The 97,722-nt window shown below is 38.9% G+C and carries 82 protein-coding genes, 7 tRNA genes and 2 pseudogenes; 52 read left to right on the top strand and 39 right to left on the bottom strand.

The window, feature by feature from the left end:
* The first annotated feature begins 727 nt into the window (after positions 1 to 727).
* The 5 genes and pseudogenes from EAL49_RS05390 (at position 728) to EAL49_RS05370 (ending at position 7,004) form a co-directional block, all read left to right on the top strand.
* Positions 728 to 1,060, top strand: coding sequence for a hypothetical protein (locus tag EAL49_RS05390; RefSeq protein WP_423750151.1), 333 nt, complete (start codon positions 728 to 730; stop codon positions 1,058 to 1,060).
* Entirely contained in the window at positions 1,060 to 2,793 is a 1,734-nt protein-coding gene (locus EAL49_RS05385; protein ID WP_162973111.1) for a DUF262 domain-containing protein, read from the top strand. The genes EAL49_RS05390 and EAL49_RS05385 overlap by 1 nt, the downstream gene beginning before the upstream one ends.
* A gap of 40 nt (positions 2,794 to 2,833) precedes the next feature.
* Positions 2,834 to 4,087 (top strand): single-stranded-DNA-specific exonuclease RecJ, encoded by a 1,254-nt coding sequence (locus tag EAL49_RS05380; protein WP_120829411.1) that lies wholly within the window; start codon positions 2,834 to 2,836, stop codon positions 4,085 to 4,087.
* A 43-nt stretch (positions 4,088 to 4,130) separates the two neighbouring features.
* Positions 4,131 to 5,991, top strand: a pseudogene (locus tag EAL49_RS05375) (hypothetical protein).
* Positions 5,992 to 6,104: 113 nt separating this feature from the next.
* The gene (locus EAL49_RS05370) at positions 6,105 to 7,004 is read left to right on the top strand and encodes a hypothetical protein (protein WP_120829410.1); all 900 of its coding nucleotides are present in this window, start codon (positions 6,105 to 6,107) and stop codon (positions 7,002 to 7,004) included.
* A gap of 107 nt (positions 7,005 to 7,111) precedes the next feature.
* Here EAL49_RS05370 and speA read toward each other — a convergent pair whose 3' ends face one another.
* Genes speA through metG form a run of 6 tightly spaced genes read right to left on the bottom strand, consistent with a single transcriptional unit; the run spans position 7,112 to position 14,341 of the window.
* Positions 7,112 to 8,959 carry an arginine decarboxylase gene (gene speA / locus EAL49_RS05365; RefSeq protein ID WP_001158600.1) on the bottom strand — a complete coding sequence of 616 codons (1,848 nt, stop codon included), beginning with the start codon at positions 8,957 to 8,959 and terminating at the stop codon, positions 7,112 to 7,114.
* A gap of 14 nt (positions 8,960 to 8,973) precedes the next feature.
* Positions 8,974 to 10,143: a glycosyltransferase family 4 protein gene (locus EAL49_RS05360; protein WP_120829409.1), complete on the bottom strand. Its 1,170-nt coding sequence runs from the start codon at positions 10,141 to 10,143 to the stop codon at positions 8,974 to 8,976.
* A gap of 4 nt (positions 10,144 to 10,147) precedes the next feature.
* Positions 10,148 to 10,576 carry a hotdog domain-containing protein gene (locus tag EAL49_RS05355; RefSeq protein WP_001158310.1) on the bottom strand — a complete coding sequence of 143 codons (429 nt, stop codon included), beginning with the start codon at positions 10,574 to 10,576 and terminating at the stop codon, positions 10,148 to 10,150.
* A 15-nt stretch (positions 10,577 to 10,591) separates the two neighbouring features.
* Complete coding sequence (cmoB, locus tag EAL49_RS05350; protein WP_120829408.1) at positions 10,592 to 11,377, bottom strand: tRNA 5-methoxyuridine(34)/uridine 5-oxyacetic acid(34) synthase CmoB; 786 nt, start codon at positions 11,375 to 11,377, stop codon at positions 10,592 to 10,594.
* 3 nt (positions 11,378 to 11,380) lie between these two features.
* Entirely contained in the window at positions 11,381 to 12,388 is a 1,008-nt protein-coding gene (locus EAL49_RS05345; protein WP_120829407.1) for a ferrochelatase, read from the bottom strand.
* Positions 12,389 to 14,341, bottom strand: a complete 1,953-nt coding sequence (gene metG / locus EAL49_RS05340) for a methionine--tRNA ligase (protein ID WP_120829406.1) — start codon at positions 14,339 to 14,341, stop codon at positions 12,389 to 12,391.
* 168 nt (positions 14,342 to 14,509) lie between these two features.
* Between metG and cfaS the strand changes: the two genes are divergently transcribed.
* A complete protein-coding gene (gene cfaS / locus EAL49_RS05335; protein ID WP_120829405.1) occupies positions 14,510 to 15,679 on the top strand; it encodes a cyclopropane fatty acid synthase in 1,170 nt (389 codons plus the stop codon).
* A gap of 2 nt (positions 15,680 to 15,681) precedes the next feature.
* On the opposite strand, the gene EAL49_RS05330 is transcribed toward cfaS, so the two are convergent.
* The 12 genes and pseudogenes from EAL49_RS05330 to EAL49_RS05270 form a co-directional block, all read right to left on the bottom strand.
* A complete protein-coding gene (locus EAL49_RS05330; protein ID WP_120829415.1) occupies positions 15,682 to 17,553 on the bottom strand; it encodes a mechanosensitive ion channel family protein in 1,872 nt (623 codons plus the stop codon).
* A gap of 587 nt (positions 17,554 to 18,140) precedes the next feature.
* Positions 18,141 to 18,217, bottom strand: a tRNA-Arg gene (locus tag EAL49_RS05320).
* 22 nt (positions 18,218 to 18,239) lie between these two features.
* A tRNA-Arg gene (locus tag EAL49_RS05315) sits at positions 18,240 to 18,316 on the bottom strand.
* Positions 18,317 to 18,375: 59 nt separating this feature from the next.
* Positions 18,376 to 18,452, bottom strand: a tRNA-His gene (locus tag EAL49_RS05310).
* A 67-nt stretch (positions 18,453 to 18,519) separates the two neighbouring features.
* A tRNA-Pro gene (locus tag EAL49_RS05305) sits at positions 18,520 to 18,597 on the bottom strand.
* A 182-nt stretch (positions 18,598 to 18,779) separates the two neighbouring features.
* Entirely contained in the window at positions 18,780 to 19,532 is a 753-nt protein-coding gene (gene hpaA2 / locus EAL49_RS05300) for an HpaA2 protein (protein ID WP_120829404.1), read from the bottom strand.
* A gap of 84 nt (positions 19,533 to 19,616) precedes the next feature.
* Positions 19,617 to 21,143, bottom strand: a complete 1,527-nt coding sequence (guaA, locus tag EAL49_RS05295) for a glutamine-hydrolyzing GMP synthase (RefSeq protein WP_120829403.1) — start codon at positions 21,141 to 21,143, stop codon at positions 19,617 to 19,619.
* A 10-nt stretch (positions 21,144 to 21,153) separates the two neighbouring features.
* Positions 21,154 to 21,642, bottom strand: a pseudogene (locus EAL49_RS05290) (hypothetical protein).
* A gap of 164 nt (positions 21,643 to 21,806) precedes the next feature.
* Complete coding sequence (locus EAL49_RS05285; RefSeq protein WP_120829402.1) at positions 21,807 to 24,197, bottom strand: molybdopterin guanine dinucleotide-containing S/N-oxide reductase; 2,391 nt, start codon at positions 24,195 to 24,197, stop codon at positions 21,807 to 21,809.
* 105 nt (positions 24,198 to 24,302) lie between these two features.
* Positions 24,303 to 24,893, bottom strand: coding sequence for a DUF3972 domain-containing protein (locus EAL49_RS05280; protein WP_000352046.1), 591 nt, complete (start codon positions 24,891 to 24,893; stop codon positions 24,303 to 24,305).
* A gap of 25 nt (positions 24,894 to 24,918) precedes the next feature.
* Positions 24,919 to 26,241, bottom strand: coding sequence for an aminotransferase class V-fold PLP-dependent enzyme (locus EAL49_RS05275; protein WP_120829401.1), 1,323 nt, complete (start codon positions 26,239 to 26,241; stop codon positions 24,919 to 24,921).
* Positions 26,242 to 26,259: 18 nt separating this feature from the next.
* Entirely contained in the window at positions 26,260 to 26,574 is a 315-nt protein-coding gene (locus tag EAL49_RS05270) for a histidine triad nucleotide-binding protein (protein ID WP_001100331.1), read from the bottom strand.
* 80 nt (positions 26,575 to 26,654) lie between these two features.
* On the opposite strand from EAL49_RS05270, the gene pheS reads away from it, so the two are divergent.
* From pheS to cheW, 13 genes are all read left to right on the top strand, one after another.
* Positions 26,655 to 27,641 (top strand): phenylalanine--tRNA ligase subunit alpha, encoded by a 987-nt coding sequence (gene pheS, locus EAL49_RS05265; protein WP_120829400.1) that lies wholly within the window; start codon positions 26,655 to 26,657, stop codon positions 27,639 to 27,641.
* Complete coding sequence (pheT, locus tag EAL49_RS05260) at positions 27,641 to 29,935, top strand: phenylalanine--tRNA ligase subunit beta (protein WP_120829399.1); 2,295 nt, start codon at positions 27,641 to 27,643, stop codon at positions 29,933 to 29,935. Before pheS ends, pheT begins: the two co-directional genes overlap by 1 nt.
* A 3-nt stretch (positions 29,936 to 29,938) precedes the next feature.
* On the top strand, positions 29,939 to 31,228 hold the full coding sequence (gene aroA, locus EAL49_RS05255; RefSeq protein WP_120829398.1) for a 3-phosphoshikimate 1-carboxyvinyltransferase: 1,290 nt from the start codon (positions 29,939 to 29,941) through the stop codon (positions 31,226 to 31,228).
* A complete protein-coding gene (locus EAL49_RS05250; RefSeq protein ID WP_000403575.1) occupies positions 31,218 to 32,042 on the top strand; it encodes a 4-hydroxy-3-methylbut-2-enyl diphosphate reductase in 825 nt (274 codons plus the stop codon). Before aroA ends, EAL49_RS05250 begins: the two co-directional genes overlap by 11 nt.
* A 120-nt stretch (positions 32,043 to 32,162) precedes the next feature.
* Complete coding sequence (locus tag EAL49_RS05245; RefSeq protein WP_120829397.1) at positions 32,163 to 33,833, top strand: 30S ribosomal protein S1; 1,671 nt, start codon at positions 32,163 to 32,165, stop codon at positions 33,831 to 33,833.
* A 28-nt stretch (positions 33,834 to 33,861) separates the two neighbouring features.
* Positions 33,862 to 34,395 carry a hypothetical protein gene (locus EAL49_RS05240; protein WP_120829396.1) on the top strand — a complete coding sequence of 178 codons (534 nt, stop codon included), beginning with the start codon at positions 33,862 to 33,864 and terminating at the stop codon, positions 34,393 to 34,395.
* Positions 34,396 to 34,410: 15 nt separating this feature from the next.
* A complete protein-coding gene (gene serA / locus EAL49_RS05235; protein ID WP_000285083.1) occupies positions 34,411 to 35,985 on the top strand; it encodes a phosphoglycerate dehydrogenase in 1,575 nt (524 codons plus the stop codon).
* A gap of 9 nt (positions 35,986 to 35,994) precedes the next feature.
* On the top strand, positions 35,995 to 37,845 hold the full coding sequence (locus EAL49_RS05230; RefSeq protein ID WP_120829395.1) for a menaquinone biosynthesis decarboxylase: 1,851 nt from the start codon (positions 35,995 to 35,997) through the stop codon (positions 37,843 to 37,845).
* A gap of 9 nt (positions 37,846 to 37,854) precedes the next feature.
* Positions 37,855 to 38,523 (top strand): YggS family pyridoxal phosphate-dependent enzyme, encoded by a 669-nt coding sequence (locus EAL49_RS05225; RefSeq protein ID WP_120829394.1) that lies wholly within the window; start codon positions 37,855 to 37,857, stop codon positions 38,521 to 38,523.
* Position 38,524: 1 nt separating this feature from the next.
* Positions 38,525 to 39,283, top strand: a complete 759-nt coding sequence (locus EAL49_RS05220) for a UDP-2,3-diacylglucosamine diphosphatase (protein WP_120829393.1) — start codon at positions 38,525 to 38,527, stop codon at positions 39,281 to 39,283.
* 3 nt (positions 39,284 to 39,286) lie between these two features.
* Complete coding sequence (gene cheV3, locus EAL49_RS05215; protein ID WP_000818684.1) at positions 39,287 to 40,222, top strand: chemotaxis protein CheV3; 936 nt, start codon at positions 39,287 to 39,289, stop codon at positions 40,220 to 40,222.
* A 56-nt stretch (positions 40,223 to 40,278) separates the two neighbouring features.
* Positions 40,279 to 42,669 (top strand): chemotaxis histidine kinase/response regulator CheAY2, encoded by a 2,391-nt coding sequence (gene cheAY2 / locus EAL49_RS05210; RefSeq protein WP_120829392.1) that lies wholly within the window; start codon positions 40,279 to 40,281, stop codon positions 42,667 to 42,669.
* Complete coding sequence (gene cheW / locus EAL49_RS05205; protein WP_000070759.1) at positions 42,666 to 43,163, top strand: chemotaxis protein CheW; 498 nt, start codon at positions 42,666 to 42,668, stop codon at positions 43,161 to 43,163. The genes cheAY2 and cheW overlap by 4 nt, the downstream gene beginning before the upstream one ends.
* Before the next feature lie 257 nt (positions 43,164 to 43,420).
* Here cheW and tpx read toward each other — a convergent pair whose 3' ends face one another.
* Positions 43,421 to 43,921: a thiol peroxidase gene (gene tpx / locus EAL49_RS05200; RefSeq protein WP_120829391.1), complete on the bottom strand. Its 501-nt coding sequence runs from the start codon at positions 43,919 to 43,921 to the stop codon at positions 43,421 to 43,423.
* 224 nt (positions 43,922 to 44,145) lie between these two features.
* On the opposite strand from tpx, the gene sodB reads away from it, so the two are divergent.
* Together sodB and cmoA are read left to right on the top strand one after the other, a co-directional pair.
* On the top strand, positions 44,146 to 44,790 hold the full coding sequence (gene sodB, locus EAL49_RS05195; protein ID WP_120829390.1) for a superoxide dismutase [Fe]: 645 nt from the start codon (positions 44,146 to 44,148) through the stop codon (positions 44,788 to 44,790).
* Between the two features lie 54 nt (positions 44,791 to 44,844).
* Positions 44,845 to 45,576 carry a carboxy-S-adenosyl-L-methionine synthase CmoA gene (cmoA, locus tag EAL49_RS05190; protein WP_120829389.1) on the top strand — a complete coding sequence of 244 codons (732 nt, stop codon included), beginning with the start codon at positions 44,845 to 44,847 and terminating at the stop codon, positions 45,574 to 45,576.
* Positions 45,577 to 45,609: 33 nt separating this feature from the next.
* On the opposite strand, the gene EAL49_RS05185 is transcribed toward cmoA, so the two are convergent.
* Genes EAL49_RS05185 through zapB form a run of 3 tightly spaced genes read right to left on the bottom strand, consistent with a single transcriptional unit; the run spans position 45,610 to position 47,930 of the window.
* On the bottom strand, positions 45,610 to 47,469 hold the full coding sequence (locus EAL49_RS05185; protein ID WP_120829388.1) for a primosomal protein N': 1,860 nt from the start codon (positions 47,467 to 47,469) through the stop codon (positions 45,610 to 45,612).
* Positions 47,454 to 47,690 carry a hypothetical protein gene (locus EAL49_RS05180; RefSeq protein ID WP_000051171.1) on the bottom strand — a complete coding sequence of 79 codons (237 nt, stop codon included), beginning with the start codon at positions 47,688 to 47,690 and terminating at the stop codon, positions 47,454 to 47,456. The genes EAL49_RS05185 and EAL49_RS05180 overlap by 16 nt, the downstream gene beginning before the upstream one ends.
* 12 nt (positions 47,691 to 47,702) lie before the next feature.
* Entirely contained in the window at positions 47,703 to 47,930 is a 228-nt protein-coding gene (zapB, locus tag EAL49_RS05175; protein ID WP_001191194.1) for a cell division protein ZapB, read from the bottom strand.
* Between the two features lie 205 nt (positions 47,931 to 48,135).
* Here zapB and EAL49_RS05170 point away from each other — a divergent pair, with 205 nt between their 5' ends.
* Positions 48,136 to 48,882, top strand: a complete 747-nt coding sequence (locus tag EAL49_RS05170; protein ID WP_120829387.1) for an SPOR domain-containing protein — start codon at positions 48,136 to 48,138, stop codon at positions 48,880 to 48,882.
* A gap of 2 nt (positions 48,883 to 48,884) precedes the next feature.
* On the opposite strand, the gene EAL49_RS05165 is transcribed toward EAL49_RS05170, so the two are convergent.
* Positions 48,885 to 49,409, bottom strand: coding sequence for a hypothetical protein (locus EAL49_RS05165; protein ID WP_120829386.1), 525 nt, complete (start codon positions 49,407 to 49,409; stop codon positions 48,885 to 48,887).
* 179 nt (positions 49,410 to 49,588) lie between these two features.
* On the opposite strand from EAL49_RS05165, the gene EAL49_RS05160 reads away from it, so the two are divergent.
* The 3 genes from EAL49_RS05160 to gdhA all read left to right on the top strand — a co-directional run bounded on the left by EAL49_RS05160 (position 49,589) and on the right by gdhA (position 53,052).
* Positions 49,589 to 50,812: a M48 family metallopeptidase gene (locus EAL49_RS05160; RefSeq protein WP_120829385.1), complete on the top strand. Its 1,224-nt coding sequence runs from the start codon at positions 49,589 to 49,591 to the stop codon at positions 50,810 to 50,812.
* The gene (gene prmC / locus EAL49_RS05155; RefSeq protein WP_120829384.1) at positions 50,809 to 51,639 is read left to right on the top strand and encodes a peptide chain release factor N(5)-glutamine methyltransferase; all 831 of its coding nucleotides are present in this window, start codon (positions 50,809 to 50,811) and stop codon (positions 51,637 to 51,639) included. Before EAL49_RS05160 ends, prmC begins: the two co-directional genes overlap by 4 nt.
* A gap of 66 nt (positions 51,640 to 51,705) precedes the next feature.
* Positions 51,706 to 53,052: an NADP-specific glutamate dehydrogenase gene (gene gdhA / locus EAL49_RS05150; RefSeq protein WP_120829383.1), complete on the top strand. Its 1,347-nt coding sequence runs from the start codon at positions 51,706 to 51,708 to the stop codon at positions 53,050 to 53,052.
* A gap of 18 nt (positions 53,053 to 53,070) precedes the next feature.
* On the opposite strand, the gene EAL49_RS05145 is transcribed toward gdhA, so the two are convergent.
* The 4 genes from EAL49_RS05145 to hemH form a co-directional block, all read right to left on the bottom strand.
* Positions 53,071 to 54,393 carry a glycosyltransferase family 10 domain-containing protein gene (locus EAL49_RS05145; protein WP_120829382.1) on the bottom strand — a complete coding sequence of 441 codons (1,323 nt, stop codon included), beginning with the start codon at positions 54,391 to 54,393 and terminating at the stop codon, positions 53,071 to 53,073.
* 9 nt (positions 54,394 to 54,402) lie between these two features.
* Positions 54,403 to 57,213, bottom strand: a complete 2,811-nt coding sequence (locus EAL49_RS05140; protein WP_120829381.1) for a cytochrome c biogenesis protein — start codon at positions 57,211 to 57,213, stop codon at positions 54,403 to 54,405.
* 9 nt (positions 57,214 to 57,222) lie between these two features.
* Positions 57,223 to 57,894 carry a SoxW family protein gene (locus EAL49_RS05135; RefSeq protein WP_120829380.1) on the bottom strand — a complete coding sequence of 224 codons (672 nt, stop codon included), beginning with the start codon at positions 57,892 to 57,894 and terminating at the stop codon, positions 57,223 to 57,225.
* 73 nt (positions 57,895 to 57,967) lie between these two features.
* Positions 57,968 to 58,975: a ferrochelatase gene (gene hemH / locus EAL49_RS05130; RefSeq protein WP_120829379.1), complete on the bottom strand. Its 1,008-nt coding sequence runs from the start codon at positions 58,973 to 58,975 to the stop codon at positions 57,968 to 57,970.
* Between the two features lie 55 nt (positions 58,976 to 59,030).
* Here hemH and EAL49_RS05125 point away from each other — a divergent pair, with 55 nt between their 5' ends.
* The gene (locus tag EAL49_RS05125; protein ID WP_000892134.1) at positions 59,031 to 59,462 is read left to right on the top strand and encodes a hypothetical protein; all 432 of its coding nucleotides are present in this window, start codon (positions 59,031 to 59,033) and stop codon (positions 59,460 to 59,462) included.
* Positions 59,463 to 60,143 (top strand): 16S rRNA (uracil(1498)-N(3))-methyltransferase, encoded by a 681-nt coding sequence (locus EAL49_RS05120; RefSeq protein ID WP_120829378.1) that lies wholly within the window; start codon positions 59,463 to 59,465, stop codon positions 60,141 to 60,143.
* 23 nt (positions 60,144 to 60,166) lie between these two features.
* Here EAL49_RS05120 and EAL49_RS05115 read toward each other — a convergent pair whose 3' ends face one another.
* Complete coding sequence (locus EAL49_RS05115) at positions 60,167 to 62,284, bottom strand: porin family protein (protein WP_120829377.1); 2,118 nt, start codon at positions 62,282 to 62,284, stop codon at positions 60,167 to 60,169.
* A gap of 215 nt (positions 62,285 to 62,499) precedes the next feature.
* Positions 62,500 to 63,066: a dCTP deaminase gene (gene dcd, locus EAL49_RS05110; protein WP_000523102.1), complete on the bottom strand. Its 567-nt coding sequence runs from the start codon at positions 63,064 to 63,066 to the stop codon at positions 62,500 to 62,502.
* Between the two features lie 130 nt (positions 63,067 to 63,196).
* On the opposite strand from dcd, the gene accB reads away from it, so the two are divergent.
* The 6 genes from accB to pseC all read left to right on the top strand — a co-directional run bounded on the left by accB (position 63,197) and on the right by pseC (position 68,481).
* Entirely contained in the window at positions 63,197 to 63,679 is a 483-nt protein-coding gene (gene accB / locus EAL49_RS05105; RefSeq protein WP_001053767.1) for an acetyl-CoA carboxylase biotin carboxyl carrier protein, read from the top strand.
* Positions 63,680 to 63,684: 5 nt separating this feature from the next.
* Entirely contained in the window at positions 63,685 to 65,052 is a 1,368-nt protein-coding gene (locus EAL49_RS05100) for an acetyl-CoA carboxylase biotin carboxylase subunit (protein ID WP_120829376.1), read from the top strand.
* 92 nt (positions 65,053 to 65,144) lie between these two features.
* Positions 65,145 to 66,107 carry an SAM-dependent methyltransferase gene (locus EAL49_RS05095; protein ID WP_120829375.1) on the top strand — a complete coding sequence of 321 codons (963 nt, stop codon included), beginning with the start codon at positions 65,145 to 65,147 and terminating at the stop codon, positions 66,105 to 66,107.
* Positions 66,107 to 66,655 carry a restriction endonuclease gene (locus tag EAL49_RS05090; RefSeq protein ID WP_120829374.1) on the top strand — a complete coding sequence of 183 codons (549 nt, stop codon included), beginning with the start codon at positions 66,107 to 66,109 and terminating at the stop codon, positions 66,653 to 66,655. Before EAL49_RS05095 ends, EAL49_RS05090 begins: the two co-directional genes overlap by 1 nt.
* 93 nt (positions 66,656 to 66,748) lie before the next feature.
* Positions 66,749 to 67,348 (top strand): Laminin subunit alpha-2 precursor, encoded by a 600-nt coding sequence (locus EAL49_RS05085; RefSeq protein ID WP_120829414.1) that lies wholly within the window; start codon positions 66,749 to 66,751, stop codon positions 67,346 to 67,348.
* Positions 67,345 to 68,481, top strand: coding sequence for a UDP-4-amino-4,6-dideoxy-N-acetyl-beta-L-altrosamine transaminase (gene pseC, locus EAL49_RS05080; RefSeq protein ID WP_120829373.1), 1,137 nt, complete (start codon positions 67,345 to 67,347; stop codon positions 68,479 to 68,481). Before EAL49_RS05085 ends, pseC begins: the two co-directional genes overlap by 4 nt.
* Positions 68,482 to 68,506: 25 nt before the next feature.
* Here pseC and EAL49_RS05075 read toward each other — a convergent pair.
* Positions 68,507 to 68,591: transfer RNA gene (locus EAL49_RS05075), tRNA-Leu, on the bottom strand.
* 198 nt (positions 68,592 to 68,789) lie between these two features.
* Here EAL49_RS05075 and EAL49_RS05070 point away from each other — a divergent pair.
* Genes EAL49_RS05070 through truA form a run of 4 tightly spaced genes read left to right on the top strand, consistent with a single transcriptional unit; the run spans position 68,790 to position 72,231 of the window.
* Positions 68,790 to 69,815, top strand: a complete 1,026-nt coding sequence (locus tag EAL49_RS05070; RefSeq protein WP_120829372.1) for a ribonucleotide-diphosphate reductase subunit beta — start codon at positions 68,790 to 68,792, stop codon at positions 69,813 to 69,815.
* Between the two features lie 9 nt (positions 69,816 to 69,824).
* Positions 69,825 to 70,454 (top strand): protein-L-isoaspartate O-methyltransferase, encoded by a 630-nt coding sequence (pcm, locus tag EAL49_RS05065; RefSeq protein ID WP_001084523.1) that lies wholly within the window; start codon positions 69,825 to 69,827, stop codon positions 70,452 to 70,454.
* A 10-nt stretch (positions 70,455 to 70,464) separates the two neighbouring features.
* Positions 70,465 to 71,502, top strand: coding sequence for an LptF/LptG family permease (locus EAL49_RS05060; RefSeq protein ID WP_120829371.1), 1,038 nt, complete (start codon positions 70,465 to 70,467; stop codon positions 71,500 to 71,502).
* Positions 71,503 to 72,231 carry a tRNA pseudouridine(38-40) synthase TruA gene (truA, locus tag EAL49_RS05055; RefSeq protein ID WP_120829370.1) on the top strand — a complete coding sequence of 243 codons (729 nt, stop codon included), beginning with the start codon at positions 71,503 to 71,505 and terminating at the stop codon, positions 72,229 to 72,231.
* Here truA and galE read toward each other — a convergent pair.
* A complete protein-coding gene (gene galE / locus EAL49_RS05050) occupies positions 72,225 to 73,259 on the bottom strand; it encodes a UDP-glucose 4-epimerase GalE (RefSeq protein ID WP_120829369.1) in 1,035 nt (344 codons plus the stop codon). The two genes, truA and galE, sit on opposite strands and share 7 nt — an antisense overlap.
* A gap of 113 nt (positions 73,260 to 73,372) precedes the next feature.
* On the opposite strand from galE, the gene EAL49_RS05045 reads away from it, so the two are divergent.
* From EAL49_RS05045 to EAL49_RS05030, 4 genes are all read left to right on the top strand, one after another.
* Positions 73,373 to 73,449: transfer RNA gene (locus EAL49_RS05045), tRNA-Ile, on the top strand.
* Positions 73,450 to 73,464: 15 nt separating this feature from the next.
* Positions 73,465 to 73,540 (top strand) — tRNA-Ala (locus EAL49_RS05040).
* A 245-nt stretch (positions 73,541 to 73,785) separates the two neighbouring features.
* Complete coding sequence (locus tag EAL49_RS05035) at positions 73,786 to 75,321, top strand: hypothetical protein (protein ID WP_120829368.1); 1,536 nt, start codon at positions 73,786 to 73,788, stop codon at positions 75,319 to 75,321.
* A gap of 17 nt (positions 75,322 to 75,338) precedes the next feature.
* Positions 75,339 to 76,091 (top strand): SDR family oxidoreductase, encoded by a 753-nt coding sequence (locus tag EAL49_RS05030; protein ID WP_120829367.1) that lies wholly within the window; start codon positions 75,339 to 75,341, stop codon positions 76,089 to 76,091.
* 213 nt (positions 76,092 to 76,304) lie between these two features.
* Here the strand turns inward: EAL49_RS05030 and hcpC are convergent, their stop codons facing one another.
* The 3 genes from hcpC to edd all read right to left on the bottom strand — a co-directional run bounded on the left by hcpC (position 76,305) and on the right by edd (position 79,723).
* Positions 76,305 to 77,177, bottom strand: a complete 873-nt coding sequence (hcpC, locus tag EAL49_RS05025; protein ID WP_120829366.1) for a Sel1-like repeat protein HcpC — start codon at positions 77,175 to 77,177, stop codon at positions 76,305 to 76,307.
* 80 nt (positions 77,178 to 77,257) lie between these two features.
* Positions 77,258 to 77,878 carry a bifunctional 4-hydroxy-2-oxoglutarate aldolase/2-dehydro-3-deoxy-phosphogluconate aldolase gene (locus EAL49_RS05020; RefSeq protein ID WP_120829365.1) on the bottom strand — a complete coding sequence of 207 codons (621 nt, stop codon included), beginning with the start codon at positions 77,876 to 77,878 and terminating at the stop codon, positions 77,258 to 77,260.
* Positions 77,879 to 77,896: 18 nt separating this feature from the next.
* A complete protein-coding gene (gene edd / locus EAL49_RS05015; RefSeq protein ID WP_120829364.1) occupies positions 77,897 to 79,723 on the bottom strand; it encodes a phosphogluconate dehydratase in 1,827 nt (608 codons plus the stop codon).
* Between the two features lie 65 nt (positions 79,724 to 79,788).
* On the opposite strand from edd, the gene EAL49_RS05010 reads away from it, so the two are divergent.
* The 4 genes from EAL49_RS05010 (at position 79,789) to EAL49_RS04995 (ending at position 83,972) form a co-directional block, all read left to right on the top strand.
* On the top strand, positions 79,789 to 81,066 hold the full coding sequence (locus tag EAL49_RS05010) for a glucose-6-phosphate dehydrogenase (RefSeq protein ID WP_120829363.1): 1,278 nt from the start codon (positions 79,789 to 79,791) through the stop codon (positions 81,064 to 81,066).
* A gap of 9 nt (positions 81,067 to 81,075) precedes the next feature.
* Complete coding sequence (gene pgl / locus EAL49_RS05005) at positions 81,076 to 81,759, top strand: 6-phosphogluconolactonase (RefSeq protein WP_120829362.1); 684 nt, start codon at positions 81,076 to 81,078, stop codon at positions 81,757 to 81,759.
* On the top strand, positions 81,746 to 82,756 hold the full coding sequence (locus EAL49_RS05000) for a glucokinase (RefSeq protein WP_001126889.1): 1,011 nt from the start codon (positions 81,746 to 81,748) through the stop codon (positions 82,754 to 82,756). Before pgl ends, EAL49_RS05000 begins: the two co-directional genes overlap by 14 nt.
* 169 nt (positions 82,757 to 82,925) lie before the next feature.
* The gene (locus tag EAL49_RS04995; protein ID WP_120829361.1) at positions 82,926 to 83,972 is read left to right on the top strand and encodes an NAD(P)-dependent alcohol dehydrogenase; all 1,047 of its coding nucleotides are present in this window, start codon (positions 82,926 to 82,928) and stop codon (positions 83,970 to 83,972) included.
* A gap of 12 nt (positions 83,973 to 83,984) precedes the next feature.
* Here the strand turns inward: EAL49_RS04995 and EAL49_RS04990 are convergent, their stop codons facing one another.
* Complete coding sequence (locus tag EAL49_RS04990) at positions 83,985 to 85,355, bottom strand: glycosyltransferase (protein ID WP_120829360.1); 1,371 nt, start codon at positions 85,353 to 85,355, stop codon at positions 83,985 to 83,987.
* A 194-nt stretch (positions 85,356 to 85,549) separates the two neighbouring features.
* Between EAL49_RS04990 and EAL49_RS04985 the strand changes: the two genes are divergently transcribed.
* Positions 85,550 to 86,857: a hypothetical protein gene (locus EAL49_RS04985; RefSeq protein ID WP_120829359.1), complete on the top strand. Its 1,308-nt coding sequence runs from the start codon at positions 85,550 to 85,552 to the stop codon at positions 86,855 to 86,857.
* 6 nt (positions 86,858 to 86,863) lie between these two features.
* On the opposite strand, the gene EAL49_RS04980 is transcribed toward EAL49_RS04985, so the two are convergent.
* Positions 86,864 to 87,520 carry an outer membrane protein gene (locus tag EAL49_RS04980; protein ID WP_033615132.1) on the bottom strand — a complete coding sequence of 219 codons (657 nt, stop codon included), beginning with the start codon at positions 87,518 to 87,520 and terminating at the stop codon, positions 86,864 to 86,866.
* Positions 87,521 to 87,845: 325 nt separating this feature from the next.
* On the opposite strand from EAL49_RS04980, the gene EAL49_RS04975 reads away from it, so the two are divergent.
* The 6 genes from EAL49_RS04975 to EAL49_RS04950 all read left to right on the top strand — a co-directional run bounded on the left by EAL49_RS04975 (position 87,846) and on the right by EAL49_RS04950 (position 93,367).
* Positions 87,846 to 88,406, top strand: a complete 561-nt coding sequence (locus EAL49_RS04975) for a pyruvate flavodoxin oxidoreductase subunit gamma (RefSeq protein ID WP_000486459.1) — start codon at positions 87,846 to 87,848, stop codon at positions 88,404 to 88,406.
* Positions 88,407 to 88,421: 15 nt separating this feature from the next.
* On the top strand, positions 88,422 to 88,814 hold the full coding sequence (locus tag EAL49_RS04970; RefSeq protein ID WP_033622897.1) for a 4Fe-4S dicluster-binding protein: 393 nt from the start codon (positions 88,422 to 88,424) through the stop codon (positions 88,812 to 88,814).
* A gap of 9 nt (positions 88,815 to 88,823) precedes the next feature.
* Positions 88,824 to 90,047 (top strand): 2-oxoacid:ferredoxin oxidoreductase subunit alpha, encoded by a 1,224-nt coding sequence (locus EAL49_RS04965; protein WP_120829358.1) that lies wholly within the window; start codon positions 88,824 to 88,826, stop codon positions 90,045 to 90,047.
* Positions 90,048 to 90,059: 12 nt separating this feature from the next.
* Positions 90,060 to 91,004, top strand: coding sequence for a thiamine pyrophosphate-dependent enzyme (locus EAL49_RS04960; protein WP_000238150.1), 945 nt, complete (start codon positions 90,060 to 90,062; stop codon positions 91,002 to 91,004).
* Between the two features lie 107 nt (positions 91,005 to 91,111).
* Positions 91,112 to 92,434 (top strand): adenylosuccinate lyase, encoded by a 1,323-nt coding sequence (purB, locus tag EAL49_RS04955; RefSeq protein WP_120829357.1) that lies wholly within the window; start codon positions 91,112 to 91,114, stop codon positions 92,432 to 92,434.
* Between the two features lie 99 nt (positions 92,435 to 92,533).
* A complete protein-coding gene (locus tag EAL49_RS04950) occupies positions 92,534 to 93,367 on the top strand; it encodes an outer membrane protein (RefSeq protein WP_021435656.1) in 834 nt (277 codons plus the stop codon).
* A gap of 23 nt (positions 93,368 to 93,390) precedes the next feature.
* Here the strand turns inward: EAL49_RS04950 and uvrB are convergent, their stop codons facing one another.
* The 3 genes from uvrB to EAL49_RS04935 all read right to left on the bottom strand — a co-directional run.
* Complete coding sequence (gene uvrB, locus EAL49_RS04945; protein WP_120829413.1) at positions 93,391 to 95,367, bottom strand: excinuclease ABC subunit UvrB; 1,977 nt, start codon at positions 95,365 to 95,367, stop codon at positions 93,391 to 93,393.
* Between the two features lie 40 nt (positions 95,368 to 95,407).
* Entirely contained in the window at positions 95,408 to 96,154 is a 747-nt protein-coding gene (locus EAL49_RS04940; RefSeq protein WP_162973112.1) for a hypothetical protein, read from the bottom strand.
* A gap of 97 nt (positions 96,155 to 96,251) precedes the next feature.
* Positions 96,252 to 97,722 (bottom strand): PBECR3 domain-containing polyvalent protein (locus EAL49_RS04935; RefSeq protein WP_490238422.1); only part of this gene is annotated, 1,471 nt, incomplete at its 5' end.

Genomic DNA, 97,722 nt, shown 5'->3' with positions numbered 1-97,722 from the left:
GCAGTCTAGTACGTCCTTCATCGCCTCTCTTTGGCAAGGCATCCGCCATCTGCTCTTAAAAGCTTGTTTTAAATTTTAAAATATCCTTTAAAACCCGCCCTTTTATAATGAATAACGACAATTGCACGAATATTCTTCAGCGCTACCACTGCCTTAATGAATATAAGACAGAGTTGTTGTAGTTTTACTTTACTTTTACATAGGCTATTAACAATGTTAAATCAAATAACTTCGTTTTTCTTCAAAAACTTGCTATAATCGCTCTTGAATGTTAAACCCTTTAAAGAAGACTAAAAATGCTTGATCCCTAATCTTTTTTAATCAAGTTTTACCAACTAGTGGGCTTTTATTTAAAGCTTTTTAGCTTGTAGAACTCGCTTGAGTGGTTTCAAATTAAAGAACTTTTTAAAGCTTGTCTTTAAAAACGAAATGTAATTATAGACATGCAATGCTTAAAGTTTGCTTAAAGTTTTTGGGATTTGAAAGAAATTTTAGAGTTTGAAAGAAAATTTAGAGTTTGAAAGAAATGAATGAAAGTTAATTGGAAATGATGGGGGAGCGATTGGAAAAGGGGGTAGAGAATAAAGCTTTAAGATAAAACACATCATTAAATTAAACATTTCATCAAATAAAGTGCATCATTAAAATAAAACGCATCATTAACCATTGATTAAATACCACTAGATACAATACCGCAAGTCATTTTTTTTTCAAAAAAGGGGTAGAAATGGCATTCAATCATTCAATCATTCAATCAATCAATCATTCAATCATTCTATCATTCAATCAATCTATCATTCAATCATTCAATCAATCAATCAATCAATCAATCAAGCAATCAAGCAATCAAGCAATCAAGCAATCAAGCAATCAAGCAAAGCTACCATACTTTTACCACTTTTACAAAAATCCGCTTAAAAATCTTTTACTTTTTATTATTCCCTCTATTATTAACCTTTTCATTAACCCGCACCGCATTTTTAAACCATTTGATTCCATAAGCCCCATTTTTCAATCAGTGGGGCTTACAGAGTTAAATTTAAATATAAGGAGAAGATGATGGCAAAAGTAGAAGTGGAGTTAAAAAAACTCTATCAAATTTTAGTGGATGCTGAATATTTTTATCAGGTTCCCGATTACCAACGCCCTTATGTGTGGGATAAAGATCATTTAGGGGCTTTGATTGATGATCTAGTGGGCAGCTATACAAACAACAGAGAAGATGAGTATTTTTGCGGCTCTATTGTGATCGCTGAAAACCAAAAAGATAAAAGATGGGATGTTGTGGATGGCCAACAGAGGCTAACAAGTTTTATTATCTTGGCTTGCACGATTTTAAGGCTTTATAAATATAGTCTTGGGAAAAAATCTGAAGATTTTATTAAAGAGAGTATTTATGACAGACACGATGAAGAAAAAGAGCGTCTGAAGTTTTTAACCGCTCAAAATTACAATAGCATTTTTGAAAACACGGTGTTAAACCATTTAGAGTTTGAAGACAACATTAAAAAGAGCGAGTGGAATAAGAAATTTGAAGAAAACACTTATTTGCGTAACGCTTATTATTTCAAGGAGCTATTGAATGAGAGCATGGAAAATGGTTCAATAAGCGATATGGATGATTTTGTCAAGTGGTTTTATGAACACATTGTTGTGACTAGGATCGTTTGTTTTGATCAAGACAGCGCGATGCAAATCTTTCAAGTGTTAAACGACAGAGGCCAACCCTTAAGCCCTATTGATATTTTAAAATCCAGTTTGATGCAAGAAATCAAACAAGATAGTGAAAAGCGTAAGGATTTTATAACCACTTGGGACAAATTGGTTGAAGCTTGCAAGAGCGTTGAAGGCATAGATATTGATTTGGAAGACTTTTTTAACATGTATTTAGAATACGCTGATCCTAGCGCTTCTAAAAAGAGAGCCGATAAGGGATTAAAAAAGGTGTTCAAAGACAGCAAAAAAGACGCTTGCGAGTTCATTTATGATGTGAGCGCTTTTATGAAATCTTATACCGATTTGTTAAAAAAACCAGACCGATACATTTATTTATTGAGATACCTTCCCTCCAGATTTTGGGCCAGTATTTTAACGACAGCCCTTTATGTCAAATACCCTGATTTTGACGCTTTGAAAAAGCTTTTGGTGTCTTATTATTATCAAACTTGGATTGCAGGAGGCACGATCACGCGCATCAAGCAAACGAGCATCAACATTATCAAAAATGTTAAAAGCAATAAAGACATTGAAACCATTCAAGAGCTTATACTGGATAACATAGAATCTTATAACACCTTTAACCAATACCACTATAACTTATGGGATAGTTATTCTGTTTATCCTAGCAAATGGTTACGTCCTGTCTTAGCCCTCGCTAATTATTTTATGACAGATGAAGAGAAGCCCCATTTTATCGCTATGGATGCCGAAACCCAAGTGGAGCATATTTTACCCCAAACGCCCAAAAGAGGCAGTCAATGGAACGCGGATTTTGACAAAGAAAAAAGAGAAGAATGGGTGAATAATATCGCGAATTTAACCCTTTTAAAGCGTAAAAAGAACGCAAAAGCCTTAAATGGGGATTTTGATGAAAAAAGAAAAATTTATGGTGGCAAAGACCCAAGCAAAGTGATTAGCTGTTATGACATCACTAAAGAATTGTATAGCGACTATAGGAAGTGGGACGAGAAGTCTCTCCAAAAGCGACACGACTTTTTGTATGAAATTATCACGCCTATTTTACACATAGAAGGGCAAGAAGAGAAATATGAAGATGATTTTGATCTAGAATGATTAAAAACCATCAAGCATAAAAACAACAAAGAGGTGACCAATGCCTAAAAAAGAGCTATTAAAGATGTCAAAGAAAAGGATTTTTAAAGACTTCTTAGAAGAAGTCAAGCGCCATCGCCCCATTGTTTTCTATACAGATAATGATTGTGATGGTATGTTAGCTGGCAGCGTTTTAATGTCTATGTGTTACAGACTGGGTATTAAAGATTTCTTTTTCTTTAGCCCCTTAAGGAATGCACATGGCTATGGTTTCACCGATTTAGCCATAAATGATTTATTGTCTCAACCTTGCATCTTTAACCCTAAAACCAACCAATTAGTCCGCCTAGATTGCATTAAAAACCAATTTCAAAAAGACCCCTTCTTGTTTAGCGCTGATTTGGGAGCGGATTTAGTTTCTAACATAGAATTACAAAAAATCTTATTAGAACATTTTGAACAATGCATCATCACAGACCACCATAAGAGTTTTGAAGTTGATTGGATTGATGAAAACAAAATCGCCTACATTAACCTGAATGATGAAAAAGACGCTAACTATTATAGCGGGGCTTTCACAAGCGCTTTAGTGTTTAATCAAATCTTTCAAATACAAACCACTCCTTTAGAAGAAGAATTGATCGCTATCACGCTTTTAAGCGATCGCATTGATTTGGATCATGGGGATAATTTGGATATGGTTTTGAATTTAGTGCCAGTTAAACATGAGCGCATTCAATGTTTTTTCAAAGATAAAGATCTTTCTTTAGCCCAAGACGATTTAGATGAAATTTCTAACTTATACGGCTTTAATTGCATCAATTATATCAACGCTTTAAGCCGTTTGAGTGGGGCTAGAGAGTTTAAGGGTTGTTATGATAGCTATTTGCATTATCTGGTTTTAAAACATTTCAATCCCATAAGCGATCCGCGCTTAAGCACCTTTAATGTTAAGGAATTCAAAAGATACAACGACATTAAAAAGAAAATGGTGAAAGAAAGCGAAGAAAACGCTCAAATTTTTTCTTGTAACAAAATATTAGTGGCTCTTTTAGATGAAAGCTGTTCTATTAAAGTAGGTGTTAGCGGTTTAGTGGCTAATAACTTTTTAAAAAAATACCCTTCCAATCATTCCCTTTGTATCTATAGAGACAATAAAGACGGGTATAGCGGTAGCGCTAGGGGTGATGGGAATTTTTTAAGCCAAATTAAAACCATTCCTTTAATACAAGCTGGCGGGCATGAGGAAGCTTTTGGGTTGAGCTTTGCAAAAGAGGATTTTAAAAAAGTAATCAAAAGCTTACAAGCCTTATAAGGTCAAATAACGCTAAGGATGAATTTTAAAAAAAGGACTTGACATGTTATTGGATTATGATTTTTTATTGTTATTGAATGATGAGAGTGGGAATCCAACCAGATACTACTATTTGTTACAAGATTTTGAAAAGGATTTTGTGGCTAGTAAAGTGGCTCAAAATAAAGCGAGGCAATTCGTTAAGGAGATCATTGGTAGCGAAAAAGCCTCTAAAACTAAAAACAGCGCCATTGAAGTTTCTAACACGAAAGCTTCTGCTATTAAGAACGAAGCGATTGGAAGCGGCGATCTTAAAAAGGTGTGTGAGAAAATCAAAAGCGCACTACCCTTTGGGATCATCTCAGCCTTTAAACCCTTTAAAGACGCTTTTTACAGAGATTTCAATGATAATGAGCAAAAATTACTGATAGGGGCGGCTAAAAGCGGTTGCATTCAATCTAGCGTTGACAAACTGGCTCAGTTAAAAACGCGCTTAATCTACTGGCAGGACAAATCCGTTAAAGTGGATTGGGATAAACCCATTTTGATTAAGGACTTCTTTAAAGGCAATAATTACCTTTATAGGAGGTTGTGTTTTTTATTGGGGAAGCATTTTATGGACAGATTTTTAAAGAATAACGCTAAGGCGAGCGTGAAAGACTTTATATCTAGTAAGGAGTTTGTCGCTAAATACCGATACACCCCCAAGCAAAATACAGAAAGAGCGAAAAAGCTGCAATCGTATTTAGAGAGTAAGCGTGATTTTATAGGGTTTGTTCAAACGCTTAACTCTTTAAAAGACAGTCCTCAAGATCCTTTTTTACCCAATGAAGAAACGAGCTTTTTGGTGTTCGCTAATGAGCCTACTATCATCTTTAATTTAAGGGACTATTTATTGGTGTTAGCACAAATATTCAACCAACAAGCGATCTGTTATTGTGAAAGCAAATGCCCTATAGAATTAATCAACGCTTCACCGGGTAAGGACTTTAACAAGACACAAGATAGCTTTTCAGACATCAAATTCTCAACACCCAATCAATTAGAACAATCTCTCAACGATCTTAAAAACAAGCTAAGCACATTCTTTTCAAAACACCCTGATAAACATAACGGCATGGAGTTTAATGAAATAGCTAAAACTCAAATAGAAGCGCTTTATATGCCGCAATCTAGCGATGGTTTTGATGATTTTCGCGAGCATCTTGAAGATAGTATTAAAAGTTTTATCAGAGCGAAAAAAAATCGTTATGGCTTTCCTAAAATCTTTGATGTTGCAGACATAGAACAAGAAGAGAGGGAAGTCATTGAATGGCGAGAAAAAAATAGAGCGTCAAAACAAAGCTATAAACAAAACCTTCAAATCAACAAAATCGCTAACGATTTAAAGCGTAATAAGGTAGTGGATAAAAGAACGATTTTAAGCGTGATAGACGCTGATATAGAGCGTGGTTCTATCCCGCCTAAAGATTTGTTAAAACAATTAGAAAAAATTAGCGCTTCTCTTTCTAAAGACATTGTAATAGCGATAAAGCAAGTAGAAAAATTAGAGCTTAACTATGCGTTAATAGACAATATCCAACACAACACGCTTGATGACACGCTTGATTTTACCTTTATTGTTGGGGATTCTTTGAGCGTTCAGTCGCTTTATGTTACCTTTGATCTTGTGATTGACATGGATAGGCCTATGAGCGAGCAGTTCCTCAACCATATTGGGAAATTGGGGAGTTTTGAATCTAGAGAGCGAGCGTTAAAGTGTGTGCGATTATCGCAAACTAAACTAATCATTGAAACGCCTAGAGAAGTGCTAAAAAAATACGGAATTATCGCAAATTGAAGAAATATTGACTGGCTGTATTTTTAATGGTGCTTACCGCCTTCAAAACGATCTTAAGGGCAATAGACATGGAAATTTTAAATAAAATTCAAACCCCAACAAGGAGGAACAAGCCATGCTGAAAAGATAAAAACATTAAAAAACATTGAACGACCGATTATAGCGGATTTTAAAACAAATTTTATCAAGGAGTATTTTATGGGTTTTCAAAATGAAAATAAATTAAAAGTAGGGGCGTCAGTCAAAGCCACAATCAATAACAAAGTGGTGGAGGCTAAAGTCATTAGTATTGGGTTCAATCGTGTAACCTTAAGGAGCCAAAAAGGCAACGAAGCCACTTACTCTTTCAATAGCGAAAAATTCTTAAAATGGTTTAAGGAAGTCCCTTTGAATGAAGTTGCGAATAATCACGCCGAGAAAAGCGGAGATGATTTGTTGAAAGGGATTAAAATCGTTACGAGCGGTCCTAGTGTCAAGGAAAGGACTACCACTCCTAAAGAAAAAGAGGATAGGTTTAAACTCGCTTTTGGATTTAAGACTACTGATGATAAGACTAGCTTTGAGATTATTGCGGAGGACTATACTTTAAGCGAGAGAAAAAGTAGGCTTGGGGCGTTATTATCTCCTATGTTTTTTGAGGGCAGCGGTAATCAAGCGGTCGCTATCATTCTTACCGCTCTCCATTATGCGAAAGGACTAAACCGACATAGCGATGCGGAGTGGCGTGCTATGATTGATAACCGAGATGTGGAAAAATGCGAACTTACGACACTAGACAACTTGGATAGAGTTGGAACGACTTTATTCTGTGGCGTGATTAAAGAGTATGCGGAGGGTAGAGAGGAGTTTCAAAACGATTTTAACGACTTTTCCCCTGATGGTTTTTGGGCGAAGTTTTTACCTAAAAACAAAAATGAGGCGTTGTTTGTGGCTCAATTGATTTGCGATGGCGGTATCAATAAATATGGCTTAAGCTGTGCGGGTCTTACCGAAAATTTGCTAAAAGACATTTTTAATAATATTGGACTAGCAACTGCTAAAGAGGTTGATGAGCATCTCGCTAATTTAGATAAAGAGGAGGCGGAGTTAAAAGAATAACCCCCCCCACCCCTTTGTGGGGTCTCCTTTTTAATCTCTTTTCTTTTTTTTATTCTTCTATTGATTTATAGCGATTAAAGCCGTTTAAATCCATTTATAGCGTTCTTTTAAGAAATCGTGCGCAGATACCCGTTTTCGCTCAGCATGACATACAAGCGCCCCATGATTTCTTTCTTTTCTTCCATGTCCAGTTGGTTGTTGTCTTCAATTTTTTGTTTTAAAAGGCGCTCAATTTCTTTAGTGTCATAGTCCAAATCGTCTAGCACGTCTAAAATCGTTTGGGCTTCACAAATATCTTCCACTTCATAATCGCCTTTTTCATCAAAAACCACACTAAATTCCGTAGGGTGCGTGAATAAATTGTGTTTCATGCCTAAAACTTCTTGATACGCTCCCACTAAAAAAAACGCTAAAAAGTATTCTTCTTCATCTATGTCTATATCATGCAAAAACAAGGGCTTCGTGGAATCAAAAGCGATTTCCCCATCGCTATCGCAAGTAATATCCCACAAGCTCGCGCTCCTGGTGGGCTTTTCATCTAATTTATTCAAGGGCATGACCGGGAAATTCTGTCTCAAACCCCAATAATCCGGCAAGCTTTGGAAAAACGAGCAATTCAATAAATAGCGCTCTTGGACCTGCTCTTGAATGCGTAAAATATCGTTATGATCCTTAACATAAAGCAATTGCACCGCTTTTTTAACGATCAAATGGGCTAAAACTTCAGTGTTGCTCCTGTCAATCAAATCAATATAGCCCAAATCAAAAAGCGTGAACAGCGACTCGGTGTGATCAAAACTATCATGCAAGTATTCAATGGCGTTTTTTTCATTGATATTAGCGAGCAAGTCTAGCATTTCATCAATCAAGGGGGGGTTATTATTTTCTTTGATTTTTAGGGATTTTTCATTGTACTCATGCGAAAACAATTCTAACACCGGGGCCACTAAAACGGCATGGTTAGCGGAAATGTAACGGCCTGATTCAATGAAAATATCCGGCTCTATTTCCTGCTTATTTTTCACAATTTCCCTCAATAAAAACACCACATCAGCGCTGAATTCCTCTAAAGTGTAGTTCTTGTCTTGGTGGTGCTTGTGCTGGGTGTATTCTACGGCTAACCCCCCTCCAATATTCACGCTATTAAGATTTTTAGCGCCCATTTTACGCAATTCTGCATACAAGTTACCCGCTTCTCTTAAGGCCTTTTTTAAGGGCGAAATATCGCTGATTTGAGAGCCTATGTGGAAATGTATCATGTGGAAATGCTCTAGTAAGTCGTTTTCTTCTAAAAGGCGCATCGCTTCTAAAACTTCCGTGCTGCTAAGGCCAAATTTAGAATTAATCCCCCCACTCTTTGCCCAAACGCCAGTGCCAGCGCTGTGCAAACGGATGCGAATGCCAATTTTAGGGCATGCTACAAAATCGTTTTGTTTAGCCACGGCGATAATGGTTTTTAACTCATTCAAACCCTCAATCGTTAAAGTGATCTCATGCTGCATGCTTTTAGCGATAAAGCCAAGCTCAATCATTTCTTTGTCTTTAAAGCCATTCACGGTGATAGGGGCTTTAGGGTTCGTGTAACTCATCGCAATGATAAGTTCAGACTTGCTCCCGGCCTCTAAGCCGTAATTCAAGCCCTTAGCCCCCTGCACTAAAGGGAAAACAAACGAGGGCATTTGATTGACCTTTAAAGGGAAAACCGCCTTAAAAGCCCCGCTGTATTGATACTCTTTAATCGCTGAAGAAAACGCATCAAACAGGCTTTTGATTTGTTTTTGCACCAAATGGGGGAATCGCACCAACAAAGGCCCTCTATAGCCCTTATCGCGCACGCTTTGAACGATTTCTAAAAGCGAGGGGTTTTTGCCATGACAAACTTTAACCAAGCCTTTTTCTATCTTAAATTCGTTATTGCTCCAAAAATTAATCCCATAATCATGGACTTCTTGCATTTTTTATCCTTTTGTTACGATAAGGTTTTAAAGAGATGGGGGTTGTTTTTAAAATCTTTGATCGCTTCTTCATAAACCTTTTCAATTTGAATGACTGAATTTTCTAAAGTGTAATTTAAAGCGCTTTTAGCGTATTCGTTTTGCATTCTTTCTCTTTCAAGCTTGTTTTCTAACCACCAGTCTATTTTAGCGCTCAAATCTTTAGCGTTATTGGGCTCAAATAACGATCGTTCATCTAGCACGAATTGCCTGGTCGCGCTTAAAGGGCTATTAGCGATAACAGGCACAATCCCCACGCTAATAGCCTCTAAACACGCAATCGCTTCGCTTTCCACATTGGCCGTATGCACATAAAGGGTGCAGGTTTTTAAAATCTCTAACAATTCATTGGAATTGACAAACCCAAACTCCGTTTTTACGCCTAGTTTTTGGGCTAGAAGTTTGATTTTTTTCTCATCAGGCCCTTTGCCTTTGAGTAATAATACAATGTCTTGTTTGTATCGGCTTAAAGCAATCGCCTTAATGAGAACGCTTTGATTTTTTTCATTAGAATAGCGCCCTACCATAGCGATTTTAAAGGGCGTGGTGTCAAAAAGGCTTTTTTGCGGGTGTTCAAATCTAAACATGGGATCAAAGCCGTTAGAAATAGCGTATTTTTTCCCTCCATAGTTGTATTTTTCTAATTCTTCTACAATGAATTTTGACGGGCAATGGATATGGTGGATATAGCGGTAATGCGAAGATTTAAACCACGAAAAAAGCATCATGTTAAACCAAGAAAATTGCCCCAATTTCATGTTATAAGAAATATGCTCTGGCTGTAAATGGAAAGAGCCAATGTAAGGCACTCGCATTTCTCGCGCGATTTTTACAGCTGTTTTTTCTAGCAAAAAAGGCAAATAAGTGTGGATCATATCCGCTCCCTTAAAAGCCTTTCTTAAGATTTTTTCATCGGGTTTAGCAAAAAGAATGTGTTGTTTGTGTGAAATTTCTGTAACTAGGGGGATGTAGCGCTCTTTAAGGTTGTAATACCCCTCTTCTTCACTCCCTAAATTATCCACATAAGGGGCAACCACCCTCATAACATGCCCTCTTTTTTTCAACGCTTCAAAAAAACGAAACGCCGTCATAGAAGTGCCATTACTGGTGTCTTTAAAGCTATCCACGACCAAAACAATAACCATTTAACTACTCTTCTTTAAAATTGAATTTAAAAGGCTTTTTATCAAACACCACGATTTCTATCATTCCCTCTAAAACCTGAATGTCTAACACAAACGCCTCTATTTTTATTTCAGCTTTTTTCACGCCATCTTGAATGACTTGTGCTTTAATGAGCGCTTCTTGATTCAATTCTAGGGGGGCGTAAAAATTGATGTTATTAGAAACCACCACGCTGTGCCTTTTATTCAACGCGCACAAGGCCGCATAATTGCACGCAATAAGCACAAACCCGGCATGCACAAAATTTTCTTCATACACCATGCTTTCATTGCCCTTGAAACGCGCATGGGCTATATCTTTTTCTAAAACGATTAATTCAGTGCCAACGCTTGGTTTGAAATTCTTACAAGTCTCTAAAGAGTCATAATCCACACGAACGACTGATTCTTGCACTATCTTAATCCTTTATTAAAGCTTGCTTGATTTAAGCATCTTAAAATACCCCCTTAAAGGAGCGTCATACCCTTCTAAAGTTTTAGAGGGATCCGTTTTATCCAAAAAATCTTCCAAACTTTGCCCCAAAATAAAATCCGTTTTACGCTGTTCTTTAGGCGTGGTCTTTAAAACGCTAAGAATCTCAAAATTCTCAAACCCTACCCTTTCGCACCACCCTTTTAGCACACTAACACTGGGGATAAAATAAACATTTTTCATTTTAGCATAAGTCTTTTTAGGGCAAAGGGCGATGTCTAGGGGCGAATCAATGATTAAGGTATCCAACACCAACTCCCCTTTTATCTTTAAAGCATGATACAAAGCTTTTAAAGCTTCTAGCGGGCTTTTTCTGTGGTATAGCACTCCTAAGCAAAAAATGACATCAAAAGCGTTAGGGTATTTTTCATGCAAATCCTCTACCCCCAAAGACTCATAAATGATTTTTTTTTCTTTATCAAAAAAGGGGGCTAAAAATTCAAATTGTTTTTTGACTAAAACGCCCGGATCAAACCCCACCAAACTTTTAGGCTTATGTTCTAGCATCTTAAACAAGTAATAGCCGTTATTGCAACCCACATCAGCCACAACCTTATCTTTTAAAGGAGTGGCGTTTTTGACTAGATCCCATTTAATAGAACTATCCCATTCGCTATCAATCTTGATTTGAGAAATTTCAAAAGGGCCTTTACGCCATGGCCTTAGAGCCATGATTTCTTCTAAAAGGGTTTTTGGATTGAGATTGTCGTTACAAATGAGCATGACTTACCATAGCGTGGGGGTTTTTTTAAAAAAGGGGGGGTTTAAAAGGGATTCTAAATGATGAGAGCTAATCCCATAAATAAAAGCGAAATTAAACGCTAAATTTTTTAATTGCTCTTTTAAGTTGTTTTGGGTGGTGTAACAATAAGGGTTGGCTTTTTTAAAGAAGGCCGCGCTGTTTTTACGGCAAAACACGACAATTTTCCCCCACGATAAAGTCTCAAGGGCTTTTTGAAGCATCATTTCAAACAATTCTTTTGAAGTCTCAGCGACAACCACCCTTGCCGTTGCACCATAGGGGGCTATTTCTAAATTTTTATTCACAAAAAAGGGTTTACAATGATCTAGTGGGTATTCTTTTTTGCCCAAAAGATTCAAATCAAACGCAATTTGTAATTTCTCGCACAATTGAATGACCCTTTTTAAAGGCTCTAAAAAGATGCATGGCATTTTTAACTCATACTCTTGTTTTTCATAGACTAAAGCACTGCAAAAAAAGGATTGGTTGAGAATGATTAAACGGCTTTCTTTTAAATCTTCTTTCAAGCGCTCTTGCTTATAAAACAAATGGAGCCACTCCAATTTATCAAAAAAGGCTATTTTACACCCCTCTATAATGAACAAATCTTCAAGGCTCTCTTTCAAGCACCATACAAATTCGCTCACGATGATTTTAGAAGCGATCTCTAATTCTATGGGGCTTAACAGCACCCCGACCACGCGCTCATTCAACAAACAAAATTTAAACAAATGGTTCAAAGAATGCTCTATATCTTTAAGCTTGATCCATGCCACATCCTTATCGCTTAAAGGATATTCTCCTGTGTATAAAATCCCATAAGCCCCTAACTCTAAAGCTTTGGGAATGAGCGTGTGATCTTTAGCGACAAATAAAGAGCCTTTTTGGACTTTGCTTAAAGACAAAACAATGGAATTGAAATAGCTGATTGAGGGCGTGTTTTGCAATTCGCCCAAACTCAATTCTACGGCTTCATTCACCCCTAATCGCATTTAGCTGATCAAACTTCCTGCAATTTTTTCTTTGGTAGGGCTAATTAAGGCTAGATTATCGCTATCTCGCACCGCTAAAATCATGCCCTCACTCATTTCGCCCATGAGTTTTGCGGGTTTTAAATTAGCCACCACGCACACCATTTGACCCACCAAACTTTCAGGCTCATAATCCAAAGCGATCCCTGAGATAATCTGCCTCAAACGATTTTCGCCTAAATCCACTTTTAAGCGCAGTAATTTATTGGACTTTTCAATCCTTTGAGCTTCTTTGATAAGCCCCACTTTAATCTCTACTTTCTTAAAATCCTCAATGCTGATATAGTTTTCTTGTGTTGGTGGGGCTTTTTCTTTTCTATCTTTTTTTTCTTTTTCGTTTTTTTCTGGTGAGGCTTCTCCCGCTTTTTCAGCCTTTTCAATTTTCTCCATTTTGGAAAATAAAGGTTCGGTGTCTTGTAAAATCATATCTTGTAATTTTTTAGCTTTAAAAAAGCGTTCGTAATTATTGGGCGTGATTTCTGTGTTGAAAGCATTCGCTAATTTAGCCGCGCTCTTTGGCATGAACGCATAGAGTAAGAAGCTTGATTGTAACAGCGCGTTTGCGATCAAACTCAATAAGGCTTCTAGTTTTTCTGATTCGTTGTTTTTGTGCAAAACCCATGGCTCTTCTTTAGCGATGAGTTTGTTTAAAAAATCATAAACGTTAAACAATTCTTCTAAAGCTTTATGCAATTGCATTTTAGGCACAAAAGAATTAGCGTTGTCTAAGATTTGATGCGCTTTTTCTAGCTCTTTAGAATAATAAGCGGTGATTTTGGCGCTTTTTAGAGAATAATTGAAATATTTTTTAGCCATGCCTAACAAGCGATTCAACAAATTCCCCAAATCGTTGTTCAAATTCGCGTTGATCCTTTCTGTTAACGCTTTTTTAGAAAAATCCCCATCTTGCCCAAAAGGCACCTCACGCAATAAAAAATAGCGTAATTCTTCAATCCCATACTCCATAGCGAGCTTTTGAGCGTCTAAAACATTGCCCAAGCTCTTACTCATTTTCACGCCCTCTATCGTCCACCACCCATGCACGCAAAGCTGTTTGAATAAGGGCAAATTCAAACTCATCAAAAAAGCCGGCCAATAAATGGCATGGAAGCGTAAAATATCCTTACCCACAATATGCCTAGCGCATTCAAAATGCGCCATTTTATTGTCTAAATCATTCAAATACCCTAACGCGCTCGCATAATTCAATAAAGCGTCCAGCCAAACATACACCACATGTTTAGGATCGTTCATTTTTTTAGGCAAAGGAATGCCCCATTCAAAGCTCGTGCGCGTGATAGACAGATCCAATAAACCCTGCTCAATAAAAGAAGTTACCTCGTTTTTACGATAAATAGGCAAAATCGCTTCAGGGTTTTTAGCGTAAAACTCCAATAAAGGCTTTTCATACGCGCTCAATCTAAAAAAATAACTCTCTTCTTCTAAAAGCGTGGTCTCCCTCAAGCAATCAGGGCATAGGACTTTATCGTTCGTGTTGTCCGTTTTAGAGACCGCGCAATAACTCTCACAGCTCACGCAATAATACCCGCTATAAGTGCCTTTATAAATGTCCCCTTTTTCAAACATGATTTCAAAGGCGTTTTGCACGCATTTTTGATGCTCGCTGTCTGTGGTGCGGATAAAACCATCATAATCCAAATTGAAAAAATCCCACTGGTTTTTAAAAATCGCGCTAATGCTATCGGCGTAAGCTTTGGGGCTTTGATTCCTCAATCTCGCGCTTTGTTCGATCTTTTGCCCATGCTCGTCGGTGCCGGTTAAAAAAAAGACTTCTTCGCCTTGGAGCGTGTAATACTTCTTTAAAGTGTCCGCAATCAAAGTCGTATAAGCATGGCCAATATGAGGGATGTCATTCACATAATAAATGGGGGTTGTGATCAGTGATTTTTGCATCTTTATAATCGTGTTACCTTAAATTTGTTTAAATCTCTTAATTTTAACATGCTTTTAAAAATTTAGAGAATAGAGGTTGCATTTATGCTTATTTGTGGGGTGTTTTTAGCTTAAAATTCATTATAATTAACGCTCAAAAAATTGAAAAATGAGTTCAAGGAATTACAGATGATTTCAAAATTTTTGCTCAAAAGCATGTTCAAGCAGTGGAAAAACGGCGATTATCAGGTCGTTTTTTGGGATAATAGCGTTTATAGGAATGGCGAACATTCGCCTAAATTCACCCTTAAAATCCATCGCCCCCTAAAATTTAGCGATATTAAAAAAGACATGTCTTTGACGATCGCTGAGGCTTATATGGACGGCGTGATTGATATTGAAGGCTCTATGGATGAGGTGATGCATTCTTTGTATTTGCAAACCAATTATGAGCATTTGCACAAACATGATAACGCTAAAGCTATCCAAAAACCCATCAAAGAAAGCTCCAACATTTCTAAACATTACGATCTAGGGAATGACTTTTATTCTATCTGGCTGGATGAAACCTTAAGCTATTCATGCGCGTATTTCAAAAAAGACGATGACACCCTCCATGCCGCCCAGCTCCAAAAATTAGATCACACTTTAAAAAAGCTCCACCTAAAGCCTGGCGAAAAACTGCTGGATATAGGCTGTGGTTGGGGCTATCTCTCTGTAAAAGCCGCGCAAGAATACGGGGCGGAAGTGATGGGGATCACCATTTCTAGCGAGCAATACAAACAGGCTAACAAACGAGTCCAAGAGTTAGGGTTAGAGAATAAAGTAACGATCAAGTTATTGAATTATCAGGATTTAGACGGGCGCTTATACCGCTTTGATAAAGTGGTGAGCGTGGGCATGTTTGAGCATGTGGGTAAGGATAATTTGCCCTTTTATTTCAAAAAAGTTAAAGAAGTGTTAAAAAGGGGCGGGATGTTTTTGCTCCACTCCATTTTATGCTGTTTTGAAGGCAAGACTAACGCATGGGTGGATAAATACATTTTTCCGGGCGGCTACTTGCCCTCTTTAAGGGAAGTGATGAGCGTTATGAGCGAATGCGACTTCCACTTGCTCATGGCTGAAAGCTTACGCATCCATTACGCTAAGACTTTAGACATTTGGCGAGACAACTTCAACCACAATCTAGATAAAGTGAAAAAACTCGGATATGACGAAAGATTTATCCGCATGTGGGATCTGTATTTAAGGACTTGCGCTTCCGCTTTCAGGGTGGGGAGCGCGGATTTATTCCAATTGCTTTTAACCAACAGCGTGGATAACACTTTCCCCTTAACCAAAGAATACATCTACCAATAATTTCAGATTTTAGCCCCTTCTTTCAGGCTAACTTCTGGCAAACTCTCCACATACAAACTCTGTGATGGGAAAGCAAAGCTCAAATGGTGCTTTTCTACAATCCCCATGATTTTTAGCATCACGTCTTCTTTGACTTCTAGCCACTCTTCCCAAACCACCGTCTTAGAAAAGCAATACACCAAAATATTAATAGAGCTGTCCGCAAACTGATCTAAAAAGACAAACAGATTGTTTTTATACCCTAAAAAATCATCAATAGAAACAATATCTTTTTTAAACATGTAGCGGTAATCGCTCGCATTTTGCAAAGCGCTATCGGCTCCATTGGCGATTTTAGGGTGGTTTTCTAGCATTTCTTTAATGTCTTTCACGCAAAGCTGTAAAGCACTTTGGCTGGAGCTATAGGTTAAGCCTATTTCCATTTTAATACGCCTTCCCACTTTACGCCGGCTCCAATTCCTAATGGGTTTTCCGGCTAACTCTGAATTAGGCACGGACAAAAGAGCGTTATCAAAAGCTCTGATCGTGGTGCGCCTTAACCCCATTTCCACCACCGTGCCTTCCACTTCACCGCACACAATCCAATCCCCTTGAGAAAACGAATTGTCTAACAATAAAATGACAGAAGCAAAAAAATTCGCCAACACATCTTTAACCGCCAAAGCCACCGCTAACCCCCCAATCCCTAAAGAAGCGATGATGGCTGAAACATTAAACCCTAGTTGTTTCAAAACCCCTAAAAGCGCGACAATAAAAATCAAAAAATACACGACTTTTAAAATCAAGTTGATCACTTCTTTTCTAAAATTGTGCGTGCTTTTGGTAGCCATATTCGTAACTAACGCTTCCCCATAGCCTTTAAAAAGTGCTATCACTAACCATGCTAAAAGCATGATATACACCGCGCCCACCCACATAGAAACTTTAGGGGGCGATGCGTTAGGGTAGTAGAAAATATCTAAAGCCACATCGCAACTGAATAGGGCTAAAAAGACAGAAACGGGCGAAACAATGCTACTTTGCACATTGACATGCATTTTTTTATTGCGCTGCATGATTTCAAAAATACGATCTAAGAATAAAGCTAAAAGCCAAGTGATCAATTTCCTTAAACCCAGCAATAAGGCTAAAATCATCAAAGCCAGCGCGATTTTACTCACTTGCAAGCTATGGGTTGTGAAAGGCAAGACCTTACTGATTTTGTTTAACACAAAATCCATATTCACTTCCATGATCAAGTTCTTAGGAAGCACTTCTTTAGGGTGGTTTTTAATGTAACGCAAGACTTCAGTGTAAGTGTTCAAACGCAATTCATAATCGCTAAACATCTGCTCTAATTCATGCATTTTGACATTGCCTAAATTTTTAGGGAAAGTGTAGAGTTTGAATTGTCCTAAACGCAAAAGAAAAGCATCGCTGATACTTTCCACATCTTTTTGTTCGCTAAAAATATCAATACTGCTCCTGATTTTATCTATAAAACGATACAAAATTTCATCTATCAACAAAATATCTAAAGACAATCTATCTTTCATGAAAGTGTAGAAATTATCGCCCTTAATGCTTTTAGACAAACGCTTTTTGATTTTTTCCTGCTCTTTTAAATTTTGGTTTATATCAATCCCGATCTTATCCCTTTCATTCAACACTTTAGAAGTCAAACTTTTAATCAAATCATTCTTTTGGGTGTTATACAGAGAAATTTCAGCGCTTCTTTCAGGGTTTTTTTTGTAAGTTTCAATGACTTGATTGAGCTGGTTGATTTGATTGAAAATCAAAAACAAATCCACCGCATCTGTTTCATGCTCTTCAACCGCTCTCAAAGGATTTAAAAAGAGCGATAATACCAACACCCACCACAATAATAAACGCATGCAAAACCCCACTAAAAACAAGATAAAATCTTTCTCATAATTTCTAGCGATTATACCAAAAATTAGAAACGCTCCACCCCATAAAGTTACCCATGCAATTTGAAAGCGCTTTTTATTTATCCCTAAAAAGCGGGCTTTATCCCAATTGTGAGCCTCTTTTCAGATCGTTATACCGCTTGATGCGATGCTTTGAGTATTTTTACATTTTACAATTAAAATACAGCCTTAATTTTTAACAAATCTTGCTTTATTTAATATTTTTATAGTAGGATTTCGCATAGGTCGTAGTCAAAAAGCTTTCCCTGTTCGGTGCAATAAAATCACGGATAATGTGCATATCTTTTATTCTTACATGTTTCACTTTTTAGGTTTTTATAACCGCTTTTATTGAATTTTTTCATGTAAGATCTGTGTTTTAGGAGTTTCCAACCCTACTTCTTGTGATTGAGCTATTTTGATGAGTCAATCTTTAGAAGAAAGAACCATAAAAATGTAGTACCCTATGCCTATAAGAAAAACAAGAATTAAGAAAATGAGTAATCCCCACTCTAAAGAATCCATAACTCCTCTTTAAAGAATGTTAAAAGTGGTGCGCTTGGCAGGACTCGAACCTGCGACCTACGGCTTAGAAGGCTGTTGCTCTATCCAGCTGAGCTACAAGCGCATTGAATGGTATTAATGTTAGGTGGTACGCCCGAAGGGAGTCGAACCCCTAACCCCCAGATCCGAAGTCTGGTGCTCTATCCAATTGAGCTACGAACGCTTACAATTCAAATAAAGGAATGACTAACATAAACTTGGTAAAACGCTTATTTTATGAGATGGGGTGGAAGATGGGAATTGAACCCACGACCCTCAGGACCACAATCTGATGCTCTAACCGACTGAGCTACTCCCACCATTCAATGAAAGGAAGCGATATTCTACCAAAGAATCTTAAACAGAACAATAAATTATGCAAAAAAGTGGTCGGGGCGAAAGGATTCGAACCTTCGACCCCTTGGTCCCAAACCAAGTGCGCTAACCAGACTGCGCTACGCCCCGAAATTTTCACATGAAGCGTTATTATAGCTGAATTTTCTAATTTTTGAGCGTAATTTTTCAAAAATACCGCTAAAATCAAAAGCGGAACTCAAAAATTGTATTAATCCAACTCCCCCACCCTTTTAAAAGCTGCTTTTTTAAAAACAGCTCTCAATGATTTTAAGCTTTTCGTTTCTTAAAAACTACTTTCGTTTTTTCATTTCACTAGAAACTTTTTCATAATGTTCCATGTGTTTTTTGCTTAACTCTTTGGTAATATGCACCATCACTTTGTGATAGGCTTGATTCATGATTTTTCTAATGGCTCGATCATGGTCGGTTTCCTTAATCCTATGCACAAAAGTTTTGGGGACAAAACCTCCAGAATTGGTGCGTCGCAATTCCACTCTTTCAATCACAGCCTTAATCTTTGAAACATCAATACCAAAACTATGGATAATATCTTCACTTTTTGGCTCAACAAAATTCAAGTTCAAATACCCTGAAGACATGTCTATCACTCTTTCTTCGCTAAGCGCATTGCTCTCTTCTACAATATCTTCTAAGATAGCCACATCCCCATCCATGCGTAAAACGAGCAACGCTTTTTCTTTGATGTCTTGAGGGATTTCACTAACATCTTTAAATTGCGAAACGCTATAGCCTTTTCTCTCTAAAAAACTACTCAATTGGAGAAACAAAGATTTCTCAAACTCTTTTTGATAATTTTCAGGGATAACTTTATTAGCCTCTATCTTAGGATCGATTAAGACAACTAAATGGCCGTTTTTAGGCTCTTGCTTGCCTTTAATAGGATAGTGGAAATGCAAATCCACGGACTCGCCCATGTTATTGTGCTGCTGTTGCTTTGCAGGCATTCCATCAGCTAGAGCCGTATAAAACGCCCCACTCGCTAATAACGATCCTAAAACGATTGCCAAACTACCTTTTTTCATTAAATTCCTTTCTTTCTTTTTCTTTAAAATCAATTCCTAATCTTACCCAAAAAATCCCACTTTTAGCGCTATTTTTTAAGATAATCATTCCCATTCAATCGTTCCTGGCGGCTTAGAGGTAATATCATACACCACCCTATTGATACCGCTCACCTCATTAGTGATGCGGTTAGAAACCTTTTCTAAAAAAGAATGCTCTAAAAATGAAAAGCTCGCTGTCATGCCATCGCTCGCGTTTACTGCCCTTAAGCAAATAGCGTTTTCATAGGTGCGATTATCCCCCATCACCCCCACAGAATTGACATTCAACAGCACGCAAAAAGCTTGCCAAACCTTGTCATACAAATTGGCTTTTTTAAGCTCCTCTATAAAAATAAAATCCGCTTCTTGCAAGCGCTTGATTTTATCCTCACTAACCTCGCCTAAAATCCTTACAGCAAGTCCAGGCCCTGGAAAGGGGTGGCGCATTAAAAAATCCTGGCTAACGCCTAATTCTTTACCCAGTAAGCGCACCTCATCTTTAAACAATTCCCTTAAAGGCTCTATGAGTTTAAAATCCATCCATTCAGGCAGTCCGCCCACATTATGGTGGGTTTTGATCACTTTTGAAGGCCCTTTAACGCTCACGGATTCAATCACATCAGGGTATAAAGTGCCTTGGGCTAAAAATTCAATTTTGCCTTTTAAATGGTGCTTTTTGGCTTCTTTTTCAAACACTTCAATAAAGGTTTCGCCGATGATTTTTCGCTTCCATTCAGGCTCGCTCACGCCCTTTAATTTAGACAAAAAGATTTCTTTAGCGTCTATCGTGTTTAAAGGGATTTGCAAGTCTTTAAACATCGCTTGCACCCTTTCTTTTTCATTTTTACGCAACAAGCCATGATCCACAAAAACAGCGATCAAATTATCCTTAATGGCTCTGTGCAACAGCGTAGCGACCACCGTAGAATCCACGCCCCCACTCACCGCACACAAAACCTTAGCGTTAGCGATTTTTTCTTTCAACCGCGCAACTTCTCTTTGAGCGAAATGCTGCATCCCCCAAGTTTTTTCACAGCCACAAACTAAAAGGGCAAAATTTTCTAAAATCTTACCCCCTTCTTCGCTTTGAATGACTTCTGGGTGGAATTGCAAGCCAAAAATCTTGCCGTTTTCAATCGCGCAATGGGGGGAATTAGGGCTTTTTGCAAGGGTAGTAAAGCCTTTAGGCAGTTCTATGACTTTATCCATATGGCTCATCCACACAAGGCTTTTAATCTTCACGCCTTCAAAAATCACAGAATTTTGAGCGATTTCTAAAACAGCCTTACCAAATTCTTGCTCATTCGCGCAAGCCACCACGCCCCCAAAAAAATCCACCAAATACTGCATGCCGTAGCAAATCCCTAAAATCGGCACATTCAAATCAAAGATTTTCTCGTTAGGCTTGTAAGCGTCTTTAGCGTACACGCTCGCTGGCCCCCCACTCAAAATCAAACCTTTAGGGGCTTTTTTTTGAATGTTTTCTATGCTTTCAAAAAAAGGGACTATTTCTGTATAAATCCCGCTCTCTCTCAATCTTCTAGCAATCAGCTGTGTGTATTGGCTCCCAAAATCTAATACTAAAATCATCGCTCATTCTTTATTTTTGTTTTTTTGTTTGTGTTTTATCATACTGGCTCTTATAATCCACTCTGTGGCTCTCAGCTAACTCAGGAGCTTTTTACACAAACCAGCGTTCTAATTTTTCTAGTTCGTATCTGTAATTTCCACCTTTGGAGCAATATTGAGAATCAATCAGCGAAAACGCATAGAGCGTTTTATTTTCTTTAGACTGGAATAAAAACTCCTTATGGAATAGCGCTTTTTTAGGCATGCCGCTCATTAGGGCCTCAGACAATAAAAAAGCGTCAAAATCGCAAAGGACTTTTTTGCTCAATTTGTTGCTTTTGGTAACCACAAAAATGAGATCTGTTTTCATGTCTTGTTTAAAAGCTAATGAAAGCACATTCAAAAAGGGCGGGGTTAAACCTTTATCCACCCTAACCTTAAGGGCTTTAGAAGAATCCCCCAATAACACCCCTCCAAAAAAAAGTAATCCCACACACAAGCTCGTTTGAAACACACTCATTCATCATCCTTACTCATTATCAATGCATCACTACAGACTGCATGACGCATTAAGAAAGTATTATAATATAAAGATTGAGAATTAGCCCACGCTTCAGTGTAGCGAGTCGTCAAATCTTTCTCAAACAAAAACGCTTTCATAGCGGTATCTGTTTTCATTCCTTTTTAAGCTCCAATGATGCTTGGGGTTGAAATGGAATGATAGGACTTGACTAATTCATACCTTCTAAGTCTTCTAATATTGACTAAAGCGGTATTGACTGAAGTCGCTTGTGTCATGCTGCTAGTAGGACGCGAAGAAGTGAGCACGTTCACATGCCCTGCATTGCACCTTGGGTTTCTAGTATTCACATCTTCTGGATCATACCACGCCCCTTCTTGGATACTCAAAACCCCTTGACGGATATTTTTAGTTACAAACGCCCCTGCTAACAACCTCCCCCTAGCGTTAAACACTTCTACGATTTCACCATGCCTAATGCCTAATTTATTAGCGTCTAGTTCGTTGATCATTACAGGCTCTCTGCCTTGAATTTTATACACATTCCTAACCCAAGTGTTATCAAGCTGTGAATTGACACGATATTTGGGGTGCGGGGAGATTAAATGGAACGGATAAGTCTCAGCCATTTTAGAGCCTAGCCACTCAGCTGGCTCAAACCAAGTGGGATGCCCTTTAAAATCAGCCAGTTTAAAATCCGCACATTTTTGAGAAAAAATTTGAATTTTCCCGCTCTCTGTATCTAACTTATTATTAATAGGGTCTTGCCTGAATTTCGCATGACGCACAAACTTTCTCGCGTTTTCAGGGATTTCAAACTCCACAAAGCCATCCCTCCAAAACTGATCAAACGATTTCAAAGTAGGACCATCGCTTTTTTCATAAAGGCCCTTAATCCATTCCATGTAACTCTTAGATTCAGTGAATCGCTGCTTTGTTTCATTGCCCCCAATGCGCAAAGCAAGCTGTCTGAAAATCTCATAATCGTCTTTAGATTCATAAACAGGCTCTACCACCTTACGCATGGCATAGATTACGTTCTTAGAATAACTCCCCCCAAAAGTAATATCATCTCTTTCCATGGTGCTAGTGGAAGCAAAGACAATATCAGCAAATTTTGCCGTAGGCGTCCACCAAGGCTCATGCACGATCACGCAATCTAAGGTCCTTAAAGCGCGAATCAGCTCGTTTGTATCAGCTTCATGCCCTAATAAATCCGCCCCACAATTATAGATCATTTTGATTTTAGGCAATTTGAGTTTTTTACCCATAAAATCAATTTCTTTATCCGGATTTAAAATCGCTTCAGAAACCCTAGATGCTGGAATAACGCTTTTTACAGAATTATGCCCTTGTGAAATCATAGGAACAATTCTTGCCCCAGAGCTTGCTTGAGCGTTCCCTCCATAATGCATAGAAAAGCCAAAGCCCCCACCCGATAAGCCCACTTGACCAATCATGCTAGCTAAAACAATTAACGCCCAATCCGGTTGCTCGCCATGCTGAGCTCTTTGCATGGCCCAATTGCCCGCTAAAAAAGTGCGCTTAGAGACAAATAAATCCGCTAATTCTTTGATTTTTTCTGCACTCACTCCAGTGATTTGAGACGCCCATTCTAAATTCTTAGGCGCATTATCGCTCTCTCCTAGCAAATAGGGTAAAAATTTATCAAAACCATCAGTGTATTTAACGATAAACGCTTTATCGTATTGATTGCTTGTATAAAGATAATGCATCATGCCTAGCATTAACGCTACATCAGTGTTAGGGCGAATGGGTATCCATTCAGCATTAAAGGCTTGAGCGGTTTCGGTATAAATGGGATCAATACTAATGAATTTAATGCCGGCTCTTTTATACTTGGGGTAGTAGCTGTCATTGACATGGTTTGGCACAAAATAATCAATGCGGTTGCACTTGAGTAAATCCGCCCCCCACATGACATACACCTTACAATTTTTAATCATCTCTTCATGCGTGGTTTGTTGCGAATAAACTTCCATATCCCCTACAATCATAGGGTTTATTCTTGCAGCCGCGCCATTACTATATTCCCCATCAGTGCCAATAGCCCCCCCTAAAGTCGTATTAAAAAAACGCCATGCTAAATGATGGCAACGATGCAAGCTGCCCGCATGCCCCCAACCACCATAACTGGCATTATAGATGTTTTCTTTAGGGATTTCTTTAAGCTTTTTAGCCGCTAAATCCAACGCCACATCCCAACTCACGCGCACAAACTCTTCTCTCCCGCGCAATTCTTTGTGGTTTTTTTTGTTTTCTAAGAAGCTCTTACGCACGCAAGGATACTTCACCCTGCTATCTGAATACACCCTATCAATCATTGCTTTTAACATCATGGTAGGGTTATAATCGCTCTTTTGGGGGACAATATCTCTAATCACTCCATTTTGAACCTTTGCGATAAAGGGACCAAAATGCGTTGCATGCGGAATGGATTCTACTTTTTCAAAAACACCAGTAGCTTTCAAAACATTAGCGCTAGCGAGCGCGATTGGGATTTTTGTTAGGATACTTCTGCGTGAAATGGACATGATTCTCCTTCAAGCTTGTATTCTGTTAAAATACCCCAAATTCTAACATATATCCACATAAAATTACCGCTAATAAGCCCTCAAAGCATGGGTGTTCATTTAAAACTACTTTTTATTCACGCTGCTCATGTCAGCGACTTTCCCCCACATCAAGCGGTATTTCCTCTTCATAAATTCAATTTCTTCTCTCGCTTGATTGAGTTCATCGCGCAAAAGATCAATGGTTTTTTTATCTTCTTCATAGACTTCTTGCATAGAGATTAAAGCGTCTTTTAAAAACATGTTTTCATTTTTAAAGGCTGAAATCGTTTCATCTTTAGCGCCAATGACTTTATCATGCAAGTTTAAAATCGTGTTAATGGTCTTTTCCACGAACACAGGCTCTAAAGAACGCCCGTTCATATCCATAGAAATCAAATTGTTTTCTACCTTTTTGATTAAAGCGTTTGTCCCGCTGCTCGCATCAATCAAAAGCTTGTTGTTGCTTATTTTACTTTTGATTTTACCAAGATTCACTAATTCCAAGATCCTTTCTTTAGGAAGCCCTGAAAGGCGGCTAAACTCTTCTAATTCAAGCCATGCTAAAGCGCTCAAATCTTCTAAAACCGCCGGCTCTTTTAACTCTCGCTCTTTATCCCCTACCTCTTGCTCATTTGGTTGCACCGCCTGCGCTTTGTTCAAATCTAAAATATCCAAATTTTTCCTTAAAAATAGTTTTAGCTTAACGCAATTTTTTAACCGCTTTTTTCAAGCTGTCTAGCAAATAATCAATATCGTTTATGGAATGCGTGAAGTGCAAGCTCACCCTAAGCCATCCGGGTTTAGCGTTAAAATCGCTTGACTTTTGAGCGTTAAGATTCAATAAATCATGCCCATAAGGCCCTGCGCAAGAGCAACCTGCCCGGGTCTCAATAGCGTATTCATAGCTTAAAACCCTCGCTAAATCATAAGGCGAAATCCCCCCAATATTAAAAGCCACTACCCCCACACGACTCGCTGTTAAATTCCCATAAATATTAATAGCGGGCAAGTCTTTTAAGCCATGCATAAGCACCCTTAAAAGGTTGTTTTCTTTCTTATGGATAAAATCCAAACCGCATTCATCTCTCAATTGATACGCTAGAGCGCTCCTGTAAAATTGCAACAATCCTGGCGTGCCAAACTCTTCCCTCAAAGGCAATTCATCAATAAATTCATGCCGTGTGCGATTAGCGTATTTAATCACGCCCCCTGCGCTAAAACTCGGGGCGATCTGCGTGTCAATCAAATCTTTAGAAATGCCTAAAAGACCGCACCCTCCAATGCCCCCTAAAAGCTTATGAGGCGCATAAAAACCGGTTTGGTATTCGCAATCTTTAGGGTTAGCATGCGCGCTAAAATTCGCTAAATCCAAAGCCAAAGCGGTCTTATATTTCTTACACAATGATGAAACTTCTTTTAAGGGCGTAAGCAGTCCGGTTACATTAGAAGCTGCACTTATAGAAACCAAGCTGTTAGGGGATTTTTTTAAAACTTGCTCTAAAATTTCTAAATCCAATAAGCCATGTTCATTTAAAGGGATACGCACCACTTCACACAAGCCTTCACGCCAACTGATTTCATTAGAATGATGCTCATAAGGCCCTACAATCACACGCTTTAAAGCCATCTCTTTCAAATACGGCTCTAAATTTTTCTTCGTTTTTGAAGGGATACACACCCCTAAAATTTCTTGAAATTTCTTAATCGCTGAGCTCGCCCCATACCCCGCGCTCAAGACGCAATAACCATCGCTCAAATTTAAAGAACGCTTTAACTTTTCTTGGCACTCTTTTAAAAGCATGCCCATTAAAATCGCATGTTTAGAAGCGACAGAATGAGCGTTCGCGTAATAAGGCAGTAAAGATTTCACGCGCTTTTCCACTAAAGCGCTCGCCAAACCTGAAGCCCCCCAGTCAAAATAAGACACCCCTTTTTTTAAAATAATACTGGATTTAACCTGCTCTAAAGGGCTCTCATTAGGATTGAGTAAGGGAGCAAAACTCCTATTTAAAAACGCTCGCACAAAATACCACCAACGCTTTTAATGTTTATCCCCGCTCAAAATATGAAAATGCAAATGCATCACCTCTTGCCCGGCGTTTTTACCCACATTGGTTAAAAGCTTGTAACCCTTTTCTTTGATGCCTAATTTTTCCACCACTTCAAAAATAAAACTTGTCATTTGAGCCATAAGCTCTGGGGTGATGCCATTAAAATCCTGAATGCTTTGTTTGGGGATCACTAATGCATGCACTTTAGCTTTAGGGTTAATGTCATAAAAGGATAAAAAACGCTCGTTTTCTAAAATCTTAGAACAAGGGATTTCGCCTTTGATTATTTTTTCAAACACATTCATGCTTTTTTGCTCCCTTTTAAGGTTTTTCTTTTATTAAAGTTGTATTATAGCTTTTTAAAAATAAAATATAAGGATCGTTATTGCACACCTTAATAGAGCGATTAGAAAAGGTTACTAATAGCAAAGAATTAGAAGAAGCGCGTTTGAATGCTTTGGGTAAAAAAGGGGTTTTTGCGGATAAATTCAACCAACTCAAAAACCTAATTGGCGAAGAAAAAAACGCCTTTGCTAAAGAAATCCACCACTATAAACAAGCGTTTGAAAAAGCCTTTGAATGGAAAAAAAAGGCTATTATAGAGCTTGAATTAGAAGAACGCTTGAAAAAAGAAAAAATTGATGTGAGTTTGTTTAACGCTATCAAAACAAGCTCTTCTCACCCTTTGAATTATACTAAAAATAAAATCATTGAATTTTTTACCCCATTAGGATACAAGCTTGAAATCGGCTCTTTAGTGGAAGATGATTTCCATAATTTCAGCGCTTTAAACTTGCCCCCTTACCATCCTGCAAGAGACATGCAAGACACTTTCTATTTTAAAGATCACAAGCTTTTAAGGACCCACACTTCGCCCGTGCAAATCCACACCATGCAAGAACAAACCCCACCCATTAAAATGATTTGTTTAGGCGAAACCTTTAGGCGCGATTATGACTTGACCCACACGCCCATGTTCCATCAAATTGAAGGGCTTGTCGTGGATCAAAAAGGGAATATCCGTTTCACACATTTAAAAGGTGTGATCGAAGACTTTTTGCATTATTTCTTTGGGGGCGTGCAATTAAGGTGGCGCTCTAGCTTTTTCCCTTTCACAGAGCCAAGCGCTGAAGTGGATATTAGTTGCGTGTTTTGCAAGCAAGAAGGCTGTAGGGTTTGCTCGCACACAGGCTGGCTGGAAGTGTTGGGTTGCGGCATGGTCAATAATGCGGTGTTTGAAGCCATAGGGTATGAGAATGTGAGCGGGTTTGCTTTTGGCATGGGGATTGAAAGATTAGCCATGCTGACTTGTCAAATCAATGATTTACGCAGTTTTTTTGAAACTGATTTGAGAGTGTTGGAGAGTTTTTAATGAAACTGAGCGTCAATGATTTGAGCGTTTTCGTCAATACGCCTAAAGATATAGCCAAACTTTGTGAGGATTTGAGCCGCTTAGGTTTAGAAGTGGAAAGCTGTGTTTCTTGTGTTGCCCCTAAAAATGTGGTTGTGGGTAAGGTTTTAGAAAAAGCCCCCCATAAAAACGCTGAAAAACTCAGCGTGTGTCAAGTGGATGTGGGCAAAGAAGTGTTGCAAATCGTGTGTGGGGCTAAAAATGTCGCACCAAACCAATTCGTGCCAGTCGCTCTCAAAGGAGCGATCATAGGCTCAACCACCATCGCTAAAACGGAGCTTAGGGGGGTTGAAAGCTGTGGCATGATTTGTTCTAGCAGCGAATTGGGTTTTCCTAAAATCAATGATGGCATCTTGGAATTAGATGAGAGCGTTGGGGAGTTGGTTTTAGGGAAAGAATTAAATGAATACGCCCCTTTCAACACGCATGTTTTAGAAATTTCATTGACTCCCAATCGTGGGGATTGCTTGAGCGTTTTAGGCGTTGCCAGAGAAATTAGCGCGTTTTATCACACGCCCCTAAAACCTATCAAGGCTTTAAATTTTACGCCCAAAAGCGGTTTGATCACGCTTAGTGCGGGTGAAAATATCGAATCGCATCTAGCTTATTATTTGGTTTGCAATCATTCTTTAAAAACCCCTTTAAATATCAAGCTTTCGCTCGCTCATAATAATGCCTTAAGCGGGAACGATCTAAACAATTTCATAGAATTTAGCGCGCATTTTAGTGGGGTAATAATGAACGCTTATAGCCTGAATAAAACCCCTATGGATTTGAGCGTGAAAAATGATGAAAACAACCTTGAAAGCGTTTATATCAACCATCAAAAACGCTCCACTATCGCTATCAAGCATCAAGATCAAAAAGATTTGAGCGAGTGTTTGCTTTTAGAGGCGAGCTATATTGATCCGATAAGCCTGTCTTTAAAATTGCACGCCCTAAAAGATAAAACGCTTCAAAAAGACAACGCCCTTATTTATAGGAGCGCTAGGGGGAGCAACCCTAATTTATCAGACGGCTTGAATTTTTTAAGCGCTCATTTGAAAGCGACGATTTTAGAAAGCAAACAAACTGAGCATTCTTTAAAAGATCGCGCCCTTAAATTCCAGCTTGAAGACATTACCGAAATTTTAGGGCTTGTTGCAGAAAAAGAAAAAATTCAAAGCATTTTAAAAAATTTAGGCTTTAAAGTCAGCGTAAAAGAGCCAAACTCAAAACCCCAAATTTTAGAGGTTATTGCACCAAATTTCAGGCATGACATTAAAACGATCCAAGATATTGCTGAAGAAATTTTGCGCTTTGTAGGGATTGATAATCTAGTTTCAAAGCCTCTTCATTGTGTCAGTAGCAAAAATTCAAACCCTCATTATGACACGCACCGCTTTTTTGAAAACCTTAAACACAAGGCTCTCGCTTGCGGTTTTAAAGAAGTCATTCATTATGTGTTTTACTCTAAAGAAAAGCAGCAAAAACTAGGCTTTGAAGTTTTAGAAGATCCCCTAGAATTGCAAAACCCTATCACAACGGAGTTAAACACCCTAAGAACGAGCCTTGTTTGTGGGCTTTTAGACGCTAGTTTAAGGAATAAAAATTTAGGGTTTAAAAGCATAGCCCTTTATGAAAAGGGGAGCGTGTATAACTCTAAAAGAGAAGAAATCCAAAAACTAGGCTTTTTAGCGAGCGGCTTACAAAGAAAAGAAAGCTACCCTGATTCTAAGGGCAAGGCTTGGGATTTTTACTCTTTTGCCGAATGCGTTTCAAAAGTGATAGGGGATTTTAGCCTGGAAAAACTAACCATTCAAACCCCCATTAACCACCCCTACCAGAGCGCTAAAATCATTCAAAATCATGAAATCATAGGCGTGATCGCTAAAATCCACCCTAAAGTGATCCAGGAATTAGATTTGTTTGAAAGCTATTACGCTGAGATAGACGCTTCTAAACTCAAACGCCCCGCCATGCTGTTAAAACCCTTTAGCATTTACCCTAGCAGTGTGAGGGATTTGACTCTCATCATTGATGAAAACACCGCTTTTAGCAAGATTAAAAAAGCCCTAAAGGACGCTCAAATCCCTAATTTAAGCGAGATTCTACCCCTTGATATTTTTAAAGAAAGTCATAATTCCATAGCCTTAAGTCTGCGTTGCGTGATCCATTCTTTAGAAAAAACCCTGAATGATGAAGAGGTCAATGCAGCCGTGCAAAAAGCGCTTGAAATTTTAGAAAAAGAATTTAACGCCCGCCTTAAAGGATGATATGTGATAGAGCTTGACATTAACGCTAGCGATAAATCGCTCTCGCACAGAGCCGTTATTTTTAGCCTACTCGCTCAAAAACCTTGTTTTGTGCGGAATTTTTTAATGGGAAAAGATTGTTTAAGCTCTTTAGAAATCGCTCAAAATTTAGGGGCTAAAGTGGAAAATACCGCCAAAAATTCTTTTAAAATCACGCCTCCAACGGCTATAAAAGAGCCCAGTAAGATTTTAAATTGCAACAATTCTGGCACCAGTATGCGTTTATACAGCGGGCTTTTAAGCGCTCAAAAAGGCCTTTTTGTTTTAAGCGGGGACAATTCCTTAAACGCACGCCCCATGAAAAGAATCATTGAGCCTTTAAAAGCTTTTGGGTCTAAAATTTTAGGGAGAGAGGATAACCATTTCGCCCCCTTAGTGATCTTAGGGAATCCTTTAAAAGCTTGTCATTATGAAAGCCCTATCGCTTCAGCTCAAGTCAAAAGCGCTTTTATTTTAAGCGCTTTGCAAGCTCAAGGCGTAAGCGTTTATAAAGAAAGCGAGCTTAGCCGTAACCACACAGAAATCATGCTTAAAAGTTTGGGAGCTAACATTCAAAATCAAGACGGCGTTTTAACAATTTCACCCCTAGAAAAACCCCTAGAAGCTTTTGATTTTACGATAGCCAATGATCCGTCTAGCGCGTTTTTTTTTGCCCTCGCTTGCACGATTACGCCAAAAAGCCGCCTTCTTTTAAAAAATGTCTTGCTCAACCCCACTCGCATAGAAGCTTTTGAAGTATTGAAAAAAATGGGTGCTTCCATAGAGTATGCGATTCAATCCAAAGATTTAGAAATCATTGGCGATATTTATATAGAGCATGCCCCTTTAAAAGCGATCGCTATTAATCAAAATATCGCTAGCCTTATTGATGAAATCCCTGCTTTAAGTATCGCTATGCTTTTTGCAAAAGGCAAAAGCATGGTCAAAAACGCTAAAGATTTACGATCTAAAGAAAGCGATAGGATTAAAGCGGTTGTTTCTAATTTCAAAGCTTTAGGGATTGAGTGCGAAGAGTTTGAAGATGGGTTTTACATAGAGGGATTAGAAGATATAAGCCAATTAAAACAGCACCTTTCTCAAAAAAAACCCCCCCTTATCAAAAGCTTCAATGACCACAGGATTGCGATGAGTTTTGCTGTTTTAACTTTAGCGTTGCCTTTAGAAATTGATAATTTAGAATGCGCAAACATTTCTTTCCCGCAATTCAAACGCTTACTCAATCAATTCAAAAAAGGGAGTTTTAATGGAAATTAAAATGGCTAAAGATTATGGTTTTTGTTTTGGCGTCAAAAGAGCGATACAAATCGCTGAAAAAAATCAAAACAGCTTGATTTTTGGCTCGCTCATTCATAACGCTAAAGAAATCAATCGTTTGGAAAAAAATTTCAATGTGAAAATTGAAGAAGACCCTAAAAAAATCCCTAAAAATAAGAGCGTGATCATAAGAACCCATGGCATTCCTAAACAGGATTTAGAATACTTGAAAAATAAGGGGGTCAAAATCACTGATGCGACTTGCCCGTATGTGATCAAGCCCCAGCAAATCGTGGAATCCATGAGTAAAGAAGGGTATCAAATCGTGCTTTTTGGGGATATTAACCACCCTGAAGTCAAGGGCGTGATTAGCTATGCCACTAACCAGGCTTTAGTCGTCAATTCTTTAGAAGAATTGCAAGAAAAAAAGCTCCAACGAAAAGTGGCTTTAGTCTCTCAAACCACCAAACAAACCCCAAAACTCTTGCAAATCGCTTCTTATTTAGTAGAAAGATGCACTGAAGTGCGTATTTTTAACACGATTTGTAACGCTACTTCCTACAACCAAAAAGCCGCTTTGGATTTGAGTAAGGAAGTGGATATTATGATAGTCGTGGGCGGTAAAACTTCTTCAAACACCAAACAGCTCTTAAGCATCGCCAAACAGCATTGCAAAGACAGCTACTTGGTAGAAGATGAAAACGAATTAGAGTTAGCGTGGTTTAAGGATAAGAAATTGTGCGGGATTACCGCTGGGGCTTCCACGCCGGACTGGATTATAGAAAATGTCAAGCAAAAAATCAGCACGATTTAACACATTTTGAAAATTTTCTTTAAAAAAATAGCTAATTGTTAGTTTTTAAACGATTTTGTAAGCCAAAAAAGGATACAATTCTCTAAAGGATTTTATATTTATTTTATAGTAAGGCAGTCAATGAGCAAGATAGCAGATGATCAGAACTTTAATGACGAGGAGGAAAACTTCGCAAAACTCTTTAAAAAAGAATTAGAAAAAGAAGAAACCCTAGAAAAAGGCACTATTAAAGAAGGGCTAATCGTTTCCATCAATGAGAATGATGGTTATGCCATGGTGAGCGTGGGCGGTAAGACAGAAGGCCGTTTGGCTTTGAATGAGATCACCGATGAAAAGGGGCGGTTGCTGTATCAAAAAAATGACCCCATTATCGTGCATGTGTCCGAAAAGGGTGAACACCCTAGCGTTTCCTACAAAAAGGCCATTTCCCAACAAAAGATTCAGGCTAAAATTGAAGAATTGGGCGAAAACTATGAAAACGCCATTATTGAAGGCAAGATCGTAGGCAAAAATAAAGGGGGCTATATCGTGGAGTCTCAAGGCGTGGAATATTTCCTCTCCCGCTCGCACTCTTCTTTAAAGAATGACGCAAACCATATTGGCAAACGCATTAAAGCGTGCATCATTCGTGTGGATAAGGAAAACCATTCTATCAATATTTCTCGCAAACGATTCTTTGAAGTCAATGACAAACGGCAGCTTGAGATTTCTAAGGAATTGTTAGAAGCTAAAGAGCCGGTGTTAGGGGTCGTGCGCCAGATCACCCCTTTTGGCATTTTTGTAGAAGCTAAGGGGATTGAGGGCTTGGTCCATTATTCTGAAATCAGCCATAAAGGACCAGTCAACCCTGAAAAATACTACAAAGAGGGCGATGAAGTCTATGTCAAAGCCATCGCTTATGATGCAGAAAAAAGACGCCTTTCACTCTCCATAAAAGCGACCATAGAAGACCCATGGGAAGAGATTCAAGACAAGCTAAAACCCGGATACGCCATTAAGGTGGTGGTGAGCAATATTGAACATTATGGGGTGTTTGTGGATATTGGTAACGATATTGAAGGCTTTTTGCATGTTTCTGAAATCTCTTGGGATAAAAATGTCAGCCACCCTAGCAACTACTTGAGCGTGGGGCAAGAGATTGATGTGAAGATCATTGACATTGATCCTAAAAACCGCCGCTTAAGGGTTTCTTTAAAGCAACTCACCAACAAGCCTTTTGATGTTTTTGAATCCAAACACCAAGTGGGGGATGTTTTAGAAGGCAAAGTGGCGACTTTAACGGATTTTGGGGCGTTTTTGAATCTGGGTGGGGTGGATGGTTTGCTCCACAATCACGACGCTTTTTGGGATAAAGATAAAAAGTGCAAAGACCACTATAAAATTGGCGATGTGATCAAAGTGAAAATCCTTAAAATCAACAAAAAAGATAAAAAGATTTCTTTGAGCGCGAAGCACTTGGTTACTTCCCCTACAGAAGAATTCGCTCAAAAGCATAAAACAGACAGCGTGATTCAAGGCAAAGTGGTGAGTATTAAGGATTTTGGCGTTTTCATTAATGCTGATGGCATTGATGTGCTCATCAAAAATGAAGATTTGAACCCCTTGAAAAAAGATGAAATCAAAATAGGGCAAGAAATCACATGTGTGGTGGTTGCGATCGAAAAATCTAACAACAAGGTGCACGCTTCTGTGCATAGGTTAGAGCGCAAAAAAGAAAAAGAAGAATTGCAAGCTTTTAACACGAGCGATGATAAAATGACTTTAGGGGATATTCTTAAAGAAAAACTCTAAAGAGTGATTTTAAAAGCATGAGAATGGCATGAGATTTAAGGGTGTTGTTGCTTTTATTTCCCTAGCTGTCGCTCTTGGCGTTTTAGCCTATTTGTTTTTAAGCGTTAAGAAAGAAATGCCCACTACTTCTCATGCGATCTCTCAAACCAATGAAGGCCTCTCTCAAACAGATGCAAAAAGCCATGAAATCAACCTAGAAGAAAGCCCCAATAATCCTAATACCCCTAACGATGAAAAAACCTCTCATAACGAAGAAAATCGCAATAACGCCCTTTCTCAAAACCTTGATGCGCAAGAATCTATCAATTACCCCGTTATAGAGCATCATTTTGAAATCCCTTTTGAAGAAAAAAAAAGGGAATATTCAAAGCTTATCATTAAGGATTTAAAGGGTTATCAATGGTGGTGTTTAAAAGAAATCCTTAAGAAAGAACAAATTGATTACGCTTACGATAGCACCAAAAACCAACCCAACCTCATCATCTATTTAGATGAAAATAAAAAAGAACGCTTGCTGGCTGATTTAGACTATTATAAAATACGCTATCATGCTGTTTTTTAAATTCAAAGGATAAAAATGTATCAAGTAGCCATTTGCGACCCCATCCATGCTAAAGGCATTCAAATTTTAGAAGCTCAAAAAGACATTGTCTTGCATGATTATTCCAAATGCCCCAAAAAGGAGCTTTTAGAAAAACTCACTCCTATGGATGCGCTCATCACGCGCAGCATGACCCCTATCACAAGCGATTTTTTAAAGCCCTTAACCCACTTAAAATCCATTGTGAGAGCGGGCGTGGGAGTGGATAATATTGATTTAGAAAGCTGCTCTCAAAAAGGCATTGTAGTGATGAATATCCCTACCGCTAACACGATTGCCGCCGTGGAATTGACCATGGCGCATTTGATCAATGCGGTGCGTTCGTTCCCTTGCGCGAACGATCAAATCAAACACCAAAGGTTATGGAAAAGAGAAGATTGGTATGGCACGGAATTGAAAAATAAAAAGCTAGGCATCATTGGTTTTGGGAATATTGGCTCTAGGGTGGGCATTAGGGCTAAAGCTTTTGAAATGGAAGTTTTAGCTTATGATCCTTATATCCCTTCTTCAAAAGCCACTGATTTAGGGGTCATTTACACAAAGAATTTTGAAGACATTTTGCAATGCGATATGATCACTATCCACACCCCTAAAAACAAAGAAACGATTAACATGATAGGCGCTAAAGAGATTGAACGCATGAAAAAAGGGGTTATTTTGATCAATTGCGCTAGAGGGGGGCTTTATAATGAAGACGCTCTTTATGAAGCTTTAGAAACCAAAAAAGTGCGTTGGCTTGGCATTGATGTCTTTTCTAAAGAGCCTGGCATTCATAACAAGCTTTTAGACTTGCCTAATGTGTATGCGACCCCCCATATTGGCGCGAACACTTTAGAGTCCCAAGAAGAAATTTCCAAACAAGCCGCTCAAGGGGTTATGGAATCTTTAAGGGGTTCAAGCCACCCGCATGCTCTAAATCTACCCATGCAAGCTTTTGATGCAAGCGCTAAAGCCTACTTGAATTTAGCGCAAAAATTGGGTTATTTTTCCAGTCAAATCCATAAGGGCGTGTGCCAAAAAATTGAGCTCAGTCTTTGTGGGGAGATCAACCAATTCAAAGACGCCCTTGTCGCTTTTACGCTAGTGGGGGTGTTAAAACCTGTTGTAGGGGATAAAATCAATTACATTAACGCCCCCTTTGTGGCCAAAGAAAGAGGCATTGAGATTAAGGTTAGCCTTAAAGAAAGCGCTTCGCCTTATAAAAACATGCTCTCTTTAACTTTAAATGCGGCTAATGGTGCGATCAGCGTGAGCGGCACGGTGTTTGAAGAAGATATTTTAAAACTCACTGAGATCGATGGGTTTCATATTGATATAGAGCCAAAGGGCAAAATGCTTTTATTCAGGAATACGGATATTCCAGGCGTTATTGGGAGCGTGGGGAATGCGTTCGCTAGGCATGGCATTAATATCGCTGATTTTCGTTTGGGGCGCAACACGCAAAAAGAAGCCCTAGCGCTCATCATTGTAGATGAAGAAGTTTCTTTGGAAGTTTTAGAAGAGCTTAAAAACATTCCTGCATGCTTAAGCGTTCATTATGTGGTTATTTAGGGTGATTGGATGCGAGATTTTTTAAAGCTTTTAAAAAAGCATGATGAATTAAAGATCATTGACACCCCCCTTGAAGTGGATTTAGAAATCGCTCATCTAGCCTATATAGAAGCGAAAAAACCTAATGGAGGCAAAGCCCTTTTATTCACGCAACCCATAAGAAAAGAACATGACCAGATCAAAACCTTTGGCATGCCTGTTTTGATGAACGCTTTTGGCTCTTTCAAACGATTAGATCTTTTATTAAAAACCCCTATAGAGGATTTACAACAACGCATGCAAGCTTTCTTGCGCTTTGACGCCCCTAAAAACTTCACTGAGAGTTTGAAAGTCTTAAAAGATTTATGGGATTTAAGACACGTTTTCCCTAAAAAAACCGCTCGCCCCAAAGATCTCATCACCAAGCAAGATAAAGAAGTCAATTTGTGGGATCTACCCGTTTTAAAAACTTGGGAAAAAGATGGCGGGGCTTTCATCACTATGGGGCAAGTCTATACCCAAAGCCTGGATCATAAAAAAAAGAATTTAGGCATGTACCGCTTGCAAGTTTATGATAAAAACCATTTAGGCTTGCACTGGCAAATCCATAAAGACTCCCAGCTCTTTTTCCACGAATACGCTAAGGCTAAAGTCAAAATGCCTGTCAGTATCGCTATTGGTGGGGATTTGCTCTACACATGGTGCGCGACAGCCCCCTTACCTTATGGGGTTTATGAACTCATGCTCTATGGGTTTATGAGAGGAAAAAAAGCGCGCGTGATGCCATGCCTAAGCAACTCTTTAAGCGTGCCAAGCGACTGCGACATTGTGATAGAAGGGTTTGTGGATTGCGAAAAGCTAGAGCTTGAAGGGCCTTTTGGGGATCACACTGGCTATTACACCCCCATTGAGCCTTATCCTGTTTTAGAAGTCAAAACCATTAGCTATAAAAAAGATTCCATTTACTTAGCCACTGTGGTGGGTAAGCCCCCTTTAGAAGACAAATACATGGGGTATTTGACTGAACGCTTGTTCTTGCCCTTGCTTCAAATGAACGCCCCCAATCTCATAGATTATTACATGCCAGAAAATGGGGTGTTTCATAATTTGATTTTAGCCAAAATACACACGCGCTATAACGCTCATGCCAAACAAGTCATGCACGCTTTTTGGGGTGTGGGGCAGATGAGTTTTGTCAAACATGCGATTTTTGTCAATGAAGACGCTCCCAATCTAAGAGACACCAACGCTATCATTGAGTATATATTGGAAAATTTTTCTAAAGAAAAAATTCTCATCTCTCAAGGCATATGCGATGCTTTAGATCATGCAAGCCCTGAATACGCTATGGGGGGGAAACTCGGTATTGATGCGACCTCTAAAAGCAATACCCCCCACCCCACGCTTTTAAACGATAACGCCTTATTAGCGCTTTTACAAGATAAAATGCCAAATATCGTTCTTTTGAAGCAATATTACCCGCACACCCGTAACCCCATTTGCATCATTAGCGTGGAAAAGAAAGACAAAAGCGTCATTGAATTGGCTAAAAACTTGCTCGGCTTTGAAGAGCATTTACGCATTGTCATCTTTGTAGAGCATACTAGCAACGATTTGAACAACCCTTACATGCTGTTATGGCGCATCGTTAATAATATTGATGCCAAGCGCGATATTCTCACCTCTAAACATTGTTTTTTTATAGACGCTACCAATAAGGGCGTTATGGATAAACATTTTAGAGAATGGCCTGCAGAAACCAATTGCTCCATGGAAGTCATAGAGGATTTGAAAAAGAAAGGGCTTTTAAAAGATTTTGAAACTTTAAATCAAAAATTCCACCTCACGCATTCTTTTAGCACGCATAAAGAAGATCTATAAAGAAGAGCTATGACAGATTATAGCCAAAGGATTGATACCCTCATCGCAAAAATAGAAAAGGCTCGCACCGCCTATTCAAGACACCACATTGTAAAAATCGTGGCTGTTTCAAAAAACGCTTCCCTAGAAGCTATCCAACATTACTACAACTGCTCTCAAAGGGCTTTTGGAGAAAATAGAGTTCAAGATTTAAAAATTAAAATGCATTCTTTAGAGCATTTACCCCTTGAATGGCACATGATAGGCTCTTTACAAGAGAATAAAATCAATGCGCTTTTGAATTTAAAACCCGCTCTTTTGCATTCTTTAGACTCCTTAAAACTCGCTTTGAAGATAGAAAAGCGTTGCGAAATATTGGGCGTCAATTTAAACGCTCTTTTACAGGTTAATAGCGCGTATGAGGAAAGTAAAAGCGGGGTGGTGCCTGAAGAAGCACTAGAAACTTATTCTCAAATCAGTGAAACTTGCAAGCGCCTCAAGCTTAAGGGGCTGATGTGTATAGGGGCGCACACCGATGATGAAAAGGAAATTGAAAAATCCTTTATCACCACCAAAAAGCTTTTTGACCAAATAAAAAATGCGAGCGTTCTTTCAATGGGCATGAGTTGTGATTTTGAATTAGCGATTGCTTGCGGGGCGAATCTTTTAAGGATTGGCTCTTTTTTGTTCAAAGAGTAAGATGCTAGAAACTTATGCGCTTAAAAATGGGGCTGTTTTTATCTCTGATGCGCATTTTTTGCCCAAAAACCCTCATTTAATCCATACGCTTCAAGAACTTTTAAGCGCCAAACCCCCACAAGTCTTTTTCATGGGCGATATTTTCCATGCGCTTGTGGGCTATTTACCCCTAGATAAAGATCAGCGAAAAATCATTGGTTTAATCCATGCTTTAAGCGAAATTTCACAAGTCTTTTATTTTGAAGGCAACCATGATTTTTCCATGCGTTTTGTATTCAATTTTAAAGTGGTGGTTTTTGAGCGCCACAACCAACCCGTATTATTCCAATATGATAACAAACGCTTTTTACTAGCCCATGGGGATTTATTCATTACTAAAGCGTATGAATTTTACATCACGCAGCTCACTTCCACTTGGGCTAGATTTTTTCTAACTTTTTTAAATTTATTAAGTTTTAAAACCTTATACCCTCTTTTTAAAAAACTCATTTATCAAAAACCCGTCCGCCTTTGGGAATTAGATCCAAAAGAATTAAAAGCCTTTATTGAAAAGCGCCTAAAAGCCTATCAAAACTATATTAAAGATCTTAACATTGATAGGATTGATGGCATTATAGAGGGGCATTTTCATCTCAAAAGCGGTGCAAAAATCCCCTTGAATGCGCCGATTTATTGCCCACTGCCTTCCTTTTATTACGAACAAAGCCTTTTTAAGGTATCATCAAACATTTTAGAACCATCTCAAAATAAGGATGCCTAAATCATGGCAGAAAAAACAGCTAACGATTTAAAACTAAGTGAGATAGAACTCGTGGATTTTCGTATTTATGGCATGCAAGAGGGCGTCCCTTATGAGGGGATTTATGGCATTAATGTGGCTAAAGTCCAAGAAATCATCCCCATGCCCACCCTTTTTGAATACCCCACGAATTTGGATTACATTATCGGCGTGTTTGATTTGCGTTCCACGATCATTCCGCTTATAGACTTGGCTAAATGGATAGGGATTGTCCCAGATAAAAGCAAGGAAAACGAAAAAATCGTCATTATCACGGAATTTAATAATGTCAAATTGGGCTTTTTAGTCCATTCGGCTAGGCGTATCAGGCGCATTAGCTGGAAAGATGTGGAGCCTGCATCCTTTAGCGCCTCTAATAGCATCAATAAAGAAAATATCACCGGCACGACCCGCATTGAAAACGACAAAACCCTGCTTATTTTGGATTTAGAAAGCATTTTAGACGATTTAAAACTTAATGAAGACGCTAAAAACACCAAAGATACCCCTAAAGAGCGTTTTGAAGGCGAAGTGTTGTTTTTAGACGATAGCAGAACGGCGAGAAAAACCTTAAAAAACCATTTGAGCAAATTGGGTTTTAGCATCACGGAAGCTGTGGATGGGGAAGACGGGTTGAACAAATTAGAAATGTTATTCAAAAAATATGGGGACGATTTGAGGAAACATTTGAAATTCATTATTTCAGATGTTGAAATGCCTAAAATGGATGGCTATCATTTCTTATTCAAGCTCCAAAAAGACCCCAGGTTTGCCTATATTCCTGTGATTTTTAATTCTTCTATTTGCGATAATTACAGTGCTGAAAGGGCTAAAGAAATGGGGGCTGTAGCGTATTTAGTCAAGTTTGACGCAGAAAAATTCACCGAAGAAATTTCTAAGATTTTAGACAAGAATGCGTAATTCTTTTTATAAAATTGTAAAATACTCTTATCTCAAACGCTAAAAAGGGGTTTTAAATGGATGATTTGCAAGAAATAATGGAAGACTTCTTGATTGAAGCCTTTGAAATGAATGAGCAATTGGATCAGGATTTAGTGGAATTGGAGCATAACCCTGAGGATTTGGACTTGCTCAATCGCATTTTTAGAGTCGCTCACACCATTAAAGGCTCTAGCTCGTTTTTGAATCTCAACATTCTCACGCACCTCACGCACAACATGGAAGATGTCTTGAATCGCGCCAGAAAGGGCGAAATCAAGATCACGCCTGATATTATGGATGTCGTGTTGCGCTCCATTGATTTGATGAAAACTTTACTCGTAACGATTAGAGATACCGGATCGGATACCAATAACGGCAAGGAAAATGAGATTGAAGAAGCGGTCAAACAGCTTCAAGCCATCACGAGCCAAAATCTAGAGGGCACTAAAGAAACTTCAGGGACTAAAGAAGCCCCCCAAAAAGAAAATAAAGAAGAGGCGAAAGGAGAAGCGAAAGAAAACAAGGCAAAAGCCCCTACTGCAGAAAACCCCACAAGCGATAACCCGCTAGCCGATGAGCCGGATTTGGATTATGCTAACATGAGCGCTGAAGAAGTGGAAGCGGAAATTGAACGCCTGCTTAACAAGCGCCAAGAGGCCGATAAAGAACGAAGAGCCCAAAAAAAGCAAGAAGCCAAACAAGAAGTTACCCCAACAAAAGAAACCCCCAAAACAGAAACTAAAGCTAAGGTTAAAGCCGATACCGAAGAAAATAAAGCCCCATCTATCGGCGTGGAGCAAACCGTTAGGGTGGATGTGCGCCGCTTGGATCACTTGATGAATTTAATCGGTGAGCTTGTGTTAGGAAAAAATCGCTTGATCAGGATTTATAGCGATGTGGAAGAACGCTATGATGGGGAAAAGTTTTTAGAGGAATTAAACCAGGTGGTCTCTTCTATTTCAGCGGTAACGACAGACTTGCAACTTGCGGTGATGAAAACCCGGATGCAACCAGTGGGCAAAGTGTTCAATAAATTCCCTCGCATGGTAAGGGATTTGAGCCGGGAATTAGGCAAGAGCATTGAATTGATCATTGAGGGCGAAGAAACCGAATTAGACAAATCCATTGTAGAAGAGATTGGCGATCCGCTCATCCACATTATCCGCAACTCATGCGATCATGGGATTGAGTCTTTAGAAGAAAGACGAAGGCTTAACAAGCCTGAAACCGGTAAAGTGCAATTGAGCGCGTATAATGAGGGCAACCACATTGTGATTAAAATCTCTGATGATGGCAAGGGGTTAGACCCTGTGATGCTTAAAGAAAAAGCGATTGAAAAAGGGGTGATTAGCGAAAGAGACGCTGAAGGCATGAGCGATAGGGAAGCGTTTAACCTCATTTTCAAGCCAGGCTTTTCTACCGCAAAAGTCGTTTCCAATGTTTCAGGCAGAGGCGTTGGCATGGATGTGGTGAAAACCAATATTGAAAAGCTCAATGGGATCATTGAAATTGATTCAGAAGTGGGGGTAGGCACGACTCAAAAGCTTAAAATCCCTCTCACTCTAGCTATCATTCAAGCTTTACTCGTGGGCGTTCAAGAAGAATATTATGCTATACCGCTTTCTTCAGTTTTAGAAACCGTGCGCATCAGCCAAGATGAAATCTACACCGTTGATGGCAAAAGCGTGTTGCGTTTGAGAGATGAGGTGCTTTCTTTGGTGCGCCTTTCTGATATTTTTAAAGTGGATGCTATTTTGGAATCCAACTCAGATGTGTATGTGGTCATCATTGGCTTGGCTGATCAAAAAATTGGCGTGATCGTGGATTATTTGATCGGTCAAGAAGAAGTGGTCATCAAATCTTTAGGTTACTACCTTAAAAACACTAGAGGCATTGCTGGCGCTACGGTGAGAGGCGATGGGAAAATCACTCTTATTGTAGATGTGGGAGCGATGATGGATATGGCAAAAAGCATCAAGGTCAATATCACTACCTTGATGAATGAATCCGAAAACACGAAGAGCAAAAATTCCCCTAGCGATTATATTGTCTTAGCGATTGATGACAGCAGCACGGATAGAGCGATTATCCGCAAATGTTTAAAACCATTAGGCATCACGCTTTTAGAGGCCACTAACGGGTTAGAAGGCTTAGAAATGCTTAAAAATGGCGATAAAACCCCAGACGCTATTTTAGTGGATATTGAAATGCCCAAGATGGACGGCTACACTTTCGCTTCTGAAGTGCGTAAATACAATAAATTCAAAAACCTGCCTTTGATTGCAGTAACCAGTCGGGTAACTAAAACCGATAGGATGCGCGGCGTTGAATCCGGCATGACTGAATACATCACCAAACCTTATAGCGGTGAGTATTTAACCACCGTAGTGAAGCGCAGCATTAAATTAGAAGGAGACCAATCGTGAGCAACCAATTGAAAGATTTATTTGAAAGACAAAAAGAAGCTAATGCAGGTTCTAAACAAGAAGACAATGAAGAAATTTTGCAATTCATTGGCTTTATTATTGGCGATGAAGAATACGCCATTCCTATTTTGAATATTTTAGAAATCGTCAAACCCATTGGTTACACGCGAGTCCCTGAAACCCCAAACTATGTGCTTGGCGTGTTCAATTTAAGGGGTAATGTCTTCCCGTTGATTAGCTTGCGTTTAAAATTTGGCTTGAAAGCTGAAAAACAAAATAAAGACACTCGTTATTTGGTGGTGCGCCATAACGATCAGATCGCTGGGTTTTTCATTGATCGCTTAACTGAAGCCATTCGCATCAAGCAAACGGATATTGACCCAGTGCCAGAAACTTTGAGCGATAACAATAATTTAACTTATGGCATTGGGAAACAAAACGACAGACTCGTAACCATTTTAAGAGTGGAAGAAATCTTAAAAAAAGACTTTTAAAAATTTTAGTTTATCCATAGCCCCTATGGGCTTTGAGAAAGACTTATCCCGTTAAAAAGCTTGATTTTAATCAAGCGATAATGTTTGATTAAAAATAGGATCTTTTTTAATCTTTTCTTTTAAAAATAGCGTGAAAATTTTTTAAACGGATTAAAAAGAACTTTTTATTTTTTAGTCTTTGTTGCCAACACTTTTTAACAAGCGGGGCTTTTGCATTGAGATTCGCTAAATTGTAGCCCCCTCCTTTTAAGGATTTCCTATTTCAACACTTTTAAAAGCGCTTCATAATTGGGCTCTTCTAAAATATTTTGAACGATTTCTTTATAGATAACCACCCCCTTATCATCAAGAACAAACACTGATCGAGCGAGCAAGCCTTGTAAAGAGCCTTTGCCCAACAGCACGCCATAATTTTCCCCAAAAGCCTTATACCTAAAATCGCTTAAGATTCTTAAGTCCTTAATGCCTTCAGCGCCGCAAATTTGCCCTTGAGAAAAAGGTAAGTCCATAGAAATAACGCTAAAACTCACAGAAGGCAGTTTGCCGACTTGCTCATTGAAGCGCTTGGCTTGGAGCAAGCAAACCGATCCGGTTAAGCTAGGGAGCGAGCTAACGACTTGAAAACGCACGCCTTGCTTCAACAGATTGACTTCTTGCAAATCGCCATTGACCAATTTCACATCAGGGGCTTTATCGCCCACTTTCAAGGTTTTCCCTTCTAATTGGTATGTTTCTTCTTTAAAAGTAACTTTTTGCATGGTTAAATCCTTTCTAATGAATTGCTATATTGCGTTAGAATAGTAGCCCATTAAGATTAACTTTTAACAAATTTAAAAAGAATTTGTTTAAAAAGTCGTTTTCATTTTAAAAAACCCCTTAAAATCTACAAAATTTGCATAACGATTTAATTTTTAAGAAAAGATTTACCAAAAAGTATTAAAAAATGATTACAATACGGCTATTCTAATCACAAGGAGAAAACATGTTTACATTACGAGAGTTGCCTTTTGCTAAAGACAGCATGGGAGATTTTTTAAGCCCTGTGGCGTTTGATTTCCACCATGGGAAACACCATCAAGCTTATGTGAATAATTTGAACAATCTCATCAAAGGCACCGATTTTGAGAAAAGTTCTTTGTTTGATATTTTGACGAAGTCTAGCGGAGGCGTGTTCAATAACGCCGCTCAAATTTATAACCACGATTTTTATTGGGATTGCCTAAGCCCCAAAGCGACTGCTTTAATTTGCGATGAGTTAAAAGGGGCTTTAGAAAAAGATTTCGGATCGTTGGAAAAATTTAAAGAAGACTTCATTAAGAGCGCGACCACTTTGTTTGGCTCTGGTTGGAATTGGGCGGCGTATAATTTAGACACTCAAAAAATTGAAATCATTCAAACCAGCAACGCTCAAACCCCAGTCACGGATAAAAAAGTGCCGCTTTTAGTGGTGGATGTGTGGGAGCATGCTTATTACATTGATCACAAAAACGCGCGCCCTGTGTATTTGGAAAAGTTCTATGGGCATATCAATTGGCATTTTGTCTCTCAATGCTATGAGTGGGCGAAAAAAGAAGGCTTAGGCTCAGTGGATTACTACATCAATGAGTTGGTGCATAAAAAAGCTTAAGCGTTATTTTGCATAGAGTGGTTTAAAGGTTTTTAAACCACGCTTCTTTTTTGAATGAAAGACACTCTGTTTAACAAATCCCTAAACAAACGCTTTTGCTTTGATGAGAAGGTCGCCCATGTTTTTGACGACATGTTGGAGCGTTCCATTCCTTACTATCATGAAATGTTGAATCTGGGAGCGTATTTTATCGCTCAAAATTTAAAAGAAAATATCTATCCTAAGCCCTTGCCTAAGCCCTTGATTTATGATTTAGGCTGTTCTACCGGAAACTTTTTTATCGCACTTAACCAACAAATCCAACAAGATATTGAGCTTGTAGGGATTGACAATTCCATGCCCATGCTTAAAAAAGCGCAAGAAAAATTAAAAGATTTTAACAATGTTCGTTTTGAATGCATGGATTTTTTAGAGGTTGAGTTTAAAGAAGCGAGCGCGTTTTCATTGCTTTTTGTGTTGCAATTTGTCCGCCCCATGCAAAGAGAGGTGTTGCTCAAAAAGATTTATAACAGCCTTGCGTTGAATGGGGTTTTATTGGTGGGCGAAAAGATCATGAGCGAGGATCGGATATTGGACAAGCAAATGATAGAACTATACTACCTTTACAAACAAAATCAAGGCTACAGCCACAATGAAATCGCTTTCAAAAGGGAAGCGTTAGAAAATGTGCTTGTGCCTTATAGTTTAAAAGAAAATATCGCGCTTTTAGAAAGCGTGGGGTTTAAGCATGTGGAAGCGCTGTTTAAATGGGTGAATTTCACGCTGTTAGCCGCCAGAAAAACTTAAGTTTTTTAAAAGAATATAGAAAACTTGAGTGTTTTAAAAAATATCCACAGGATCCATGTTCACGCTGCAAGGGATACTAGGGGCGGATTTTAAAAACGCATGCACGCTTTTGATTAGGCTTAAAGGGTTTTTGGAACGCAATAAAATAAGGTAGCGGTAAGAAGAAGCGATTTTTTCAATGGGGGCTTTGAAATTAGAGAGCGTTACGCCCTTTTCTAAACACAAAGAAAGGGTTTGAGAGGCTTTTAGGCTCAATTGTTGGGCTTTTTCTTCGTTTTTATGCTTAAACTCCAACAAACACAGCCTTGAAAAAGGCGGGTAGAGTTCGCACCTTTCTTGCAATTCGTATTGTAAAAAATCTTCATAATCTTCTAAGAAATTTTTTAATAGATCGGTTTCGGTGCTTTGAATGAACACTTGGCCAGAAATTTGCCTAGCACTCCTCCCAGCGATTTGATAAAGTAACGACACGCCTTCTTCTAAAGCCCTGTAACTATTAGATTTAATGATATTATCTATGCCTAAAACAACCGCCAAACTCACTTTAGCGTAATCATGCCCTTTGCTTATCATTTGAGTGCCGATTAAGATATTCGTTTTTTGAGCGTTGAAATCGTTTAAAATGTTGTGGAGTTTTTTTGGCGTGCTAGTGTGATCTTTATCCAAAATCGCTATTTTAGCGCCTTTCAAAAGGCCTTCTAATTCGTTCAACACTTGCATGGTGCCTATCCTTTTACCCACTAAAACTTCGCTTTGGCATGTGCTGCAAATTTTAGGGATAAGGCTTGAAAAATGGCAATAATGGCACATGAGTTTGTTGGTTTTTAAATGCAAACTCATATTCACGCTGCAAAAGGGGCATTGAACGCTTTTATAGCAATTTTGACACAGCAAGGTTTTGAAATTAGCCCTTGTAGGCACAAAAATAATGGCTTGCTCGTTTTTGTCTATCACTTGTTGCAGCGCTTCTAGGAGTTTGGGCGTGATAAAACGCTCCGTTTTTTCAAAAATAATGTTTTTTTGCGTGGGGGTGTAGCGCCCCTTTAGGCGCACTAAAGCCTTATCTTTGAAGCGTTTGTAACTATTCAAACTTGGCGTAGCAGAGCCTAAAATCACTTGAATAGGGAATTTATGGGATAAATACAAGCATAAATCCCTAGCGTTATACATAGGGCTTTGATGGGATTTATAAGAAAAATCATGCTCTTCATCTACAATGATTAAACCCAGCTCTTTAAGGGGTAAAAACAACGCGCTTCGTGTGCCTACCACTAATTTGATTTCTTGCGAATAAAGCTTTTCTAAAAATTGCTTTTTTTGATTTTGAGAGAGTTTGCTATGCCACAAGCCTAAATTTTCTTTAAAGACCCTTTTAAGGCGTTGTTGCATTTGAGGGGTGAGGGCGATTTCTGGCACTAACAACAAAGCGCTTTTTTTTTGCTCTAAAGTTTGAGCGATTGCATGCATATAAATTTCGGTTTTCCCGCTACCCGTATCGCCAAAGAGCAAGCTTGCTGGATGTTTTTGCAATTCTTTTAAAGCGTTGGTTTGCGTTTGGCTTAATATATTAAGAACAGGCTCAATTTTTTCTAACCCCACTAAATCGCATTCTTTAAAAGGGGTAAAAAGGCTTAAGACTGAAGAAAGATTAGCCGAGTAATATTGAGCGATAAAAATAGCGAGCTCCATTTGAAAAGGGAGTAAAAAATAAGGGGTTTTTTCTAGCTCTAGGCATTCAAAAGAGGGTTTTGAAACTTCTTCAAGGACGACGCCCAAAAGCGTTTTATTCCTTAAAGGGACATTGACTAATGCCCCTTTTTTGTGTCGCTCTTTAGAAAAGTAAGTTAAAGGGGGGGTTTTATTTTTTAAAGGAGCGATTAAGTGATAGAACATGATGAGATTTTTTCTAAAAGCTTTTTGAGTTCATTATGCAAATACTCGTTTTGACAACTTTCATGCAAATAGTCTTTTAAAAGCTCTAAGGCGTTTAATTCTTGGTTATGGAAACGCTCCTTTAGGGTGCGTTTCATCTCATCGCTAAAGGTGTTATTGAGAGAGATTTTATAGCGTTTGCCTAAATAAGTGATTTCTAAACTATCGTTTTCTAAAGACATGTTTTTAATGGTTTATGACAATAAATCAGAGATTTTGTCATAAAGACCTTGAATACCCTTATCTTTAGCGCTCAATTCATCGTATAAAATAGCGATTTGAATGTCTTTTTCTTCATTTTGTGCATTCAGGGTAGTGTTTGCTTGGCGTAAAGCGTTCAACTCTTCTTCTTGTTTTTGGATTTTTTCAATCAATTCATCAATTTTAGCGCCCAATTGGTTTAATAAACTTAAAGATTGCATAGTAAGCCTTTCATGGTTTTTGAAAGTTATTATATCAAAGCTATTAAATTATCGCAAAATACCCCTATCCCCTTAAGGTAATGGCTTTTACTATAAAATAAAGTAACTAAAACCCCATGTTTTAAACCATTCTTATGGCGGTATTTAGTATTATTTTTGATTACCATAAAGCAACAAGACAGAAAGCTTGACATGGGAGTGGTGAATGCAAAAAAGTATATTAAAAATGACTCTGTTGTTGGTTTTCCTCTTTTTAAGAAACGCTGTTGGTTTAGAGGATAAAAAAGCGGATCTTAAAAGCGTTCAAAATACGCCCAAAAATTTACCCCCTATCCAATTAAGGCTCAATCAAGTCCATGAAGAACTTATAGAAATGTTAGAAAATATGGGAAAAGGCACGCAGTATGAGTTCCCTAAAATCAAAGAAATCCTGGAGCAAAGCGAAGAAGAATGGCTCAAAGTCGCCCATGAAGAATGCGTGGCGTTGGTTATGTTAATAAGCCCCAAAGCTTCTATTGAAAATAGCCCGATTTATAAGAATTGCTATGAAGCTTATGTGAAGCAAAGAATCCATGATTTATATGATTTTTATATAGAAAGCAAAAAGGTGAAAAGAAAAATCAAGAAAGCCCATAAGCAAGAGACCGCTATTAATCAATCCCAACCTTTAACAAAAGAGCCACCCAAGAACGAGAATAAAAACAGCTTAGTAAAACCCAGCTTAAAAGATGCGAGTATCCCTAAAGGGTATTACTTGCAAATTGGGGCTTTTTTGAACGCGCCCAGTAAGGATTTTTTGCAAACGCTCAAAACTTTCCCTTACCAAATAAAGAAAAAAGACTCCCTCACGCATTATTTGATTGGCCCTTATAAAACGAAAGAAGAAGCCCTAAAACAGCTTGAAAATGCAACTAAAAACTTTAAAAATAAGCCCGTGTTGGTGGAAAGATAGTTTTATTGGATTTGATAAAGCCACCTGGCCATTAGCGCGACAAACAAACTCGCGCCCAAAAACACATAGCCTATCATTTTATAAAGGGGGATAAAATTTTTTTGAATTTCTTCTTCTGCAATAATGATTTTAGAAACCCCTAAGCGGTTAGTTGGGGCGCTGTCTGTGAGGTAAAAGCCCTGTTTTTTAAGCGCAAAATAAGGGGTTTTGATCAAGGCATCATTTTTAAAAGAGGCCACAAACGCCCCGATATTAGAAAACTTGACTTTGTTGTCCGCATCTAACAAGACAAAAGGGGTGTTTTTGAATCGTTCTTCTAAGATTTTTAAAGGCTCTAAAGAAGAGGCATTGTCCAACTCTAAGAGGCTTTTAGCGATCGCATCAGCGGTGTATTGCATGCGTATTTGGGTGTTTTCTAAAAGGTTGTTTTTTGCATAAAAGAAAAATAACGCTAACAAAACCCCCACTAAAAGCAAGGTAGAAAGGGTATAAACGATTAAAAAACGCTTTTTAAAAGAATAGGGCATGACAAACCTTTTTGTTGATAGCGGGTTGGATAACACAGCTTTTTATGATTGGATTAAAAACGCTCAAAAACAGCCTCTTTTTTCTACCATACTTATTTAATTTTATGGTAAATTTTTGAAAAATTGTTATAATTCCTACACTTTTATTGGTAAATTTAATGAAGAAGGGAGTTTGGAAGATGCTTGATGTATGGATAGATATGATAATTTGTATTTTTTATTTGCTCTTTTTTACGACTCCTTACATTGTAGGCGATATTTTGCAATTGAAATTTATCCGTCAAAAGCTCTGCGAGAAGCCTGTTTTACTCCCACAAAAGGATTATGAAGAAGCGGGAAATTATGCCATTAGAAAAATGCAATTATCCATTATTTCTCAAATTTTAGACGGGATCATCTTTGCTGGTTGGGTCTTTTTTGGTTTGACGCATTTAGAAGATTTGACGCATTATTTAAACCTTCCTGAAACGCTAGGCTACTTGGTGTTTGCCTTGTTGTTTTTAGCGATTCAAAGCGTTTTAGCTTTACCCATTAGCTACTACACCACCATGCATTTGGATAAGGAATTTGGCTTTTCTAAGGTGAGCTTGTCGTTGTTTTTTAAGGATTTTTTCAAAGGGTTATCGCTCACTTTAGGCGTGGGGTTGTTGTTGATTTACACTCTTATTATGATCATTGAACATGTGGAACATTGGGAGATTAGCTCGTTTTTTGTCGTGTTTGTTTTTATGATCTTGGCTAATCTTTTTTACCCTAAAATCGCCCAGCTTTTCAACCAATTCACCCCCTTGAACAATAGGGATTTAGAGAGTCAAATTGAGGGCATGATGGATAAGGTGGGTTTTAAATCCGAAGGCATCTTTGTGATGGACGCTAGCAAAAGGGATGGGCGTTTGAATGCGTATTTTGGGGGCTTGGGTAAAAACAAGCGGGTGGTGTTGTTTGACACTTTAATTTCTAAAGTTGGGACAGAAGGGCTTTTAGCCATTTTAGGGCATGAATTAGGGCATTTTAAAAATAAGGATTTGTTGAAAAGTTTAGGGATTATGGGGGGCTTGCTCGCTCTTGTTTTTGCTCTGATCGCTCATTTGCCACCATTGGTTTTTGAAGGCTTTAATGTCTCGCAAACGCCAGCGAGTTTGATTGCGATTTTACTCTTGTTTTTGCCGGTGTTTTCCTTTTACGCCATGCCTTTGATCGGGTTTTTTAGCCGAAAGAATGAATACAATGCGGACAAATTTGGGGCGAGTTTAAGCTCTAAAGAGGTTTTAGCCAAAGCGTTAGTGTCCATTGTGAGCGAAAATAAAGCGTTCCCCTATTCGCACCCTTTTTATGTTTTCTTGCATTTCACGCACCCGCCGCTATTAGAGCGCTTGAAAGCTTTGGATTATGAAATTGAATGACCCTTTCACAAGCCCTAAACAAAGCCAAAAAAGAATTATCGCTAAAAGGCTTTAGGGGGGGGTTAGAGTCTGAAATTTTATTGGGCTTTGTCTTGCAAAAAGAAAGGGTTTTTTTGCACACGCATGAGCATTTGGAATTAAGCCACGAAGAAGAGGTGCGCTTTTTTGAATTGGTAGAAAAGCGCTTGAATGACTGCCCCATAGAGTATTTATTAGAAAGCTGTGATTTTTATGGGCGCTCTTTTTTTGTGAATGAGCATGTTTTAATCCCACGGCCTGAAACGGAGCTTTTGGTCCAAAAAGCCCTTGATATTATTTCTCAATACCATTTAAAAGAAATAGGCGAAATCGGCATAGGGAGCGGATGCGTGTCTGTGAGTTTGGCTTTAGAAAACCCTAATCTCTCTATTTATGCGAGCGATATTTCACCCACAGCTTTAGAAGTGGCGTTAAAAAATATTGAACGCTTTAATTTAAAAGAGCGTGTTTTTTTAAAACAAACGCGCCTTTGGGATCATATGCCAACGATAGAAATGCTTGTCTCTAACCCGCCTTATATCGCTAGAAATTATCCTTTGGAAAAATCCGTTCTCAAAGAACCGCACGAAGCCCTTTTTGGGGGGGTTAAAGGCGATGAAATCTTAAAAGAAATCATTTTTTTAGCCGTTGGATTAAAAATCCCTTTTTTGGCTTGTGAAATGGGGTATGACCAGTTAAAAAGCTTGAAAGAATGTTTGGAGTTTTGCGGTTATGATGCAGAGTTTTACAAGGATTTGAGCGGCTTTGATAGAGGGTTTATAGGCGTTTTAAAAAGTTTTTTAAAATAAGGTTAAAACTTAATTACCCTTTTAGTGTTACAATAAAAACACTTAAAACAATAAAGGATGCCGCTCATGTATGTTGAAAAAATTCTCCAATCTTTACAGAAAAAATACCCCTATCAAAAAGAGTTCCATCAAGCCGTCTATGAGGCTATCACTTCGTTAAAACCCCTTTTAGACAGCGATAAAAGCTATGAAAAGCATGCGATTTTAGAGCGTTTGATTGAGCCTGAAAGGGAGATTTTTTTTAGGGTGTGTTGGCTAGATGATAACCATCGAATCCAAGTCAATCGGGGGTGTAGGGTTGAATTCAATTCGGCTATTGGCCCTTATAAGGGGGGCTTGAGATTCCACCCTAGCGTGAATGAAAGCGTGATCAAGTTTTTAGGCTTTGAGCAAGTGTTGAAAAATTCGCTCACCACTTTGGCTATGGGGGGCGCTAAGGGGGGGAGCGATTTTGACCCTAAAGGGAAGAGCGAGCATGAGATCATGCGTTTTTGCCAGGCGTTCATGAACGAATTGTACCGCCACATTGGAGCCACGACTGATGTGCCAGCTGGGGATATTGGAGTGGGCGAAAGAGAGATTGGCTATCTGTTTGGGCAATACAAAAAATTAGTCAATCGTTTTGAGGGCGTATTGACCGGTAAAGGACTCACTTATGGGGGGAGTTTGTGCAGAAAAGAAGCTACCGGTTATGGGTGCGTGTATTTTGCGGAAGAAATGTTGCAAGAGAGGAACAGCTCTTTAGAGGGCAAGGTTTGTAGCGTTTCTGGGAGCGGTAATGTCGCAATTTATACCATTGAAAAATTACTTCAAATAGGAGCTAAACCGGTAACGGCGAGCGATTCTAATGGCATGATTTATGATAAAGACGGCATTGATTTAGAGCTTTTGAAAGAAATTAAAGAAATCCGTCGTGGGAGAATCAAAGAATACGCCCTACAAAAACCAAGCGCGAAATACACGCCCACAGAAAATTACCCCAAAGGGGGGAATGCTGTATGGCATGTGCCTTGTTTTGCGGCTTTTCCTAGCGCGACTGAGAATGAATTGAGCGTTTTAGACGCTAAAACCCTCCTTTCTAACGGGTGTAAATGCGTGGCTGAAGGGGCGAACATGCCCTCAAGCAATGAAGCGATTGAATTGTTTTTGCAGGCTAAGATTTCTTATGGCATAGGCAAGGCGGCTAATGCTGGGGGGGTGAGCGTGAGCGGCTTAGAAATGGCGCAAAATGCGAGCATGCACCCTTGGAGTTTTGAAGTGGTGGATGCGAAATTACACCATATTATGAAAGAGATTTATAAGAATGTTTCTCAAACCGCTAAAGAGTTTAAAGATCCTACTAATTTTGTTTTAGGGGCTAATATCGCTGGTTTTAGAAAAGTAGCGTCTGCGATGATAGCGCAAGGGGTTTGATGGGTTTGTTTTACAAACTTATTTTTTAACCCACCTCCTTATTACGCGCAACAAAGGCAAGGATTTTTGATAAGCTTTGCGATAGATTTTAAAAGTAGTGTTTTGAGAGAGTTCTAATAAAGGCGAAGCGTTTTGTAAAAGCCGGTCATAATTGGCTCTCAAATCATCATAATTGGCTCTCAAATCATCATAATTGGCTCTCAAATCATCATAATTGGCTCTCAAATCATCATAATTAACCCTCAAATCATCAATGGATATTAGCGGCTCATGCAAATCACGATAAAGAGTGAAAGGGTTATTGTGATAGATCGTATCGTTTTCTAAAATGGTTTTAAAAAAATCTAAGATTTTTTTAAAACTCAAATCCTGGTAAAAGTAAGCTTTCCCATCAATGGTGTTTAAAGGGTTTTCATAGAGCATGTCTAAATAAGCGTTTGGGTGCGTGTGCAAGTATTTGATATAATCAATCGCTTCATCAAAATCTTTAAAATCATGCACATTCACAAAACTTTTAGGGTTAAAATCTTGTGCCACGCTAGGACTCCCCCAATAAATAGGGATCGTGTGGCTGAAGTAAGCGTCAATGATTTTTTCAGTAACATAGCCATAGCCTTGAGTGTTTTCAAAACACAGATTGAACTTGTATTGGCTTAAAAACTCGCTCTTGTTTTTGACATTATAGCCTAAAGTGTTTTTCACGCTTCCTCCCCCAGTGACCGGCTCAATAGCGTTTAAAACCTCATAGAAAGCACTCCTTTTAGGAGCGTTAGGGTTGCTGGCGACAAAACTTGCAAACCCTCTTTTGAAAGGATCGCTTTCGCCTTTCACTACAGCGCATAAATTAGGGTGGTTTTCTTTGAATTTATGGGAGGGCTTTTTTAAAGTATAAAGGCTATCAGTTTTAAGAGTGTAGGGTGCAGTGGTGTCATTCACGCTTTGAGCCTTATAATGCAAACTTGCATAATACAAAGGCATTCTCAAATAACGCTCTTTAAAATCCAATTCATCAAAGCCTATGGCGTAATCAAAGAGGTTGAAATTAGGGACTTCATTTTCGCCGGTATAGAATACTCGTTTAGTGTTTTGGTAGGAGAGGATTTTTCTGGCTGATTCAAGGGGGTTACTAAAAACTAGGTCTACATGCTTTTTAGGGTTTCGGTGATAAGTGATTTCGTAATATTGGCTTAAGATAACATGCAAGATAAAACGCTTAAACCCTTTGGTTTCTCTTTTATCCAAAGGCCACCAATTCGCTATGGCTATATTTAAGGGGGGCTTGTGGTCTATTGCATCTAAATAAGCACTGTCTGTATAAGCGTCTAGTAGGGGTTGGAACATGGTTATCCTTTAAACCAATTTAGGCAAACTCAAATGGCGTTTGAAATACGCCAAGATCACGAGAGCGAAAGGTATCGCTACCAAAAAATATAAAAAAGTAGGGATAGGCAAGGGATCGCCTGCGGCATAGCTGTGCAAGCCAGAAAGGTAGTAATTCACGCCAAAATAAGTCATTAAAACCGAATAAAACCCTAGCACGCTGCTGCTCGCTAAAATAAAGGGCCAATTGTGAGAGCCTAAAAAACGCAAATGCAAGATTAAAGCATAGACGCAAATAGAAATCAACGCCCAGGTTTCTTTAGGGTCCCACCCCCAATAGCGCCCCCAAGATTCATTCGCCCACACCCCGCCTAAGAAATTCCCGGCCGTGAGCATGAACAGGCCTAAAATCATGCTCATTTCATTGATGGCACTAATGGAGAGAATGGTTTTGTCTAAATTGAAACGCCCTTGTTTGCGCAAAATAAACAAAACCAAACTCAAAATCCCTAGCACAAAACACAAGCCCAAAAAGCCATAACTGGCGGTGATGACAGAGACATGGATATTGAGCCAATAGGATTTTAACACCGGCACTAAAGGGCCAATTTGAGGATCCATAAAGCCTAAATGAGCCACAAAGAGCGCGATACCGGCTAAAAAGCTAGAAGCCGATAGCGCGAGTTTGGATCGTAAAACAAACCCTGCGATAACAGAAGCCCATGCGATATAAAGCATGGACTCATAAGCGTTGCTCCAAGGCGAATGCCCGCTCACATACCAGCGTAAAACGAGTCCCATAGAATGAGCGATCGCGCAAAGCAAGATAGCCATATAAAGGATTTTAGTGAGCCAAATATTTGGAGTCGTGTTTTTAACCAAAGAGGTGATCACAACGATAAAAAGCAACAATCCTAAAAGGATATAAGGCAAGGTCAGGCTGTTAAAAAAATTGGTGTGGTTTAAAAAAATTTCAGAATCCACTTTTGAAGAGGGTAAATAGAGGTTTTTGGCATGCTCTTGTTGGTAAATGCTTAAATCTTTTAGGGTTTTTTCTACTTTATCCCATTGATTGGTTTTTAAAGCGTCATCAAACCCGCTAAAAATATTTTTTAAAAACTCCGTTGCCACGCTTGAAATTTCTTTATTGGGGCTGTTGATCGCTTCAATGGGCGAGAGCCAAGCGGTGGTTTTATCGCTAGGGAAAATGCGTAAAAATTGAGCGCTAAAAAGCGTATAGACTAAGTTGATTCGTTCATCTACTTTTAATATGTCTTTATCCAACTCGTTGCGCGCATTGGGGGATTTTTGATTGGCTTCTTCAACCAAATTTTTTAATTTATACCCACGGCTATCAAACGCATCTCTAAAGGCGATACGGCTTTCGTCTAAAGGCGTGCCAATAAGCTTCCTTAAGGCTTTATTAGAAGTGTAAATCATCTTAATACTGCGCCAATCGTTAGGGAAAAACATGATTCCTAAAAGCACTTGCATGGCGTTTAGCCCTTGAAAATCATCTTTTTTTAAAATCTTATGAATGTATTCAATGCTGATGGTATCAAGGGGTTTGATACGCCCATCAAAATCTTGGACTTGAAGCCTTTGAAAGGCTTTTAAGTGGTCTTTGGAATACTCTCTTAAATGCTTCAAACGCTCTAAAATCGCGCTTTTAGAATCTTCTTTATTGGCGGGATTTTCTATCTTTTGTCGTTCTATTTTAGTGCTTTTGCCCCCATGCATGTCAATTTGGCCTTCATTGGCAAACGAAGAAGTAAAAGGGCTGATTAAAATTAAAGCGAGTAAGAAACTAGCGGCTTGTTGGGATTTTAAAAAGCGTGAAAGCTTCAAAAAACGCCCGTTTTTATCCAAAAGCAACCACAAAGCCCCCAAAATAAGCATCGCATACCCTAAATAGGTGGGGATTTTGCCCGGATCTTTATTGACAGAAAGGATCGTGCCTTTTTCATCCATGTCATAGGAAGATTGGAAAAAGCGATAGCCCTCATAATCTAAAACATGGTTCATAAAAATCCTATAAGGTTTGATTAAGGTGTTATCCAATTCCAACACTTCCACTTCTGAAGCGTAAGATGAAGGGCTCATAGAGCCGGCATAGCGCTCTAATTCAAAACGCTTCAGTTTGATTTGAAAGGGCAATTCAATGTAAGCGGATCCAAAACTTAAAGAGAGCTTGTCGTCTTTAAACACCTCGCTTTCTTCTATGCCTTCATTCCTGTTGTTTTTAATGAGGTTGAATTTGTGGCTCACGCCGTTATAAGTCGCCTTTAACACTAAAATAGTAGCGTCATCTTTTTTAATGGCGTTTTGCTTGTAAATCTCTAAGGGTTCTAAAATCAAAGGCTTGTGATCTAAAGTGGCATGAATGGGTTTTAATCGTTTGGAATAATAAAAAGTTAAAGGCGTTTTTAAAGAAAGTTTTTTTTCGTCATTTAGGGTGATATTAAGGTAAGTGTCCGCGCTTTCAAAAGAGCTTTGCGCGCTGTTTTCTCGCACATGCATAAGCCCTTCTACGCCAAAAAAACGCGTGATGGCTGCCCCTAAAATGATGAAAATCAAGGAGCTGTGGAAAAAAAGGCTCGCATACCTTTTGCGCTCCAAAGCTTTAGATTTAATGAATGTGCCTATTAAAACCACCAACAAATACGCATGCAAGAAATTGAACCAAGAGGTGTTATACACAATCGCCTTACTCGCGCTCGTGCCGTAATCGTTTTCTATAAAAGTGGCTATCGCGCACGCGCAAGCGTAGAGCGCGATTAAAGGGATAGCGACCCAAAAAGAAGCGAACAAAAAAGAGAGCAAGCTCTTAAGGTTTTTCATTCTCATTCTCTAGCTGGACTTGCTCTTAGAAAGGTTGGTTTTATACTTGATGTAAGCCTTTAATTTTTTAGTGAGATCCTCATCGTTTTTCGTGTCTTGATACTTCCCATCGCCGATAAATTCTAACACGGCTAAAAATTGCACAGAAGGCATATAGCCGGGCAATTCATAGATGGTTTTACCGGTTTTATCGGATAAAACAATCGTAGGGGTGGATTGGACGGCATAAATTTGCGCTAATTCTTCTGTGGACATTTTGATTTCTTTTTCATCATTTTTATCCTTATCGCCGACTTTAAAATTATGCTCTTTAGAATAGCTGATATTGACATAGTAAGCGCTAAAATGCTCTCTAATATAGTTGCGCAATTCTTTGACATTTTTGAGATCTTTTTTAAGCCTTTCACAATAGGAGCAACCATTGCGCCCAAAAACTAAAAGCATGTATTTATCATTAGGGCTAATGGACTTGTTGTCTAAAAAAACATCTTCTAAACCAGCGTAGCTCTTTTTGTCTATATTGTCTCGCTCATCGTTCAATTCTTTGGAGCTTTGAGAGCCGGAGCTTAAAAGATTTTCGTCTAATTTGTCTTTATTGTTGGATTTGCAAGCGCTTAAAAACAGCGAAATCAATAGCAACACGCTTAAAAATTTCTTGGAAACATAAGAAAGTGAAAACATGTAATAACCTTTATTGTTTAATAGATTTGAAAACTAGGTATCTTACTACAATAATCGCTTTTTTATGCAAATTTCACTCACTTTTAAGGTTATTCACTAATTCAATGATAAATTTTGCAAACTCTATGGAATCGTTTAAGCATGGGCAAACCAAATATTCCTTAATTGCCAAGCGCTCTGCCATCAAGCGGTATTGCATGTCTAATTCATAGAGCGTTTCAGAATTGTCAATCGTGAAAGCCAAAGGATAGATGATAATATGAGATTTGCGGTGCTTTTCTATCAACTCTTCAGTGCTTGGCTCTAGCCATTTCATAGGCCCTAGCTTGGATTGGTAAGAGAGTAAAACTTCTTTAAAAGGGATATTTTTTTGTTGCATCAACTCTTTTAACAAACTCACATGGTGTTCGCATTCTTGCTGGTAAGTATCACCGGCATCAATAACGCTTTTAGGTAAGCCATGAACAGAAAAGATTAAGACAAAATCCTGACTCTTGCGGTTGTTTAGGGTGTTTAAAATCGTGTTTAAAATGATTTCATTAAGCTTTGTGCTGGCATAAAAGCGCTCTATCACTCGCACTTTAGGGCGGAAAGTTTCTAAGGATTTGAGAGCGTTAAAAGCGTCATTGAAACTAGAAAGCGTGGTAGTGCTAGAATATTGAGGATACATGGAAAAAAACACCAAGCTTTCTACCTCTTTTAAGGCCAAATCTTGCAAGACCATAGACGCATAAGGGGGAGTATAGCGCATCGCATAAGTGTAAAAGCGAGAAGGATCCAATTCATTCAAACGCTCTGTAAGGGCGAATGTGATAGGCGTTAAAGGGGATTTGCCCCCTAATTTTTCATAGATTTTTTTGGATTTTTCTATGCGGCTATTGACAATCATTTTACCCACCATTTTACGCATGAAATTATTTTTAATGGTAAGGATAAAGGGGTCATCAAACATGTTTTTTAAAAACACCCCCACTTCATAAAGGCTGTTAGGCCCTCCCATATTCAAAAGAACAACCGCTTCTTTGGGGGATTTTATGGCGTGATTTTCTAAATTATTGAGCTTTTCATTGATCAAATTCATTAGCACATGCTAAAATAAAACGATTAATAAAAAATAAATCGTTAGAAAGAAGTTAATGTTAGAGATGAGTTTGCAAGCATTAAATACACAAGATTCTTCTGTGATGGCTCAATCCTTGCTTGTCCATGCCTTTTTTGCCGCTTTGCTCGCCCTAGCCTTTATGATCAATCTTTACACCCTTTTTAAAGAAAAGAATTTTATCCAATTGAACAAAAAAATCTATCTTGTCATGCCAGCGATTTACATTCTTTTAAGCATCGCTCTTTTGAGCGGGATTTTTATTTGGGCGATGCAGCAATTTGAATTTTCTTTTAGCGCTGTTGCCATGCTTTTAGGGTTGTTGTTGATGCTTATAGCAGAAATCAAACGCCATAAAAGCGTGAAATTCGCTATCACTAAAAAAGAAAGGATGGAAGCCTATATCAAAAAGGCTAAAATCCTGTATTTTTTAGAAACGATTCTTATTGTTGTGTTAATGGGCCTTTGAATGCGTTTTGTCTACCACCCTTTAGCCAAAGAGCCTATTTTAAAAATAGAAGGCGAGAGTTATATCCATTTATACCGATCAAGGCGTATCAAAAGCGCGAGCTATTTGGATTTAAGAAATTTAAAAGACGGCTTTTTATACACCTATGAGCATGCAGAAATCACTAAAAAACACGCCCTTTTAAGGCTAGTGGGCGTGCAACCATTAGAGATTATGGCTAATAAAAAAACGCATTTGATTTTAAGCGTGATTGAAATCAAAAGCATTGAAAAAATCCTACCATTTTTAAACCAGTTAGGCGTGAGCAAGTTGAGTTTATTCTATGCGGATTTTAGCCAACGCAATGAAAAAATAGACAGCGCCAAATTAGAGCGCTTTCAAAAGATTTTGATTCATTCTTGCGAGCAATGCGGTAGGAGCGCTTTAATGGAATTGGAAGCGTTTCCAAACACCAAAGAAATGTTAAACGCCTACCCTAAAGCGAGCGTTTTGGATTTTAACGGCGAAACTTTGCCCGCAAGCGCGAATTTTGAAAAAGGCGTTATCATAGGGCCTGAAGGGGGCTTTAGCGAGCAAGAAAGAGAGTATTTTAAAGAGCGTGGAATTTATCGCATCCCGTTAGATATGGTGCTAAAATCTGAGAGTGCATGCGTGTTTGTGGCGAGTATCGCGCAAGTTTAGGGGGTTATTGGGGATTTTAAATCCTAGAAAATCCACCCATAGTTGAAAAACACTTTAAAATGGCTGCCCCCTTCATTCAAAACAACAGAGTTCGCATAGATGCCATTATTAGAAGCGATTTTAATACCGCTTTGGATTAAAGGAACGCTAATGCCTATGGAATATTTAGAATGCTTGTAGCGGTAATTAAACCCAGTAACTATATCTAAATTACCGCTTCCTTTGACTTGATTGAAAACATAGTAGCTATTGTATAAGCCCCTTAACCCCCCAAACACCCCAAAAGAGGAAGCAAAAACTTTTTTAGTTGGATTGCCTTGCTTTTTATTGGCATAAGTGGTGATGAAATCAAACAACACATCCATTCCCCCACCATAGCTTAATTGCTGGATTTTTTCGTTATTGGCTTGAGCGTAGTTGTATTTGATGATGCCGTAATAGGCTAACCCTATGTAGTCATTGAAATAATGTTGGTAGCCTATTTTAACATTAGCACCTAAAATAGGGCTTCTAAAATTCTTACTTGAAGAGCGGTAAGTGGTGGTGGAAGTGGTGGAAAAATTTTGCGCGATCGCACTGATCATAGAGGTTGCAAAATTTTGCGCGTTCAAACTGGCGTCTAAATAGTTGGCTTGGCTGCTCAAATTAGCGAAATTAATGGGCAGAGCGTTTTGATTGATGAGCTGTTGCCAAACAGCGGTAGTAACCCCTATAAGCCCGGCGGGGACTTGAGCGCAATTCGTATAAATGGAATTGGGGTAATTGCTAGGGAAAGCGGGCTGATTTTTGCCGCCAAAACGAGAGCAAACATCATAGGTGTAACCATCCTGATCTTTTACTTCTTTCCCATTTGTAAATTTTAGTTCTTCTTTCCCATTGACCAATTCTTCTTTTCCACCCTCACATTCTTGTATAGCTCCGCCGTTTTCTTGACACAAGCGTACCCTTTGATAAGTCATGTTCCCGTTATGCGTATAGCCTTTAGTGTGGCTAAATTCATGGATAATGTCTCTTAATTCCACAATATCAACTTTGTTCAAAGTTTTACCAAACAATTTTTCGGGATTTAAAGCAGAAGCTTCTATCCCCAGATTACCATCATTATCATCAAGTTCATACCCTAGCCCTACAAACCCTGATTTTAGGATATTCACTTCAAGATTGATCGTTCTTCTAAACGCATCTATAACGGATTGTGGGGTTAGCACATATTTTTCATAGATGGGAGCGACACGCCCGTTATTGAAAGGATTCACGCATTTAGGAAAGTCAGAGCCGCACTCTGATGAGCTGTTAGAAAATTGGAAAGGGGCGTTTAAAACGGCTTCTTCCCAAGATTTAGAGTCAAACACCGCAATCATGTCCAACATTAAATTGGTCAATTCTTCTGCGGTTTGTGGGGTGAAATCTGACACACAATCATGGCAATTACCTTTAAAATTGTTGGTATCGGCGTTTTCATAACTCATCGTTACATTGGTCGTGATTTGGCTGAGCTTTTGAAACAAACTTTGCGTGTTAGCATCAGAAAATTGTGTGGCAGTGGCTTGAAGTTGTTGGTAATTAAAGCTATCAGCTTGTTCAAATTCTGAATCATTAAACAAGCTTGCAGGCAGAATGATTTGAGAATCTTTAGGGATAGTCTCTATCACGCCTAAATTGATTACCTTGCCTTGAGCGTCTTTAAAACTAAGTTCAACATTGTTTAAATTGTAAGGCAGAAAGTTTTGTATGGTTACGCTCCCATTAACCATATTCGCATACACAGGGCTTTGAGAATAAAAAGTTAAGCCATTTTCTATATTGTTCGTGGTGAATAAAGCCGTTGCGTTTTTTAAAATGGTGCTTTGGGGTATGTAGTATTTTCCGTAAGTGCTTTGTGGGGTGGCTGTATCGCTTTTGTTTTGTTCTTTAGGCTGTTCTTTAGTTTGGGGGTGGGTTAGGGGGTTTTCATAGATTTTTTGAGTGTTTTGGGTGTTTTGGGTTATTGTTTGTTCTTTAGTTTGTGTGCCTTCTAATAACCCGGTTTCAAACCCGGCTTCTATAAAAAAGCCGTCTTTTTGGTTTTTTTGAAAGGCTTCTAAAGGGTTGAATAAGCCGATTAAAGACAAACAAATCGTTTTACTAACGAATCTTAGCATGGTAATTTCCTAAATAATTTAGCGTTTTGTTCTCAAAGAGTGTGTAACTCAATAGAGACTGAAGTTTCGTATTATAATATATTTTTGAGAAATTGCGGTATTGTTTGTATTAAAAAACGAATAACACTGATAAAGAAAGACCTTGATTGTTATGGGAATGGATAAAAAGATTAAAAAGTTTGATGGAGTTAGATTATTCCAACTTTAATTTTTTGTCATTTCAAAATTTTAGGCAAAGTGATGCCCACTTGCCCTTGATACTTACCGCCTCTGTCTTTATAGCTTTGCTCGCACATTTCATCGCCTTGTAAAAACACCACTTGTGCAATCCCTTCATTGGCATAGACTTTAGCCGGTAAATTAGTGGTGTTAGAAATTTCAATCGTAATATAGCCTTCAAATTCCGGCTCAAAAGGCGTAACATTCACAATAATCCCGCATCTGGCGTAAGTGCTTTTGCCTAAACAAATCGCTAAAGTGTCTTTAGGCATTTTAAAATACTCTATCGTATGGGCTAGAGCGAACGCGTTAGCGGGCAAGATAAAAAAACCCTCTTTACTCGCATCAATTTTGGTTGCGTTGTTGGGGTCAAAGTTTTTAGGGTCAATTAAAGCGTTTTTGTTATCAAAGAGCATGAACTCACTCCCCACTCTAATATCATACCCGTAACTGCTCAAACCATAGCTGATCACATTCTTACCGACTTGCTTTTCGCAAAAAGGGCTAATCATGCCATGCTCTAAACTCATTTTTTTAATCCAAGAATCCGCTTTCAATCCCATATACACAAAGCCTTTAAAGTTTGTTAATAATTATGTTATTATAACAATAATTTTTTGCTAAAAACGCTTATGGTTAGTAAGATGATGTGTTTGTGGCATATTTTAAAATAATATTAAGGAATAAATCGTTATGAACCTTTCTGAAATTGAAGAGTTGATCAAAGAATTTAAAGCTTCTGATTTAGGGCATTTGAAATTAAAGCATGAGCATTTTGAACTGGTTTTGGATAAAGAATCCGCTTATGCGAAAAAAAATGCGCTAAATCCCGCTCATTCTCAAGCCTCCATCCAAGCCCCCATCATGGTAGAAGCGAGCATGCCAAGCGCTCAAACCCCTGTGCCTATGGTATGCACCCCTATTGTGGATAAAAAAGAAGATTTCGTGCTTTCGCCTATGGTAGGCACTTTTTATCATGCACCATCCCCTGGGGCTGAGCCTTATGTCAAAGCCGGCGATACGCTTAAAAAAGGGCAAATCGTGGGCATTGTAGAAGCGATGAAAATCATGAATGAAATTGAAGTGGAATACCCTTGCAAGGTGGTTTCTGTTGAAGTGGGAGACGCTCAGCCGGTAGAATACGGCACGAAACTCATCAAAGTGGAAAAGCTTTAAAATCCATGAATAACAAAAATAAAAAGGTAGAAAAAAAAGAGCTTTCACGCATTTTGATCGCTAATAGAGGCGAGATCGCTTTAAGAGCGATCCAAACCATTCAAGAAATGGGTAAAGAATCCATAGCCATTTATTCTATCGCTGATAAGGACGCCCACTACCTCAATACGGCTAGCGCCAAAGTGTGTATAGGGGGGGAAAAATCCAGCGAGAGTTACTTGAATATCCCTGCGATCATTAGCGCGGCGGAATTGTTTGAAGCGGATGCGATATTCCCTGGGTATGGGTTTTTGAGTGAAAACCAGAATTTTGTAGAGATTTGCTCGCACCATTCTTTAGAATTTATTGGCCCGAGCGCGAAAGTCATGGCTTTGATGAGCGACAAATCCAAAGCCAAAAGCGTGATGAAAGAAGCCGGCATGCCTGTGATTGAGGGCAGCGATGGGTTGCTTAAAAGCTATCAAGAAGCTGAAGAAATCGCTGATAAAATCGGCTACCCTGTCATCATTAAAGCGGCTGCTGGTGGGGGCGGGAGAGGCATGCGCGTCGTAGAAGATAAATCCAGGCTTAAAAACCTTTATTTAGCCGCCGAAACGGAAGCTTTGAGCGCGTTTGGCGATGGGAGCGTGTATTTAGAAAAATTCATCAACAAGCCTAAGCACATTGAAGTCCAGATTTTAGCCGATAAGCATGGTAATGTCATTCATGTGGGCGAAAGGGATTGTTCGGTGCAAAGACGCCAGCAAAAGCTCATTGAAGAAACCCCGGCAGTGGTTTTAGAAGAGGGCGTGCGTGAGCGTTTGCTAGAAACAGCGATCAAAGCCGCTAAATATATCGGTTATGTGGGTGCTGGGACTTTTGAATTTTTGCTCGATTCTAACATGAAAGATTTTTATTTCATGGAGATGAACACTCGTTTGCAAGTGGAACACACCATTAGCGAAATGGTGAGCGGGTTAAACCTCATTGAGTGGATGATTAAAATCGCTCAAGGCGAAAAATTGCCCAAGCAAGAAAGCTTTTCTCTCAAAGGGCATGCGATAGAATGTAGAATCACGGCAGAAGATCCTAAAAAATTCTACCCAAGCCCAGGCAAAATCACTGAATGGATCGCCCCTGGTGGGGTGAATGTGCGCCTTGATTCGCATGCGCATGCCCATTATGTCGTGCCTACGCACTATGATTCGATGATCGGCAAGCTCATTGTGTGGGGTGAAAACAGAGAAAGAGCGATCGCTAAGATGAAAAGGGCTTTAAAGGAATTTAAAGTAGAAGGCATTAAAACGACCATTCCTTTCCACCTTGAAATGCTTGAAAATGCGGATTTCAGGCAAGCAAAAATCCACACGAAGTATTTAGAAGAAAATTTTTAAGTTTTAAGGATTTTTTTAAGCATAGTTTAAGGGTTTTAAGCGATCAGAAAAAGTCAGCATTAAGTTTTATGGTTTTATAGTAAAGTTTTTTCATGCAAACCTTGTTTAAAGAAATTACCCCTAAACGCTATGTCAATGGCAATGAGATGAAAGAAAATTCTAGCAATGCCCTAGATCAGTATTTCACTAAGCCTAGTGTGGCTTTAAAATGCTTTCAAAAAGCTTGTGAAGTGATTAAAAAATACGAAAATCTAGATGACTTTATTTTTTTAGAGCCAAGTGCAGGCGATGGGGTGTTTTATGACTTGTTTCCTAAAAATAGACGCATTGGTATAGACATTGAACCTAAAAGAGATGGATTTATTCAATGCGATTTTTTAAATTATAAATTGCCTACACATCAAAAAATAATTTGCTTGGGCAACCCTCCTTTTGGGCATCGTGGGGTTATGGCATTAGAATTTATCAATCATGCTAGAAATTGTGATTTTGTGTGTTTTATCTTGCCTATGTTTTTTGAAAGTCAAGGAAAAGGCTCTATTAAGTATCGTGTGAAAGGTTTGAATCTGCTTTATAGCGAACGCTTAGAAAAAAATGCGTTTATAGATTTTAAAAATAAAGAAGTGGATGTGCATTGCGTGTTTCAAATTTGGAGCAAAAAGTATCAAAACAAAAAAAGTGAATTTTCTTGGTATAAGAATCGCCATAAAGAACCCTTTGGCGAGTATATCAAGGTTTTCACGGTTTCATTAGCTAAAAACAGAGAATGCGGTAAAGAGTGGATTTTTAATCAAAAAGCGTCTTTTTACATTTCATCAACTTTTTATAAAAGCACACAAATTGTAGAGAACTTTGAGGAAGTTAAGTATCAATCTGGTATTGCTGTGGTATTTACTAGCGCTGACAAGGCTTTAAACGCTAAATTAAAAAAACTATTCAAAGAAATTGATTGGACAAAATACGCAAGTTTAGCGACTAATTCTTGCTATCATTTAGGCAAAAGTCATATTTTTCAAGCCTTATATGATCATTTGGATAGCTTAAAGGATAATTGATGGACTTAGAACAAACTTTTTTAAAAATTATTGAAAAAAAACATAAAGAATTGAATTTAGGGCAAGATTACAACGCTATTTTTTCAAAAATTAGAGATTTTGAAGCCAACGCTATAGGGCAGATTGGCGAAGAATTTTTAAAAAGCGTGCTTAACGCTATAGACGGAGTGATCAATGATGGCATCATCCATGATGAATACGATATTATGACAAAAAGCGGCGTGTCTTTTGAAGTTAAAACCGCGCGAAAAGGCAGAGCTAACAACACTTTTCAATTCAATGGCATAAACCCACGATACAATTATGATTTTTTGATTTGCTTAGGGGTGTGCGAAGACAAATTGCTTTATAGAATTTTTAAAAAAGATGAAATCCACTACATTCATAAAGAAAGAAAATACTTTATGAAACAAAATGAATTTAAAAAGCAATTAGTGTCAATGAATCCTGATAATCAAGTCAATTATAAGCTCACCCTCCATCTTAAAGAATTGGAAGAAATTGCAAATCTCATCAAAGAATTAGAAAGAATTTTAGAGTTAGATTAATATTTTTAGATAAGATTAAGTAAATGATAATGTTTATAGGAATAGAGTTTGCTTGTCTTATCTTTAAGAAAACCAAATGAAGTGGAGGATAGGATGCCTAAGATTTCAAATAATTATAACCCGTCTTTGATGGTGAAAGATTACCATACCCAAAGGGTTAGTTCGCGCACAAGAAAAGAAGAAAATAAGGAAATTCAAAACCTTTCAGAGAATGATGAAAGAATCAAATTAGCCAAACAAGCTAAGCAGGATAACCTAGCCATAGGGAATTTAGAAAGCCGTCTTAAAAGCTTAAAAAGCATGGATAAAGACGCTAAAGAACTGATGAGTATTTCTAAGGCTTACGCTCATAACAATGAAAAAGATCAAAACGATTTCAAGCATTTTAAAAATCGTTTGGATAAAGCGATTGATGCTTTCAATCAAAAATCAGGCAATGATAGTTTGAAACTCCCTAGCAATATTGACATTGACGACACGAAGGCTTTGGAGAAATTTTCAAAATCATTAGAAAGTGAGAAAGAAAGCATTCAAAACTCTTTGCACCAGTGGAAAAAACAGCTCGCTGAAACGAATCATTTGAACAAGGAATACAACACCTTAGATAAAACAAGACTGAACGCTCAAAAATTCCAAGATGTCCATGACACAAGCAAGATCACCCCATCTCGCTTGCAAGACTTACTCGCTTGAAAGAGTTTGCTTATAGCGAGCCTTGTTTAGATGAAGAAGATAAAAAGGCTGTTTTAGAGGTTTTAAATTCTAAACAGCTCACGCAAGGCAAACGCTCTCTGTTATTTGAAGAAGCTTTGTGCGAATTTTTGGGCGTTAAGCATGCGTTAGTGTTTAACAGCGCGACTTCAGCCCTTTTAACGCTCTATAGGAATTTTAGCGGATTTAACGCTCATTGTAATGAAATAATCACCACTCCTATAAGCTTTGTAGCGACGGCTAACATGCTTTTAGAAAGCGGCTATACACCCGTATTTGCCGAAGTCAAAAACGATGGCAATATAGATGAATTGGCCCTAGAAAAGCTCATTACTAAAAAAACCAAAGCCATAGTGAGCGTGGATTATGCCGGTAAAAGCGTGGAGATAGAAAGCATTCAAGAGCTTTGCAAAAAGCATTCTTTGAGTTTTCTTTCTGACAGCTCGCATGCTTTAGGGAGCGAATATCAAAACAAAAAAGTAGGAGGCTTTGCGTTAGCGAGCGTGTTTAGTTTCCATGCCATTAAGCCTATCACTACGGCTGAAGGGGGAGCGGTCGTTACTAATAATAGCGAATTGTATGAAAAAATGAAATTGTTTCGCTCTCATGGCATGCTCAAAAAAGATTTTTTTGAAGGCGAAGTCAAAAGCATAGGGCATAACTTCCGCTTGAATGAAATCCAAAGCGCTTTGGGTTTGAGCCAGCTTAAAAAAGCCCCCCTTTTAATGCAAAAAAGAGAAGAAATCGCTCTAGTTTATGACAGGATTTTTAAAGATAACCCTTATTTCACCCCTTTACACCCCTTGTTAAAACACCAAAGCTCTAACCACCTTTACCCTATTTTAATGCACCAAAAATTTTTTACATGCAAAAAACTCATTTTAGAAAGTTTGCACAAGATTGGCATTTTAGCCCAAGTGCATTACAAGCCCATTTACCAATACCAATTGTACCAACAGCTCTTCAACACAGCCCCATTAAAAAGCGCAGAGAATTTTTATCGCGCTGAAATTTCCTTGCCTTGTCATGCGAATTTGAATTTAGAGAGCGTTCAAAACATCGCTCATGGCGTTTTAAAAACTTTTGAGGGTTTTAATAGAATAAGTTCCATTTAGGGCTTCAAGTCTTAATCATTAAGAATGGTGCGGAAGAAAGGAATCGAACCTTCATGCCTTGCGGCGCTAGATCCTAAGTCTAGTGCGTCTACCAATTTCGCCACTTCCGCACACCGCACGCAATCGCACGCATAAGAAGTAAAAAATAAAGAAGCAGTATTATAGCTTTTTAATCCTTTAAAAATACTGAAAAATTGAAGTTTTTTAAAATTTGGAGTTTTTTCTGGCTTTTAGGGGGTTTTAAATTCTTTTAAGGTATTCTAACGAGACTATATTGTTAGATAGTTTTAAGGAAATTAAGGAACAAAATGGAAGTTTCACGCAAGAAAATTTACAACCCCAATTCTACAGAAAGTGTGAATGAAAGAAAGATTTTTGGGGGTAATCCTACAAGCATGTTTGATTTGAATAAAATCAAGTATCAATGGGCGGATCATTTGTGGAAAACGATGCTCGCTAACACCTGGTTTGCTGAAGAAGTGAGCATGAATGATGACAAAAGGGATTATTTGAAATTGAGTGCAGAAGAAAAGATCGGTTATGACAGAGCTTTAGCGCAACTCATTTTTATGGACAGCTTGCAAGCGAATAATTTAATTGATAATGTCAATCCCTTTATCACCAGTCCCGAAATCAATTTGTGTTTGGTGCGTCAAGCTTATGAAGAAGCCTTACACAGCCATGCGTATGCGGTGATGGTGGAAAGCATTAGCGCGAATACTGAAGAGATTTATGACATGTGGCGTAACGATATGCAATTAAAAAGCAAGAATGACTATATCGCGCAAGTGTATATGGAATTAGCCAAAAACCCTACAGAAGAAAACATTCTCAAAGCGCTTTTTGCTAACCAGATTTTAGAGGGGATTTATTTTTATAGCGGGTTTAGCTATTTTTACACTTTGGCTAGGAGCGGTAAAATGCTAGGATCAGCGCAAATGATTCGTTTTATCCAAAGAGATGAGGTAACGCATTTGATTTTATTCCAAAACATGATCAACGCTTTAAGGAATGAAAGAGCGGATCTATTCACGCCGCAATTGATTAATGAAGTCATAGGAATGTTTAAAAAAGCGGTAGAAATTGAAGCCTCATGGGGGGATTATATCACGCAAGGCAAGATTTTAGGGCTCACTTCAAGCTTGATTGAGCAATACATCCAGTTTTTAGCGGATAGCCGTTTGAGTAAGGTGGGTATCGCTAAAGTTTATGGCGTCCAACACCCCATTAAATGGGTAGAGAGCTTTTCAAGTTTCAATGAGCAACGCTCCAATTTCTTTGAAGCTAGGGTGAGCAATTACGCTAAAGGGAGCGTGAGTTTTGATGATTTTTAAGGGGCTTGTTTGAATAGTATCAAAAACCATTTGATGTGTGAAGAAATCCACAAGCGTTTTCATTTGCACCCCAAAGTGAGGAAGGCTATGGAGAGCATTGAAAGGGAGGTTTTTGTGCCAGCCCCCTTTAAACATTTTGCCTACACTTTAAACGCGCTTTCTATGCAAGCGCAACAATACATCTCTTCGCCCCTAACCGTGGCCAAAATGACGCAATATTTAGAAATCGATCATGTGGATAGCGTGCTAGAAATTGGCTGCGGGAGCGGCTATCAAGCGGCGGTGCTGTCTCAAATTTTCAGGCGCGTTTTTAGCGTTGAAAGGATTGAAAGCCTGTATTTAGAAGCGCGTTTGCGCCTTAAAAATCTCGGTTTAGACAATGTCCATGTCAAATTCGCTGATGGGAACAAGGGCTGGGATCAATACGCCCCCTATGATAGGATTTTGTTCTCTGCTTGCGCTAAAAATATCCCCCAAGCGCTTATTGATCAGCTTGAAGAAGGCGGGATATTAGTTGCACCCATTCAAGAAAACAACGAGCAAGTCATCAAACGCTTTGTGAAACAAAATAACGCCTTGCGCGTCCAAAAAGTGTTAGAAAAATGCTCGTTTGTGCCTGTTGTAGATGGGGTGCAATAAAGATTAAAGCATGATTAAACACTATCTTTTCATGGCGGTTTCGCAGGTCTTTTTCTCTTTCTTTTTAGTGCTGTTTTTTATCTCCTCTATCGTGCTATTAATCAGTATTGCAAGCGTAACGCTCGTGATTAAAGTGAGCTTTTTGGATCTAGTGCAACTCTTTTTGTATTCCTTGCCAGGAACCATTTTTTTTATTTTGCCAATCACTTTTTTTGCGGCTTGCGCTTTAGGGCTTTCAAGGCTTAGCTATGACCATGAATTGTTAGTGTTTTTCTCTTTAGGGGTTTCGCCTAAAACAATGACTAAAGCGTTTGTGCCTTTAAGTTTGTTAGTGAGCGCGATTTTATTGGTGTTTTCGCTTATTTTAATCCCCACTTCTAAGAGCGCTTATTACGGGTTTTTGCGTCAAAAAAAAGACAAGATTGACATTAACATCAGAGCCGGTGAATTCGGGCAAAAATTAGGCGATTGGCTCGTGTATGTGGATAAAGCTGAAAACAATTCCTATGATAATTTAGTGCTTTTTTCTAATAAAAGCCTTTCTCAAGAAAGCTTCATTCTGGCCCAAAAAGGCAATATCAACAATCAAAACGGCGTGTTTGAATTGAATTTATACAAAGGGCATGCGTATTTCACTCAAGGCGATAAAATGCGTAAAGTTGATTTTGAAGAATTGCATTTGCGCAACAAGCTCAAGTCTTTCAATTCTAATGATGCGGCTTATTTGCAAGGCACGGATTATTTAGGTTATTGGAAAAAAGCCTTTGGTAAAAACGCTAATAAAAATCAAAAACGCCGTTTTTCTCAAGCGATTTTAGTTTCCTTATTCCCTTTAGCGAGCGTGTTTTTAATCCCCTTATTTGGCATCGCCAACCCACGATTCAAAACGAATTGGAGTTATTTCTATGTCCTTGGAGCGGTTGGGGTTTATTTTTTAATGGTGCATGTGATTTCTACGGATTTGTTTTTGATGACCTTTTTCTTCCCCTTTATTTGGGCGTTTGCCTCTTATTTGTTGTTTAGAAAATTCATTGTAAAGCGTTATTAAATGCGTTGTTTTAAGGCTACTATCGCTTATGATGGGGCGTATTTTTTAGGCTATGCCAAACAGCCTAACAAACTCGGCGTTCAGGATAAAATAGAGGGCACTCTCAATTTGCTAGGGATTAAAAGCGTTGTGGTTGCGGCTGGGCGCACGGATAAAGGCGTGCATGCGAACAACCAAGTGCTGTCTTTTCACGCTCCAAAACACTGGAATGCCGCTAAATTGTTTCATTATCTAGCCCCCAAACTCGCCCCCCATATTGTCTTAAAAAAACTAGAAGAAAAAAACTTCCATGCGCGTTTTGACGCTCAAAAAAGAGCGTATCGTTACCTTTTGACGAAGAATTTAAAAACGCCTTTTTTAGCGCCCTATATCGCTTGCGGGGATTATGGCTCACTAGATTCATTAAATACCGCTTTAAAGCAATTTATAGGTAAGCATGATTTTTCCATGTTTAAAAAAGAAGGCGGAGCGGCAACCAACCCTAATCGCATCATCTTTAACGCTTTGGTTTATAAAACCTTTATCATGGGGCATGAATGCGTGGTGTTTAAAATCATTGGCGATGCGTTTTTACGCTCCAGCGTGCGTTTGATCATTCAAGCATGCGTTCAATATTCACTAGAAAAAATCACACTCGCTGAAATTGAAATGCAAATCCATAACCTCAAAGCCACTATAAGAACGCCCATAATGGCTAATGGCTTGTATTTGCACAGGGTGTATTATTGAAATCTTAAAAGGTGTTCTTCCCAATCTAGAGCGCTTTTGATAATGGTGTCTAGATTGTTATAAAGGGGTTTGAAAGGGGTGTTTTGCAAGATTTTAGCGTTATTGGCAATAAGGCTTGCTGGATCGCCCTGTCGTTTGTCTAAAATTTCTACTAAAAAATCGTTGTTTGAGATTTCTTTGACCTTTTCTACCACTTCTTTCACGCTATGGCCTTGATTGTAGCCGACATTATAGATCTCGCTCTTATTTTTTTCTAAAAGAGTGTGATAGCTCGCTAAATGCGCGTTAGCCAAATCATCTACATGGATATAATCCCTAATGCAAGTGCCATCTCTAGTGGGGTAATTGGTGCCAAAAATCCCCATTTTTTTCCTTTTACCCACCGCGCATTCGCATGCGATTTTGATCAAATGCGTGGCGTTGAGCGTGCGTTGTCCCAGCGTGTAAGGCGTGGTATAATCATTGTGCATGCATGCCCCAGCCACATTGAAATAGCGCAAGATAACGCAATTGAAATCCGCCACTTTAGAAGCGTCTAACAAAATCCTTTCACTCATCATTTTAGACGCTCCATAAGGATTAATGGGGTTTAAGGGGCTTTCTTCATTCAAGCTAAAATCAGACTCGCCATAAACCACAGCCGTGGAAGAAAAAATAAAACGCTTGATCGCATGTTTTAAACAAAGTTTGACAAGCTCTAAAGTGTTGAGCGTGTTGTTGGTGTAGTATTCTAAAGGCAAGCACGTGGATTCTTCTACTGAGATTTTAGCCCCAAAATGCAAGATGGCTTCAATGGGGTCTTTTAGCTGTTGCTTATTTAAAAAGGCGTCTAATTTGTGCGTTTCATTCAAATTCGCTTGAATAAAAGTAACCCTATTAGGGTAGTAACGCTCTAACGCTTTGATATGCTCTAAAAAACCAGTGCTTAAGTCATCTACAATAATGATATTTTCTTTGGTTTTTTCTAAAAACGCCCTTGCGGTATGCGAGCCTATATAACCGCACGCTCCTGTGAGTAATAATGCCATAAAACCCCTTTTAAAATGAAAAAATAACAACTATTATAACATCTTAATCCCATTTATCATTTAAGGATTTCTTAAGAAAATTTAATCTATAATTTCATCTTTATTGACTTTAAGGGCTTATAGCTCAGGTGGTTAGAGCGCACCCCTGATAAGGGTGAGGTCGGAGGTTCAACTCCTCCTAAGCCCACCATTTTTTACAATCTTTGGGGAATTAGCTCAGCTGGGAGAGCGCCTGCTTTGCACGCAGGAGGTCAGCGGTTCGATCCCGCTATTCTCCACCATGTTTTCTCCTTAAATTTTTTCTTTTTATCAGTCGTGTCTTTGGTTGAGAAATCCTAAACGATTGGATCGTCTTTGTTTAACGCCACAAGTCTTTTAATTTAAAGCTCCTTGATAAAAGATTAAATTGAGATTTTTGGTTATAAAAATTCTTATTACCGCTCGTTAAGGCTTTATAAAAAATGTTAGAAACCCTTACAAAACAAGCTAATATATTCTATTCAATTTGCTTCAAGGACAAACAAACATGAAAAAATTTCTTTATACCCTACTCGCGCTTCTTTTAATCGGCCTTTTAACAACCTATCTTATCCTTTTTACAGAATGGGGGAACCAAATCATCGCTTCGTATATAGAGAAAAAAATCAACCCGAACGAGCGCTACTTGAGCGTTAAAACCTTTAAATTGAGATTCAACTCTTTAGACTTTAAAGCTCAAGCCAACGATGATTCCACGCTCATTCTTAAGGGGGATTTCTCGCTTTTAAAGCAAAGCGTGGATTTGAATTACCAGATAGATATTAAAAATTTACGCTCTTTCAAAGAATGGATACCCTACCCTTTAAGGGGGGCTATTGTTACTTCTGGGAACATTAAAGGGCATATAAAAGCCCTTATAATTCAAGGCGTCTCCAATGTCGCTCAATCCCACACTGCCTACAACGCCCTTTTAGATGATTTCAAACTTTCTCATTTAAGCTTGAACGCAAAAGATGCCAATTTAGAAGATTTGCTTTATTTAATCAATCGCCCCGCTTATGCGAACGCAAGAGTGTCCTTACAAGCGGATTTTAACTCTCTAAAGCCTTTAGAAGGGCATTTGATCCTAACAGCTAATAACGCTTTAATCAATAACGCCCTAATCAATCAAATGTTTCATTTAAACCTTAAAGACACGCTCGTTTTCAGCCTCTCGCACTCAAGCGATTTTAAAGAGAACAAAGCCATCAGCGATACCACCCTAACTAGCCCTTTAGTTAATTTTACAGCCCTAAAAAGCGAATACCTTTTCTCTGTTTTAAAACTCAACGCCCCCTACACTTTAGAAATACCCAATCTAGCCAAACTCTATAACATTACCAACCACCCCTTAAAAGGGAGCTTGACTTTAAACGGCAATATAGAGCAAAGCCCCAAACTTTTAAAAATCAGCGGCCATTCAAATTTATTAGACGGCGCACTGGATTTCACGCTTTTAAATAAAGATTTGAAAGCCCGTTTTTCCAATATTTCCACTTTAAAAGCTTTAGATTTATTCCATTACCCCAAGTTTTTCCAATCCATTGCAGACGCTAACTTGGACTATGATCTTAGTGCCAAGCAAGGCGTATTGAAAGCCCGCCTAAAAAACGCAAGATTCCTCAAAAATGCATTCAGCGATTTCCTCTACTCCATTTCTAAATTTGATATTACTAAAGAAATTTATAACGATGCCAATCTGGTAAGCCAAATCAACCAGCAACGCCTACTCTCTAATCTCAACATGAAAAGCCCCAAAACCCAATTGAAAATCCATAACGGCTTATTGGATTTAAACACCAAGCAAATGGACATGCTCATGGATGCGGAAATCTTAAAATTCATTTTTAAAATGAAACTTCAAGGTAACATGCACCAGCCAAAATTTTCCCTCATTTTAAATGAAAAAGCCATCCAACAAAACCTGCAACAAGGCTTGAAAGAAATCCTAAAAAACGACACCCTTAAAAAAGGTTTAGACCATTTATTTAAAGATGATAAGCTCAAAGAAAAGCTTGAAAAAGGGCTTAAGGGGCTTTTTTAAAATTTTAAAGGATAGAAATGGCGCACATTTTAGTTAGCGGGGCGACTTCAGGGTTTGGGTTAGAAATCGCTAAGGCGTTTTTACAAAAAAACCATGTGGTTTTTGGCACAGGGAGGCGAAAAGAGAATTTACAAAAATTGCAACTCGCTTACCCCAAGCATTTCATTCCCCTGTGTTTTGATCTTAAAAACAAGCTTGAAACTAAGCGAGCGCTAGAGGCTATTTTTTCCATGACGGATCGCATTGACGCTCTAATCAATAACGCCGGCTTAGCGCTAGGCTTGAACAAGGCTTATGAATGCGAGTTAGACGATTGGGAAACCATGATAGACACGAATATTAAGGGGTTGTTGTATCTCACTCGTTTGATCTTGCCCTCTATGATAGAGCATAACCAAGGGACTATCATCAATCTTGGCTCTATCGCTGGCACTTACCCCTATCCTGGTGGGAATGTCTATGGAGCGAGCAAGGCGTTTGTGAAGCAATTTTCTTTAAATTTGCGAGCGGATTTGGCTGGCACTAACATCAGAGTGAGTAATGTTGAACCTGGTTTGTGCGGCGAAACCGAATTCAGCATGGTGCGTTTTAAGGGCGATAAAATCAAAGCCCAATCCGTCTATGAAAACACCATCTACCTCAAACCACAAGATATTGCTAACATCGTGCTATGGATTTATGAACAACCCTTGCATGTCAATATCAACCGCATAGAAATCATGCCCATAAGCCAAACTTTCGCTCCCCTACCCACCCATAAAAACCCTTAAGGGGTTTTAAATAAAGGCTTTGTTTTAGTTAAATACTTAAGGTTTTTTTAAACTTTAACGACTCTTTAAGTTTTAAAAAAAAGAATTTTGGTTATTTTATTTTAAACTCACTATTTTAATGGGATAGGAAGTATTTTGAAATAATCCTCTCCTAAAATCCGCCTAACCCCCAAAAGACACTTTTTAAAGCCGTTTGATCAAGCCTTATTCAAACTAAACTTTGATTTTAAGCTGCTTGAGAATATCGCACGCCCCTTTAGCGCCCAATTTACAGCCTTTTTTAAAGTTTTCTATGGCTTGTTTTTCATTCCTTGTTACGCCTTCGCCATTGTATTGCATAGCCCCTAAATTGAAACACCCTCCGCCATTTTCCAATTCGCATGCCTTAGAATAACGAGCGAGAGCCTCTTTAAAATTCTTTACCACGCCATCGCCATGATGATACATATTCCCTGCGTTAAAGCACCCCGGGCTGTCTTTTAAGTCGCAAGCTTTATCATACGAAGCGAGCGCTTTTTTCAAATCTTTAGGCGTGCCTCTGCCTGCATCATACAAGCTCCCTAATATCGTGCAACCATCGCCATCGTTTAAATCGCACGCTTTAGTGAAATATTCCACCGCTTTTTTAAAATCCCTAGTTACCACTTTACCATCATGATAGATCCCCCCTAAGCTCGCGCACCCTTCAGCGTATTTCAAATCGCACGCTTTAGAATAGTATTGTAGGGCTTTGTTGGTGTTTTGGGACACGCCTTGCCCGCTATAATATAAATTCCCTAGCAAATGACACCCATTACTGTAATTTAAATCGCAAGCCTTAGCGTAAAATTGAGCGGCTTTTTTCAAATTCTTTTCTACCCCTTGCCCTTGATAATAAAGCACCCCTAAATTAAAACACCCGCTATTTTCTTTCAGATCACAAGCTTTTTCAAAATATTTCTTCGCTTGAGTGAAATCTTTCTCTTTGTAGCTCTTTGCCCCCAAACCCACAAGCTCTTTAGGGTCTTGCTCTGCCATTAGCCCCCCTAAACACAACGCACCCAAGCACAAAACCCTAAAAAAGGACTTTTTGACATTTTCTAACATGATGTATCTCCTTATTAAAAATTTTATTATAGTGTTATTAAGCAAATACAAAATGCCATGATCTTTTTATTGTTTTAAGCCTAAGCTAACGCTCGCTTGCAAATTTCTGTGATTTTATCCCACTCTTTGTTTTGGATTAAATCTTTAGGGGTAAGCCAGCTCCCCCCCACGCACAAAACATTTTCTAAATTCAAATAAGAACGCATGTTATCTGCGCTAATCCCCCCGGTGGGGCAAAATTTCACCCCTTTAAAAGGGCCGTTAAAAGCGTTTAAAAGCTTAACGCCCCCACAATACTCTGCCGGGAAAAATTTCAAAGCGCTATAGCCCCATTCTAAAGCTTGCATGACTTCACTACTGCTAGAAACCCCGGGTATTAAAGGCATGTTTTTTTTCTTTGCGTGTTCTAAAAGGCTAGGCGTAAGACCCGGGCTAATCAAAAACTCTGCCCCCCTATTTTGAGCTTGCTCTAATTGAGTAAGATTTAAAATCGTGCCAGCACCCACGCGCATTTCTGGCACATTCTTAGCGATAAGCTCTATGGCCTCTAAAGCGCAACTGGAGCGCAAAGTAACTTCTATGATTGGAATACCCCCCTCTATCAGGCTTTGCGCTAAAGGCACAGCGTCTTTTATATTCTCAATCACCACCACAGGGACAATGGGGCTGATTTGTAAAACCTCTATTATTTTATCTTGCATTTTATCTCCTTTATCTTTTTATACCTTTATGCCAAAACTCATGCCACCCTCTTCAGCGGTATTAACATTCAATCTTAAACTCGTAAATAATTCCCTACCCAACCCAAAAGTAGGCTTTTCTAAATTTTCTAAGGTTTCTAAAAACAAGGGGTTGATACCTCTCTTTTCAAAATCCTTTTCAAGCACATTCAAAGCGTTATTAGGAGCGTCTAATTCTATCAAATCGCCATCTTTAATCTTAATGATCGCCCCATTTAACGCCCCCTCAGGGCTTAAATGGATCGCGCTAGGCACTTTCCCGCTCGCCCCGCTCATGCGCCCATCCGTAACCAGCGCAACCTTATAGCCCATATCCTGCAAAGCCCCTAAATTCGTGGTGAGTTTGTGCAATTCTGGCATGCCGTTAGATTTAGGCCCTTGGAAAGGCAAGACCGCCACAAAGTCCCTTTCTAATTCTTTATTTTTAAAGCGTTCTAAAAATTCGCTTTGGGTTTTAAAAACAATCGCTCTGGCCTTAACTTTCCTATGCTCATCTTTAATGGCTGAGATTTTAATCACGGCCCGCCCCAAATTACCCTTCAAAATTTTAAGCCCCCCATTAGCGGCAAAAGGCTCGCTAACAGGGCGTAAAATATCCGTATTCAAGCTATGATTGATGGCGTCTTTATACACCAATTGGTCGTTTTCTAAAAAGGGGGTTTTAGTGTAATTTTGCATGCCTTTTTGCGTTTCTGTATCCATAATCGTATGAGTGTCTTCAAATAAAAGCCCCTCTTTTAGCAATTCTTTGATCACAAACGCTAAGCCCCCACACGCTTCAAAAGCGTTCACATCCGCTGATCCGTTAGGATAGACTTTAGCTAAAAGAGGTATGAGATTAGAAACAGCGTCAAAATCGTCCCAATTGAGAATCACCCCACACGATCTAGCGATAGCGATCAAATGCAAAGTATGGTTAGTAGAACCTCCGGTTGCCATTAAGCCTATGAGAGCGTTAAGAATGCTTTTTTCATCAATGAGTTTGGCTAAAGGCAGAACCTTCCCGCTCGCTAATCTCTTCGCGCTCTCTTCCACTAAAACCTTTCGTAAGGGGTTGTTAGGGTTGATAAAACTAGAATTAGCCACATGCAATCCCATAAATTCCATCATCATTTGATTAGAATTAGCCGTGCCATAAAAAGTGCAAGTCCCCACATCATGATAGCTTTGCATTTCCACTTTTAAAAGCTCTTCTCTGTTGATTTTTCCCATTGCAAAATCTTGGCGCGCTTTGGCTTTTTTAAAATTTTCTATCCCGCTCACCATAGGTCCGCTTGGCACAAACACGCTCGCTAAATTCCCAAAACTTAACGCTCCTATGAGTAAGCCTGGCACGATTTTATCGCACACGCCTAAAAAAAACGCCCCATCAAAAACATTATGGCTTAACCCTACGGCGGTGCTTAATGCGATCACATCTCTACTAAACAAGCTCAATTCCATGCCCTCATAACCTTGCGTGATACCATCACACATCGCTGGCACCCCACTGGCGACGCTCGCATAAGCGTTATGCTCTTGCAACTCTTTTTTAATCAAATCAGGGTAATTTTTAAAAGGTTGGTGGGCTGAAAGCATGTCGTTATAAGCCGTGATAATCGCAAAATGCTTTCTTTTATGCGAACCTAAAGGCATTTTTAAATGCTCTGGCATGCTCGCTGTAACATGCGCAATATTCGCGCAACCCAAGCTCTCAATCTTAGGCTGGTTTTTAGGGTTAAAGATATTTTCTAAATAAAGCTCTCTGGTTTTTTTGCTACGCTCTGTAATTTTTTCTTTGATTTGTTCTAAAGAATGCTTAGGCATGAACACCCCTTCAATTAAGATTTAATATATAATAATAACTTAAAAACACTCTAAAAGGGTTATTGATGTTAGATTTTGATTTAGTTCTTTTTGGTGCAACTGGGGATTTGGCCATGCGAAAGCTCTTTGTTTCGCTCTATGAAATTTATACCCATTATGGTTTTAAAAAAGATTCTAAAATTATCGCATCTGGGCGCAAGGAACTATCCAATGAAGAATTTTTAGCGCTCCTTTGCGAGAGAACGCAGTTGCATTCAAGAGAAAAGGGTAGGGAATTTTTAGCCCATATCAGTTATTTGCGCATCCGTTTGGATAACCCTAAAGACTTTGGAGAATTGAGTAAAATCGCTACAAAAAATAAGCCCTTGATTTTCTACTTTTCTATCTCCCCTAGTTTTTTTGCAACGACCGCTCAAAATTTGGCCCAAAACGCGCTCAATCACGCCAACACTCGCTTGATTTTAGAAAAGCCTTTAGGGCATGATTTAAAGACTTGTAAAGAAATTTTCCAAAGCATTAGCGCTTTTTTTAAAGAAGAACAAATCTTTAGAATCGATCATTATTTAGGGAAAAAGGGCGCTCAAAATATCCTTGAATTGCGCCTGAATAACCCTATCTTAAATGTTTTATGGGATCAAATCAGCGCGGTTGAAATCTGCGTGTATGAGACTTTGGGGGTGGAAGAAAGGGGTGAATTTTACGATAAAATCGGGGCTTTAAGGGATATGGTTCAAAACCATCTCTTGCAAGTTTTATCCCTTATCGCTACAGATTTACCCAACGATTTAAAGGATTTGAGAAAAGAAAAAATCAAAGTTTTAAAAACCTTACAACCCCCTAAAGACTTTAAAAAACAGGTTATTCGGGCCCAATATCAAGGCTATAGAGATGAAAATAAAGTCCATAAAGAGAGCCAGACAGAAACTTTTGTCGCTATTAAAGCCTTTTTGGATACGCCTAAATTTAAAGGCGTGCCTTTCTACCTTAAGCACGCTAAAAAAATGCCCCATAATCAAGCGAGCGTGAAAATCCATTTTAATGCAGTCAATACGCTAGAATTTTTCCTCTCTCAAGATAAAATCACCCTCACCCTAAAAGACAATCAAAACCCCCTTGTTTTAGAAACCCATAACAAACAAGAATTTTTACAGCCCTACGCTAAATTGCTCTATGATGCGATACAAAATAACCACAATAATTTCGCCCACCAGCTGGAATTAGAAGCGTCATGGGTTTTTATTGACACGCTCATAGAGGGTTTTATCAATAACGCCACGCCCTTACATTCCTATGAAAGCCATAATCTCAACGAATCAGAATTTTTAAAACCACTCTATCAATAAAGGGATTTCATGGGTTATCAATTGTTTGAATTTGAAAGTTTAGAAGATTGCCACAAGGCTTTAATAGAGCGTTTTAAAGAATTTTTTAACAACGCCTTAAAAAAGCACCATCAAGTTTCTATCGCTTTTTCTGGGGGCCGTTCGCCCATTGGTTTGTTGCAAAAATTGAGCGTCTTGAATCTCAAATGGCATGAGTGTTTAATCAGTTTGGTAGATGAACGCATTATAGACACAAGCCACAAGGATAGCAACACTAAATTATTGCATGATTACTTGTTGCAAAATAACGCCTTAAAAGCTTCTTTCACCCCGCTTTTGCCCAAAAAGATTTCTAGCGATACAAACGCGCTTTTTCATTTTGCTAACCAGCATTTCAAACAGCCCCATTTAGCCATTTTGGGCATGGGGACTGACGGGCATACGGCTAGCCTTTTTCCTGAAACGAGCGCTTTTTTAAACGAAGAAAAAGAAAATATCGTTTTGACTAAGCCAATTAACGCTCCTTATGAGCGCCTGAGCATGTCTGTTAACGCCTTAGAAAATTGCGAAAAACTTTTCTTAAGCATTAGTGGGGCAGAAAAAAGGGAGGTTTTAGAAAAAGCTTTAAAAGAAAACACCCCCTATTCTCTGCCGATTGCTCGGATTTTACATTCTAAAAAAGTTACCACGGAGGTGTTTTATGCCAAAAACTGAAACTTACCCAAGACTCTTAGCCGATATTGGCGGCACGAACGCACGCTTTGGTTTGGAAGTCGCCCCACGACAGATTGAATGCATTGAAGTCTTGAGGTGCGAAGATTTTGAAAGCTTGAGCGATGCGGTGCGATTTTACCTTTCTAAATGCAAAGAAAGCCTTAAACTGCACCCTATTTATGGCTCTTTTGCTGTGGCTACGCCCATTATGGGGGATTTTGTCCAAATGACGAACAACCATTGGACTTTTTCTATTGAAACGACACGGCAATGTTTGACTTTAAAAAAATTGCTTGTCATCAATGATTTTGTCGCGCAAGCCTATGCCATTAGCGCGATGCAAGAAAACGATCTAGCTCAAATAGGCGGGATTAAGTGCGAAATCAACGCCCCTAAAGCGATTTTAGGGCCAGGAACCGGGCTTGGGGTAAGCACTCTTATCCAAAATAGCGATGGCTCTTTAAAAGTCTTGCCCGGCGAAGGAGGGCATGTGAGCTTTGCCCCTTTTGATGATTTAGAAATTTTAGTGTGGCAATACGCCCGCTCTAAATTCAACCATGTGAGCGCGGAAAGGTTTTTAAGCGGTAGCGGTTTGGTGTTGATTTATGAAGCCCTGTCTAAACGCAAAGGCTTAGAAAAAGTGGCGAAGTTAAGCAAGGCTGAATTAACCCCACAAATCATTAGCGAACGCGCTTTGAATGGGGATTACCCTATATGCCGATTGACCTTGGACACTTTTTGCTCCATGCTAGGCACGCTCGCTGCTGATGTGGCTCTCACTTTGGGGGCTAGAGGGGGCGTGTATTTGTGTGGGGGGATTATCCCACGATTCATTGATTATTTTAAAACTTCGCCCTTTAGAGCGCGTTTTGAAACGAAAGGGCGCATGGGAGCGTTTCTCGCTTCTATCCCTGTGCATGTCGTGATGAAAAAAACTCCCGGACTTGATGGGGCAGGCATTGCGTTAGAGAATTATTTACTGCATGATAAAATTTAGCAAATAGTAGCCGCTTAAGATAAAAGCGATTAGTGTAAGGGGTGCGTTTAAACGTGCCAAACAACGCTACCATATAACCAACAGCTGTAAAATTAGTTAAACCTATAGAAACATAAGCAAACCATAAAAACGATACAATAGCGGTATTTTAATCAAACAAGGAGTTTTTATGAGAGTTCCATCTAAAGGTTTTGCTATTTTTTCTAAAGACGGGCATTTCAAGCCCCATGATTTTAGCCGCCATGCTGTAGGCCCTAAAGACGTGCTGATTGACATTCTTTATGCAGGGATTTGCCATAGCGATATTCATAGCGCTTATAGCGAATGGAAAGAAGGCATTTATCCTATGGTTCCTGGGCATGAAATTGCTGGGGTCATCAAAGAAGTGGGTAAGGAAGTTAAGAAATTTAAGGTTGGCGATGTGGTGGGCGTGGGCTGTTTTGTCAATTCATGCAAAGCGTGTAAGCCCTGTAAAGAACACCAAGAGCAATTTTGCACCAAAGTGGTATTTACTTATGATTGTTTGGATTCTTTCCATGACAATGAACCCCACATGGGCGGATACTCTAATAATATTGTCGTGGATGAAAACTATGTGATTAGCGTGGATAAAAACGCTCCTTTAGAAAAAGTAGCCCCCTTGCTTTGTGCGGGCATCACCACTTATTCGCCCTTAAAATTTTCTAAGGTTACTAAAGGCACAAAAGTGGGCGTCGCTGGGTTTGGCGGGCTAGGAGGCATGGCGGTTAAATACGCTGTGGCTATGGGGGCTGAAGTGAGCGTTTTTGCAAGAAACGAACACAAAAAGCAGGACGCTTTAAGCATGGGAGTTAAACATTTCTACACGGACCCCAAACAATGCAAAGAAGAATTGGATTTTATCATTTCAACCATTCCTACCCATTACGATTTAAAAGACTATCTCAAGCTCTTAACTTATAGTGGCGAATTAGCCCTTGTGGGACTCCCCCCTGTAGAAGTCGCTCCAGCACTCAATGTTTTTGAATTTATCCATTTGGGCAATCGCAAGGTTTATGGCTCATTGATTGGGGGCATTAAAGAAACCCAAGAGATGATGGATTTTTCTATCAAACACAATATTTACCCTGAAGTGGATTTGATCTTAGGCAAGGATATTGATACCGCTTATCATAACCTAACCCATGGGAAAGCGAAATTCCGCTATGTGATTGATATGAAAAAATCGTTTGATTAAAGGTTTTTTACTCTAGCTCTTTTTTAAGAGCTTGAGTTGGATTAGGATTTTTTTCACCAGTGCATGGAGTTTTAAGAATCGCAGAGTCTTACCCACAAGGCTCTTGAGTGGTATGAGGATGCAATGTTTGACAAACACCCTAAAGAGTTTCTTTTGCGCGTTTTTAGGGAGCCTATAAACATGCGAGAAGTAGTGGTTCAAGAACGCTTCAAGGGAGTTTTCTTTGATCTCTGCATGGGCATGCGAGAAGTAGTGGTTCAAGAACGCTTCAAGGGAGTTTTCTTTGATCTCTGCATGGGCATGCGAGAAGTAGTGGTTCAAGAACATTCCGAGATTTTCTTGCTTGATTGTGGCATGGATGTGCGAAAAATAATGGTCTAAAAAGGTCTTGAGTGCGTCGTGGGCGATCTGCTCTTCAGTCTTCCATAGGGGAAAGTAGTAGTGATAGGCAACAATGCTGTGGTAGCGATGCCATTTTTCACTGCCTATTTCCACCCTAGCAATCGAATCAATCCAGTCGCTCATAAAAGGGGTTTTAGCCAAAGCGTTCAGCCACAAATCCGCTTTTAAACCAAAAGGATAATCCCAAGGCTTCACCGCCCCCCACCAAACATCATAATGGATGATTATAGGGTTTTTGAGCGCGTTTGAGATGGTTTTCTTATAAATCTCATGCAAAAAATAATTCTCAGGCAAGGATGCAGAAAAATCTTTGACAGTGTAATAATAAGGGAAAACGCAATATTCAATCCCTAAAGCTTTCATATTGGGCCAACACCATTGGGTGAAATCCAATTCTTCTGTAGCCTTGTTTTCTTCCAAAAGTGCATGGGTTTTTGAGACAAAATGGTTCTTGCGCTGGTAATCTAAATTACAAAACAAAAACCCTTCCAACACATGGCACTTTCCACCTCCTAAAACCCCATAAAAATAATTCTCATCATTTTCCTTAATGTTTAAGAAATCAGCGCTAAATTCATTACAAAAGATAACGTCCACATCGCTCCACACCATTTTAGAATATTTGGGGAATAAATCCGCTAGAAAATACTTCACTAACACCATTTTAGAAAAACGCTTGGTGAAATCCTCATCAAAAGGGTTAGGGATAGTGTCTAAAAAAGGTTCAATATCTTTTACTTCTAAAGTAGCAAATTCTTTAAAAGGCTCTGTGATTTGATTAAGCTTTGCTTTATCTTCTTCATTCAAGCCTACCACTAAAGCGTGTAGGGTGTAGCGGATTTTTTTATTGGCTTTAGCGATGCTTTCTAGCAAGGAATAAAGACACGCGCCCGCAGGAATGAGGTAATTCTTATCAAAAGCAAAAGCGATAGGAATATGAAAATCTTGTTCTTTAAAAGAATAATTTGAAGCTGAAGTCATAAAAAACTAAACACCCTTTTTTAATGGCTATTTTATCCAAAAAAAAAAAAAAAACCGAACTTGAAAGGGTTCTGTTTTTGGTTTTTATGTTGTTTTTAAAGCAAATTAATTTAAAATCGTGCCTTGTCTTTAAGTGCCGCCATTTTAAATGCTGCAATTTTAAAAGGCGTTGATGAAAGGGGCTGTGTTTTAGTTTGATTTCCTTAAAAAAATCTCTTTATGCGTTGTTGTTTTCAGGTTTTTTAATAGCACCTTTAATGAAAGCGGCTAGTTTTGTCTATGACTTGAAATTTATGAGCTTTAATTTCAATTTAGTGGCCCCAAATAACAACCCCTATTGGAATAGCCTAACCAAAATGCAAGGTCGTCTCATGCCTCAAATTGGCGTCCAATTGGACAAAAGACAGGCCTTGATGTTTGGAGCGTGGTTCATTCAAAATTTGCACACGCATTATAGCTATTTCCCTTATTCGTGGGGGGTTACCATGTATTACCAATACATAGGGAAAAATTTGAGATTTTTTTTAGGCATTGTGCCTCGAAGTTATCAAATAGGGCATTACCCTTTAAGCGCTTTTAAAAAACTTTTTTGGTTTATAGACCCTACTTTTAGGGGAGGAGCGTTTCAATTCAAACCGGCCTATGATCCTAATCGCTGGTGGAATGGGTGGTTTGAGGGCGTTGTTGATTGGTATGGGGGGCGTAATTGGAACAACCAGCCCAAAAAGAAAAATTACGACTTCAGCCAGTTTTTGTATTTTGTTTCTTCAGAATTTCAGTTTCTTAAAGGGTATTTAGGTTTGGGGGGGCAGCTTGTCATTTTTCATAACGCCAGCCCTCATAGCATGGGAGATAACTACCCTTATGGCGGGAATTCCTACTTAAAACCAGGCGATGCAACCCCGCAATGGCCTAATGGCTACCCCTATTTCAGTCAAAAAAACAACCCGCAAGGCGGCGAAATAGGGAAATACTCTAACCCTACCATTTTGGATAGGGTTTATTACCATGCTTATTTAAAAGCGGATTTTAAAAACCTCATGCCTTATATGGATAATATTTTTATGACTTTTGGCACGCAATCGTCTCAAACCCATTATTGCGTGCGTTACGCTAGCGAGTGTAAAAACGCTCAATTTTATAACAGCTTTGGGGGGGAATTTTACGCCCAAGCGCAATACAAAGGCTTTGGAATCTTTAACAGGTATTATTTTTCCAACAAACCCCAAATGCACTTTTATGCCACTTATGGCCAATCCCTTTATACCGGGTTGCCATGGTATAGAGCCCCTAATCTTGATATGATAGGGCTTTATTATGTTTATAAAAATAAATGGGTGAGCGTGCAAGTGGATGCGTTTTTTAACTTTTTAGGTGGGGGCGATGGGTATCATTTGTATGGCAAAGGGGGTAAGTGGATCACCACCTATCAGCAATTCTTAACCCTAACCATAGACACACGAGAATTGATTGACTTTGTCAAATCCAAAACCTCCAAATAACTATATCTAAAAATTATAGATATAATTGAAATAAGCGACCGGTAAGCGTTGCCATAAAGTGGTTGCACTCAAGCCATCAACAATCTCTGTTTTTTTGTTAGGAATGACAGGGAATTTCAACCCAAAAGTGATTTCATTGTGGAAAAAGCCAAAACGAAAACCCACTTTCACAAGCAATTGGAAAAGCGAATTTTCTTTGCCTAAATTTTGAGCGATAATCCCATGCATAGCCCCTCCTGGCATGTAAGTCGCCCCAGCAATGCCTAAGCCAAACTCTAACCCTAGAAACATCTTTGGCGAATTGAAAGCGTCCCACAAACCGCTAAACTCCAAACCATAAGTAGAAATATAGGATTTGTGAGAAGAAAAAGTCTGATCATAAAACAACCCGTAACGAAAACCCACATGCTCTACAGCTTGCGTTTTAGCCACAAATTTCCCCCCTAACACCACACCAAAACCATTGCCGGTCATGAAATACGATTTATCTATAGAGCTGGTGCTAAAAGATGTGTTGATCGCGCTAAGTTGATACCCAACCCCTAAATAAAACGCATTCCTGTCCGCAAATTTAGGTTTTTTTGATTTTTCATCAAGCTCTGCGGCTTGAAGCGATGATAATAACGCCACGCTCATCAATATTTTAATCATTGTTTTATCCATAACCCAATTCCTTTTGTTATCCTGCCCCACACTCGCTCCATCATAAGATCAAATCACACCTTGAATAATAACAAAGTTTAAAATAAATATTAGTGATTTTGATTAAGAACGCCTGTCTTTTTAGAATAAATAGCTATGAAATAGCCATAAATAAATAAAATATCCCATCAAACACCCATAAAAATGGTCTCCATTCTTGTGGGTATGCCCCCATTTTTCTATAAAAATTCCTAAAAAGATATTGTTATAAGACACATTAATAGTTTTTCTTGTATAATCTAGGCTAAATTCAATTTATTTTATAAATGCAAGGAGACATATTACCATGTTTCAAATTAGATGGCATGCACGAGCTGGTCAGGGCGCTATCACCGGCGCTAAAGGGCTGGCTGATGTGATTTCAAAAACAGGTAAAGAAGTGCAAGCGTTCGCTTCTTATGGTTCAGCCAAAAGGGGGGCAGCTATGATGGCTTATAACCGCATTGATGATGAGCCGATTTTAAACCATGAGCGCTTCATGCAGCCTGATTATGTGCTAGTGATTGACCCCGGTTTGGTTTTTATTGAAAATATTTTCGCTAATGAAAAAGAAGACACCACTTACATTATCACTAGTTATCTCAGCAAAGAAGAATTGTTTGAAAAAAAACCTGAATTAAAAACCCGTAAGGTGTTTTTGGTGGATTGTTTAAAAATCTCTATGGAAACCTTAAAACGCCCCATTCCTAACACGCCAATGCTAGGGGCGTTGATGAAAGTGTCTGGCATGCTTGAAATCGGGGCTTTTAAAGAAGCTTTTAAGAAAGTTTTAGGCAAAAAACTCACTCAAGAAGTCATTGACGCTAACATGCTCGCTATCCAAAGAGCTTATGAAGAAGTTCAATAACATTAAGGATTAAAGATGAAAGATTGGAATGAATTTGAAATGGGAGCGGTGCTCTTCCCTTTTGAAAAAAACGCACAAAGCGAAATGGAAAAACACAACGATGAGCGCCATTACACCGAGCAAAGCTACTTCACCACTTCAGTGGCTCATTGGCGTGTGGCTAAGCCTGTGCATAACAATAACATTTGCATCAATTGCTTTAATTGTTGGGTTTATTGCCCAGATGCGGCTATTCTTTCAAGAGAGGGCAAGTTAAAGGGCGTGGATTATTCTCATTGTAAGGGCTGTGGCGTGTGCGTGGATGTCTGCCCCACCAACCCTAAATCGCTATGGATGTTTGAAGAGCAAATTGAACTTGCCACCGCTCTCACTCAATGGCCGCAAAAACAAGAAAAGAAAAAATCATAAGGAAAAAATATGGCAAGAAGTATTGAATTGCAAGAAATAGAAGTGTGGGATGGCAATACCGCTAGCTCTAACGCTTTAAGACAGGCTCAAATTGATGTCATCGCAGCTTATCCTATCACCCCATCAACGCCCATTGTGCAAAATTATGGCTCGTTTAAAGACAATGGCTATATTGATGGCGAATTTGTTTTAGTGGAATCTGAGCATGCCGCTATGAGCACGTGCGTGGGAGCGGCGGCTGCTGGTGGGAGGGTCAGCACTGCGACTAGCTCTCAAGGTTTAGCGCTAATGGTAGAAGTTTTATACCAAGCCTCTGGCATGCGTTTGCCTATCGTTTTAAACTTGGTCAATCGCGCTTTAGCAGCCCCCTTAAATATCCATGGCGATCATTCTGATATGTATTTGAGTAGGGATTCTGGTTGGATAAGTTTATGCACATGCAACCCTCAAGAGGCTTATGATTTCACTTTAATGGCGTTTAGGATCGCAGAGCATCAAAAGGTGCGCGTGCCTACTATTGTCAATCAAGATGGTTTTTTATGCTCACACACCGTGCAAAATGTCCGCCCCTTAAGCGATGCAGTGGCTTATCAATTCGTGGGCGAATACCAAACCAAACATTCCCTTTTGGATTTTGATAAACCGGTAAGTTATGGCGCGCAAGCTGAAGAAGAATGGCATTATGAGCATAAAGCCCAACTCCACCATGCGATCATGAACGCGCCTTCTGTGATTGAAGAAGTGTTTAATGATTTCGCTAAACTGACAGGCAGGCAATACCATTTAACCAAAACTTTCCAACTAGAAGACGCTGAAATCGCTATTTTTGCGTTAGGGACTACTTATGAATCCGCTATCGTAGCGGCTAAAGAAATGCGTAAAAAAGGCATTAAGGCCGGCGTGGCGACCATCCATTCCTTGCGCCCTTTCCCTTATGAAAGATTGGGGCAGGATTTGAAAAATCTTAAAGCTTTAGCGATTTTGGATAAAAGCTCTCCAGCCGGTGCTATGGGGGCGATGTTTAATGAAGTAACGAGCGCGGTGTATCAAACCCAAGGGACTAAACACCCCGTAGTGTCTAACTATATCTATGGTTTAGGCGAAAGGGATATGACGATCGCGCATTTATGCGAGATTTTTGAAGAAATCAATGAAGACGCTCTTAAAGGCACGCTCACGCACCCTACCCAACAATTCGTAGGCTTGCGTGGCCCTAAAATGAGCTTTTTTTAAAAAGGAAATATCATGGTAAAAGAAGTCAAAACACTCAAAGGTTTTAGCCAAAGCGCTGAAAAATTCCAAGGCTCGCACTTGCTTTGCCCAGGTTGTGGGCATGGCATTATCGTGCGCGAAGTTTTAAACGCTGTAGATGGGCCTATTGTTTTAGGTAACTCTACCGGTTGTTTAGAGGTATGCTCGGCGGTGTATCCGCACACTTCATGGGATGTGCCTTGGATCCACATTGGTTTTGAAAATGGCTCTACGGCGATTTCAGGGGTGGAGGCTATGTATAAGGCGCTAGTGAATAAGGGCCGTTATCAAGGTCAAAAGCCCAAATTTGTGGCGTTTGGAGGCGATGGGGCTAGTTATGATATTGGTTTTCAATTTATCAGCGGTTGCATGGAAAGAGGGCATGACATGACCTATATTTGCCTGGATAATGAAAACTACGCCAATACCGGTGGCCAAAGAAGCGGCTCTACGCCATTAGGGGCAAGCACTTCCACCACGCCAGCAGGTTCAGTTAGCTTTGGTAAAAAAGAAAAGAAAAAAGACATTGTCAATATCATGGCAAGCCATGGGGTTCCTTATGTGGCGCAACTCTCGCCTAACAAATGGAAAGACATGAACAAAAAAATTAAAACCGCGCTAGACACTGAAGGGCCTTGCTTTATTAACGCTCTTAGCCCATGCACGACTGAATGGAAATTTGAATCCAATAAAACCATTGAATTAGCGGATATGGCTGTGGACAGCTTGATGTTCCCCTTATTTGAAATTTTTAATGGCAGAGAATTAAAAATCACTTACCGCCCAAGAAATATCATTCCTGTAAGGGATTATTTAGGGGCGCAAAAACGCTTCAAACACCTTTTCAAAAAGGAAAACGAGCATGTCATTGAAGAATTGCAAAAAGATGTGAATGAGCGTTGGGAATACTTGCAACGCAGAGAAGAAGCTAAAGTATAACTCTCTAATCAAATCAAGGGGCTTTCTTGCGCCTTGTGCGATTTTGCCCCTTGATTCTTTAAACCCCTTTAAAGTAACATAATCCCATTTTGATTTAAGGATTGTCAGTGTTAGAACGCTATGCGAATGAAGAAATGAAAGCCCTATGGAATGAGCAAACCAAATTTGAAACTTATTTGGAAGTGGAAAAAGCTGTCGTTAGGGCGTGGAACAAGCTTGGGCAAATCCAAGATAGCGATTGTGAAAAAATCTGCTTAAAAGCGGCATTCAATCTTGAACGCATCAAAGAAATTGAAAAAACCACTAAGCATGATTTAATCGCTTTCACTACTTGCGTGGCTGAAAGCTTGGGCGAAGAGTCCCGCTTTTTTCATTACGGGATCACTTCTAGCGATTGCATTGACACGGCTATGGCGTTATTGATGACCAAAAGCTTAAAACTCATTCAAAAAAGCGTTCAAAATCTTTATGAAACCCTTAAAAACAGGGCTTTAGAACATCAAGACACGCTAATGGTAGGCAGAAGCCATGGGGTGTTTGGCGAACCCATTACTTTTGGCTTAGTTTTAGCTCTTTTTGCTGATGAGATCAAACGGCATTTAAAAGCCTTAGATTTAACGATGGAATTTATCAGCGTGGGAGCGATCAGTGGGGCTATGGGGAATTTCGCGCACGCCCCCTTAGAATTAGAAGAACTAGTGTGCAACTTTTTAGGCTTAAAAACCGCCAATATCAGCAATCAAGTCATTCAAAGGGATCGCTACGCCAGGCTTGCATGCGATTTGGCTCTTTTAGCGAGCAGTTGTGAAAAAATCGCTGTCAATATCCGCCATTTGCAACGCAGTGAAGTTTATGAAGTGGAAGAATACTTTTCAACAGGGCAAAAAGGAAGCTCTGCGATGCCTCATAAAAGAAACCCCATATTGAGCGAGAATATCACCGGGCTTTGTAGGGTGATTCGCTCTTTTGCTACCCCTATGTTAGAAAATGTCGCCCTATGGCATGAAAGAGACATGAGCCATAGCTCTGTGGAGCGTTTTGCACTGCCCGATCTGTTTATCACCAGCGATTTCATGCTCAGCCGCTTGAATGGCGTGGTTGAAAATCTGGTGGTTTATCCTAAAAACATGCTTAAAAATCTGGCTTTGAGTGGGGGGTTAGTTTTTTCCCAACGGGTGTTATTAGAATTGCCCAAAAAAGGTTTGAGCAGAGAAGAAAGCTATAAAATCGTGCAAGAAAATGCGATGAAAGTATGGGAAGTTTTGCAACAAGGCGCTTTTAAAAACGCTGATGGAAATTTGTTTTTAAACGCTCTGCTTGATGATGAACGCTTGAAAAAATATTTGAGCGAGGATGAAATCAAAGCGTGTTTTGATTATGGCTATTACACTAAAAATGTGGGTGCGATTTTTAAAAGGGTGTTTGGATAAGGCGCGTTTTATAAAAAATTTTGGCTTTATTCATTGAGTAATAAAGTTTAAATCTATTTTAAAAATTAAAATTCCACTCAAAGGGGACAAAGGGGATTTTTGAAGCGAGTATTATGTTTGATTTTGGGGCTTTCTTACGCCTTGCATGCGGATAGTTTTAAAGATGTTTTGACTAAAGGGGATTATATTTTTGGCAATAAAAAAGTGATCTCACCCATCAAACGCTATGCAGATCGATCGGCGTTTTATTTGGGGCTTGGGTATCAATTAGGGAGCATTCAGCACAACTCTAGCAATTTGAATTTATTCCAACAATTTAACAAAAATCAGATCATTTTTAGCGATAGTCTAAGCCCTGTTTTTAAAAATTCGTATGTGTCTAATGGTCTTGGCGTCCAGGTGGGCTATAAATGGGTGGGTAAGCATGAAGAAACGAAGTGGTTTGGCTTTAGGTGGGGGCTATTTTATGACTTGAGCGCTTCTCTTTATGGCTCTAAAGAATCGCAGTCCATTATCATTTCCACTTACGGCACTTATACGGATTTATTGCTCAACGCTTATAATGGGGATAAGTTTTTTGCCGGGTTCAATCTAGGGATTGCATTTGCGGGGGTGTATGACAAAGTGAGTGATGCATTATTGTATCAAACGCTTCTTTTAGACACTTTTGGCGGGAAAGTAAATCCAAATGGCTTCCAGTTTTTAGTGAATCTAGGGGTTCGTTTAGGGAATAAACACAACCAGTTTGGTTTTGGGATTAAAATCCCCACTTATTATTTTAACCATTATTATTCTATGAACAACATTAGTAACAATAATGAAGATGTCTTAAAGGTTTTACGATTTTTGGAATACGGGATCAATAGCGTGCTGTATCGGGTTGATTTCAGGCGCAATTATGCAATTTATTTCAACTACACTTATAGTTTTTAAGTGCAGTTTTAAAGCGGTAATTTTTAGAGCGTTCTTAATTTAGCAATCTCATCTCTTAAGCGCATCGCTTCTTCAAAATCCAAATTTTTCGCGCATTCTCGCATTTTTTTATCCAACTCTTTAATGATTTTATCTCTTTCGCTTTTAGGGATTTTGTCCTTTTTTAAAGCTTTAGCGATTTTAGCCTCATCATCTCTTAATTTCAACTCCTCTTCTAAAGCGCGCGTAACGGTTTTAGGGGTGATATTATGGAGTTTGTTGAATTCTTCTTGCTTGGCGCGTCTGTAAGTCGTAGTCTCAAAGGCTTTTTGCATGCTTTGAGTGATTTTTTTAGCGTATAATAAAACCTTCCCGTTAGCGTTTCTAGCGGCCCGCCCCATGGTTTGAATGAGGCTTGTTTCACTCCTTAAAAACCCTTCTTTATCCGCATCCATGATCGCTACTAAAGACACTTCAGGCAAATCCAACCCTTCTCTTAAAAGGTTGATCCCTATTAAAACATCAAATTCTTTAAGCCTTAAAGAGCGGATAATGTGGTTTCTTTCAATCGCATCAATTTCGCTATGCATATAACGCACCTTCAAGCCCCATTCAGCATAGTATTTGCACAATTCTTCTGCCATTTTTTTAGTGAGCGTGGTGATTAGCACCCTTTCATCTCTAGCCACCACTAACTTGATTTCATCAAACAAATCTTGGACTTGCTTATCGCTATCTCGCACTTCAAATTTAGGGTCTAAAAGCCCGGTAGGGCGAATGATTTGCTCAGCGACATTCTTTTTGGAAAGCTCTAATTCGAGCTTATTGGGCGTAGCGGACACAAAAAGGAACTGGCAATTTTTATGGATAAATTCATCAAATTTTAAAGGGCGGTTGTCTAAAGCGCTAGGCAATCTAAAACCATATTCCACTAAAACGCTTTTCCTGCTCATATCCCCTGCATACATCCCCCCAAATTGCGGCAAACTCACATGGCTTTCATCTACAATGACTAAAAACTCCCGCTCAAAAATCCCTAAATAATCAAACAAGCAAAAAGGCGTTTCGTTAGGGGCTTTGCCTGTAAAATGACGTGCGTAATTTTCAATGCCCTTACACACACCGGTCGCGCTAATCATTTCTAAATCATGCTCGGTGCGTTGTTTGAGGCGGTTGTATTCAAGCATTTTATCCTGCTCTTTAAAAAATTTCAACCTTAGAGCGAGTTCATCTTCAATGCTTTTAATGGCTAAATTCAACCTCTCACTCCCTACGGCAAACTGACTGGCCGCATAAAGCATGACAGAATCCAAGCGCTTGATTTCATTTCTTTCTAAAGCGTCAAAGACCGCAATCCTTTCTATCTCATCGCCAAAAAATTCAATCCTAATAAATTCAGCGTCATTATAAGCAGGGAAAATATCCACGCATTCTCCGGTCGCTCTAAAACTCCCCCTATCAAACACCACTTCATTACGGCTATAACCCATTTCTACTAGTTTGAGTAAAAAGCTCTTATAAGTGCGCTTCTCGCCCACTTTGATTTTTTCCATGACTTTTAAATATTCTTCAGGGTTGCCCAAACCATAATTAGCCGAAACGCTCGCTATCACAATCACATCATCATAACCTAAAAGTGAGGTGGTCGCACTCAATCTTAAACGCTCTAAATCATCATTAATAGAGCTGTCTTTTTCAATGAATAAATCCCTTCTAGGGATATAGCTTTCAGGCTGGTAGTAATCAAAGTGGGAGATAAAATACTCCACCCTATTATGCGGGAAAAACGCCTTAAACTCGCTATAAAGCTGCGCGCATAAGGTCTTATTATGGCTCATGATCAAAGCGGGTTTATTGGTTTGAGCGATGATATTGGCCATCGTATAAGTCTTACCGCTTCCTGTAACCCCCACTAGAGTTTGATAATGGTTGTTATTTTTCAAGCTTTTTGTTAAAGCTTCTATGGCTTGGGGCTGATCGCCTGCTGGTGGATAGGGGCTTTTTAAATCAAATAAAGGCATCTTTAAAACTCGCATTTTTTAGGGGTATTATAGTGGATTTTTAACACGCCTTATTCAATCTCAAAAAAATCAATGTTTTGATAATGATCGTGTTTTTCGCTTCGGTGATCTCGCTATAGGCTTGTTGCTTTTGTTGCGTGATGTTGTTTAAAACTTCTTGCTTATTGGTGTTAATTTGATTTGTAGCGTTTTCTTTCGCTTCGTTAATGTTAGTTATCGCTTGCGTTTTATTCTCGCTTATTTCGTTGTTGGCGTTCGTTTTGGCTTCGTTAATGTTAGTTATCGCTTGCGTTTGGTTGGTGTTAATTTGCGTTGTAGCGTTTTCTTTCGCTTGATTTAAAAAGATTTGATAGCTCGTTAAAAGCCTTGTAGCGGTTTCTATTATTTGATTTTCTAGCTTTTTAATCTCGCTTTTGATGTTTTCGGTGTTGGCGTTTAAGACGCTCGTTACTTCTTGCTCATTAGCTCGCATGCTCGTATTGAAATCATTAAAAAAGCTCTCGTATTCTTTCATTTTGTTTTTTAAGCTCTCGCCGGCGTTACTCAGCCACTCAATGGAGTTTCTTAAACTGCTATCAATCTCGTTGGCGTTTTTGAAAAAATCCAAACTCAAAAGCACTTCTAAAATCCTAACGATCCCTTTAAGGCTTAATTCCACTTGCTCGGTAAAAAGACTATTAGATTTTAAAGCGTTTTGTAGTTGCTTTAATAACTCGTTAGTGATTTCTTTTACCTGTGGTTGCTCGGTGATTTCTAGCGTGCTATTAGGCAAATTAGGGTAATTGATCATTTTTTACTCCTTGACTTTTTCAAGTTTTTGTTTTAATATTTCAAAATACATTAGCTTTATCAAGTATGTCTAGCACTCAGCTCATAACTGATGGTCAATCGCTATTCTGAGATTTTGCTAATGTTTTCCTATAGATTAAACTATTCTTATATTCTCCCTTAGCCTTATACATTGTTTTTAACATTAGTTCATTCTTAGCGTTGGATACTTGCTCCACCACTACAAAAAATCCGTTAATTTGATTAAAACTAGTTACTACCGGTTGGTTTTGATTATCTTTTAATTTTAAGGTTTCATTAGCTTGTTTAGCTAATTCCCTATAATTAGCTATATCTTCGTAATCTAAATTATTATGATCTTTTAGTATGTGGTTAATAGCTTGATAATCAATAACCGCCCTTGCATCATCTGGATATTTCAAATTTAAATCTTTAGCAAAACTTGGCTCTATCTTTTCAACCGCTATTCGTTTATGATTCTTTTGAATGTATTTGACCGCTTCTGCGTTTAAATTTTGCATTCCTAAAATAGGCATACTGCTTCCAGTTCGTGGGCTTTCATCAATAAGCTTTTTAATTTCATCAAAAGAAAGTTTTTTAACCGCTTCTTCTTTAACTTCTTCCTCTGTTTTTTCTATAACTTGCTTACTGGCTTCTTTCAAACCCTTTTCATGTTCTTTTTGCATATCTTTTACGGCTGCTATCAAGCGGTTTAAGGTAGGGTTATGTTCGCTTACTTCTCTATTGACCATTAAAAGGTAATGCGTGAAATCGTAAATATCAATGTCCTTAAATTCCTTGCTTTTAGGATCGAACATGTCCTTAGTAATATCTGCTATTTTAAACTCTTTTAACCCTTTCTTAATGTTATCGCTCTTTAAGGCTTCAAATAACGCTTTACTGGGATCATCAAGCCTCGCAAATCTTGCTATTGCTCCCCCTAAAATCTCGCTTATATCGCTCGTAATTTGATCGCTCTTTTCAAACATATCTAATGAACTCGTTTTATAGAATTTCTCGCTCAAATCCTTTAAGCTGTCCGTCGTGCTTGGATAATTCTTTAAATTCGCAAAACTGCGATCCATAATATCGCTTAAATAAGCGTTCAAGCTCACATTAGGGAAATTCATGTCATGGATTAGATTGTGGAAGCTCCCTGCATTATCTACAAACATTTTTTTAACTTTTTCATAGCTTTTAATGTCGTTAGAAAACTCTTTCTGCCAACGATTGAGTAGCTCTATCCCTTGGGTTTTAGTCCTTGGCATGTTATACATAAGCAACGCTAAATTACTATCCCCTATATTAGGGTGAGTCGCTTTATCAAAATTCAGGTTTTTAGCTACAACGCTTTTTAATTGATAAACGCTATCAGCGTCTAACTTCTTTTCTAATTCTTTTAATTTCGGCTCGTAATGGCTTAAAACGGCGATCGCCTTATCGCTCTCGCTATTAAAGCGTCCTTGATTGCTTGAAGCCGCTAAATTGTTGATCTCGGTGTTGTTTAGTCGGTTGTGTGGCACTCTAACTAACAACTCGTCCGGTTTCAAGTCTATGTTATAGTAT

Source organism: Helicobacter pylori, assembly GCF_003637665.1.
GTDB lineage: Bacteria > Campylobacterota > Campylobacteria > Campylobacterales > Helicobacteraceae > Helicobacter > Helicobacter pylori_CK.
The sequence above is the reverse complement of the archived record's forward strand: the minus strand, read 5'-3'. Positions and strand labels throughout refer to the sequence as shown.

Bases quoted from the DNA above. Each gene is read 5' to 3' on its own strand.
- EAL49_RS05390 (WP_423750151.1), top strand. From the start codon at position 728: ATGGCATTCAATCATTCAATCATTCAATCAATCAATCATTCAATCATT.
- EAL49_RS05385 (WP_162973111.1), top strand. From the start codon at position 1,060: ATGGCAAAAGTAGAAGTGGAGTTAAAAAAACTCTATCAAATTTTAGTG.
- EAL49_RS05380 (WP_120829411.1), top strand. From the start codon at position 2,834: ATGCCTAAAAAAGAGCTATTAAAGATGTCAAAGAAAAGGATTTTTAAA.
- EAL49_RS05370 (WP_120829410.1), top strand. From the start codon at position 6,105: ATGGGTTTTCAAAATGAAAATAAATTAAAAGTAGGGGCGTCAGTCAAA.
- speA (WP_001158600.1), bottom strand. From the start codon at position 8,959: ATGCAAGAAGTCCATGATTATGGGATTAATTTTTGGAGCAATAACGAA.
- EAL49_RS05360 (WP_120829409.1), bottom strand. From the start codon at position 10,143: ATGGTTATTGTTTTGGTCGTGGATAGCTTTAAAGACACCAGTAATGGC.
- cmoB (WP_120829408.1), bottom strand. From the start codon at position 11,377: ATGCTCATTTGTAACGACAATCTCAATCCAAAAACCCTTTTAGAAGAA.
- EAL49_RS05345 (WP_120829407.1), bottom strand. From the start codon at position 12,388: ATGCGATTAGGGGTGAATGAAGCCGTAGAATTGAGTTTGGGCGAATTG.
- metG (WP_120829406.1), bottom strand. From the start codon at position 14,341: ATGCAAAAATCACTGATCACAACCCCCATTTATTATGTGAATGACATC.
- cfaS (WP_120829405.1), top strand. From the start codon at position 14,510: ATGATTTCAAAATTTTTGCTCAAAAGCATGTTCAAGCAGTGGAAAAAC.
- EAL49_RS05330 (WP_120829415.1), bottom strand. From the start codon at position 17,553: ATGCGTTTATTATTGTGGTGGGTGTTGGTATTATCGCTCTTTTTAAAT.
- hpaA2 (WP_120829404.1), bottom strand. From the start codon at position 19,532: ATGAAAAAAGGTAGTTTGGCAATCGTTTTAGGATCGTTATTAGCGAGT.
- guaA (WP_120829403.1), bottom strand. From the start codon at position 21,143: ATGATTTTAGTATTAGATTTTGGGAGCCAATACACACAGCTGATTGCT.
- EAL49_RS05285 (WP_120829402.1), bottom strand. From the start codon at position 24,197: ATGTCCATTTCACGCAGAAGTATCCTAACAAAAATCCCAATCGCGCTC.
- EAL49_RS05270 (WP_001100331.1), bottom strand. From the start codon at position 26,574: ATGAATGTGTTTGAAAAAATAATCAAAGGCGAAATCCCTTGTTCTAAG.
- pheT (WP_120829399.1), top strand. From the start codon at position 27,641: ATGAAACTGAGCGTCAATGATTTGAGCGTTTTCGTCAATACGCCTAAA.
- EAL49_RS05250 (WP_000403575.1), top strand. From the start codon at position 31,218: ATGGAAATTAAAATGGCTAAAGATTATGGTTTTTGTTTTGGCGTCAAA.
- EAL49_RS05245 (WP_120829397.1), top strand. From the start codon at position 32,163: ATGAGCAAGATAGCAGATGATCAGAACTTTAATGACGAGGAGGAAAAC.
- EAL49_RS05240 (WP_120829396.1), top strand. From the start codon at position 33,862: ATGAGATTTAAGGGTGTTGTTGCTTTTATTTCCCTAGCTGTCGCTCTT.
- serA (WP_000285083.1), top strand. From the start codon at position 34,411: ATGTATCAAGTAGCCATTTGCGACCCCATCCATGCTAAAGGCATTCAA.
- EAL49_RS05230 (WP_120829395.1), top strand. From the start codon at position 35,995: ATGCGAGATTTTTTAAAGCTTTTAAAAAAGCATGATGAATTAAAGATC.
- EAL49_RS05225 (WP_120829394.1), top strand. From the start codon at position 37,855: ATGACAGATTATAGCCAAAGGATTGATACCCTCATCGCAAAAATAGAA.
- EAL49_RS05220 (WP_120829393.1), top strand. From the start codon at position 38,525: ATGCTAGAAACTTATGCGCTTAAAAATGGGGCTGTTTTTATCTCTGAT.
- cheV3 (WP_000818684.1), top strand. From the start codon at position 39,287: ATGGCAGAAAAAACAGCTAACGATTTAAAACTAAGTGAGATAGAACTC.
- cheAY2 (WP_120829392.1), top strand. From the start codon at position 40,279: ATGGATGATTTGCAAGAAATAATGGAAGACTTCTTGATTGAAGCCTTT.
- tpx (WP_120829391.1), bottom strand. From the start codon at position 43,921: ATGCAAAAAGTTACTTTTAAAGAAGAAACATACCAATTAGAAGGGAAA.
- sodB (WP_120829390.1), top strand. From the start codon at position 44,146: ATGTTTACATTACGAGAGTTGCCTTTTGCTAAAGACAGCATGGGAGAT.
- cmoA (WP_120829389.1), top strand. From the start codon at position 44,845: ATGAAAGACACTCTGTTTAACAAATCCCTAAACAAACGCTTTTGCTTT.
- EAL49_RS05185 (WP_120829388.1), bottom strand. From the start codon at position 47,469: ATGTTCTATCACTTAATCGCTCCTTTAAAAAATAAAACCCCCCCTTTA.
- EAL49_RS05180 (WP_000051171.1), bottom strand. From the start codon at position 47,690: ATGTCTTTAGAAAACGATAGTTTAGAAATCACTTATTTAGGCAAACGC.
- zapB (WP_001191194.1), bottom strand. From the start codon at position 47,930: ATGCAATCTTTAAGTTTATTAAACCAATTGGGCGCTAAAATTGATGAA.
- EAL49_RS05170 (WP_120829387.1), top strand. From the start codon at position 48,136: ATGCAAAAAAGTATATTAAAAATGACTCTGTTGTTGGTTTTCCTCTTT.
- EAL49_RS05165 (WP_120829386.1), bottom strand. From the start codon at position 49,409: ATGCCCTATTCTTTTAAAAAGCGTTTTTTAATCGTTTATACCCTTTCT.
- EAL49_RS05160 (WP_120829385.1), top strand. From the start codon at position 49,589: ATGCTTGATGTATGGATAGATATGATAATTTGTATTTTTTATTTGCTC.
- prmC (WP_120829384.1), top strand. From the start codon at position 50,809: ATGACCCTTTCACAAGCCCTAAACAAAGCCAAAAAAGAATTATCGCTA.
- gdhA (WP_120829383.1), top strand. From the start codon at position 51,706: ATGTATGTTGAAAAAATTCTCCAATCTTTACAGAAAAAATACCCCTAT.
- EAL49_RS05145 (WP_120829382.1), bottom strand. From the start codon at position 54,393: ATGTTCCAACCCCTACTAGACGCTTATACAGACAGTGCTTATTTAGAT.
- EAL49_RS05140 (WP_120829381.1), bottom strand. From the start codon at position 57,213: ATGAAAAACCTTAAGAGCTTGCTCTCTTTTTTGTTCGCTTCTTTTTGG.
- EAL49_RS05135 (WP_120829380.1), bottom strand. From the start codon at position 57,894: ATGTTTTCACTTTCTTATGTTTCCAAGAAATTTTTAAGCGTGTTGCTA.
- hemH (WP_120829379.1), bottom strand. From the start codon at position 58,975: ATGAATTTGATCAATGAAAAGCTCAATAATTTAGAAAATCACGCCATA.
- EAL49_RS05125 (WP_000892134.1), top strand. From the start codon at position 59,031: ATGTTAGAGATGAGTTTGCAAGCATTAAATACACAAGATTCTTCTGTG.
- EAL49_RS05120 (WP_120829378.1), top strand. From the start codon at position 59,463: ATGCGTTTTGTCTACCACCCTTTAGCCAAAGAGCCTATTTTAAAAATA.
- EAL49_RS05115 (WP_120829377.1), bottom strand. From the start codon at position 62,284: ATGCTAAGATTCGTTAGTAAAACGATTTGTTTGTCTTTAATCGGCTTA.
- dcd (WP_000523102.1), bottom strand. From the start codon at position 63,066: ATGGGATTGAAAGCGGATTCTTGGATTAAAAAAATGAGTTTAGAGCAT.
- accB (WP_001053767.1), top strand. From the start codon at position 63,197: ATGAACCTTTCTGAAATTGAAGAGTTGATCAAAGAATTTAAAGCTTCT.
- EAL49_RS05100 (WP_120829376.1), top strand. From the start codon at position 63,685: ATGAATAACAAAAATAAAAAGGTAGAAAAAAAAGAGCTTTCACGCATT.
- EAL49_RS05095 (WP_120829375.1), top strand. From the start codon at position 65,145: ATGCAAACCTTGTTTAAAGAAATTACCCCTAAACGCTATGTCAATGGC.
- EAL49_RS05090 (WP_120829374.1), top strand. From the start codon at position 66,107: ATGGACTTAGAACAAACTTTTTTAAAAATTATTGAAAAAAAACATAAA.
- EAL49_RS05085 (WP_120829414.1), top strand. From the start codon at position 66,749: ATGCCTAAGATTTCAAATAATTATAACCCGTCTTTGATGGTGAAAGAT.
- EAL49_RS05070 (WP_120829372.1), top strand. From the start codon at position 68,790: ATGGAAGTTTCACGCAAGAAAATTTACAACCCCAATTCTACAGAAAGT.
- EAL49_RS05060 (WP_120829371.1), top strand. From the start codon at position 70,465: ATGATTAAACACTATCTTTTCATGGCGGTTTCGCAGGTCTTTTTCTCT.
- truA (WP_120829370.1), top strand. From the start codon at position 71,503: ATGCGTTGTTTTAAGGCTACTATCGCTTATGATGGGGCGTATTTTTTA.
- galE (WP_120829369.1), bottom strand. From the start codon at position 73,259: ATGGCATTATTACTCACAGGAGCGTGCGGTTATATAGGCTCGCATACC.
- EAL49_RS05035 (WP_120829368.1), top strand. From the start codon at position 73,786: ATGAAAAAATTTCTTTATACCCTACTCGCGCTTCTTTTAATCGGCCTT.
- EAL49_RS05030 (WP_120829367.1), top strand. From the start codon at position 75,339: ATGGCGCACATTTTAGTTAGCGGGGCGACTTCAGGGTTTGGGTTAGAA.
- hcpC (WP_120829366.1), bottom strand. From the start codon at position 77,177: ATGTTAGAAAATGTCAAAAAGTCCTTTTTTAGGGTTTTGTGCTTGGGT.
- EAL49_RS05020 (WP_120829365.1), bottom strand. From the start codon at position 77,878: ATGCAAGATAAAATAATAGAGGTTTTACAAATCAGCCCCATTGTCCCT.
- edd (WP_120829364.1), bottom strand. From the start codon at position 79,723: ATGCCTAAGCATTCTTTAGAACAAATCAAAGAAAAAATTACAGAGCGT.
- EAL49_RS05010 (WP_120829363.1), top strand. From the start codon at position 79,789: ATGTTAGATTTTGATTTAGTTCTTTTTGGTGCAACTGGGGATTTGGCC.
- pgl (WP_120829362.1), top strand. From the start codon at position 81,076: ATGGGTTATCAATTGTTTGAATTTGAAAGTTTAGAAGATTGCCACAAG.
- EAL49_RS05000 (WP_001126889.1), top strand. From the start codon at position 81,746: ATGCCAAAAACTGAAACTTACCCAAGACTCTTAGCCGATATTGGCGGC.
- EAL49_RS04995 (WP_120829361.1), top strand. From the start codon at position 82,926: ATGAGAGTTCCATCTAAAGGTTTTGCTATTTTTTCTAAAGACGGGCAT.
- EAL49_RS04990 (WP_120829360.1), bottom strand. From the start codon at position 85,355: ATGACTTCAGCTTCAAATTATTCTTTTAAAGAACAAGATTTTCATATT.
- EAL49_RS04980 (WP_033615132.1), bottom strand. From the start codon at position 87,520: ATGGATAAAACAATGATTAAAATATTGATGAGCGTGGCGTTATTATCA.
- EAL49_RS04975 (WP_000486459.1), top strand. From the start codon at position 87,846: ATGTTTCAAATTAGATGGCATGCACGAGCTGGTCAGGGCGCTATCACC.
- EAL49_RS04970 (WP_033622897.1), top strand. From the start codon at position 88,422: ATGAAAGATTGGAATGAATTTGAAATGGGAGCGGTGCTCTTCCCTTTT.
- EAL49_RS04965 (WP_120829358.1), top strand. From the start codon at position 88,824: ATGGCAAGAAGTATTGAATTGCAAGAAATAGAAGTGTGGGATGGCAAT.
- EAL49_RS04960 (WP_000238150.1), top strand. From the start codon at position 90,060: ATGGTAAAAGAAGTCAAAACACTCAAAGGTTTTAGCCAAAGCGCTGAA.
- uvrB (WP_120829413.1), bottom strand. From the start codon at position 95,367: ATGCCTTTATTTGATTTAAAAAGCCCCTATCCACCAGCAGGCGATCAG.